This window comes from Roseibium aquae (genome assembly GCF_008711285.1).
GTDB lineage: Bacteria > Pseudomonadota > Alphaproteobacteria > Rhizobiales > Stappiaceae > Roseibium > Roseibium aquae.
In genome coordinates this window covers 230687-337651 of record NZ_VXDC01000007.1, presented here as the reverse complement: position 1 = coordinate 337651, position 106965 = coordinate 230687, and the positions used below count along the sequence as shown (strand labels likewise).

General features: G+C 62.0%; 98 protein-coding genes, 1 tRNA gene and 1 riboswitch (1 of these 100 running past the window's edge). Of the genes, 50 read left to right on the top strand and 49 right to left on the bottom strand.

Translation table 11 applies throughout. The features are described 5' to 3' along the window. Positions 1-180: 180 nt before the first annotated feature. Together F0184_RS13520 and F0184_RS13515 are read right to left on the bottom strand one after the other, a co-directional pair. The gene (locus F0184_RS13520; protein ID WP_150496707.1) at positions 181-1275 is read right to left on the bottom strand and encodes a quinone-dependent dihydroorotate dehydrogenase; all 1095 of its coding nucleotides are present in this window, start codon (positions 1273-1275) and stop codon (positions 181-183) included. After that, positions 1272-1616, bottom strand: coding sequence for a DUF952 domain-containing protein (locus F0184_RS13515; RefSeq protein ID WP_150496706.1), 345 nt, complete (start codon positions 1614-1616; stop codon positions 1272-1274). Before F0184_RS13515 ends, F0184_RS13520 begins: the two co-directional genes overlap by 4 nt. 472 nt (positions 1617-2088) lie before the next feature. Here F0184_RS13515 and F0184_RS13510 point away from each other — a divergent pair, with 472 nt between their 5' ends. Beyond that, the gene (locus F0184_RS13510) at positions 2089-2766 is read left to right on the top strand and encodes a S24 family peptidase (protein ID WP_150496705.1); all 678 of its coding nucleotides are present in this window, start codon (positions 2089-2091) and stop codon (positions 2764-2766) included. A gap of 22 nt (positions 2767-2788) precedes the next feature. Further along, positions 2789-3712, top strand: a complete 924-nt coding sequence (locus F0184_RS13505) for a thermonuclease family protein (protein ID WP_150496704.1) — start codon at positions 2789-2791, stop codon at positions 3710-3712. A 31-nt stretch (positions 3713-3743) separates the two neighbouring features. Here F0184_RS13505 and F0184_RS13500 read toward each other — a convergent pair whose 3' ends face one another. After that, on the bottom strand, positions 3744-5411 hold the full coding sequence (locus tag F0184_RS13500; RefSeq protein ID WP_150496703.1) for a lysine--tRNA ligase: 1668 nt from the start codon (positions 5409-5411) through the stop codon (positions 3744-3746). Positions 5412-5610: 199 nt separating this feature from the next. Here F0184_RS13500 and F0184_RS13495 point away from each other — a divergent pair, with 199 nt between their 5' ends. Then, complete coding sequence (locus F0184_RS13495; protein WP_150496702.1) at positions 5611-6024, top strand: tellurite resistance TerB family protein; 414 nt, start codon at positions 5611-5613, stop codon at positions 6022-6024. Further along, complete coding sequence (locus F0184_RS13490) at positions 6025-7113, top strand: alpha/beta hydrolase family protein (protein WP_208998473.1); 1089 nt, start codon at positions 6025-6027, stop codon at positions 7111-7113. It abuts the gene before it with no gap. Positions 7114-7227: 114 nt separating this feature from the next. Here the strand turns inward: F0184_RS13490 and apaG are convergent, their stop codons facing one another. Then, a complete protein-coding gene (gene apaG / locus F0184_RS13485) occupies positions 7228-7620 on the bottom strand; it encodes a Co2+/Mg2+ efflux protein ApaG (protein WP_150496701.1) in 393 nt (130 codons plus the stop codon). Between the two features lie 155 nt (positions 7621-7775). On the opposite strand from apaG, the gene F0184_RS13480 reads away from it, so the two are divergent. Further along, positions 7776-8384, top strand: a complete 609-nt coding sequence (locus F0184_RS13480; RefSeq protein WP_150496700.1) for a CDP-alcohol phosphatidyltransferase family protein — start codon at positions 7776-7778, stop codon at positions 8382-8384. Positions 8385-8396: 12 nt separating this feature from the next. Here F0184_RS13480 and F0184_RS13475 read toward each other — a convergent pair whose 3' ends face one another. After that, positions 8397-9596 (bottom strand): O-succinylhomoserine sulfhydrylase, encoded by a 1200-nt coding sequence (locus F0184_RS13475; RefSeq protein WP_150496699.1) that lies wholly within the window; start codon positions 9594-9596, stop codon positions 8397-8399. Positions 9597-9637: 41 nt separating this feature from the next. After that, positions 9638-9717: riboswitch (SAM riboswitch) on the bottom strand. A 146-nt stretch (positions 9718-9863) separates the two neighbouring features. Here F0184_RS13475 and F0184_RS13470 point away from each other — a divergent pair. Together F0184_RS13470 and F0184_RS13465 are read left to right on the top strand one after the other, a co-directional pair. Continuing rightward, a complete protein-coding gene (locus tag F0184_RS13470) occupies positions 9864-10964 on the top strand; it encodes a 2'-deoxycytidine 5'-triphosphate deaminase (protein ID WP_150496698.1) in 1101 nt (366 codons plus the stop codon). Between the two features lie 4 nt (positions 10965-10968). After that, positions 10969-11562: an IMPACT family protein gene (locus F0184_RS13465; RefSeq protein WP_150496697.1), complete on the top strand. Its 594-nt coding sequence runs from the start codon at positions 10969-10971 to the stop codon at positions 11560-11562. A 61-nt stretch (positions 11563-11623) separates the two neighbouring features. Here F0184_RS13465 and F0184_RS13460 read toward each other — a convergent pair whose 3' ends face one another. Further along, complete coding sequence (locus tag F0184_RS13460) at positions 11624-12415, bottom strand: ion transporter (RefSeq protein WP_150496740.1); 792 nt, start codon at positions 12413-12415, stop codon at positions 11624-11626. Positions 12416-12733: 318 nt separating this feature from the next. Between F0184_RS13460 and F0184_RS13455 the strand changes: the two genes are divergently transcribed. After that, positions 12734-12807, top strand: a tRNA-Gly gene (locus tag F0184_RS13455). A gap of 47 nt (positions 12808-12854) precedes the next feature. Here the strand turns inward: F0184_RS13455 and F0184_RS13450 are convergent. Then, a complete protein-coding gene (locus tag F0184_RS13450; protein WP_150496696.1) occupies positions 12855-14681 on the bottom strand; it encodes a glycosyltransferase family 2 protein in 1827 nt (608 codons plus the stop codon). A gap of 256 nt (positions 14682-14937) precedes the next feature. Between F0184_RS13450 and F0184_RS13445 the strand changes: the two genes are divergently transcribed. Beyond that, entirely contained in the window at positions 14938-15618 is a 681-nt protein-coding gene (locus F0184_RS13445; protein ID WP_208998472.1) for a transporter substrate-binding domain-containing protein, read from the top strand. Here the strand turns inward: F0184_RS13445 and F0184_RS13440 are convergent. Further along, the gene (locus F0184_RS13440) at positions 15612-16433 is read right to left on the bottom strand and encodes a sterol desaturase family protein (RefSeq protein WP_208998471.1); all 822 of its coding nucleotides are present in this window, start codon (positions 16431-16433) and stop codon (positions 15612-15614) included. The two genes, F0184_RS13445 and F0184_RS13440, sit on opposite strands and share 7 nt — an antisense overlap. 244 nt (positions 16434-16677) lie before the next feature. Between F0184_RS13440 and F0184_RS13435 the strand changes: the two genes are divergently transcribed. Further along, positions 16678-17325 carry an alpha/beta family hydrolase gene (locus F0184_RS13435; protein WP_150496694.1) on the top strand — a complete coding sequence of 216 codons (648 nt, stop codon included), beginning with the start codon at positions 16678-16680 and terminating at the stop codon, positions 17323-17325. 88 nt (positions 17326-17413) lie between these two features. Here the strand turns inward: F0184_RS13435 and F0184_RS13430 are convergent, their stop codons facing one another. The 5 genes from F0184_RS13430 to F0184_RS13410 form a co-directional block, all read right to left on the bottom strand. Beyond that, positions 17414-20809, bottom strand: a complete 3396-nt coding sequence (locus F0184_RS13430) for an efflux RND transporter permease subunit (RefSeq protein WP_208998470.1) — start codon at positions 20807-20809, stop codon at positions 17414-17416. 9 nt (positions 20810-20818) lie between these two features. Next, positions 20819-22246: an efflux RND transporter periplasmic adaptor subunit gene (locus F0184_RS13425; protein ID WP_150496693.1), complete on the bottom strand. Its 1428-nt coding sequence runs from the start codon at positions 22244-22246 to the stop codon at positions 20819-20821. 304 nt (positions 22247-22550) lie between these two features. Next, a complete protein-coding gene (locus tag F0184_RS13420; protein WP_150496692.1) occupies positions 22551-23528 on the bottom strand; it encodes an Hsp33 family molecular chaperone in 978 nt (325 codons plus the stop codon). Between the two features lie 26 nt (positions 23529-23554). Then, complete coding sequence (gene argF / locus F0184_RS13415; RefSeq protein ID WP_150496691.1) at positions 23555-24472, bottom strand: ornithine carbamoyltransferase; 918 nt, start codon at positions 24470-24472, stop codon at positions 23555-23557. A gap of 2 nt (positions 24473-24474) precedes the next feature. Further along, positions 24475-25677, bottom strand: coding sequence for an aspartate aminotransferase family protein (locus tag F0184_RS13410; RefSeq protein WP_150496690.1), 1203 nt, complete (start codon positions 25675-25677; stop codon positions 24475-24477). A 418-nt stretch (positions 25678-26095) separates the two neighbouring features. Here F0184_RS13410 and F0184_RS13405 point away from each other — a divergent pair, with 418 nt between their 5' ends. Then, a complete protein-coding gene (locus F0184_RS13405) occupies positions 26096-26629 on the top strand; it encodes a GcrA family cell cycle regulator (RefSeq protein ID WP_150496689.1) in 534 nt (177 codons plus the stop codon). A gap of 133 nt (positions 26630-26762) precedes the next feature. Here the strand turns inward: F0184_RS13405 and phoB are convergent, their stop codons facing one another. The 8 genes from phoB to F0184_RS13365 form a co-directional block, all read right to left on the bottom strand. Continuing rightward, on the bottom strand, positions 26763-27461 hold the full coding sequence (gene phoB, locus F0184_RS13400) for a phosphate regulon transcriptional regulator PhoB (protein WP_150496688.1): 699 nt from the start codon (positions 27459-27461) through the stop codon (positions 26763-26765). Positions 27462-27513: 52 nt separating this feature from the next. Further along, complete coding sequence (phoU, locus tag F0184_RS13395; protein ID WP_150496687.1) at positions 27514-28215, bottom strand: phosphate signaling complex protein PhoU; 702 nt, start codon at positions 28213-28215, stop codon at positions 27514-27516. Between the two features lie 35 nt (positions 28216-28250). Continuing rightward, positions 28251-29048, bottom strand: a complete 798-nt coding sequence (gene pstB / locus F0184_RS13390) for a phosphate ABC transporter ATP-binding protein PstB (RefSeq protein ID WP_150496686.1) — start codon at positions 29046-29048, stop codon at positions 28251-28253. 17 nt (positions 29049-29065) lie between these two features. Further along, complete coding sequence (gene pstA, locus F0184_RS13385) at positions 29066-30370, bottom strand: phosphate ABC transporter permease PstA (protein ID WP_150496685.1); 1305 nt, start codon at positions 30368-30370, stop codon at positions 29066-29068. Between the two features lie 12 nt (positions 30371-30382). Further along, a complete protein-coding gene (pstC, locus tag F0184_RS13380; RefSeq protein WP_150496684.1) occupies positions 30383-31759 on the bottom strand; it encodes a phosphate ABC transporter permease subunit PstC in 1377 nt (458 codons plus the stop codon). Positions 31760-31824: 65 nt separating this feature from the next. Continuing rightward, positions 31825-32868, bottom strand: coding sequence for a substrate-binding domain-containing protein (locus tag F0184_RS13375; RefSeq protein WP_244299173.1), 1044 nt, complete (start codon positions 32866-32868; stop codon positions 31825-31827). A 377-nt stretch (positions 32869-33245) separates the two neighbouring features. Beyond that, positions 33246-34568 carry an ATP-binding protein gene (locus F0184_RS13370; protein ID WP_150496683.1) on the bottom strand — a complete coding sequence of 441 codons (1323 nt, stop codon included), beginning with the start codon at positions 34566-34568 and terminating at the stop codon, positions 33246-33248. 251 nt (positions 34569-34819) lie between these two features. Then, the gene (locus tag F0184_RS13365; RefSeq protein WP_150496682.1) at positions 34820-35299 is read right to left on the bottom strand and encodes an SRPBCC domain-containing protein; all 480 of its coding nucleotides are present in this window, start codon (positions 35297-35299) and stop codon (positions 34820-34822) included. 275 nt (positions 35300-35574) lie between these two features. On the opposite strand from F0184_RS13365, the gene F0184_RS13360 reads away from it, so the two are divergent. Next, on the top strand, positions 35575-36474 hold the full coding sequence (locus F0184_RS13360; protein WP_244299172.1) for an MBL fold metallo-hydrolase: 900 nt from the start codon (positions 35575-35577) through the stop codon (positions 36472-36474). 36 nt (positions 36475-36510) lie between these two features. Here F0184_RS13360 and F0184_RS13355 read toward each other — a convergent pair whose 3' ends face one another. Next, positions 36511-37527, bottom strand: a complete 1017-nt coding sequence (locus F0184_RS13355) for a DUF1499 domain-containing protein (RefSeq protein WP_172972107.1) — start codon at positions 37525-37527, stop codon at positions 36511-36513. A gap of 347 nt (positions 37528-37874) precedes the next feature. On the opposite strand from F0184_RS13355, the gene F0184_RS20565 reads away from it, so the two are divergent. Together F0184_RS20565 and F0184_RS13350 are read left to right on the top strand one after the other, a co-directional pair. Next, positions 37875-38015 (top strand): hypothetical protein, encoded by a 141-nt coding sequence (locus F0184_RS20565; protein WP_172972106.1) that lies wholly within the window; start codon positions 37875-37877, stop codon positions 38013-38015. Positions 38016-38215: 200 nt separating this feature from the next. After that, a complete protein-coding gene (locus F0184_RS13350) occupies positions 38216-39190 on the top strand; it encodes a CorA family divalent cation transporter (protein WP_150496679.1) in 975 nt (324 codons plus the stop codon). Positions 39191-39193: 3 nt separating this feature from the next. Here F0184_RS13350 and pdxH read toward each other — a convergent pair whose 3' ends face one another. Then, a complete protein-coding gene (pdxH, locus tag F0184_RS13345) occupies positions 39194-39829 on the bottom strand; it encodes a pyridoxamine 5'-phosphate oxidase (protein WP_150496678.1) in 636 nt (211 codons plus the stop codon). Positions 39830-40045: 216 nt separating this feature from the next. On the opposite strand from pdxH, the gene F0184_RS13340 reads away from it, so the two are divergent. After that, complete coding sequence (locus F0184_RS13340; protein WP_208998468.1) at positions 40046-40375, top strand: RT0821/Lpp0805 family surface protein; 330 nt, start codon at positions 40046-40048, stop codon at positions 40373-40375. A 200-nt stretch (positions 40376-40575) separates the two neighbouring features. Then, on the top strand, positions 40576-41580 hold the full coding sequence (locus tag F0184_RS13335) for a DnaJ C-terminal domain-containing protein (RefSeq protein ID WP_150496676.1): 1005 nt from the start codon (positions 40576-40578) through the stop codon (positions 41578-41580). A 44-nt stretch (positions 41581-41624) separates the two neighbouring features. Here the strand turns inward: F0184_RS13335 and F0184_RS13330 are convergent, their stop codons facing one another. Genes F0184_RS13330 through F0184_RS13320 form a run of 3 tightly spaced genes read right to left on the bottom strand, consistent with a single transcriptional unit; the run spans position 41625 to position 45075 of the window. After that, a complete protein-coding gene (locus F0184_RS13330) occupies positions 41625-42494 on the bottom strand; it encodes an SDR family oxidoreductase (RefSeq protein ID WP_150496675.1) in 870 nt (289 codons plus the stop codon). A gap of 27 nt (positions 42495-42521) precedes the next feature. Then, positions 42522-43265 (bottom strand): crotonase/enoyl-CoA hydratase family protein, encoded by a 744-nt coding sequence (locus F0184_RS13325; RefSeq protein WP_150496674.1) that lies wholly within the window; start codon positions 43263-43265, stop codon positions 42522-42524. A gap of 28 nt (positions 43266-43293) precedes the next feature. After that, positions 43294-45075, bottom strand: a complete 1782-nt coding sequence (locus F0184_RS13320; RefSeq protein WP_150496673.1) for an acyl-CoA dehydrogenase family protein — start codon at positions 45073-45075, stop codon at positions 43294-43296. Between the two features lie 184 nt (positions 45076-45259). Between F0184_RS13320 and F0184_RS13315 the strand changes: the two genes are divergently transcribed. Next, positions 45260-46276, top strand: coding sequence for an L-threonylcarbamoyladenylate synthase (locus F0184_RS13315; protein ID WP_150496672.1), 1017 nt, complete (start codon positions 45260-45262; stop codon positions 46274-46276). Between the two features lie 262 nt (positions 46277-46538). On the opposite strand, the gene F0184_RS13310 is transcribed toward F0184_RS13315, so the two are convergent. Next, positions 46539-47312, bottom strand: coding sequence for a substrate-binding periplasmic protein (locus F0184_RS13310; RefSeq protein WP_150496671.1), 774 nt, complete (start codon positions 47310-47312; stop codon positions 46539-46541). Between the two features lie 292 nt (positions 47313-47604). Between F0184_RS13310 and F0184_RS13305 the strand changes: the two genes are divergently transcribed. The 15 genes from F0184_RS13305 (at position 47605) to F0184_RS13240 (ending at position 62048) form a co-directional block, all read left to right on the top strand. After that, entirely contained in the window at positions 47605-48534 is a 930-nt protein-coding gene (locus F0184_RS13305; RefSeq protein ID WP_206668342.1) for a histone deacetylase family protein, read from the top strand. Between the two features lie 235 nt (positions 48535-48769). Next, positions 48770-49030 (top strand): exodeoxyribonuclease VII small subunit, encoded by a 261-nt coding sequence (locus tag F0184_RS13300; protein WP_150496670.1) that lies wholly within the window; start codon positions 48770-48772, stop codon positions 49028-49030. Positions 49031-49163: 133 nt separating this feature from the next. Then, complete coding sequence (locus F0184_RS13295; protein ID WP_150496669.1) at positions 49164-50327, top strand: helix-turn-helix transcriptional regulator; 1164 nt, start codon at positions 49164-49166, stop codon at positions 50325-50327. A 325-nt stretch (positions 50328-50652) separates the two neighbouring features. Then, positions 50653-52572 (top strand): 1-deoxy-D-xylulose-5-phosphate synthase, encoded by a 1920-nt coding sequence (dxs, locus tag F0184_RS13290; RefSeq protein WP_150496668.1) that lies wholly within the window; start codon positions 50653-50655, stop codon positions 52570-52572. Between the two features lie 153 nt (positions 52573-52725). Beyond that, positions 52726-54108, top strand: a complete 1383-nt coding sequence (locus tag F0184_RS13285; protein ID WP_150496667.1) for an MFS transporter — start codon at positions 52726-52728, stop codon at positions 54106-54108. Positions 54109-54231: 123 nt separating this feature from the next. Then, positions 54232-54651 (top strand): hypothetical protein, encoded by a 420-nt coding sequence (locus F0184_RS13280; RefSeq protein WP_150496666.1) that lies wholly within the window; start codon positions 54232-54234, stop codon positions 54649-54651. 36 nt (positions 54652-54687) lie between these two features. Beyond that, positions 54688-55179, top strand: a complete 492-nt coding sequence (locus F0184_RS13275; protein WP_150496665.1) for a copper chaperone PCu(A)C — start codon at positions 54688-54690, stop codon at positions 55177-55179. Between the two features lie 12 nt (positions 55180-55191). Then, positions 55192-55815, top strand: coding sequence for an SCO family protein (locus tag F0184_RS13270; RefSeq protein WP_150496664.1), 624 nt, complete (start codon positions 55192-55194; stop codon positions 55813-55815). Positions 55816-55830: 15 nt separating this feature from the next. Next, positions 55831-55965 carry a hypothetical protein gene (locus F0184_RS21040; protein WP_280176948.1) on the top strand — a complete coding sequence of 45 codons (135 nt, stop codon included), beginning with the start codon at positions 55831-55833 and terminating at the stop codon, positions 55963-55965. A gap of 29 nt (positions 55966-55994) precedes the next feature. Next, complete coding sequence (locus F0184_RS13265; protein ID WP_150496663.1) at positions 55995-56735, top strand: TlyA family RNA methyltransferase; 741 nt, start codon at positions 55995-55997, stop codon at positions 56733-56735. A 90-nt stretch (positions 56736-56825) separates the two neighbouring features. After that, entirely contained in the window at positions 56826-57623 is a 798-nt protein-coding gene (locus tag F0184_RS13260) for a hypothetical protein (protein ID WP_150496662.1), read from the top strand. A 101-nt stretch (positions 57624-57724) separates the two neighbouring features. After that, on the top strand, positions 57725-58954 hold the full coding sequence (locus F0184_RS13255; RefSeq protein WP_150496661.1) for a class I SAM-dependent RNA methyltransferase: 1230 nt from the start codon (positions 57725-57727) through the stop codon (positions 58952-58954). A 7-nt stretch (positions 58955-58961) separates the two neighbouring features. Beyond that, complete coding sequence (locus F0184_RS13250) at positions 58962-60080, top strand: class I SAM-dependent methyltransferase (protein ID WP_150496660.1); 1119 nt, start codon at positions 58962-58964, stop codon at positions 60078-60080. A gap of 69 nt (positions 60081-60149) precedes the next feature. After that, on the top strand, positions 60150-61469 hold the full coding sequence (ribB, locus tag F0184_RS13245) for a 3,4-dihydroxy-2-butanone-4-phosphate synthase (RefSeq protein ID WP_150496735.1): 1320 nt from the start codon (positions 60150-60152) through the stop codon (positions 61467-61469). 12 nt (positions 61470-61481) lie between these two features. Further along, complete coding sequence (locus F0184_RS13240; RefSeq protein ID WP_208998467.1) at positions 61482-62048, top strand: hypothetical protein; 567 nt, start codon at positions 61482-61484, stop codon at positions 62046-62048. A gap of 51 nt (positions 62049-62099) precedes the next feature. On the opposite strand, the gene aroC is transcribed toward F0184_RS13240, so the two are convergent. Next, the gene (aroC, locus tag F0184_RS13235; protein ID WP_150496659.1) at positions 62100-63191 is read right to left on the bottom strand and encodes a chorismate synthase; all 1092 of its coding nucleotides are present in this window, start codon (positions 63189-63191) and stop codon (positions 62100-62102) included. 289 nt (positions 63192-63480) lie between these two features. On the opposite strand from aroC, the gene F0184_RS13230 reads away from it, so the two are divergent. Then, entirely contained in the window at positions 63481-65754 is a 2274-nt protein-coding gene (locus F0184_RS13230) for a putative bifunctional diguanylate cyclase/phosphodiesterase (RefSeq protein ID WP_150496658.1), read from the top strand. A 57-nt stretch (positions 65755-65811) separates the two neighbouring features. Here the strand turns inward: F0184_RS13230 and F0184_RS13225 are convergent, their stop codons facing one another. The 3 genes from F0184_RS13225 to fabI all read right to left on the bottom strand — a co-directional run bounded on the left by F0184_RS13225 (position 65812) and on the right by fabI (position 68648). Continuing rightward, entirely contained in the window at positions 65812-66996 is a 1185-nt protein-coding gene (locus tag F0184_RS13225) for a DUF3095 domain-containing protein (protein ID WP_150496657.1), read from the bottom strand. Between the two features lie 102 nt (positions 66997-67098). Beyond that, the gene (locus F0184_RS13220; protein WP_150496656.1) at positions 67099-67743 is read right to left on the bottom strand and encodes a histidine phosphatase family protein; all 645 of its coding nucleotides are present in this window, start codon (positions 67741-67743) and stop codon (positions 67099-67101) included. A gap of 86 nt (positions 67744-67829) precedes the next feature. Next, positions 67830-68648 carry an enoyl-ACP reductase FabI gene (gene fabI / locus F0184_RS13215; protein ID WP_150496655.1) on the bottom strand — a complete coding sequence of 273 codons (819 nt, stop codon included), beginning with the start codon at positions 68646-68648 and terminating at the stop codon, positions 67830-67832. A gap of 166 nt (positions 68649-68814) precedes the next feature. On the opposite strand from fabI, the gene F0184_RS13210 reads away from it, so the two are divergent. The 3 genes from F0184_RS13210 to F0184_RS13200 all read left to right on the top strand — a co-directional run bounded on the left by F0184_RS13210 (position 68815) and on the right by F0184_RS13200 (position 73141). After that, positions 68815-70227, top strand: a complete 1413-nt coding sequence (locus F0184_RS13210; RefSeq protein ID WP_150496654.1) for an FAD-binding oxidoreductase — start codon at positions 68815-68817, stop codon at positions 70225-70227. 748 nt (positions 70228-70975) lie between these two features. Beyond that, positions 70976-72439 (top strand): chromosomal replication initiator protein DnaA, encoded by a 1464-nt coding sequence (gene dnaA / locus F0184_RS13205; protein ID WP_150496653.1) that lies wholly within the window; start codon positions 70976-70978, stop codon positions 72437-72439. Positions 72440-72598: 159 nt separating this feature from the next. Next, positions 72599-73141 (top strand): glyoxalase superfamily protein, encoded by a 543-nt coding sequence (locus F0184_RS13200; protein ID WP_150496652.1) that lies wholly within the window; start codon positions 72599-72601, stop codon positions 73139-73141. Here F0184_RS13200 and F0184_RS13195 read toward each other — a convergent pair. Beyond that, positions 73071-73907, bottom strand: a complete 837-nt coding sequence (locus tag F0184_RS13195; protein ID WP_150496651.1) for a class I SAM-dependent methyltransferase — start codon at positions 73905-73907, stop codon at positions 73071-73073. The genes F0184_RS13200 and F0184_RS13195 overlap by 71 nt on opposite strands. Before the next feature lie 68 nt (positions 73908-73975). Beyond that, positions 73976-74797 (bottom strand): SOS response-associated peptidase, encoded by an 822-nt coding sequence (locus F0184_RS13190; protein WP_150496733.1) that lies wholly within the window; start codon positions 74795-74797, stop codon positions 73976-73978. Positions 74798-74938: 141 nt separating this feature from the next. On the opposite strand from F0184_RS13190, the gene F0184_RS13185 reads away from it, so the two are divergent. The 4 genes from F0184_RS13185 to F0184_RS13170 all read left to right on the top strand — a co-directional run bounded on the left by F0184_RS13185 (position 74939) and on the right by F0184_RS13170 (position 76917). Further along, on the top strand, positions 74939-75448 hold the full coding sequence (locus F0184_RS13185; RefSeq protein ID WP_150496650.1) for a hypothetical protein: 510 nt from the start codon (positions 74939-74941) through the stop codon (positions 75446-75448). Positions 75449-75510: 62 nt separating this feature from the next. Then, entirely contained in the window at positions 75511-75939 is a 429-nt protein-coding gene (locus F0184_RS13180) for an NUDIX hydrolase (RefSeq protein ID WP_150496649.1), read from the top strand. A 106-nt stretch (positions 75940-76045) separates the two neighbouring features. Beyond that, on the top strand, positions 76046-76453 hold the full coding sequence (locus F0184_RS13175) for a TIGR02301 family protein (RefSeq protein ID WP_150496648.1): 408 nt from the start codon (positions 76046-76048) through the stop codon (positions 76451-76453). Between the two features lie 191 nt (positions 76454-76644). Further along, positions 76645-76917, top strand: a complete 273-nt coding sequence (locus tag F0184_RS13170; RefSeq protein ID WP_150496647.1) for a hypothetical protein — start codon at positions 76645-76647, stop codon at positions 76915-76917. 52 nt (positions 76918-76969) lie between these two features. On the opposite strand, the gene F0184_RS13165 is transcribed toward F0184_RS13170, so the two are convergent. Further along, positions 76970-77608, bottom strand: coding sequence for a LysE family translocator (locus F0184_RS13165; RefSeq protein ID WP_150496646.1), 639 nt, complete (start codon positions 77606-77608; stop codon positions 76970-76972). A gap of 177 nt (positions 77609-77785) precedes the next feature. Between F0184_RS13165 and F0184_RS13160 the strand changes: the two genes are divergently transcribed. After that, positions 77786-78451, top strand: a complete 666-nt coding sequence (locus tag F0184_RS13160) for a hypothetical protein (RefSeq protein WP_172972104.1) — start codon at positions 77786-77788, stop codon at positions 78449-78451. On the opposite strand, the gene F0184_RS13155 is transcribed toward F0184_RS13160, so the two are convergent. The 4 genes from F0184_RS13155 to F0184_RS13140 all read right to left on the bottom strand — a co-directional run bounded on the left by F0184_RS13155 (position 78430) and on the right by F0184_RS13140 (position 83437). Beyond that, positions 78430-79113, bottom strand: a complete 684-nt coding sequence (locus F0184_RS13155) for an SAM-dependent methyltransferase (RefSeq protein WP_150496645.1) — start codon at positions 79111-79113, stop codon at positions 78430-78432. The two genes, F0184_RS13160 and F0184_RS13155, sit on opposite strands and share 22 nt — an antisense overlap. 3 nt (positions 79114-79116) lie before the next feature. Beyond that, positions 79117-80403, bottom strand: a complete 1287-nt coding sequence (locus F0184_RS13150) for a BtaA family protein (protein ID WP_150496644.1) — start codon at positions 80401-80403, stop codon at positions 79117-79119. A gap of 149 nt (positions 80404-80552) precedes the next feature. Continuing rightward, positions 80553-81869, bottom strand: a complete 1317-nt coding sequence (locus tag F0184_RS13145) for a L,D-transpeptidase family protein (RefSeq protein ID WP_208998466.1) — start codon at positions 81867-81869, stop codon at positions 80553-80555. Positions 81870-82102: 233 nt separating this feature from the next. Then, complete coding sequence (locus F0184_RS13140) at positions 82103-83437, bottom strand: dihydroorotase (protein ID WP_150496643.1); 1335 nt, start codon at positions 83435-83437, stop codon at positions 82103-82105. 183 nt (positions 83438-83620) lie between these two features. Between F0184_RS13140 and ygfZ the strand changes: the two genes are divergently transcribed. The 5 genes from ygfZ (at position 83621) to F0184_RS13115 (ending at position 88345) form a co-directional block, all read left to right on the top strand. Continuing rightward, entirely contained in the window at positions 83621-84523 is a 903-nt protein-coding gene (gene ygfZ, locus F0184_RS13135) for a CAF17-like 4Fe-4S cluster assembly/insertion protein YgfZ (RefSeq protein WP_244299169.1), read from the top strand. A 23-nt stretch (positions 84524-84546) separates the two neighbouring features. Beyond that, positions 84547-85203 carry a YfbR-like 5'-deoxynucleotidase gene (locus F0184_RS13130; RefSeq protein WP_150496641.1) on the top strand — a complete coding sequence of 219 codons (657 nt, stop codon included), beginning with the start codon at positions 84547-84549 and terminating at the stop codon, positions 85201-85203. Between the two features lie 61 nt (positions 85204-85264). Beyond that, entirely contained in the window at positions 85265-85774 is a 510-nt protein-coding gene (locus tag F0184_RS13125; RefSeq protein ID WP_150496640.1) for a tyrosine phosphatase family protein, read from the top strand. 26 nt (positions 85775-85800) lie between these two features. Then, positions 85801-86781 (top strand): NUDIX hydrolase, encoded by a 981-nt coding sequence (locus F0184_RS13120; protein ID WP_150496639.1) that lies wholly within the window; start codon positions 85801-85803, stop codon positions 86779-86781. 418 nt (positions 86782-87199) lie between these two features. Further along, positions 87200-88345 carry a cell wall hydrolase gene (locus F0184_RS13115; protein ID WP_244299167.1) on the top strand — a complete coding sequence of 382 codons (1146 nt, stop codon included), beginning with the start codon at positions 87200-87202 and terminating at the stop codon, positions 88343-88345. A gap of 20 nt (positions 88346-88365) precedes the next feature. Here the strand turns inward: F0184_RS13115 and nadC are convergent, their stop codons facing one another. The 3 genes from nadC to nadA all read right to left on the bottom strand — a co-directional run bounded on the left by nadC (position 88366) and on the right by nadA (position 91986). After that, positions 88366-89226, bottom strand: coding sequence for a carboxylating nicotinate-nucleotide diphosphorylase (gene nadC / locus F0184_RS13110; RefSeq protein WP_150496637.1), 861 nt, complete (start codon positions 89224-89226; stop codon positions 88366-88368). A gap of 16 nt (positions 89227-89242) precedes the next feature. Beyond that, on the bottom strand, positions 89243-90853 hold the full coding sequence (locus F0184_RS13105) for an L-aspartate oxidase (protein WP_150496636.1): 1611 nt from the start codon (positions 90851-90853) through the stop codon (positions 89243-89245). Between the two features lie 71 nt (positions 90854-90924). Beyond that, positions 90925-91986: a quinolinate synthase NadA gene (nadA, locus tag F0184_RS13100; protein ID WP_150496730.1), complete on the bottom strand. Its 1062-nt coding sequence runs from the start codon at positions 91984-91986 to the stop codon at positions 90925-90927. A gap of 376 nt (positions 91987-92362) precedes the next feature. Here nadA and F0184_RS13095 point away from each other — a divergent pair, with 376 nt between their 5' ends. Both F0184_RS13095 and chrA read left to right on the top strand, forming a co-directional pair. Beyond that, complete coding sequence (locus F0184_RS13095) at positions 92363-93592, top strand: MFS transporter (RefSeq protein WP_150496635.1); 1230 nt, start codon at positions 92363-92365, stop codon at positions 93590-93592. 90 nt (positions 93593-93682) lie between these two features. Next, positions 93683-94954 (top strand): chromate efflux transporter, encoded by a 1272-nt coding sequence (gene chrA / locus F0184_RS13090; RefSeq protein ID WP_150496634.1) that lies wholly within the window; start codon positions 93683-93685, stop codon positions 94952-94954. Positions 94955-94982: 28 nt separating this feature from the next. Here chrA and glyS read toward each other — a convergent pair whose 3' ends face one another. Continuing rightward, a complete protein-coding gene (gene glyS / locus F0184_RS13085) occupies positions 94983-97124 on the bottom strand; it encodes a glycine--tRNA ligase subunit beta (protein WP_150496633.1) in 2142 nt (713 codons plus the stop codon). Between the two features lie 200 nt (positions 97125-97324). On the opposite strand from glyS, the gene F0184_RS13080 reads away from it, so the two are divergent. Beyond that, entirely contained in the window at positions 97325-98983 is a 1659-nt protein-coding gene (locus tag F0184_RS13080) for a putative bifunctional diguanylate cyclase/phosphodiesterase (protein WP_150496632.1), read from the top strand. A 53-nt stretch (positions 98984-99036) separates the two neighbouring features. On the opposite strand, the gene F0184_RS13075 is transcribed toward F0184_RS13080, so the two are convergent. From F0184_RS13075 to F0184_RS13045, 7 genes are all read right to left on the bottom strand, one after another. After that, positions 99037-100998: a DUF2207 domain-containing protein gene (locus F0184_RS13075; protein ID WP_150496631.1), complete on the bottom strand. Its 1962-nt coding sequence runs from the start codon at positions 100996-100998 to the stop codon at positions 99037-99039. 62 nt (positions 100999-101060) lie between these two features. Next, positions 101061-101618 (bottom strand): LemA family protein, encoded by a 558-nt coding sequence (locus F0184_RS13070; RefSeq protein ID WP_150496630.1) that lies wholly within the window; start codon positions 101616-101618, stop codon positions 101061-101063. 97 nt (positions 101619-101715) lie between these two features. Beyond that, positions 101716-102684, bottom strand: coding sequence for a glycine--tRNA ligase subunit alpha (locus F0184_RS13065; protein WP_150496629.1), 969 nt, complete (start codon positions 102682-102684; stop codon positions 101716-101718). Positions 102685-102794: 110 nt separating this feature from the next. After that, positions 102795-102980, bottom strand: coding sequence for a hypothetical protein (locus F0184_RS13060; RefSeq protein WP_150496628.1), 186 nt, complete (start codon positions 102978-102980; stop codon positions 102795-102797). Between the two features lie 54 nt (positions 102981-103034). Beyond that, complete coding sequence (locus F0184_RS13055) at positions 103035-103892, bottom strand: S49 family peptidase (RefSeq protein WP_150496627.1); 858 nt, start codon at positions 103890-103892, stop codon at positions 103035-103037. Positions 103893-104046: 154 nt separating this feature from the next. Further along, entirely contained in the window at positions 104047-104601 is a 555-nt protein-coding gene (locus F0184_RS13050; RefSeq protein ID WP_150496626.1) for a PilZ domain-containing protein, read from the bottom strand. A 121-nt stretch (positions 104602-104722) separates the two neighbouring features. Further along, positions 104723-105688 carry a uracil-DNA glycosylase gene (locus F0184_RS13045; RefSeq protein WP_244299165.1) on the bottom strand — a complete coding sequence of 322 codons (966 nt, stop codon included), beginning with the start codon at positions 105686-105688 and terminating at the stop codon, positions 104723-104725. A gap of 322 nt (positions 105689-106010) precedes the next feature. Between F0184_RS13045 and F0184_RS13040 the strand changes: the two genes are divergently transcribed. After that, positions 106011-106965, top strand: partial view of an electron transfer flavoprotein-ubiquinone oxidoreductase gene (locus F0184_RS13040; protein ID WP_150496624.1) — the 5' portion only. Its footprint extends 722 nt past the window's final position; only the first 955 of its 1677 coding nucleotides appear in the window; the start codon lies at positions 106011-106013; the stop codon falls past the right edge of the window.

Genomic DNA, 106965 nt, shown 5'->3' with positions numbered 1-106965 from the left:
CTCAACAACGCCATGTCTATCACTCCGTCGTCCCCCGCCGAAATCACGCAGGGGTGGGTTTAAACATGGGTCAGTTCTCAGTGAAAAAATCGGGCCTTACCGGGTCAGTTCTCAGTGAAAATCAACACCTTCGCGGACCGCAGCTCCTGACACGATTAGATCGCCTCGCGATCAGCCGAATCAGGGGGCCGCCGTCGACCAGGCCTCGACATTGACATCCCGCGCCTCCCGCAGGGAAGCCAGCCCCTCCTGATCAAGCTTGCGGCTCAGTCCGCTCAAAATGCCGGCGACAAGCGCCGGTCCCTTAAACACCAGGGCCGAATAAAGCTGAAGCAAGTCCGCACCGGCGGTGATTTTGGTCCAGGCCGCATCCGCGCTGTCAATGCCCCCCACTCCGATGATCGGGACCTCGGGTCCGAGGAGCTTGCGCGCCTGAGCCAGAACGATGGTGGAGCGGCGAAACAGGGGGCGCCCGGACAGGCCACCGGTTTCCGAGACAGCCGGGGCCGGTTTCAGATGATCACGGGACAGCGTGGTGTTGGACACGATCAATCCATCGACGCCCTTCAGCAGGACCTCTTCACAGATATCACTCAATCCGCCTTGATCCACATCGGGCGCGATCTTCAACAGAACCGGGACCGTGCGGCCAAATCTGTCGGCGGCTTCGTCCCGCGCGCCGATCACACCGGTCAACAGATCCGAAAGCGCGCCGCGGGCCTGCAGATCCCTCAGCCCCGGCGTGTTCGGCGAGGAGATGTTGACCGTAAAGTAGGATGCAAGATCCGCGAAGCGTTCGATCCCGGTCACATAATCCGCGATCCGGTCCGTGGCATCCTTGTTGGCCCCGACATTGATCCCGACAATACCCCGGTGGCCGGTCCGGCGCTCCAGACGGCTGCGCAAAGCGTCATGGCCTTGATTGTTGAAACCGAACCGGTTGATGACCCCTTCGTCCGCGGGCAGGCGGAACACACGGGGCTTGGGGTTCCCGGGCTGCGGCTTCGGCGTGACAGAGCCGATTTCCGTGTATCCAAACCCGAGTTTCAGCAAGGCGTCGGGGACTTCGCCGTCCTTGTCGAAACCGGCCGCCATGCCGAGCGGATTGGGAAACTGAAGATCCCAGAAACGGCACTCCAGGCGCGCGTCCGGCTCAATCGGCGCGCGCCCGAGAAGCCCGCTCGACAACAGCCGGATCGTCACGCGATGGGCGGTTTCAGCGTCCAAGCGATGAAGCGCCGCCAGAGCGAGCCTGTTCAAAAACGCGCCGCTCATTGATCAAGATCCGGAAAAACATGACAGCCATGGGTATCCAGCGGCAGATCCTTGACCCAAACCGCAGCGCTCACCGGAAGCGACCCGTAGTAATGGGGAAACAAGGCCCCCCCGCGCGAAGGCTCCCATTTCAAGCGGCTGCCCAAGACGGCCGTATCGCAGGCCACGAGCAGAAGATCGTCCTGCCCTGCGAAGTGCTTGGCCGCCGTCTCGCGAACCTGATCGGCCGCCGAAAAATGGATGTAGCCATCCTCAAGATCGATCGGCGCGCCATCGAACTGGCCCTTCGCCAGCGCATCAGTCCAAAGAGGGCGCGGCACAATCTTGAAAACGAGCGGCATGGGCGTGGACAGCTCCTTTGGCAATTCATTCCGTCCGGCTGGTCCGGCCGGGGTGCAGACCCTATAGCCCAGGATGGGCTCGAAGAACAGGCCGCCGGCACCGCTCGGGCCGGCAACAGAAGAACAGGAATATTTACCGATCAAATCATGGAGGCTCAGGTAAATATTCCTTGTGCTTCCTGGGCGAATTGATGGATTCTGTCTTGAGACACATGGCAAGGGGAGGCACAGCAAATCCCGCAGTGCATACCGGTTGCGCCGGCAGGCGTCCGCGCTCCCCGGTTCAGTACCGGGTCAACAGCTTCCGCAGCAGCACCTTTCTCGCCCCATTCTGTCGCCCAACAGGGGGATCTTCGTGCCGCTGTCGCGTTTGCCAGCTTGACCGCCTGCGCGATCCGGATGCAGCCGGCATACGCTGTCCAGCCGTTCCATTCACCCAAGGGTCCTTGCCTGACGCGACCAGAGCCACACCATGCTTTCACACAACAAGATTTGGGCCGCAATAGATGCGCTTGCGACCCGCAAGGGTCTGACCCCATCGGGACTAGCGCGCCGTGCCGGTCTGGACCCGACAACTTTCAATCCGTCAAAACGGTTCGCCGGAGATGGACGTCCACGCTGGCCATCGACGGAATCGCTTGCCAAGATCCTCGAAGCGACCGGAGAACCGTTTCATATCTTTGCGGCCACCGTTCAAACCAGCAAGGAGCCCGACGAAAACGAATCTGGTTCCCTTGCCGGTCCGGTCACGAGCCCTGGCACACGGGCTGTTCCGCTGGCCGCCTTCCGGGATATCCACGAAAATCGAACCAGCTTCGACGCCGCTGGAAGCCCCTCCGGGACCTTCTGGGATCAGATCAATTTTCCGGATCAAGAGCACCAGAAGCTGTTTGCCATCGAGATGTCGGATGACCGGTTTTCACCGTCGTACCGGTATGGCGATGTGCTGATCGTGGCGCCGGGCACCGCCATCCGGCGGGGCGACAAGGTGGCCGTTCAACTGGCCTCGGGAGAATTGCAACTGACCCGTTTCCACCGGCAGACCTCGACACGGCTCGAATTCTCCTCGCTAACCAGCCCCGAAAGACGGTATTCTCTCGGCAGGCCCGGTGTCGATTGGATGGCGCGAATCGTCTGGGCCAGCCAATGATCTGCGGCAATGCGGTTTCACCATGCGGCTCCACCCACTTGTCATGCCTGTCCTGGTCCTGTGCGCGTCCGCTGCAGCGCTTGGCTGGCTCCTGTTCGTGCCGCCTCCTGCCGTTCCCGATCATGAAGAGCGCGGCAGGGCCGCAGATCTGCAGCCGCTATCCTCTCCGGCCCACTCATCTCCGGCCGGACAGGAGGCCGATACCGGTTCGCTCGCGGCACAAAGCGCCGCGCCCATTCCCGGCATGCTGCGCAATGTCTCACCGGACGGGGTCACCCCGCCCCCGGTGAGCGGTCCGCTGACCCGCGTTGCGCCATCCGAGGCCTATCTGGAAAACAGGAACCCGCCCCGGCCGCCGGTTCCCCCCGGCCCCCTGGAATTCTCGCGGGTTCAGGTTCTGGATGCCGGCACGATCGATACGGGCGATATTCTCGTCAGGATCGCCCATGTGACCCCATTGGGGGCGGACCAGTCATGCCGGACGGACAGCGGGGACACCTGGCCCTGCGGCGCACGGGCGCGCACCGCGATGCGCGGTCTGTTGAGGCAGCTGAAAATCGAGTGCGAGAAGATCGACGAAACCGGGCCGGGCGAAATCACCGCAACCTGCCAGCGCGGGCGCATCGATCTTGGCGAATGGCTGGTGCGGTATGGCTGGGCGACCCCGGCCGAGACCGCACCTCCGGGCTTTGCCGATGTGGAACGGGAGGCCAGGGAACGGAAACTCGGCCAATGGAAAGCGGACGGGCTGGACCCGTTGGCCGATCCGGTGACGATCGACAGCCTGGCCGATATCCCGGACCTGCCCGATATCATCGCCGGGGACGGGCGCTCGTTCCTCGAAGACGTCCCCGCCCGTCCGTCCGATGGCCCTTCGACCGGCGAACAGCCGCAAATGCCATCGCCGCCGGCAGATCTGCGGACGACCCGGTCGGATAATTTATAGCCATCCCCCGGGGATCCATTTTGTTCCCGGTTCAGGCGGCGCTGGTCAGCTCGCCCGAAAGCGCCTTGGCGATCAGGGCTCTGGTCTCGCCGATCCCGTAAAGTGCCACGAAGGAACCGAAGCGCGGCCCCTTCTCCTGCCCCAGAAGCAGTTGATATAGGGCCGAGAACCAGGCCACCGAAACGCCGGGTCCGCCGTCCGGACCTTTCTTGTCGGGATCCTGATAGCGCTCGATCCCGCGAGCGACATCCAGAACCGCGTCCTGAATCACGGCTCCATCCGCGTCCTCGGGCAAAGCGGCCAGCTTGGCGTCGAGGTCCTCGAGCGCCCCGCGCTCGACATCATCAGGCGTTTTGAACGACTTGGCGGGCTTCACGAAATCGTCGAAATAGCGGATGGCATAGCCGACCAGTTCGTCCAGCTTCGGATTGCTGTCAGCCGTGACGCCCGGCGCGTAGCGGGTGATGAACGCCCACAACACATCCTTGTTTTCCGCATTGGATGCCGACACCAGGTTCAGCAACATGGAAAACGGTACACCGCTGGCGTTCGACACCGGCGGGTTGCCCGAATGGATGTGCCAAACGGGATTGGACAGCCGGCCCTTGTCATCCTGGCGTTCGAACGCCCCCAGATGGCTGAAATACTCGTCCACCGCCTTCGGGATCACATCGAAGTAGAGCTTCTTCGCGGTCCTCGGCTTCTGGAACATGTAAAGCGACAGACTTTCCGTCGGTGCATAGGTCAACCATTCATCGATGGTCAGGCCGTTGCCCTTGGACTTGGAGATCTTCTCGCCCTTGTCGTCGAGGAACAATTCATAGACGTAGTGCTCGGGAGGCGTCCCGCCCAAAACCTTACATATCTTGTCGTAAAGCTCCATGTTCGGGCCGTGGTCCTTGCCGAACATTTCGAAATCGACATCCAGCGCGGCCCAGCGCGCGCCGAAGTCCGGCTTCCACTGCAGCTTCACATTGCCGCCCGTCACGGGAAGCGTGACATCGGTCCCGTCCTCGTCCGCGAACGTGATCGTGCCCTCCTTCGCGTTCACGTCCTTCATCGGCACATAAAGAACGCGGCCCGATGACGGCGAGATCGGAAGGAATGGCGAATAGGTCGCCTGCCGCTCTTCGCCCAGCGTCGGCAGCATCACGTCCATCAGCTTCTGGTAGCGCTCGGCCGCACGCAGCAGGATCGCGTCGAACTTACCGGACTTGTAATACTCCGTCGCGCTGGCGAACTCGTAGTCAAAGCCGAACGTGTCGAGGAAGCGGCAAAGCATGGCGTTGTTGTGATCGCCAAAGCTCTTGTGGCCGCCGCCGAACGGGTTCGGAACAACCGTGAGCGGCATCTGCAGATAGGGTTCGAGCGCGGAACGGTCCGGCACGTTTTCCGGGATCTTGCGCATACCGTCCATATCGTCGGAGAAGCACAGCAGCCGGGTCGGGATCTTGTCCCCGGTCAGCAGGCGAAAGGCGGTGCGGACCATGGTGGTCCGGGCCACTTCGCCGAATGTCCCGATATGGGGAAGGCCCGACGGGCCGTAACCGGTTTCAAACAGAACCGGCTGGGATGGATCGCGTTTCGCGACCCGCTTGATCAATTTGCGCGCTTCCTCGAACGGCCAGGCCTTGGAAGACTGTGCCGCCTCCACAAGGGCAGGCGAAATGTCGAGCGGGGGCAGGAGACGATCGGTCATGATGAGGTTCGGTTCTGTTTTGTCGATGAGGAAAGCGCGGGTGGCGGGAAACAGGTGACGTCAGACCAGCCGGGCGCGGCGACACTAGAAAAGCGCAAGCGCCGCGTCAATCAAATGTCTTGCAGACCTGGCTTGATGCGCGCCGCACGAACGGATAAGCCATCTGGTCAAGGCTATCCAACCCAAGGTCCCGCATCGCATGAACAAAGATATCACCATCCAGGAAGCCCTCATCTACGTCATGGTCCTGATGTCCGCCGCGGACAGCAGCATGACGGACAGCGAATTGGCTTCCATCGGGGAGATCGTCAAGACCCTGCCGGTGTTCAAAGGCTACAACGCCGATGACATCCTCAGCACCGCCCAGGACTGCGGCGCTGTCCTGCAGGAAGCCAACGGGCTGGACCGGGTCCTGACGCTGATTGCCGAGACCCTGCCGACCAAATTCTATGACACCGCCTATGCGGTGGCCGTCGATGTCGCGGCGGCGGACCTGAATCTGCGTCAGGAAGAACTGCGGCTTCTGCAAATGCTTCGTGACCGTTTTTCCCTCGACAAGCTTACGGTGGCCGCGATCGAACGCGCTGCCCAAGCCCGCCACCGGACACTGTAATTGGCCGCATTTTCCGGCTCGAAGGTGAAACGGGTTCTTTTGCTGGCTTGCGCCGTGCTGGTTTGCGGGCTGGTTGCGATGTTGGGCCTGTCCGGGCTGGGTGATTTCGATCTGTCCGAACACCGGGCGCTGGACGTGGGCTTTGCCCATGACGGGGTACGGTTGTCCGGAACTCTTTACAGCCCCGGGCAGGCTCCCGCTCTGGCGGCCGTCTTGCTGGTCCATGGGGACGGACCGCAGGACCGTCTGTCGGGCGGTGCCTACCAGCCCCTGATCAACACCCTTCTCGATCACAGGATTGCCGTCTACACATGGGACAAACCGGGGATCGGACACAGCGGCGGCAACTGGCTCGACCAAACGATGGAGGACCGGGCGCAAGAAGCGGCAGCCGCCGGCGTCCGGGTTCGAAGCCTTCCTGACATGGCCGGCCTTCCGCTCGGCACCCTTGGCTTTTCCCAAGCGGGCTGGGTGCTTCCAAAACTGGCACGGCAAGCCCATGCCGCTGACTTTCACGTGCTGATCGGCGCGGCGCTGAACTGGCAAAGCCAGGGCGCTTACTATAGCCGCACGCGCATGGAACGGGCGGGCCATGAACCGCAAGAGATCGCGCGCGCACTTGCGGATCAGGCCGCACGGAACAAACGCATGGCGCAGCCAGGCTATTCCTATCAAGCCTATCTGAGCGGCCTGCCAAAGGGTTCCGCCATCATGTCGGAGGACCGCTTCGGCTTCGTCGTCCGCAACATGGGCGCGGACGCGACGAAGGACTTGGAGTCCGTGGTCACGCCGCTTCTGATTATGCATGGCGGCGAGGATCTCAACATCGATCCCCATGCCAATCAAAGACAGTATAGCGCGATCCTTCGAGCCCGCGGTGCCCCGGCGGACGCCCCGGCGGACATCCTCATGATCGAGAAGGCGACACACGGGCTTTTGAAAGCCCCGCTGTTCAATTATCAACTCGCGGAGGAGATGCCGGTCTGGAAACAGGGGCTGTTTGTCCTTTCCGGAAGGACAGCCTATGCCGAAGGCGCGCTTTCAGCGCTCACCGGCTGGATCCTGGATCAGGCGGCAGCGAAACACTGAAAAGCGCCTGTCAGCCCCGCACCCAGCAGCAAAACCCGGCCAGAAACCGGCCAGAAACCGGCCACCGCACCTGAGACGGTAGCCCATCCGGTGTTGTGGAAGACCCTGGAGCTTCTAATTCACGCTGCGCACGGCGTCGGGAAGGTCGAGCGAGAAAGCCGGAATTTCAACGTCGAACACGCTTCCGTCCGGACGCTCCATGCTATAGCTGCCCACCATGATGCCGGAGGTGGTCTTCAACGGACACCCGGAGGAATATTCATAGGTTTCGCCCGGCTGGATCACGGGTTGCTCGCCGACGACACCCGGACCGCGCACCTCTTCGACGCGCCCCAGCGCATCGGTTATCTGCCAGAAACGGGATTTCAACTGGACGGCTTCCGCGCTTTCATTGCGGATTTCGACCATATAGGCCCAGATATACTGCCCGGCTTCGGGTTGCGATTCCTCATCCAGGTAAAACGGTTCAACGGAAACCTGAATACCATTCGTGACTGCGCGATACATTGTGTCGAGCTCCGGCCTTTTGGCCGTGTACCTTTCGTAATCGGTCAACATAACACCGCTTATAGGGCTGATGCCGCATCCGTGAAAGGGATTGGCTTGTTGATTTTCCGACCTTTTCGCATGTATGGCCGATAATCCCAAGATATGGATCCGCCATGTTCGACGCCAGATTGCGCCCTCTCATCGATCCGCCCCTGACCCGCATGGGGGCCGCGCTGGCCCGGCTCGGGGTCAGCGCCAACGCGATGACAGTCACCGGGTTCTGTCTCGGGCTCGGCGCGGCCCTGGCCGTGGTCTTCGGACAATTTCTGCTCGCGTTCGCGCTCGTCGTGCTGAACCGGCTGGCCGACGGACTGGACGGCGCGATCGCGCGGGCAACACGCAAGACGGATCTCGGCGGGTATCTCGATATCGTCCTGGATTTCGTGTTCTATGGCGCCCTGCCCTTCGGCTTCGCGCTTCATGATCCGGCGTCCAACGCGCTGGCCGCCGCCGCCCTGCTCTTCAGCTTCTACGCGAACGGCTCCGCCTTCCTCGCCTACGCCATCATGGCCGCCAAGCGGGGCCAAACGACCGCCGCGCAAGGAACAAAATCCTTGTATTACCTGACCGGGATCGCGGAAGGGGCCGAAACCATCGGCCTGTTCCTTGTCATGTGCCTGTGGCCGGCCGGGTTCGCCTGGCTGGCCTGGGGCTTCGCCGCGATCTGTTTCGTTTCGGCCGCCGCTCGCATCGTCCTGGCGGGCGCCACCCTCAAGACCTGAGGGCCGGCGCGGTCACACGGCGTTCAAAGCTTCGGCGATATCTTCCAGCAGGTCCTCCGGATCCTCCAGGCCGACCGACAGGCGCAAGATTCCGTCGGAAATCCCGAGCTCCGCCCGCGCCGCTTCCCCGATCGATTGGTGTGTGGTTGTCGCCGGGTGGGTGATCAGGCTTTTGGCATCGCCCAGATTGTTGGAAATGCGGATGACATCGAGCGCGTTGGTAAACCGGAAAGCAGCCTCCTTGCCTCCAGCGATCTCAAAAGCGAGCATGGTGGACCCCCCGGTCATCTGCCGCTTGGCGACCGCGGCTTGCGGATGATCCGCCCGGCCCGGATAGATCAGGCGGGCAACCTTGCCTTGAGCGGACAGAAAATCGGCGATGCGGGCCGCGGTGGACGATTGCCGATCAACCCGCAGAGGCAGCGTTTCCAGCCCCTTCAGCAAAACCCAGGCATTGAACGGGCTCATATGGGGGCCGGTATGTTTCACGAAGGGCATGACCTCCTCCGTGATCCACTCCTGATCCGACAGGACAATGCCGCCCAGACAGCGGCCCTGCCCATCGATATGCTTGGTGGCGGAATAGATCACAACATCCGCGCCAAGCTTGAGCGGCGCCTGATAGAGCGGCGTGGCGAACACGTTGTCGACAATCAGCCGCGCCCCGACCGAATGGGCGATTTCGGCGACGGCCGCGATGTCGATCACCTCCAGCGTCGGGTTGGTTGGGCTTTCCAGAAACAGTGCTTTGGTATTCGGGCGCACGGCGCGCTGCCACTGGTCCAGATCCGTGCCATCCACCAGCGTCGTTTCCACGCCGAACCGGGGCAGAAGCGTCTCGCAAATGTAGCGGCAGGAGCCGAAAAGCGCCTTGGCGGCGACCACATGATCGCCCGCCCGCACGCTGGCCATCAGTGCGAGGTTGACGGCCGCCATTCCGCTTGCCGTCGCGCGCGCGGCTTCCGCCCCTTCCAGCGCCTTCATCCGGTCCTCGAACATCTGGACCGTCGGATTTGCATAGCGGGAATAGACGAACCCGGGATCTTCGCCATTAAAGCGCGCCTCGGCGGCCTCCGCCCCGGCATAAACAAACCCCTGGGTCAGGAACAAGGCCTCCGACGTCTCTCCGAAGGGAGAGCGCATGGTGCCGCCATGCACCAGTTGGGTTGCCGGGCGCAGCGTGCGTCCGCCGCCGTTCGTCTTGTTCGTCATCTTCTGCCACTCCAAATGCAAAAACCCCGGCCTGGACCGGGGTTTTTCGCAACCCGGCCTTTTTAGCTACTTGTTTAACGTGGCTGCAAGCCGGCCGGCTCAAATCACCACGGATCGGAAGATCCACATACGGGAAAAGCGCGAATGCGTCAAATCCATCACCGGCGCCACCGGCCCGCGCTGCAAAACCGGACAATTGCGGTTGGCGGATCATACCCGATCCGGTAATCACGAAGGGCAGGTTGCAGCGAGAGTGAGGACAGGCGAATGAGCGAGCGGCACGGCGGCATTTTACCCGCGCACATGATCGAGACCATGTTCGCCCACGGCGCCATCACTTCCGAACACCCGCCGCTGGACGGTCAGATCCAGCCGGCCAGTCTGGACCTGCGCCTGGGACGCACAGCCTTTCGCGTGCGCGCCAGCTTCCTGCCCGGACCCGATGTCAGCGTCTCGTCGAAACTCGACGCGCTGGAACTGCACACCATGGACTTGCGGAACGGCGCGGTCCTCGAAACAGGATGCGTTTACATCGTTCCGCTGCAGGAAAGCCTCGATCTGCCCGCTGACATTTCCGCCACGGCCAATCCGAAGAGTTCCACGGGCCGGCTCGATGTTTTCACCCGGGTGATCACCGACAAGGGAATCGCGTTCGACACGGTGCCCGCGGGCTATCAGGGCCCGCTCTATGCGGAGATCTCGCCTCTGACCTTCCCGATCCTGGTGCGCACCGGCTCACGGCTGAGCCAGATCCGCTTCCGGCGTGGCGACAGCCGCATCCCGGACAGCGAGCTGGAAGCCATTCACAACGACCACACCCTGGTCAGCGGCGGAAACGAACGGATCGGCGGCGGGGTTCAGTTGTCCATCGATCTCAAGGGCGAGGGTCCCGGCAGCCTTGTCGGGTACCGGGCAAAAAGCCATTCCGGTCTGATCGATGTCGATGTGACCGGCGCGCAGGATCCGCTCGACTTCTGGGAGCCGATTTACCGGCGCAACACGCCCGACCTGATCCTCGACCCCAATGAATTCTACATCCTGGTCAGCCAGGAAGCGGTCCACGTGCCGCCGGACTATGCGGCGGAAATGGTGCCTTTCGATCCGCTTGTCGGAGAGTTCCGGGTCCACTATGCCGGCTTCTTCGATCCCGGCTTCGGCAACGAACATGCCGGCGGCATCGGATCCCGGGCCGTTCTGGAAGTCCGGTCCCACGATGTGCCGTTCATCGTCGAACACGGTCAGACGGTCGGCCGTCTGGTCTATGAGCGGATGGCGGAGCGCCCGCACAGCCTCTATGGCGAAGGCATTGGCTCGAACTATCAGGGTCAGGCGCTGAAGCTTTCCAAGCATTTCAAGGTGCCGTCCTGAAACCGTGACCGGCCTTTTCACGATCACCCATGCGTTCGAGGGGTTTCTGGAAGACCGGAAATCCCGCTTCCTGGCCCATCTCGTCCCCGTGGCGTCCTTTGACGAGCGCTTGACCGCCCTTCGCAAGGCGCATCCGAAGGCCAATCACATCGTCACCGCGCACCGGCGGCTCCTCGACGACGGGCGGATCGAGGAAAGCGCGAAGGATGACGGGGAGCCGTCGGGCACCTCCGGCATGCCGGCGTTGAAGGTGCTTCAAGGCGCCGGTCTGATCAATTGCGCCGTGTTGATCGTGCGCTATTTCGGCGGCATCAAATTGGGTGGCGGCGGCCTCGCGCGCGCCTATTCCGGTGCCGTTCAAAACGCGATCGAACAGGCCGCGCTGGTTCCGTTCCAAAGGCAGGCAAGCGCGGCGGTCGAAACGGGGTTCGCCGACAGCTCGGAGCTGGAGCGGCGCGTGGCGGCACTGGCACTCACCGTGCGCGCCCGGGACTATACGGAGAAGGGCGTCAGGCTGACCGTCGAAGGCCCGGAAACGGATATAGCGGACCTGTTGCAAGCTCATCTGGGTGCCGGCCGGCCGGATCCGGATCGCTGAGCGCCCGGCCCTTGTGCTGACTGACGGCGGGCCGCCGCGACCGGCCGGCCGGGCCAGCCGTTTACTTGCCCAATTGCGCCCGCAGATCCTGGACCTCGGACCGAAGCGCCCGCACCTCCGTCAGAATGTGCTCGGCCTCCGTGTGGATGGCGCGCCGGTCCGCGTCCGCCTCGGCTTCGTGCTCCTCCTGCATGGCAGAGACGATAATCCCGATGAACAGGTTGAGCACCGTGAAGGCCGTCGACAAGATGAACGGCACGAAGAACAACCAGGAATAGGGGTAAACCTCCATCACGGGCCGCACGATGCCCATGGACCAGCTTTCCAGGGTCATGATCTGGAACAGGGTGTAGATGGACTTGCCAAGGTCGCCGAACCAATCGGGGAATGAAGCGCCGAACAGCTTCGTGGCCATGACGGCGAACACATAGAACACCAGTGCCATCAGCACCACGATGGACCCCATGCCCGGCAAAGCGGCCATCAGGCCACCGATCACACGCCGAAGCGACGGCACCACCGAGATAAGGCGCAAGACACGCAAGATCCGCAGCGCGCGCATCACGGAGAGCGGACCGCTGGCCGGGACCAGAGAGATCGCGACGATGGTGAAATCGAAGATGCTCCAAGGATCCTTGAAGAAGCGCAGGCCATGGGCATAAATGCGCAAGACGATCTCGACCACAAACACGCCCAGGATAAAGCGGTCGAAGGCGATGAGATAGTCGCCGATCGCCGCCATGACCAGGCTGCTGGTCTCCAATCCCAGAGTGACCGCGTTCACGACGATCAACCCGATGATAACCTGTTCCCACCGGCGCGATGTGACCAGAGCCTTGACCTTTTCCCGCATGCGCTCACCTGACCTCGATGTTGACCGCGCACCGGATCCAGGGGCGGACGGCAAGCCGCGCACGGCCTTCGCCCGAAAGCCGATCGCCTGTTGAATGATCCAGCGCTTGAAGTGCGGGCGGAACATGGCGATTTGTCGGCGAATGTGCAAGCCTTCAGTTCGCTCGCCCGGGTCGGTTTCACTTCGCGCAGCGACGCGTGTCCGAATGGGAGCTTCTGGGGAGCTTCTGGACAGCTTCTGGGGAGCTCAAAAGACGCGTTGACATGTTCTGGAAACGCTTGACAGCCGTCGGGCGACACCGCATTAGGTAAGCTGCAAGCGGGTGTAGCTCAATGGTAGAGCAGAAGCTTCCCAAGCTTAAGACGAGGGTTCGATTCCCTTCACCCGCTCCAGTTTTTCCCCGAATCTCACCGACCTTGTGCCCGGCGTTGCCGCAGTCTCAGGCCACCCGTTGCCGCCGCTTGCTCTCTCCATGCTCGGTCTTGTTCCAATGATACGGCGAGCGCACGAGTTCGAAGACAGACCGGTAGAACGCCAATCCGGCGAAAACCCAATAGACCGGCATCAGGATCAAGTCGGCCGGGCGTGGCTGCAGCCCCGTGCGGACGGCCGCGATCCACGCGGCCAGCAGGGCCCCGCCATATCCGACAGCGGCCGCGATGCCGCCCACCCAAAGACACAGCGCCCCCACCCATGTCTCCGGCGCGGGCAAGCCAAGCAGTCCGGCCCCGTAGGCGAGGACGAGCAGGGCGAAGACGGGATGAAGCGCGGTCAGGACGAAACTTCCGCCATAGAACCCGGCGAGGATCAAGCAGGCGCGCGCACCCAGTTCGGAAATCAGCAGCCGCGGATCCCGGATGTGAACGCTAATGGTTTGAAGCCAGCCCTTGTGCCACCTGGCCCGTTGGGCAAACCAGTTGGCGAACCGCACGGGAGCTTCCTCGCGGGTGGTGCTCGGAAACACGCCGGTGCGGTAGCGGAAGCGGGCGAGCCGGATGCCCAGATCCGCATCCTCGGTCACATTGTGGCGATCCCACCCCCCCACATGATCCAGCGCGTCCTTTCGAAAATGGTTCGACGTCCCGCTTAACGGAAAGGGGAGTCCGCGCCGGAAGAACCATGGAAGAAGCTGATCGAAGAGACCGGCATATTCAAGCGCGAACTGGCGCGAGAAGAAGCTGTCATCCGCATTGTCGATTTCCAGCCGGGCCTGCAAACAGGCGAAATAAGGCGGCAATTCTGAAAAGAGCGCGGCCGCTTTCTTGAGTTGATCCGGATCCGGCCGGTCTTCAGCATCGAAGACAGTCACGAATTCGCCGCGCGCCTGAACCAGCCCATACGACAGTGCCCTTGGTTTGGTTCGGGGCGCTCCGTCCGGCAGAATGACAATCTCCATATGCGCCGGTAGGTCAAGTTGGCGAAGCGCAACTGCCGTTTCCAGGTCGTCACACTCAAGGAGAAACAGGATCTGGAGCCGGTCGGCCGGATAATCGAGCCGCGAGACCGCATACACCAGACCGGGTACGATGTTCATTTCCCGGTAGAGCGGGATCAGAACCGTATAGGCTGGCCACCTTATGGTCGGATCGTTGTAGGCCGCCGGCAGATCAAAACGCGCGCAAGACCCCAGGCTGGCCCGTGCGCTTGCAATCCGGACAAGTCCCGATGTCAAGCAGGCGGTACTCAGGGCCGCCACGAAGAGGACAAGCCACAGGCCGAGTGGCGCCAGCAGAAGGGCGGATGCCAGCAGTCCGCCAATGACAAAACTCGATATCAGATTCCGGCTCGAACGGTGCTTGGCCGACAAATCGGGATACCGGGTTTCCAGATCCGTGGCTGGCGAATTCATCAGGGCGCGCGCATGGCCCATAACGGCCGGGGCCGTCACCCGCACCTGCCCGGCAAAGGCCGGGTGCCGGCGCAACAGGGTTCGCACCGCTTCAAAATGGTCATAGTGTGGCGTGATCACATAGACGGGGGTGCCGTTGTCGAGCCCCATGAGCATGGGTCCGACCGCGGGGTGCCCGAAGGTCAAAGGATTGTCATTGATTGTGCGCGGCCGAAAGGACCCAAGCGGCAAAAACGGGACGCCGCAGGACTCGGCAAACGCGCTATAGAGGGTATCTTCGGAGACATATCCGCCTTTCACCAGCACCTCAGACGCGGAAAGAGCCTGATCCATGGCAAGCTTGGAAGCCGATTGCAAAACCGAACTGGATACGCCGCGCGCACTCAAAATGCGCAACTCTTCCGGTAAAGGCTCCATGCCCTTCCCCCCCAATCAGAGATGGCCTCGTGCCGGCTTAACCGTCTATAACAGCGATATGAATCAGGTTTTCCACAGATTAATGCATAGTAAACGAATTCATTCAAGAGTTGTATTTTTACTAGTTGTATATTTTATGGTTGCAGCAACAAACGGCATAGGGCCGGCCTTCTCGCAATCCCCGTCTGTTCCAAACTTTTGGGATCCGAAGACATCAGCAAGCCGCCCGGCGAATTTTCCGGAGACCATCCGCTTTTTGGCCACGGACGATCATCCGCCATTCGTGTTCAGGGACCTGGACGGGCGCCTGACCGGTTTCAACGTCGATCTGGCGCGTGCCATGTGCCAGCAGCTCAACAGCTCCTGCGCCCTGCGGATCCGCTCTTTCGAGGATTTGCTCCCGGCGCTGCGCGAAGACGAAGGCAACGCGATCATCTCCGGCCTCGCCCGCGATCCCGCTCTTGCTGAAGACCTTGCCTTCACAGACGACTACTTGAAACTGCCGGCCCGGTTCGTTGTGCGCCAAGGCGATGCCGCAGGCTTTGACGAAGGAAACTTGAATGGTCTCCGGATTGCGGTTGCAAACGGCACGCGGCACGATCTTTTCGCCCGGCGCTTTTTCCCGCAGGCCGTGATCGTGGGCCACGAGACCACCATCGACGCGCGCAATGCGGTCCGGGACGGATCAGCGGACGCTTATTTCGGCGACGGCCTGTCCCTGTCCTTTTGGCTCCGGGGCGACACCTCGCAGGATTGCTGCGAGTTCGCCGGCGGGCCATGGCTGGAACCGGGCTATTTCTCGGAAGGGCTTTCCATCGCCGTGCGCAAGGAGGACGAGGAGAAGCTTGAGGCGCTGAACTTCGCCCTGCGCCAGGTTCATCAGTCCGGGACTTACAGGGAACTCTATCTCAGATACTTCCCGTTGAGTTTCTATTGATCGAGGTTCTTCGGTTTAAGCGGGTGAAACGGATAGGCAAGGCTCCATCCGAACTTGCGCGCGCCATCGGCGCTTTCCGCATCCAGCCCGATTGTCATGCCGCGATGACCGCCCAGCGGCTGATCGGTGTAGGTGCGGAACATCCGATCCCAGATCGACAGGTTGAAGCCATAATTGGAGTCCGTTTCGCTGACCCGGGCTGAGTGATGGACCCTGTGCATGTCCGGGGTCACGATCAGCCAGCGCAATCCCCTGTCGAGCCATTTCGGCAAGGCCACATTGGCATGATTGAACATGGCTGCCCCGTTCAACACGATTTCGAAGGCGATGACCGCCCAAACCGGGCCGCCCAAGGCAAGGATAAAAGCGGCCTTCCACAAGAAGGACAGCAGGATCTCGATGGGATGGAACCGCAGGGCGGTGGTGACATCCACATCCCCATCGGCGTGGTGAACGCGATGGATCCGCCACAAGACCGGTATCTTGTGGGCGGCCCAATGCTGGAACCAGACCGCGAAATCCAGCACCAGAAACGCGAACACACCGGCCAGCAGCCCGCCTTGCCAGCCCAACATGGGCAGCAGTCCCCATCCGCGCTCAACCGCGAGGGCGGCAAGGCCGATGCCGCCGATCGGAAACAGCAGCCGGACGAGCGCGGCGTCAAGTATCACGATGCCCCAGTTGGTCGGCCAGCGCGACGCCCGGGCGACCGAAAGGTCGCGCTTGGGGAGCAACACCTCGATCAACGCCATGATGGCGAAGATCCCCGCGAAGAAACCGAGACGCAGTGTGTTCGGGTCGAGACTGTCCAGCATATTCCCCTCGTTTCGGCGTTTTCCCTTTGCGCGCGGACCACCGCCGCGCTAGAGCAATTCTCGGTCAGGCTGAAGCGGCACGCTCCGATCTGGCCTGGAAAAATCACCCTCGCTTATAACGCGTTAGAGGATCCTCTCCTGAATTCGAACGATCGCGGAGCGAGTCAAGTTCGTCAGGAGATACTCTAACGTCAAGATTATCGCTTTTCTTTGCGCCACTTTCCATCTGACGGATGACCGCACCATGCCCCTACCGCTTTGGAGCCGCCCCGCCGCCGCCCCGATCGCAACGCTCTTGCTTGCCCATGGTGCGGGAGCCCCAATGGATTCCCCATTCATGACGAAAATCGCCGCCGCCCTTGCCGAACGCGGCGTGGCCGTTGCCCGGTTCGAGTTTTCCTACATGGCCATGCGGCGGACCGATGGCAAAAGGCGCCCTGCGCCCAAGGCTGAAACCCTTATCGGTGAGTATCAGACGGCGCTTCAATCCCTTCTGAAGGAGGCAGAAGGCCCTTTGCTGATCGGCGGCAAGTCGATGGGCGGACGGATCGCCGCCATGCTGGGCGGGGGGAGTTCGCTTCCGGGCCGGGTCAAGGGGATCTGTTGTCTGGGATACCCGTTTCATCCGACCGGACGGCCCGACGCGCCCTGGCGCCTCCAGCCGCTCGAAGAGGCAAAACGGCCGGTTCTGGTTCTCCAGGGCGACCGCGATGCCTTCGGCTCCCGGAGTGAGCTTGAGACCGTCACGCTCCCGTCCAGTGTCTCCCTCCGCTATCTCGAAGACGGCAACCACGATTTCGCCCCGCGCGGGAAGTCCCCGGCGACCTTGGATGGCAATCTGGCCGAGGCTGCCGATCACATCTTCGCGTTCGCCGCCCAACACGCCGGATAGGCTGCCGCCCGCGCCCGTTGCGGCCGCGCGTCGGAACGCCCACCCGGTTTCCACGGGGCCGATTTTTCAACAGCTGGGCGTCGGCCGCTTACTCCGCCGGGACCGGCGTCAGCGGATCCGGCCTTGGCCGCGCGCGCCCTTTCCGGAATTGGATCATGCCGGCAATGTCATCGGCAATGGTGAGCAGCGCCGGAACCAGAACGAGAACCAGAATGGTCGCCGAACCAAGGCCGAACACGATGGTGATCGCCATCGGCAAGAGGAACTGGGCCTGCAGGCTGGTTTCGAACATGAGCGGCAAAAGCCCGCCGACCGTGGTCAGCGATGTCAGAATCACGGCCCGTAACCGGTCCCGGCTTGCCGCGATGGCCGCCTGCCGCACACCCTCGCCGGCGCGCAAACGCTCATCATAACGCGCGACCAGAATGATCGAGTTGTTGACCAGGATACCGGCCAATCCCAACAACCCAATGAAACTGAGAATGGTCAGTTTGAAGCCCATGACGTAATGGCCAACAATCGCCCCGACGACACCGAAGGGGATAATGGACATCACCACAAGAGGCCGGGAATAGCTCGCGAATATGGCCGCGAGGATGATGTAGATACCTGCAACCGCCATCAACACACCCGTCAGCAAATCCGAGAACGCATTTGCCTGCTCTTCCGCCTTTCCGGAGAAGCTGTAGGACAGCCCGTATTTCTCGGCGAGCCGGGGCAGGAAACCGGCGCTGAGATCGGCCACGATCTCATTGCTGGAGGTCACGGTGCTGTCCACATCGGCAACAACAGTAACCACGGTCTTCCCGTCCCGGCGCAGGATCACCGAAAAGCCTTGCGCATCGCGCAGGTTCACCACTTCCGTCAGCGGCACGAACTCGCCGTTCGGGGTCCGGATCGACAGATCGCGCAAGGCACCGGTCCCACCGGCCTCCATCGCCTGCCGGACCCGAACCGAAACCTCCTCGTCGCCTTCGGCGAAACGCCGGGCAATGTTGCCCTGGAACGCATCCCGGACCTGGCGCGCCGCGCTTTCAACGGTGAACCCCAGCGCGCGGCCGCGTGGCGTCAACTCCAGCAGGAGTTCGGGCTTGCCATAGGGCAGATCGTCCGTCACCCCGCTCGTCCCGGGAAAAGCCGACAGCTCCGCTTGCAGTTCCTGCGCCGCCGCCTTGAGATCCTGCAACGGCGCCCCGCTCAACCTGATGTCCAGATCGCGGCCCGGGGGGCCGCCCCGGCGTTCGGCAATGGCGACGCGCGAGATCCCCGGGATTTCCGGAACGGCCGCCCGCCAGGCCCGAACGATGTCGGGGGTCCGCACCGTGCGCTGTTCCGACTGGGACAGTTGCACATTGATATTGGCAACATTGTCTCCGCGATTGTTGCCGGCCTGTCCCAGCGTGGCATAGGTGGCGACCACAAGCGGCGCGCCATCCTCGCCGGCAAGACGGCGCTCGGCCTGTTTGAGTGCCTGCTCGATCAGCGTGATGCCCGCGATTGCCTGGTCTTCCGGGATCCCGGCATGAAAGAAGATGGACGCCGAGAGGTTTTCCGCTTCCGGCGAGGGGAAGAATGTGAAACCGACCCGCCCGCCGCGCACCAGGCCGACGGCAAGGATGAGGCTGGCAATGGCGAGGGCAAAGGTGACATAGCGCCAGTTGACGGAAAGGCGCACGAGGCCATGAAACGGATAGTCCCGGATCCAGCCAAAGCCCGCATCGAACCCGCGGCGGAACCGGCTTGGCTGATCTTCCCAAACCGTGCCGGCGCGCTTCCGCCGCATGGCCTGAAAAACGCCTTCAAGGGCAAGGGCAGCCAGGAAGCAGGCCGCGATCACCAGCATCTCGAAGCCGATCAAGCCAACGCGGTCCGCCAGCGCGCGCAAGGTCAGCGCCAGCGGATCAAGAACCGGCGGGACGGCAAGATCGGGCTGGCTGGCAAGACCGCTCAGGAATAGCGCGGGGGCGCCGGCAAGCACCACCACACGCCACCAGTTCCAGGCCGGTTTCTTTCCCATGGCGTGGGCCAGATGGCCCGGCAGGATGAAAAAGCATTCGATCAATGAGGCAATCACCACGGCCACGACCACCACGGGAAGCGTTCCCATGATCTGGCCGATCACATCGCCGATCAGCAAAATGGGCAGGAAGGCTGCGATGGTTGTCGCACTGGCCGCGATGATGGGGGCCAGCATGGTGCGGGCGCCATTGACTGCCGCCTCTTGCGGATCGTCCCCCATCGACTGGCGTGTGGCGGTGTGTTCGCCGACAACGATCGCGTCATCGACGATCACGCCCAGCATCATGATCAGCGCGAAAAGCGAAATCATGTTGATGCTTTCCCCCAGCAGCCACATGATCCCCAAGGTGGCCATCATGGCGACCGGAATTCCGGCCGCCACCCAGAAGGCGATGCGCGCGTTCAAGAAGAGGAACAGGATCGCGACTACCAAAGCCAGGCCAGACAGACCGTTCTCCAGCAACAGGGAAATACGGCCCTCGACCAGATTGGCGCTCACATCATACCGGAGTATTTCCAGCGTTGGAGGCAGTTGAGGCTCGATCTCTTCAAGATAGGCTTCCAGAATGGCAGCGGCCTTGAGCGTATCGGTGCTTTCAACGCGCAAGACATCGATCTCGATTGCCCTGGACCCGCCTGAAAAACCCTGGTTGTCGCCGTCATCGTAATCGCGGAAAACAGTCCCGATATCGGCAATCCGGGTTTTCTCGCCGGAGGCCAGCGCCTTGACCTCAACGCCGGCGATCGAGGCGGCCGATTGGTCCTCCGCAACCGCCCGGATCTGGCGTTCCACGGCGCCGTCTATCGTCCCGGCGGGAATATCGACAGTGTTTCCGGCAATGCGCGCGGCCACGTCCGCGACGGTCAGGTCGAGACGCCGCAGTTCCCGTTCCGCGATTTCGACGACATATTCGGGCTTGCGGTATCCGCGCAACTCGACCTTGTCGATCCCCCGATCCAGAAGATCGTCGCGGATCTGCCGGGCAAAGGTTTTCAAGGCCTCTTCGGGAAACGGCCCGCGCAAGGCGATAGTCGCCACACCATCGGTGAAGGTGGACGCGGAAACGGTCGGCGTTTCGGCGTCCTGCGGCAAGGTCGTGATGCCGGAGATGGCCTGCTCCACGTCCGACAGCGCCTTTTGCATGTCGGCGCCTTCGACGAACTCCAGGACTGCCGTCGCGCTGCCCTCCCGGCCATAGGAGGTAATCTCGTCCAGATTGTCGATGAAGCGCAGCTCGGGTTCGATCACCTCGAGAATGTTGCTGGTGACATCTTCCGCACTGGCGCCGGACCACGGAATGCTGACGGTGATCCTGTCCGTCGTGATGGTTGGAAAAAACTGGGTGTTGAGCTTGGCAAGGCCATAGGCCCCAAACAGCACCATGATGGCCATGATCAGGTTGGCCAGGTTTGGATGCTGCACGATCGTTTCCACCGTGCCGCGCATCAGGCGTTGCTGGTTCATGGCAGCCTCCTATTGCGCCACGGACGCGGCTGGGGCGGCGGGAGTGGACGTTTGCGCGGCGCGGGCCGCGGCCGGCGTTTCGCCCGGTTGCCCGTCCGCCACCGGGCGCACCCGGAGCCCTTCTCCCGCTTCGGGGATGCGGGTGGTCAAAACAACTTCTCCGGTCTGCAGGTCGCCCCTGACAATGAGGTGCTGCCCATCCAGGGCCAGCGCCTCAACCGTCCGGGGAATGAGACGCTCCTCTTCCACGACATAAACGGTCCCTTGCCCGTAATACGCCGTTTCGGGGATCCGGAAGCTTCCATCGTATGTCTGGTCGGGCACGAACACCTCGACAAACGCGCCCGGCCTGAGCGGCGTCTGGTCTTCCTGCAGGGTGACCCTGGCAAAGACATCAACACCGCCTCTTGTGCTGGCAACGTCAGCGCCGATCCGGTCGATGACGGCATCGTAGGACAAAACCCGGTTTCCCAACGACCATGTCACGTTGACAGGTCGGCCCACCACGGTGCCCGCTTCCGCCACCAACCGGCCGTACTGGTTGTCGGACAGGGTAAACCGGACTTCCAATTCATCGCGCGCGTAAATCGACGCCACCACGTCGTTGACACCGACCAGGCGACCGCGCTGCGCGCCTTCGGCCCGGACCACCGCGTCGAAGGGCGCCTTGAGAACCGTGTTCTCGAGCTGGCGCCGGGCATTCCGCAGCCGCCATTCGAGACGCTGGATCGCCGCTTCCTGCTGGCGCACCTTGGCCTCTTCCAGGGTCAGTGCGTTCTGCCGCTGCTCTAGCGTCTGCTGTCGTTGCGACACCAGCAGGCGGCGTTCGTCGACCGTGCGTTCGGTAACGGAACCGCGGGCAATGAGATCTTCCGCGCGGTCGAGGTCGCGCTGCGCGAATTCAAGCTGCTCGCGGGCGCGCACGACATTTGCGCGCTCCAGTTCCACACGCCCCTTGCTTTCGACCAAGCCGGCCTCGGCCTCGGCCAGGTTGGCGCGCGCCTCGGTCACGGCGCCTTCGAAGTCGAAGCTGTCGATCACCACCAGTTCGTCGTCTTTTTTCACAAGCCCGCCAGCTTTCAGCTCCGGATGCACGGAAACGACTTCGCCGCCGACAAGGGTCCGCAGGTCGACGGTGCGTCCGGCCGTCGCTTCCCCGAAAACGGAAATGGTTGGCGTATGGCTGCCTTTCACGAGAACCGCGGTCTCGGCCGCGTAGCTTCTTTCCTGAGCCGCGCGCTTGGGTACCTCGGGTCTGGTTGCGACGAGGGTATTCATCACCTGAACCGCACCAACCAGGATGGCGAAAACGATCGCCGCTTGCAGGAAAGCTTTTGCGATCAGCATGGCACGGCCCGGGCGGCGTTGCTCAGATGGGACCTGATACTCGACCGGTGTCTGTCCTTGAGGTCCAGAATGATCGACGGACTTCAACATTCGTTTCCCTTCCTCGCGCCAAGGAGCGCCTCCATTCCCCCAGTCTATATGCTTTTCCCGGCATACGAACTCAGGAGAAGAGCCTAGATCAGCGGGCGTTCAATCGGCATCGATTGCCCCCCGAAGCTGATCGCTTCTTGAGGTCCCGAGCATCTTTGGGCGTCTTGACAGAGCGCCCGATGCTCTGGTTGGCGGCGGTTTCATCCGGGAAACCCCAGCCAGGCCCATGGGATCGGTATCCGGGGCCTGACGGGGAAACACAAGCGCGCAATTGTAACCGATTGTCACAGCGCGAAGCGCGGGCTTACTTGGGATCGAACTCGTAGCGGGTGCTGCAGAACTCGCAGGTCACGACAATCTTGTCATCCACCACCATGTCCGCCAGCTCTTCTGATCCGAAATTGTTCAGCACTCCGGCCACTTTCTCCCGCGAACACTGGCACCGATCCTCGATCGGCTGCGGATCGAACAGCCGCACCCCACGCTCGTGAAACAGCCGGAACAACAGGCGCTCCACACTGATGTCAGGATCCGTCAACTCGAGATCCTTGACGGTGTCGACCAGCGCCTTGGCCTCGATCCAGGCATCGTCCTCGTCGACAGCGTGGGCCTTGGTTCCCTCCGGCGCGTCGCCGGGGTCAAGGTCCGGCGCCCGCATACGGTCGGGCGCCTCGGGCAGAAACTGGATCAGGACACCGCCAGCCGACCAGCCATGGCTGGGCCCCTCCCCGGCCTGGCGCGTGAACACTTCGCCAACGGCCAGCCGGACTTCGGTCGGGATTTGCTCGGACCGGGCAAAGTAGCGCCGGGCGACCTCTTCCAGAGAGATGCCGTCCAGTTCGACCAGCCCTTGATAGCGCTGCATGTGGCGGCCCTGATCGATGGTCATGGCCAGATGGCCGTGCCCCAGGAGCATTTGCGGCGTGGCGTTGCCGGACGACACGGCCTCCTCGACCCGCTCGGCGTCGAAGCTTGCATAGGCACGCAGGGCATCTGGCGAGGAAAAATCCACGACGAGCATGGACACCGGCCCATCGGTCTGCGTTTGAAGCGTGAACCGGCCCTGAAACTTGAGCGATGTGCCGAGCAAACTGGTCAGCACCATCGCTTCGGCAAGAAGCCGGGACACCGGCTCGGGATAATCATGACGGCCGAGGATGCGCTCGACCACCGGACCGAGCGCCACCGCCCGTCCGCGCACATCGAGCCCCTCCACGGAAAAGGGCCGGACGGCATCGACACCGGCCGGTTCGATACCGAATTCGTCAAGACTGAAAGCCACACCGGGCTCCTTTGAAGTTCGTTGGCTCAGAGCGCGTTGAAGCACCAGGCCAGAATGCCTTTTTGCGCGTGGAGCCTGTTCTCCGCCTCGTCGAAGACGACGGAATGCGGGCCGTCCATCACCTCCGAGGTCACTTCCTCGCCGCGATGAGCGGGCAGGCAATGCATGAACAAGGACCCCGGATTGGTTTCCTTCATCAACCGCTCGTTCACCTGATAAGCTTTCAGCAGGTTGTGACGGTTCTCAGAATCGTCGTCTCCCATGGACACCCAGCAATCGGTGACGACACAGTCGGATCCTCTAGCGGCCTCGAACGGGTCGTCGGTCAGGGTGATTTCCGCCCCCTCAGCCAAGGCCCGGTCGATCAGATCCCGCGGCGGCGCCAGTTCCTTCGGGGTCGCAACGCGCAGCGCGAAGTCAAACCGCGAGGCGGCATGAACCCAGGAGGCCAGCACATTGTTGGAATCCCCTGTCCAGGTCACGGTCTTGCCGGCAATCGAGCCCCTGTGATCCTCGAAGGTCAGAATGTCCGCCATGATCTGACAGGGGTGCGAGGTCTTGGTCAGACCGTTGATCACGGGCACCGTGGCGTTGTCCGCAAGCTCGCGCAGGGCGTTCGGGTCAAGGATCCGGATCATGATCGCATCGACGAACCGGGACAGGACCCTTGCGGTGTCCGCGATCGTCTCGCCGCGGCCCAGCTGCATTTCCGCACCGGTGAGCATGAGCGTTTCCCCGCCCAGCTCGCGCATGCCGACATCGAAGGAGATGCGCGTGCGGGTCGAGGGTTGCTCGAACACCATCGCCAGAACCTTGCCGGCGAGCGGCCCTTGCCCGCGGTGGCATCCGGACCGCTGCGTCTTCAGCTTTTTCGCTGTGTCCAGCACGGTGCGTAATTCCTCGCCGGTGAATTCCGTGAGGTCGAGAAAATGACGGTTTTCCATATTCAGGCGGCTCCCTTGCCCGCGAGCTCTTCTTCCATGCGCGCGGCGGCCCTGTCCAGCCGGGCGGCCGCATCCGCGATTTCTGCTTCCGTGATTGTCAAGGGCGGGAGGATCCGCACCACATTGTCGCCGGCGGGAACCGCCAGGAGACCTTCGGCACGCGCCGCTCCAACGAATTCCCCTGCCGGCACCTTGCATTTGATGCCGAGCAGAAGCCCCCTGCCCCGCACCTGTTCGAAGATGTCCGGATGGGTATCGACCAGGCCCGCGAGCTTCTGCTTGAAACTGAGGCCCTTGGTTTGAACCTCTTCCAGGAAGCCTTCCGCCAGAACGACGTCCAGCACCGCCAAGCCAACCGCCATGGCCATCGGGTTGCCGCCAAAGGTCGTGCCATGGGTGCCCGGCACGAGGCTGGCCGCGACCTCTTCGGTGGCCAGGCACGCACCGACCGGAAACCCGCCGCCCAGTCCCTTGGCCACCGCCATGAGATCTGGCGAGACACCCGCCCATTCGTGCGCGAACAGCTTTCCGGTCCGGCCAATACCCGTCTGGATTTCGTCGAAAATCAGCAGGCAGCCGGTTTCATCGCAGATTTGGCGAAGCTGGCGCAGGAATTCCGTCGGGATCTCCCGGATCCCGCCCTCGCCCTGGATGGGCTCGATCGCGAAGGCGGCCGTGTGCGGACCCATGACCTGCTTCAGGGCATCGAGATCGCCTGCGGCCACCTGATCGAAGCCCGGCGCCTTGGGCCCGAAGCCCTCGAGGTATTTGGCCTGCCCGCCCGCCGCAATCGTCCCCAGTGTGCGGCCGTGAAAGGCACCTTCAAAGGTGATGATCTGATACCGGTCGGGTTGTCCCCGGTCGTAGAAATACCGCCGTGCGGCCTTGATCGCCGCTTCCATCGCCTCCGCGCCGGAATTGCAGAACAGAACCTTGTCGGCAAACGTCGCCGCCGTCAGACGGGCGCCAAGTTCCTCCTGCTCGGGAATGCGATGAAGATTGGAGACATGCCAGAGCTTCTCGGCCTGGGCCTTGACCGCTTCCACAAGATGGGGGTGGCAGTGGCCAAGCGCGTTCACCGCGATCCCGGACCCGCAATCGAGGTAGCGGCGGCCATCGGATGTTTCCAGCCAAACGCCGTGACCGCGATCGAACTCAAGGTCCGATCTGGCATAGTTTCCGAACAGCGACGTCGCCGATGACATAATCCATGTCTCCCATAGACAAAAGGTATCTGCCGGCCCATGGGCAGGAAGGGCTCATCCATACCGGTTGGAGTGCGGGCTGAAACGCAGCGTGCCGCCCCGAAGAGGCGGCACACGTAAGGCTTTATTATAGAGCCGGTCGACCGGGGTCTGTCAATGCGCGATGCCTCCCGGCGGCCCATAGAGAAAGTTAATGAAAGGTATCGATAAAATGGGGAAAAGTTGCGTCATCCCCAGCTCACTTGGGCACGATTGTTGCGCTGGCTTTCCAGGCTATTGTAATGTTTGGCCTATCAGACACGAGATCTCGTGCATAAATCACTCGTAGGCACAAGATATGCCGTGAGGGGTCGTGCTTCACGTTCCCTAACACAAGGTTAATGTCTGGTGGCTGGGTCACGGGCAAGAGGTGCGGCACATGAGTTGGACAACAGAACGCGTAGAGCTTCTCAAGAAACTCTGGGGCGACGGCCTGAGCGCAAGCCAGATCGCCGGAGAACTGGGCGGCGTCACGCGCAACGCGGTGATCGGCAAGGTGCACCGTCTTGGCCTGTCCGGACGCGCGAAGACGACCACGACCGCGCCCAAGACACGGCGGAAAAAGGTCGCCCCCGCCGGGACGGCCGGAACATCGCAGCATACGGCGAAGCCCCTCACCCAGGGTTCGGCCGCCCTCAAAATGGAAAGCGCCCCTCTAGCCGAGGCTGTGCCTGCCGCACAGGCGAAACCGGTCGCGGACCTCGTGCCGATATCCAGCCGGGCATCGATCCTGGAATTGACCGAGCGGACCTGCAAATGGCCGATCGGCGACCCGAGCAAGGACGATTTCTACTTCTGCGGCCGCCAGTCGGACGTTGGGGTTCCCTATTGCGCGCACCATTGCAAGATTGCGTACCAGCCAGTCAGCGACCGGCGCCGGGACCGGCGCACCAATGTACGGGCGGCCTCCTGAGCGGACCTGATCCCCATACGCACCAAAAAACCCGGCGCAAGCCGGGTTTTTTGTTCGCCTGTGCCGGGTTCTCCAGATCGCGGCGAGCGGATGACCGCCACCTGGGAGACCCGGAATTGAAAGCCGGATTTCGTCAGCCGGCCGCGCCGAACTGGTCGTTGAAGGCATAGCCCGCACCCCGGACGGTGCGGATCGGGTCGCGCGCCTTGCCCCGGTTGAGGGCCTTGCGCAAGCGCCCGACATGCACGTCGACGGTCCGTTCGTCCACATAGACATCATGCCCCCAGACCCCGTCCAGAAGCTGTTCGCGGGAAAACACCCGCCCGGGCGATGTCATCAGAAATTCGAGCAGCCGGAACTCGGTCGGGCCGAGATGGATCTCTTTCGCACTGCGGCGCACCCGATGGGTTTCGCGATCCAGCTCGATGTCCCCGGAACGCAACATGGAAGAGACGACCTCGGGGCTCGCCCGGCGCAAGATCGCCCGGACACGGGCCATCAGTTCGGGCACCGAAAACGGCTTCACAACGTAGTCGTCAGCGCCGGTCGACAGACCGCGGATCCGCTCCGCCTCTTCGCCGCGGGCCGTCAGCATGATCACGGGCAAACGCTCGGTGTCTTCGCGGGCCCGCAAACGCCGGCACAGTTCGATACCGGACAGCCCCGGCAGCATCCAATCCAAAAGCACGAGGTCCGGCTGGCTTTCCCGCAAGCGGATCTCAGCTTCATCTCCACGGGCACAGGCCTCGACGGCGTACCCCTCCGCTTCCAGGTTATACCGCAAAAGGAGGCTCAACGGCTCTTCATCTTCAACGATAAGGACCTTCGGCATTCCCTGTCACTCCGCACAAGAAGAAACCGGCGGCGACGGCCGCCGGTCACACTTAATTTGAAACCACGCCGGTTTCATCGACTTTCGGACGCTCTTCCTCAAGTCGTTCTCCAGTGACCATATAATAAACATTTTCGGCGATGTTGGTCGCGTGGTCGCCAATCCGCTCGATATTCTTTGCGCAGAACAAAAGATGGGCGCATTGTGTAATGTTGCGCGGATCCTCCATCATGTAGGTGAGCAATTCGCGAAACAGAGATGTATAGATGGCATCGACTTCCGCGTCGTTTTCGCGGACTTCTGCGGCGGCCTTGGCGTCCTGACGGGTGTAGGCGTCTAGAACCCGCTTCATCTGATTGAGCGCAAGTTCCGTGATGTGCTCCACGCCAATGGCAAGCTTCTTGGACGTCAGCCCGCTGTCGATAGCGATCACCCGCTTGGCGACGTTCTTGGCAAGATCGCCCACCCGCTCCAGATCGTTCGCGATCCGGCCGGCCGACACAACTTCCCGCAGGTCCTTGCCCATGGGTTGGCGCCGCGCGATCAGCTCGATGATGCGCATTTCGATTTCCTGGAGCAGTTCGTCCAGACGGCCATCCTGCTCGATGGTCCGACGCGCAAGCTCCAGATCCTGGGTCATCAACGCGGCCACGGCATCGTTGACCGTGCTCTCCGCCAGACCGCCCATTTCGGCGATCCGGCCGGCAAGGGCGGTCAGCTCGTCGTCATAGGCCTTCACTGTATGCTCAGCCATGCCTTATCCTTTTCAAAAAACTGAAAAATCCGATCCTAGCCGAACCGGCCCGTGATGTAATCCTGTGTCCGCTTGTCTTGCGGGTTTGTGAAGATGTCCTGGGTCAGGCCTTCCTCGACAAGGATGCCAAGGTGAAAGAACGCCGTGCGCTGGGAGACGCGGGCGGCCTGCTGCATGGAGTGGGTGACGATGACGATCGTGTAGTTCGTCCGGAGTTCGTCGATCAGTTCCTCGACCTTGGCGGTCGCGATCGGATCGAGAGCGGAACACGGCTCATCCATCAGGATCACCTCCGGATTGACCGCGATCGCCCGCGCGATGCACAGGCGCTGCTGCTGCCCGCCCGAAAGGCCGGTGCCCGGCTCGTCCAGACGGTCCTTTGCCTCGTTCCAAAGACCGGCCTTTTGCAGGCTGGACGAGACGATTTCGTCCAGCTCGGCCTTGTTCTTGGCAAGACCGTGGATGCGCGGACCGTACGCGATATTGTCATAGATCGATTTGGGAAAGGGGTTCGGCTTCTGGAACACCATTCCGACCTTGGCGCGCAACTGCACCGGGTCGACCTTGGGGTCGTAAATGTCTTCCCCGTCGATGGTGATCTCGCCTTCCACCCGGCAGATATCGATCGTGTCGTTCATGCGGTTCAAACAGCGCAGGAAGGTCGATTTACCGCAGCCCGACGGGCCGATAAATGCGGTCACCGAGCGCGGCTGGATGTTGATGTCCACATCCTTGATGGCGTGTGTGTCGCCATAGAAGACCTGCACCTTTTTGGCAGCAATCTTGGTGTCAGACAGCCTTTCATCTATGGCCGAGTGCGGTGTGTCAAACATGGTAGCCGGGTCCTTCATTACCATTTCCGTTCGAATTTGCTACGCAGGAAGATCGCAACTGCGTTCATCGTTACCAAGAACATCAACAATACCAAAATTGCCGCAGAGGTTCGGCTAACGAAGCCCCTTTCGGGACTATCAGCCCAGATGAAAATCTGCGTCGGCAAGGCGGTAGCACTATCAAAGGGCGACGTCGCCGCAGACGTGATGAATGCATTCATGCCGATCAGCAGAAGCGGGGCCGTCTCGCCCAGCGCTTGCGCCAGGCCGATAATGGTGCCGGTCAGGATCCCCGGCATGGCCAGCGGCAGCACGTGCCCAAATACCACCTGATGTTTGGATGCGCCCACTCCCAGCGCGGCCTCACGGATTGACGGGGGCACCGCCTTGAGCGCAGCTCGGGTAGCGATAATGATTGTCGGCATGGTCATGAGAGCCAGAGTGAGCCCGCCCACAAAGGGGGCGGATCTGGGCAGGCCAAACCAGCCGATAAACACAGCCAGCGCCAGCAAGCCGAACACGACGGACGGTACTGCTGCCAAGTTATTGATGTTGATCTCGATCAAGTCGCTGTAGCGATTCTTTGGCGCAAACTCTTCAAGGTAAATCGCTGCACCAATCCCCAGCGGGAAAGAGATGAGAAAGCAGACCAGCAGCGCCCAGAATGAACCGACAAGGGCGCCCTTCAGACCGGCCAGTTCGGGAAAACGAGAGTCCGCATTGGTAATCAACGCAGTATTCAAAGGCGCCGAAACCATTCCCAATTCTTTCAGCCGATCAAATCGTGCAATCGCAGCGTCATCAATACGGCGGAACTGCTCTGGCGTATCCCGTTCAACCAAGCCCTTGTTGAGCTGATCGTAGGGATCTGATGCCGGTACACTCAACGATATGGTCTGTCCGATCAGCGAGGGATCCGACACCACCTTGTCGCGAAGAATGAACTGGGCACCATTGGATAGGATAGACGTCAGTTCCCGCTTTGCGACGCGGTCGGCCAAATCAATCCCGGGAAAGTGTACCGCCATTGCGGCCGCAAGCACATCGTTAAAGCCACCGCGCGGCAGGCCATCGGCCGGGATTTCCTCGGGATCGACATAGACCTCAAGCTGAATATGGGTCTGAGTAAACGCGTGATAGCCACTACTGATTATTGACCCAAGAAGAATAAACAACATCCCCATGGCAAAGAGGATTGCAGCAATGCCGAAGCTCTGCAGGAGCACCTGCTTTCGATTACGCCGGGACAGGCTGTTCCGAACGGCTTCTGTGGTCGGGTTACATAACGCCTTGCGGCTATCTTCAGATGTAATGTCAGTCATTTCGGCCGGGCCTCAATCGTAGATTTCACGATACTTGCGAACGATACGCAGGGCGAATACGTTGATCACTAGGGTTGCGATGAACAACATCATGCCCAAGGCAAAGGCCGCCAAGGTTTTGGGATTGTCAAAGGAGGTGTCACCGATCAGCAGAGTAACGATCTGCACCGTCACTGCAGTCACACTGTCCAGAGGATTGATTGTCATGCGTGCAATCAAACCAGCGGCCATAACGACAATCATGGTCTCACCGATCGCACGGCTCACTGCCAGCAATATTCCCCCGACGATACCTGGGATGGCCGCAGGGAAAAGGACATTAAGCATCATCTCTCCACGGGTCGCACCAAGTGCCAGAGCACCATCACGCAAGCTGCGCGGCACTGCCGAAAGGGCGTCGTCTGCGAAAGAGGATATGAACGGAATGAGCATGATCCCCATGACCCCGCCCGCGGCAAGAGCGGTATTCGATGCCACCTCGACCCCGATCGACTGCCCAAACTGTCTGATTGCCGGCGCAACCACGAGGATCGCGAAAAAGCCATAAACAACGGTCGGCACGCCAGCGAGAATTTCAAGGATCGGCTTGACTACATTCCGGATGGATGTAGGCGAAAACTCATTAAGGTAGATCGCCGTGAATAGGCCCACCGGTACCGCGATCAGGAGGGCGACGGTCGCAATAACTATGGTTCCAAGAAATACCGGGACGGCGCCGAAAGCCCCCTCGGCGGCGATTTGGTCCTCGCGGATCGGGATCTGAGGCTCCCAGTTTAGTCCAAATAGAAACTCAGTTACCGGAACGCGTTGGAAAAACTTAAGTGTCTCAAACGTAAGAGCAGCAACGATCCCTACAGTCGTAAAAATTGCTACGACGGCGCAGAAAATCATCAGCCAGAGAGTGATACGCTCAACCCCCTGTCTAGCGCGGAACTCAGCAGCAACCTTGCTGCGCGCAAAGAAAATTAGCCCCAGCGACATCAGTGTAACAACCGTTACCAGAAGCCAGCCGGACGCCTGACGATAGCCAAGCAAACGATCCGCCGCCTCAAGCTTCCAGTTCTCCGGCGTGCCGAAAATCCGCCCTCCCGCTATGGACCTGATCTCTGCCCCAATGAGCTGGATCTGGCCCGAGCCGAGACCATCCAAAACCCCGCTGGGCAAGGATGACATCACAAGGCCATCGACGATGCTGCCTTGCAAAGCCAACCAGATCAAAACCAAGGTCAACGCTGGCACAACGACAAGCAATAGCGAAAAAAGCCCGTGAAAATGCTCGAGCGAATGGAGCCGGTCACCACCTGACCGAATGGCCCGGGCGGCTTGGATATTGATCGCATAGCCGACAATAGCCGCTAGCAACAAGATGATGAAAGGCACAGCTGTCATAAGGACCAACCTCAGAAGTAGTCGGACTGCCCGGTGTAAGCCGGGCAGTCAACGCTAGTTTCAAATTACTTGATCGGGTCCATGGGTACCGCGTTTGCAACACGCTCACGCAGTTCGGTACGAGCCGCCTCGGACAGCGGCACCAGACCACGCTCCTCGAGGTAGCCACCCGGAGCCAGCGCGTCTTCAGACATGTATTCGGCCAGGAATTCCTCGAAGCCGGGGATCACGCCGCGATGCGCGTTCTTGATGTAGAAGAACAAAGGACGCGAGATCGGGTATGATCCGTCTGCGATGGTTTCAGCTCCAGGCTCGACTCCGCCGATCGTTACCGCCTTCAGCGTATCCTGGTTCTCGTACAAGAAGGAATAGCCGAAGATGCCCATTGCGTCTTTGTTGGCCTGCAGACGCTGCACGATCAAGTTGTCGTTTTCGCCTGCCTCGATGAACGGGCCGTCAGTGCGCATGCGCGAGCAGTTCTCTTCGACCCAATCGCCGTCATGCCCGGCTTCCTTCACGAAGTCGAGATCTTCGCAACCTGCCCACATCGCCAACTCGACGAACGCGTCACGTGTACCGGATGTCGGCGGAGGACCCAGAACTTCGATTTTGATTTCGGGTAGGTCCGGATTGATTTGGTTCCAAGTGGTGTAAGGGTTGTCTGCCCATGCACCGTCAACCGGAACCTGCGCGGCCAGCGCAAGGTAAATTTCAGCCAGCGACAGGTCCCACGCGAAATCCGCGTCGCGTGAAATCGCGACAGAAAGGCCGTCGGAGCCAATGCGGGCCTCGGTGATGCTGGTCACTCCGCCGTCCATGCAAAGCTGGTACTCGGATGCCTTCATGCGGCGCGACGCGCCAGTGATGTCGGCGAACTGCTCGCCGATGCCGCCGCAGAAGATCTGCATGCCACCGCCCGTTCCGGTCGATTCGACGATGGGGGAAGGAAAGCCGGTGTTGTTTGCAAACTGCTCTGCCACGGCCTGCGTGTAGGGGAACACGGTGGAAGAGCCGACACGGCGAATTTCTTCACGCGCCTGAACTGCACCAACCATTGTAGTGGAAGCAACGGCGAGGGCCGTCACGCTAACGAGGGTCGTAAATTTCACTTGACCACTCCCTTTGAATGTCAAGGTTTCTTGGGTACACGTTCAAGGGTTAATACCCCCGAACGATGGCCGAGACCGTAGAACCGGCACGTGTGACTTCTATGACGATTATTTTTCATTTTAATGACAATTCAACGCATTGAATTAATTGGCATTTTTTTCTATTTTGACAGATTTGAGAATGTCTATCAGGCAATTTCGGGCGACGCCGGGGTGCTGATCCGGCCGATTTACCTTTCGCGGGTCCGGCCGGACCAGATGGCGCGAATTCGGAGCAAGCCGCCCTGGTCTTCCAGGGACGGCCGGCGGAGCGGATGCCTTTTACAAACGCCCAAATTGACCGGGCGGCAAAGCGAGCCCGTCAGACCGGAAAACGGTCAGTCCGGGGGAAACCGGACGGAAAATGTTGCCCCTTTTCCCGGACTGCTGACGATTTCAAGTCGGGCACGGTGCCGGGTCAGGATATGCTTGACGATAGCCAGTCCCAGTCCGGTTCCCCGCATCACCCGGCTGGAATCGACATCCACGCGATAAAACCGCTCCGTCAGGCGCGGCAGGTGTTCCGGCGGGATCCCCTCACCGTAGTCGGTGACATGCAGCCCCCAGCTCGATATGCCATCGCCCGGGCCTTTTTCGGCTTCGATCCGGACATCGACCCGCTTGCCCGCGCTGCCGTATTTCAGAGCGTTTTCAATCAGGTTTTCGACAACCTCGATCAGCTCGTCCCGGTCGCCTTTGACTTCGGCCAGGCCACCGGAAAAGTGAACTTCGATGGCCACCTCCAGCTCGCGCGCCAGAGGCCCCAGCGAATCCACCGTATGCCGGACCACTTCCCCAAGATCGACCGGCGTGTCGGGCCGCACATGGGCCTTCAGCTCGACCCGCGATAGGGAGAGGATATCGTCAATCAGGCGGCGCATCCGGCCTGCCTGCTCCAGCATGATGTTCAAGAACCGTTCGCGGGCCGCATCGTCCTCCTTGGCTGGCCCCTGCAAGGTCTCGATGAACCCGGTCAGGGAGGCCAGCGGCGTGCGCAATTCGTGGCTGGCATTGGCCACAAAATCCGTGCGCATCCGCTCCAGGCGTCTTTGTTCGGTGAGATCGTTGATGACGACAAGAACGAAATCCGGCACGTCGCCCCGCTCCGCGGCGCCTGACGAGCCCGGCAGGTAGATCGGCGAAAGATGGGCTTCGTACCAGGCTTCGGTCGGCACCTTTTCCATCCACACGATGCGCTCGGGCGACGCGGAAACGCAAACGCGGTCAAAGGCTTCCAGAAGCGAGGGGGCCCGCAAGGAAAAGGACAGGGGATCTCCCGGCTTCACGCCGGCATGGTTTTTTGCGGCGGCCTTGTTGACATAGCGGATGATGCCCCGGCCATCCGCGATAAAGCAGGGGTTCGCGAGCGCATCGGCGGTGACCTTCATCCCCGTCCCCGGCCACATGCGGGGAATGGCGCGCGGACCCGAGGTAACCCTTTTGCGCATCCGCGCCTTGCGCGGCACATAGGCGGTCGCCCCCGCGAGCAGGAGCCCCGAGGCAACAGAAAACAGAACCGGAACGTCATAAAACACCGCGCCGCATGTGATCGCCGAAACTCCAGCGACAAGCGGCCATCGCCCCTCCTTGAGGCGCGTGATGGGTGTGGCCGGAACATAGTCGTCGGCGAATGGATCGGTATTCTTGCCCTTGATAGCCATGGCGCTTCGCCCGGAACGTCCCCCGATTGATGTCGTTTTGATTGGGCCCCTTGTGACATGGCTACTTAGCCATCTCATGAAAGCCGCGCACCCTAAATCGCACAAGCCTGCGTGTTTTCGAGGTAGGCGCTGGGACTTACACGTAAAACATGTCAGCCGAGCGACACTTCAGGGGTTACGGGGCCGGTGCCCGTGTGGCCAAGCCGGAACAGGGCCGGTTCCACCAGCCCGTCGAACGGGCACCCGGGCCGTCAAGGCCGTTCCCTTGCGGCATGGGACAGGTTTGCCAGAAGCTTCGGCCATCCCATCGGTTCTCCCATGAAGCTCCGGTATCCATCGGCCCCCTCACCGTGACGGACAAACTCGCTGTGGGTTACCACCAGGCGGGCCGACGATCCGGAGGCGCGGAATTCCATCATCACGCGGCTGGAGGCCGCCGGATCGCCAATCGGCACGCGGTTCGGCGACACTTGCCAGGCTATGCGGATGTAGAGCGGCGGCTCGATCGACAGGACGGTGCCCCAGATCCGCCGGCGGCCGGCCGGATCCATCTCGTAGCAGACACCTCCCGGATGCGGTTCGATCCCCACCGCCGATGCGATCACCGCTTGCCCGCCCTCTTCCAGGAACGGACTGATCCACCATTTCTCGGGATGGTCGACAACGAGCTGGAAAGCCTTTTCCCGGGACGTGGGCAAAAAACACTCGAATTGGCAAATGTCATTCAACATCGTCTGCTGTCCGCGCTCTCAAGACCGTCTCCTTGACGTGGCCTGCGGCCCGTTGGGGAGAATTGCAAAACCGGAAACCGCCAAGCCGTTCCCCGGTCATGGGCCCTGTTTACCCGCCAACCAAAACAAACGCTTGAAGACGGCGGGCCGTTTTATCATTCGGGTTGCACTCTGGCCCGAATTCAAAAGGTTGGATAGGGTGACCAGGCCCGGACGCAAACCATCCACAGCAACTGCGGCGGGCGCGTGAACATCGAACGATCGGTATTTTTGCATTGGATCACAATCGCGATTTTGATCCCCGTTACGGGGAAGCGGTAGCACTGTCGGACGGGATCCGCCGGATCACCGCGCCAAACTCCGGCGCCTTCACCTTTCACGGAACCAACACTTATCTGATCGGCATCGACCCGATCATCGTCGTCGATCCCGGACCGGACCTGGACAGCCATATCGAAACCATCCTGCGGGCCACATCCGGAGCTGAGATCGCCGCCATCGCGGTGACCCACACCCATGTCGACCATTCGCCCGCCGCCCGTCGGCTCAAGGACTTGTCCCACGCCCCGGTCATCGGCTGCGGCCCGCACCGGGCCGCGCGCGACCTTAAGCTCGGGGAGATCAACCCGATGGATGCCAGCGCCGACCGCGATTATCAGCCGGATGTGCTGATGGGCGACGGCGACCGGTTCGACGCGGGCGGGCTGACGCTGGAAGCGATTGCCACGCCCGGCCATACCCAGAACCACTTGAGTTTCGCGCTGTTGGGCACGCCTTATCTCTTGTCCGGAGACCATGTCATGGCATGGTCGACCTCAATCGTCGCTCCGCCGGACGGCAACATGCGGGCCTACCTGTCCTCCCTTGACAAACTGATGGGTCGGCCCGAACACCATTTCCTGCCGGGTCACGGAGCTGCGATCGCGGACGCCCGTCCCTATATGGCCGACCTTCGGGCGCACAGGCTGCGGCGCGAGACCGCCATCATGGAGCAACTTGCAACGGGAGCCAAAACGATCCCGGAACTGGTCGAGCTGATTTATCTCGACCTCCCGGACGGACTGAAAGGCGCGGCGGCGCTGTCGGTTTTCGCCCAGCTCGAGGATCTCGTCGACCGGGGCCGCGTGGCGGCCAGTCCCGAATTGCTGCTGAATGCCCGCTACCAGCTTGCGTAGATCGGACAGCCGGGACGAGCACCGGCCCCCGGTTTCTCATCCGGACGAGGCGGGGGCTGGAAGATCGCCCTCGCCCTCCGGCAGCCCGTCCTCCGTTTCGAAATAGGGTTTGAAGGCCGGGGTCGGGATTTGCGGCGCAGCGTCTTCCTCCGGCTCCGCGCCGGATGGGCTGCCCTCCACCATTTCCTCCAGTTCGTCCTCCAGGACCGCAAGCCGCGCGAGATCCCCGTAGGTCTCGATCAAGACCAGATCAATCTCCGCGAGCAGGGACCGGATACGGTCGGCGTTTCCGGTAAAGTCGGGGACCGGGGAGCGCGACACCGAGCGCACGTCAAGCAGCGCTCCGACGGGGTCCGGCCTGATGCGGATGCCGATATCGGCGCCGATCCCGAGCACTGGCGAGCGCGCCAGATACTGGGCACGGGTTTCGGCATCCGGCAAGTCGGGCGGCAACTCGTCCGTGAGAACCCAGCCACGTGCTTCAGCTGCCCGGCGCATGGCGGCGTGGAGACGGGCTGGCGGCATCCGGTAGCGGCGGGGCACAATGTCCTCGTAGAGAGCCCGCTGGACCGCGGCCGCATCGCCATCCGGCGAACCGGCGAGCTGCCCGGTGACCGCGCGGGCCCGCTCCAGGATCAAGTCTTGAAAAAATTGCGCGGCCTGGTCTTCGACCGCCAAATCGGCCGGGTTTTGGGAGATGACCGGGGGATCCGACGGATCGGTCGCCACGTCGGTCAGTGGCGGCTCGAAGATCCAGACCCACGCCACAACACACACCGGGGCCGCACCGGCAAGACCCAGAACAGCGCCCAACTGGGCGTCCAGGTAACCGCTGCCGCCGAACCGCCACAACCGCCGCAGCGCCAGAAAAGCGATCACGGCGGCGGTCAATCCGAAGCCGGCGGCAACCGCCAGCGAGGCGCTCATCACCCAGGCTTCAATTAGGCCGAACCGGTGCAGCAAAACCGACAAGACGGCGATGGCAACGCTCAATGCGCCCACCGTCCGCCCAAAAGGGGCGAGCGAGGATCTGTAGCGCGCGTATCGTTTCATGGTTCCGTCCGACTGATGCCCCACCGCTCTCCCCGGAGCCGCGGCTGGGTTTAACAACCCCATCGGGCCGCTCTGCCTTCTGCTTACGTTCATCCGCTTCACGCTGCAAGCGACCACCCTGCGCTTCGATCCGGACAGGGGCATACGAAATGACAGCCGGCAAAGCATTGGCGATTGACAGCCGGTTACAAATCGTCATTTTTTTTGAATGGCTGAATGATCGGCAAGACCCCATCATCTTCAGGCACAAGCGGATCAGGACCGGCGATTTTTCGATGGTCCGGTCACAGGAAAGTCTCATTCGGTACGCAGGCTTGGTGATCGCGTCCGAACAAATGGCAAAGAACATGTCCGAGCAAAAAGCCACGCCCGCTCCCCAACCTCAATCCGGCACAAAACTGGAAAACCGGTACAAGCCGGTCGGCATTGCAGCTGTCAATGCGGCGGCAATCTGCACCAAGGGCGCGGGCTATAAAATCGTCAAGTAAGCCTGCCCTCCCCGCAGGCAAAGCTTGAACCTGACCCGCAGCAGGCACGGCCGCCGGGTTGAACGCGCGCGGTCCGCGTACGTGCAGGATGGAAGTTGCTTTTCCTCTGGCAGGTGGACCGATCCGCCCACTCGTGCGATACCCGGCAGGGTGAACGGGCCTTTGTCCAGGAGACGGGCCGCACTTTGCGGAGCGGTATCATGATCGTTGCTTATTGCCCCTCGGCCTCCGGCCTGGAGCGGGTGGAACTGAGTGCTGGAACGCCGCTCCCGGCGACCTCGGTCTGGATCGATCTTCACAGCCCGACAGAGGATGAACAGGCTGCCGCTGAAAAGCTCATGGGGGCGGCGATCCCCAAGCGGGACGAAATGCGGTCCATCGAATCCTCCGCCCGCCTTTATGATGAACCCGGCGCATTGGTCATGACCGCTCCGATGCCCGTGTCCTCCGTTGAAAGGGGCACGGATCAAGGGCTTGTCACGTTTGTCTTGAGTTCAAAGCGGCTGGTCACAGTCCGTCATGGCAACATCAAATCCCTCGACCTTTTGAGCCGGCTGGTCCAAAGCGATCAAACCGTTCAGCACATGGGGCCAGCGGTCTTTTTTTCCTTGATGGAAATCATGGTCGACGGCACGGCCGAGGCGATGGAGCGGGCGTCCGCCGATCATGACAAATTGGCCCTGCATGTCTTCGAGGACGGCGTTTCCTCCCGCCGCACACCGGTCTATCAGGAGGCGATCCGCGGCCAGGGACGGCTGTCCTTGACCGTCGCGGCACTCCATGACGTGTGCGCGAGCCTTGCCCGGCTGCTTCTGTTTCTGGACGCACATGCCGCGAAGGTTGCTTTGAGCGACCCTCAAAAAGCCAGCTTGCAGTTGTTCGGGCGGGACATTCACTCGATCAAGGAACATGGCGACGCCCTGGACGCGAAACTGAACTACCTTCTTGACGCGACCGTCGGCTTGATCAGCCTCGAACAAAACCAGATCGGCAAGATCTTTTCGTTTCTTGGGGTGATTTTCCTGCCGCCGACCCTCATTGCCTCGGTTTACGGGATGAATTTCGAGAATATTCCGGAATTGCAATGGCGGATGGGTTTCTGGTTCTCCATCATGATGATGGTCACATCGGTGCTGCTCACGTTCCTCTTTTTCCGATGGCGGAAGCTTTTGTAGCCGTCAGGGATAGAGGCGCTGTTTTTGCCAGCCCGTGCCGTCTGCGTCGCGGCGGAACACGACCCGATCATGCAACCGGAACGGCCGGTCATGCCAGAATTCGATCGACAAAGGCGTCAGGCGCAGCCCGGTCCAATGGTCTGGCCGGGGAATTTCGCCAATCGCGAATTTGGCGGTGTAGCGGGCGACTTCCTTTTCCAAGGCAAACCGGCTTTCCAGCGGCCGCGACTGTTTGGAAGCCCAGGCGCCGATCCGGCTGCCCCTTGGCCGGGACTGGTAGTAGGCGTCCGCTTCCTCGTCGGCCACGGTGGCGACGGTCCCGCGAATGCGGATCTGGCGCCTCAGGGACTTCCAATGGAAACACATGGCCGCCTTGCGCGCGCCAAGCAACTCGCGTCCTTTGGCGCTCTCCAGGTTGGTGTAGAAGACGAAGCCGTGTTCGTCGAAGCCCTTCAGGAGCACCATGCGCACATTCGGCAAGCCGTCCGCATCGACCGTGGAAAGAGCAAGCGCATTCGGATCGTTGGGCTCCGACGCTGTCGCATCTTCAAGCCACTGTCCAAAAAGCTGAAATGGTTCCGATGCTTCCGTGAAGTCACCGTTTGTTAACTCTTTGGCGGGATCGTGGATGTCTGTCATTGGACTCGCTTCAATGGGTTTATTCGGTCTCCAACCCCGGTTGGAGTGGTTACCAGAGGCCTCGATATGGCGTGCGTTGGTTCATATACTGCTCACCGGTCAAAGATCCAGCCGCTTGGCCGCTCCCGGTTTGTGGCAGCCGGTTTGATCGCCGGTATCGCCGCCGGGTGCAGCCAGGTGACGGTCCCGCTCGGCAGCACGGATGTGGAAACCCCAATGCTGCTGACTGGCGCCATTTCTTCCGGAACGGACATCGCCTATGCCGATATCGGTCAGGATGATCGGGCGTTCATCGCCGAAGCGATCGGCTCCGCGCTGAGCAGCGATTTGGATCTCGCCGGGGTCCGGGTGCCGTGGAGCAATCCGGACAGCGGCAACTCGGGCACGCTGACCGATCTCGACACGGATGCTTTGGCGCAAACCGGGTGCCTTGGCTTTTCAACGACCGCGAACACGATCGCCGGCGTCCAGATCTATTCCGGCACCGCCTGTCGCGATGCCCGAAATGCCGTCCTGATAACCGGCCTCAGCGCCGGGCCTGCTTGAACTGCGGCCGTTTCCAGGTAAAACAAAGCGAACGGTGAAAAGACCAGTTTCACACGCTGTGATCTGGAATTTTTTCCTAGAAATTCCGATATAGAGTGCAACCGAAATAAACCGCGCCCTGCCCAGGCCAGCGATTTTCACGCGGTGTTTGGCACAGGCTTTCGCGGAATGTAGCTCCAGTCAGATTTGGTGACGGAAGAATGCGCGACCCATATTCAGTGCTTGGTGTGTCGAAGACCGCAAGCGAAAGTGACATCAAGAAGGCCTTTCGGAAGCTGGCAAAGCAGTATCACCCGGACCAGAACAAGGATGATCCGACTGCCCAGACCCGGTTTTCCGAAGTCAATCAGGCCTATGAGATCATCGGCGACAGTGCAAAGCGCGGAAAGTTCGACCGCGGGGAAATCGATGCGGAGGGCAAACCGAAATTCCAGACGCACGGCTTTGAAGGATTTGGCGGCTTTTCCGACTTCGGCGGAGCCGGCGGGCCAGGCGCCGGCAGCACGCGCGGTTTTCGGCATCAAACCACCGGCGACCCTGGCGGCGGGGCTTTCGACGATATCCTGAACGACATCCTGGGCGGGTTTGGCGGTGCCGGGCGCCGCGCGGGACGGCAGGGGCCGGGCGCCGGCCCGGACCCGCGAGGCGACCCCGGGGCCACCCGGCCAGCCAAGGGCAGGAATGCGGAAATCATGGTCCGCGTCAGCCTTGAAGACATCGCGACCACCGGCAAGACCCAGGTGACGCTGCCGAGCGGCAAGACTGTCAATGTGGCGATTCCGGCCGGCGTGACGGATGGCGAGAAAATCCGTCTCAAGGCCCAGGGGTATCCTTCGGAAACCGGCGGCCCTGCCGGCGATGTCATGGTTGAACTGAAGATCCGGCCGCACAAACTGTTCGAGGTCGACGGCTACGACCTTTACCTGAACCTGCCGGTGACGCTTTACGAGGCGGTGTTGGGCACGAAGGTCCGAACCCCGACCCTGACCGGTGCGGTCAATCTCACAATCCCGGCCAACACATCGAGCGGCAAGACCATGCGGCTGAAAGGCAAGGGCCTGCCGACCAAGACCGGCGGGCACGGTGATCTGATGATCCGCATCGAGATCGTGCTGCCGCCCCATACCGACGACGAATTGGAAACCCTGATGAAGGCCTGGAAGGAAATCACTCCTTACCGTGCCCGCGGCCCGGAATTCGACTGACCGGACATAACCGGCCGGCCATCGTCTCCCGGGACCGTGGCGGCTCAGACGGTTTCTTTCACCGGCCCCAGATCGCAAGGGGGCGTGCTGTCGTCGGGCACGAAGAAATCCGGGGCCAGGGCCAGCGACGGATCGACCCGGTACTGGTCGAAATCGGTCACGCCGCGGCTGGCCAGGAACGTGTCGTCGATCAAGAACCGGCCGGAGAACTCCTTCGCCGGCGAGGTGAAGACCTCATACGCGGCATCGGCCAGGATGCCGGGTGTCCGGCTTTGCTGCATCATCTTGTCACCGCCGATGATGTTCTTGATGGCGGCCGTGGCAATGGTCGTGCGCGGCCACAGGGCATTAACGCCGATGCCCTTTGATCTCAGTTCCCCGGCCAGCCCGAGCACCAGAAGGCTCATGCCATATTTGGCAATGGCATAGGGGGTGAAGGGCGCGAACCACTTTTCCTGCATGTCCAGCGGCGGGGACAGCATGAGAATGTGCGGGTTGTCCGCCTTGGCCAGATGCGGAGCCGCATGCTTGCAGCAGGCCATGGTGCCGCGGGTGTTGATCTGGTGCATCAGATCGAACCGCTTCATGTCTGTCTGGGACAGGGGCGTGAGCTGGATGGCGCTGGCATTGTTCACCAGGATATCCAGGCCGCCAAAGGTGTCGGCCGTCTTGTCGATGGCCGCCTTCACCGCCTCGTCGTCGCGCACATCAAGGACAAGCGGCAGCGCTTTGCCGCCGGCCGCCTCGATCTCCTCGGCCGCGCTATAGATCGTCCCCTCCAGTTTCGGATGGGGCTCGGCGGTCTTCGCGGCAATCGCGATATTGGCTCCGTCGCGGGCCGCGCGCAGCGCAATCGCCTTGCCGATGCCCCGGGAGGCTCCCGTGATGAAGAGTGTCTTTCCCTGCAAACTCATTGAGTGTCTCCCTACAATCGGCCGCATTCAGCCGGACTTGCCTTTCATCATGAAGGCCTGAAAGGCCGCGACCGTTTCCGGCGCCGTCAGCCGCTGCGCGAAAATCGCGGCCTCCTCTTCGACCCGCTCCTCGAGGGGTTTCGTGTTCCCGCGCAGGAGGCGGCGCGCCAGTTTCATCGCTTCGGCGGGCTTGGCCGCAATCTCCCTGGCGCAGGCCAGCGCTGCCGCCTGTGCATCGTCGGCGATCTCATTCACCAGTCCGACTTCGTAGGCCCGCTCCGCCGAAAGACCGCGTCCGAGACAGAGGAGTTCGAAGGCGCGGGCGTGCCCCATCAGGGCAGGGCCGAGCAGGCTGGACCCGGCTTCGGGCACCAGACCGAGATCGACGAACGGCGAACGGATGAAGGCCGCGGGCGAGGCGAACACCATGTCACAATGCATCAGCAGCGTGGCGCCCACCCCGATGGCCACGCCGTCAACTGCCGCCACCAGCGGGGTGTCGTTGCGCGCCAGTGCCCGGAGAAACCGAACGACCGGGGTTTTCGTCATGTCGACCTTGCCCGCATATTGCAGGAAGTCGGCAATATCGTTGCCGCCGGTGAACGCCCCCGGGTGACCGCAGATGAGCTGACAGCGGATCGTATCGTCGTCATTCGCCGTTTCCAGCGCTTGCGCCAGGGCGGTGTACATTTCCCCGGTCAAGGCGTTCTTCTTTTCCGGTCGATCAAGACGCAAAATCCTGACGCCGTCCTCGACAGACTGCGTGATCATTCCAATACCCTTTTTTCAAATCAGCTGCTTAGGACGCAACCACCTCCGGATCGAATGCCAGAATGCTGTCCGCAGAACCGAGGACATCCTGTTTGATTCCGGCAACATCACACAGCAGCGTCAGGGCGAAGCTGCGCGCCATCACGGTGCGCTGCGTCCGGGCGGCCCGGTTTTCCAAACCGGATTTCAACGCCCCCTTGGCCAGCAAAATTCCGCCATAGGTCAGTCCCGCCATCCGCAGGTAGGGTGTGGCGCCGGCAAGCACGTCATCGGTCCTGCCTTCGGCTTGCGCCTGAAGCATCCATTCGGTCGCTTCCTCAAAATCGTCGATGGCCTGGGCCAGCCGCTCGGCCGTGTTGCCGAACTCGGGCCGGTTGGACTGCATGACCTGGCGCGCGATGTCGCGGAGTTCACCAATAAACCCGCGCACATGATCTCCGCCGGACAGCGGCAGCTTGCGCGCGACAAGATCGATCGCCTGGATCCCGTTGGTGCCTTCATAGATCGGCGCAATGCGGGCATCGCGCAGGTGCTGCGCCACGCCGGTCTCTTCCACATACCCCATGCCACCGTGGATCTGGACACCGATGGAGGCCACCTCAACGCCAAAGTCGGTCGAGATCGCCTTCGCGATGGGGGTCAGGAACCCGGCGCGTTCCGACCAAAAGGCCTTCTGCTGCGGATCTTCCGCCGTTGCGGCCATGTCGATGGCATGGGCGCAGGAATAGCAGATGGCCCGCGCAACCTGCGTTCGCGAACGCATACCCAGGAGCGAGCGCTTGATATCCGGATGGTGGGCGATGGCGATCATGCCCTCCCCCGTCTGGCCGGGAACCCGGCCCTGCTTGCGCTCCAGCGCATAGGCCTGCGCTTCCTGCGTGGCGCGTTCGGCCACGCCGAGACCTTGAATGCCGACCGCGAGACGGGCGTTGTTCATCATGGTGAACATGCAGGCAAGGCCCTTGTTTTCCTCGCCAACCAGCCATCCGACGGCCCCGCCCTTGTCGCCGTAGATCATCGTGCAGGTCGGGGATCCATGAATGCCCAGCTTGTGCTCGACGCCATTGCACCAAACGTCGTTGCGCGCGCCAAGCGACCCATCCTCGTTGACCAGGAATTTCGGAACCAGGAAAAGCGAGATCCCGCGCGTTCCCGCTGGCGCGTCCGGCAAGCGCGCCAGGACGAGATGCACGATGTTGTCCGTCAGATCGTGTTCGCCATAGGTGATGAAAATCTTCTGCCCGAAAATCCGGTACGTGCCGTCCCCCTGAGGTTCGGCCCGCGCCCTCAGGGCACTCAAATCGGAGCCGGCCTGCGGCTCGGTCAGGTTCATGGTTCCCATCCATTCGCCCGACGTCAGTTTTTCCAGGTAGGTGGCCTTCAACGCGACCGAGGCGTGCTTTTCGATCGCCTCGATGGCGCCCATCGTCAGGGTCGGCCCGATGGCGAAGGCCATGGATCCGGAGTTCCACATTTCCATGGCCGCGGCCGAAAGCATCTGCGGCAAGGCCTGGCCGCCCGTCTCTTCGGGAGCCGACAGGCCGTTCCAGCCGCCCTCGATCCAGCGACGGTAGAGATCCCGCCATCCCGGCGCGGTTGTCACTTCGCCATTCTTCAGTGTCGTTCCATGGCTATCCGCCACCGAATTGAGAGGGGCAATCTCTTCGGCGGCAAACTTCCCGGCCTCCGACAGGATCGCATCGATCAGATCCTCACTGAGGTCGGCATGAGGCTTGGCGGCCTGGACGTCTTCCAGGCCACACACGGCTTTCAGTGTAAAGGCGATCTCTTCAACAGGCGCGCGATACATGCACGACCCTCCCTGATAATTATTGCTCTTTGTCCCAAGCGGACCGGCAACTTGACCTTATCGCAAGTCCGGCGCACAAGGCGACCGAAACACGCATGGTGTGAACACTATCGTCGTTTACGTAAACGTCAACCTATGTCTTGCGCAAGATGGAAGATTCACGGACATTGTTTCCGGAGGGGTGATGCGGCGCTGGAAAATCGATCCGAAAAATCCGGACGGGGCTTGCCTGAACGAAGCCGCCGAGGCCTTGTCCACCGGGCAGTTGGTCGGCGTTCCCACCGAGACCGTTTACGGCCTGGCCGCCGATGCAACGTCGCCCGAAGCCTGCGCGAAAATCTTTCAAGCCAAGGGCCGGCCGCACTTCAATCCACTCATATCCCATGTGGAAAGCGCAGAGGCCGCGCGGCGCCACGCGGTTTTCAATGCGGACGCGGATGCGCTGGCACAGGCTTTCTGGCCCGGGCCAATGACCCTCGTGCTGCCGAAGAGAGCCGAAAGCGCGATCTGCGACCTTGCGACAGCCGGCCTGGCCACGGTCGCACTGCGGGTGCCCGCCGCGCGGGCGATGCAAATGCTGGCGCGGCAAACAGGACGGCCCCTGGCGGCGCCAAGCGCAAACCGGTCCGGACGCATCAGCGCCACCACCGCGCAGGACGTAATCGATGACCTGGGTCCCTGGCTTGCCGGTGTGCTCGATGCAGGTCCGTGCCCGGTCGGGATCGAATCGACCATCGTGTCCTGTCTGGAAGACACCCCCTGCATCCTGAGGCCAGGAGGACTGTCGCGGGAGGCAATCGAAAACGTTCTGGGCCGGGCCTGCGCGGTCTCGGCAACACCAGGCGCCGCCGAACAGGCTGGTCCAATGGCCCCGGGCATGCTGCGATCCCATTATGCTCCGGAAGCAGCGGTGAGGTTGAATGCAACCGAGGTGCAGGGCGGAGAGGCCGTTCTGGCTTTCGGCCCGGTGCCGCCGGCCGGCGCGGACCGGGCGATCGCCTTTGTCAACCTGAGCCCGGACGGAGATCTCGTCGAAGCGGCGGCCCGTCTGTTTTGCGCTCTGCGGGAACTCGACGCCACCGGGGCGGACCGGATCTGTGTCCAGCCCATTCCGGAAACCGGCCTTGGCGAAGCGATCAACGACCGGCTCCGCCGCGCTGCCGCGCCACGGGGACCTTCGGTCGACCGATCGTTGGATTAATACGGAACAGTCCCGTTTCCGCTGCCGGCAACATGTCAGACCAATGACAGCCCCAAACCGGAGATGAATATCCACATTCTTCCCCTTGGACAGGTGAAGAACATTGGTGAAAACGAAAAGATTCGGTCGGCCGGACCCAAAGAATCGCTTAGCATAGGCTCTGGGTCAACTATGCGGCGGACCTCCCCTCGAGCCTTGAGGCTCGCACCTCAAAGGGCCTGGTTTAACGAAAGGCCAGGCCCTTTTTCTGACGCGCCGGGTCTCAGTACCCCAGATAGGACGTCCCTAACGTCTCCCTGTACTTCTCTACCCACGCCTTGTTAATCGCCTCGGCGCTACCGTCCGCTTTCATCTCACCGAAACATCTTTCAAAGTCGGCGGCCAACGCGGCATCACGGAACACCAGCCCATAGGGGGACGGGTCGAATACGGCTTGGAAGCTCACCGGTTGGGCGGGGTCGAAACCGAGATTGCTCTCGCTGCCAAGCTGGCGGTTGTATTCGGCAAACAGCATGCCATCGCCGATAATGGCGTCCACGCGGCCGCCGAACAACATGCGGCTTTGCGTGATCTGATCCGTTACCTCGCGATATTCCGAAAACCCGGCGGACGCTTCACCGAGGCCCGGCAGGATGTCCGATGCGCCCTTGAACGCCAGAACGCTGCGTCCGGCCAAATCGTCCAAACTGGAAAAGCTGGCTTCGGATCCGGCGAGGTAAGAGACACCGTTTTGATATTCGATATAGGCGGATGTCGCCGTTCCCGGGAGCGGCATCCCGATCGGCACGGTTGCCACCGCATCGCCGGTTCCCGCCTCGTAGGATTTCCAGTGGCGCGTGAAAGGCTGGACCGTGAACCGCACCGTATGGCCGCAACGCTCCAGAGCCCCCTTGATCAGCTCGGCTTCCCGTCCGCTCCCATCCGCGAAAATCATCGGCGGCAAATCGCCCGCCAGTATTTCGATCTCATCTGCATGGGCGACGCTCGACAACAGAACACCGGAAAACCCTACAGCCAAAAAAACCTGGAATTTCATGAGAACTCTCCTCTTCTTCGGGGTCCCTTCTCACAAATACATGTTAAAGACAGATAAATTAAATAGTTATCAATAGCAGGAAGCGGCGTTTTTACTTTGTTCCGTTTAAGTGATTTTGAAATAAAAATTCCTTGTATCCTCAAGGAAACCTGATCCCGGAATTGCTCCAGATTGCCCGTCGGAGTCAACATATCGGGCGCCCGTTTCAAGCGAGCAGGACTTCCCCCGATTGACAGCTCCGTCCGGTAGGGATCACATGGCACGCCATCCTACAGTTTCTGGATTTTTGATTGTGTCCACCCTGCTGCTCCACCATCCCTCCTTCCTCGATCATCTGACACCCCCGGGACATCCGGAGCGGCCTGACAGGGTGAGAGCCATAGACCGGATCCTGGAGCACGAGAACTTCCAACCGCTCGAACGCGATATCGCCCCGATGGGCTCGCTGGAAGACATCGCGCGCGCGCATCCAATGTCCTATGTGGACCAGCTTCATGTCCTGTCGCCTTCGGAAGGCATCGCCCGGGTCGACGCCGATACAACAATGTCACCGGGAACCTGGGAAGCGGCCCTTCGCGGGGTGGGCGGCGCCTGCCGCGCGGTGGACGAGGTGGTCACCCGGAAAGTCTCGAATGCCTTCAGTGCATCGCGCCCTCCCGGACACCATGCCGAACGCGAACGGGCGATGGGGTTCTGCTTCTTCAACAACGCGGCGATCGCCGCGCGCTACGCCCAGTCGGTTCACGGCCTGGAGCGGGTCGCCATCATCGATTTCGATGTCCATCACGGAAATGGCACCCAGGACATCTTCTGGTCGGATCCCACGGTGATGTATTGCTCGACCCACCAGATGCCGCTCTATCCCGGATCCGGCGCCGCCGATGAAACCGGAGAAGCCAATACCATTGTCAATGTCCCTCTGATGCCGGGAGCCAACGGGACCGTGTTCAAGGAGGCTCTTGAGGTCGCCATCCTTCCCCGGCTCGACGGTTTTGAGCCGGATCTTGTCATCATCTCCGCCGGTTTCGATGCCCATCACCGCGATCCGCTGGGAGGCCTGAACCTGACCGAGGGGGATTTCGCCTGGGCCACCCGCCAGTTGATGAACGTCGCTGAAAAGCACTGCGACGGCCTGGTGGTCTCGGTCCTCGAGGGCGGATATGACCTTGAGGGCCTCGCCCGCTCTGCGGCCGCCCATGTCCTGACGCTCATGACAGGGTAGGTCTTTGCCTTGAACCGGCATCAGCGCATCCGGCGGCTTGTTTGAAATGCCCAAAGATGCGCGGCCAATCGAGTAGCGATCCGCTTAGGGCGTGAAATCGGTTCGGATCAAACGCCGGTTGATCCAAGCCCCCCTCCGGCGCTGCTGGTTCTGGACATCTTGCCTTGCCGACTTGACTGGACCGGCAACGCGCGGCACGGTCCGGCAACCTTTCCGTCGAATCCGCAGGCCCAGAATGAGCGACCCCAAAGACACCGCCGACATCTCCGCGCTTTCTTTCGAAGACGGGCTGAAGCAGCTGGAAGCGATCGTGCGCGAACTGGAGCAGGGCAATGTGCCGCTGGAGCGCAGCATCAGCATGTACGAGCGAGGAGCCGCCTTGCGCAAACACTGCGACACCCTGCTTCAGGCCGCAGAGGCCAAAGTCGAAAAAATCCAGATCGACAAGACCGGCAAGGCCGCCGGCACCACGCCGCTCGATCCTGAAACCACTTGATCCTCTCGCTTTCCGCAAGGTCGCCCATCGCGGAAACGCAAACTCCTGCACACCTTCATAGGATCGCGAGCCCACCCGCCATATCCGGCGGACCGGGATTGATCTCGCGGGTTGAGTGCGCTGTTATCCGGTCATGGACTGGATCACGGTACAGGATGAATTTCAGGTTTTCAGCACGATCCATGGCTGTGCCAGCCATGAGCCGTCTTGGCGTGCCGCTCTCGATCTTCTGGGAACCACGCTCCGATGCCGGCCCTACCTGCTGGAGTTTCAAGGCTCGGGGCACCACACCGGGCGGTTTTGTCCGCCGCGCGAGGCGGCCGCCCTGACCGATACGCTCAGCGCCATCTCCACCGAGGGCGGCAAGACGGCCTTTACCTTCCTGCTCAAGGACGCACCGCTGCATTATCCCTATTGGAAACCGGCTGTTCCCATGGAAATGGGCTCAGGTGGCCCAAACGGCCCGGACGATGGGTCTTCCCTGGCCATGGCCCCCGGGATCCTGACCCCCGTCATGCGGACAGGGCAAGCAACCGTCTTGCTCGCCTGCCTTTTCGATCCCGAAACCGGACCTCCGCCAGACCGGGGCAGATTGGTTCCAACCTTCCAACGCCTTTCCAAGACAATTGCTCAAACCCTTGAGATTAGCTGCGCGCTGATTGAAACGGCGGAGGCGGCGCGCGTCCTGTCCGTCCTGGCAGGAGGAGATGAGCGGGCGGCCCTCGTTGTGCATCCCGATCTCAGCGTTGCCGCCATGACGCCGGCGTTCGGGTCGGCCATAGCCGATGGCAGCTTGATCTTGTCGGATGGCCTGAAAATCAAAAGTGCGCAAAAAGCCATCGAACGCGCCATGCTGGATGTCTCGACGGATCTCTCGAACATTCTGCATGCCCTGCGCAAAGCGGAAACGGGAAGCGATCTCAAAACAGAACAACGTTTCGTCTATGCGCGGTGCAAACGCGACATCCTGCACAGCATCACGGTCGACGGCATCATCGAGCCGCCCCGGCACGGGGCGCATGATCACGGCGCCTACCTCTTGATCCAGATTCAACACCCGAAGCGCGACCTGGAGACCGCAGGCCGCCTGCTGCATGAGGTCTACGGTCTTTCCGCACGGGAAGCCGACCTTGCCTGCCGTCTCACAACGGCCAGAACCCTTCAAGACGTTATTGAGGCCCTCGGCATATCGCGCAATACCGCCAAGACACATCTGCGCCGGATTTTCGAGAAGACCAACACGAAGTCGCAACTTGAGTTGGCAAACCTGGTTCATGCCCTGGCCCAGCTCGGGTGAGCCGTTTGCGGCTGGCAAAGTCTGAAACCGCCAAGAACAGAGCCACCAACAGAAAAAGGGGCCGCACGAGGCGGCCCCAAGTTGATCACTGTGCACGTGGCCCCATCGACCACGTGCAGACACTATGACAGTTCGCGCTGTGATGCATCACCCTTTTGGGCTACATCATGCAAATTTTATCATGGACCTGCCGTTTTTCCTTTCGGATTCGATCCCCTATATGGGCATTGCAGGGAAAAATGCCGCCATTCGTCCATTTGCGCCAAAGGCAGCGTTCGTGTAAGCGTGCGTCCCTCAAACGAAGTTCAACGGAGCATCACTGCGCGTGTCGTCAAAGCCGGAAACCCCACTCCTTGATCGAATCCAAACCCCCGCCGACCTACGAAAGCTCGCCGATGGCGATCTGCAAACCGTGGCCGACGAATTGCGGGCGGAAACAATCGACGCCGTGTCGATCACCGGGGGGCATCTTGGCGCGGGGCTGGGCGTGGTCGAGCTCACGGTCGCAATCCATCATGTATTCAACACACCCCAGGACCGGCTGATCTGGGATGTCGGCCACCAATGCTACCCGCACAAGATCCTGACCGGACGGCGCGACCGGATCCGCACCCTGCGGCAGGGCAATGGTTTGTCCGGCTTCACGAAAAGGGATGAAAGCGAGTACGACCCGTTCGGGGCGGCGCATTCCTCCACCTCGATTTCAGCCGGGCTGGGCATGGCCGCGGCGCGGGACCTGAAGAAGGACAAAAACAACGTGATCGCCGTCATCGGCGACGGGGCCATGTCCGCCGGCATGGCCTATGAGGCGATGAATAATGCCGGGTCTCTCGGTTCCCGCCTGATCGTCATCTTGAATGACAATGACATGTCCATTGCCCCGCCGACGGGCGCGATGTCCGCTTATCTGGCCAAACTGGTCTCCGGCCCGACCTATCAAAGCATCCGGGACGCGGCCAAGACGCTGACCAGGAACCTACCCAGACCGTTGAAGGAAAAGGCGGCAAGGGCCGAGGAGTATGCACGCGGCTTCTGGACCGGTGGCACTTTGTTCGAAGAGCTTGGATTTTACTATGTCGGCCCCGTCGACGGCCATAACCTCGGCCATCTTCTGCCGGTCCTGAGAAACGTGCGGGACACGCATCATGGTCCCGTTCTCATCCATGTGGTGACCCAGAAGGGCAAGGGCTACGCACCCGCGGAAGGCGCGAAGGACAAATACCACGGTGTCTCGAAATTCGACGTCGTCACGGGCAAGCAGGCCAAACCCAAGGCGAATGCGCCAAGCTACACGAACGTCTTCGCGACATCGCTGATCACGGAAGCCGAACACGACGACCGGATCGTCGCCATCACCGCCGCCATGCCGGATGGGACCGGCCTCAACCTCTTCGGCGAAGCTTTTCCCAGCCGCACATTCGATGTCGGCATCGCCGAACAGCATGCGGTGACGTTCGCGGCGGGCATGGCGACCGAGGGGTTCAAGCCCTTTGCCGCGATCTATTCCACGTTCTTGCAGCGCGGCTACGATCAGGTTGTTCACGATGTCGCCATCCAGAAACTTCCGGTCCGGTTTCCGATTGACCGCGCTGGCCTCGTCGGGGCCGACGGCCCAACCCATGCGGGCTCCTTCGACACAGCCTTTCTCGCATGTTTGCCAGGTTTTGTCGTGATGGCGGCGGCCGACGAGGTCGAACTGCGGCACATGGTGGCAACGGCGGCCGCCTATGACGAAGGCCCCCTGTCGTTCCGGTATCCGCGCGGCGAAGGCGTTGGCCTTGATCTGCCCGAACGCGGGACCGTGCTCGAGATCGGCAAGGGAACCATCCGCCGAGAGGGAACCAAGGTCGCGCTCCTGTCGTTTGGCGGACGAATGGCCGAGTGCCTGAAGGCCGCGGAGGAACTGGATGCGGCCGGACTGTCGACAACGGTCGCGGACGCCCGTTTCGCGAAACCTCTGGACACCGCCCTCATCCAGCGCCTTGCCCGCGAGCATGAAGTCCTGATCACCATCGAAGAGGGATCGGTGGGCGGCTTCGGCAGCCATGTTCTGTCCTGCCTCGCCCAGATGGGCGAACTGGACAAGGGGCTGAAGGTGCGCACCCTTTGCCTTCCCGACCAGTTCATCGATCAGGACAAGCCGGATGTGATGTATGAAAGGGCCGGCCTCACCGTCGATGGAATCATGAAGACGGTTTTCGAAACACTTGGCCAAACGGGCCTGTCGGCGTTCCGGAGGGCCTGAAGGCGGCATGCGTCACGCCGATAGCTGGTGTGGCTCTGGCGCATGTGTCGAAGATTGACAAAACGTCACACCGCTGCCACACGCTTATATGACCAACGAGAGCGTCGGCTGCCGCCGGCGCTTTTGTTTTTCGATACGGCGCTGGAGGCGATTATGGGACAGACGCTCGCCCCGATTTCAGCTTTGCTCCTTTCGGTTGCTTGCTTCGTCTTGGGACACGGGCTTCAGTCCACCCTTCTTCCCCTTGCAGCCGAAAGCGCCGGCTTCACCGACCTGGAGATCGGTGTCATCTCATCCGGCTATTTCGTCGGCATGGTTCTCGGCTGTCTTGGCGCTCCGCACGTGATCATGCGGGCAGGGCACATCCGGGCCTTTGCCGCGATGGTATCGCTCATGTCGGCGGCCGCGATCGTGCATCCGATCATCGTCGATCCCATCGCGTGGTTCGTGATCCGCACCGTGTCCGGCTTCTGTCTGGCCGCCTTCTACATGATCGTCGAAAGCTGGTTGAACGAGAGAGCGACCAACGAGAACCGGGGCGGCATCATGTCCCTCTACATCGTCATACTCTTCGGATCGATGGTGGTTGGACAGGTGTCGATCTCGGGCATGGACATCAACTCTTTCGTTCCCTTTGCCATTGCCTCGGTGACGGCCAGCCTCGCCGTCCTGCCCGTCACCTTGACCACCTCGACCCAGCCGGCCCCCATCGCCCTGGTGCAGTTCCGGCCCAAGAAGCTCTACAACAATTCACCGGCGGCCTTCGTTGGCAGTCTGCTGGTCGGGGTGACGAACGGAACCCTGTGGACGATGACCCCGCTTTATGGATCGCAAATCGGGTTCACGACGAACCAGGCCGCCTTCTTCTCGGCGGCGATCATTGCCGGGGGCATGCTGTTCCAATGGCCAGCCGGTAAACTGTCGGACCTGATCGACCGGCGCATCGTCCTTCTGGGCCTGGCCGGTTTTACCGGCCTCACGGCCCTGGCCATCAGCCTCATCAATCCGACCGACTTCCTGATCGCAACAGGCATGGTCCTGATCATTGGCATCTTCTCGCAGCCCGCATACGCGGTCGCGGTCGCCCATGGGTTCGACTATGCGGATCCCGAGGACTTCGTGGAAACCTCTTCGGGCCTGTTGCTGGCCTTCGGGATCGGCTCGATCTTCGGACCGTTGATCGCGTCCCTGCTCATGGAACGGCTGGGGCCGACCGGCTTGTTCTGGATGATCGTTGTCGTGTCGCTCGCCCTGGTGGCCTTCCTGTTGACCCGCCTTGTCGCCCGCGAAGCCATGGATCCCGATGACAAGACGGACTTCGAGTACTCGACAACGGCCCAGGTCGGGTCTGTCATCACACCGGAGCCGCTTGATGTCGATGCCGACAACGTCGTGCCGCCGGAGGAATTTCCGGCCTATGAAGACGATATCTACAACTTTGACACGGGCTCCGGCGACCGGACTTCCGGTCCCGAAGAGGAGGCCGGAGGAACCGAGGAAGAAGCGGAGAGCCAGGCGCCACACCCTGCCCGGTAAGGTCCGTCCAGCGCGCCATGGCTGGCTTTCCGGCACAGCGGGTGCAGGCAGGGCCACATCGGGCAAGGGCTGGCGTCCGCTATTGGCGGATGTGGCAATTCGACGCTCGACGGCACCGGGAAAATGACGGATAAGACCGCCATGCCGATGAAACGATCGCAAATCTTGCAGACGCTGCACCTGGAAAGACGGCCCCTTGCCTGTCTGGCGGCGCTCGGTCTTGTGCTGCAAGTCATGGTCGTCAGCCTCACGCTCGCTCTGGCGCCAAGCGCCATGGCGGACGGCCTTGGCATGTTGTGCCAGCCATCGGCCCTGGAGGAGGGCTCCCAGCCCCGGGCAACACACGATCCGGCCAACTGCATCTGCGGGCCGGTCTGCGGACACACCGGCAAGATCACGGCAACGGCGACCACCTCCCAACCGAGCGAACCGCCGCGCGTTTTCGGCTTCGTTTCATGGGCGGAGGATCATTCCAGTCCGTCCGCCTTTCAGCATCTCGCCGGAGCCGGCATCCGCGGGCCACCTGCATTCGTGAACGTTTGACCCTTTTCCCGAAAACCAAACGACACGGAATGCATTATGAAACTTCTCAAGACACTGGCCGCAGCGGCGGCCGCAACCCTGTTTGCCTTTGCCGCACAGGCTGGTGATTATAAGGTCGGCGATCTGGTGCTGGAACAACCCTGGACCCGCGCAACGCCGCCGAATGCCAAGGCCGGCGGCGGTTTCGTGACCATCACGAATCAGGGCGCGGACGCGGACCGGCTCATCGGCGCGGCCGCGGGCGTCTCCGACCGGGTCGAAATTCATGAAATGGCCGTTGTCGACGGCGTCATGAAAATGCGGGAACTTGAAAACGGAATTGAGATCCCCGCGGGCGAGACCGTGATGCTACAGCCGGGCGGCCTGCACATCATGTTCATGGGGCTGAACGGCAAATTCGAGGAAGGCACGATGATCCCGGTCACCTTGACCTTCGAGAAGGCCGGTACAATTGACGTAGAACTGGCGGTGGGCGCCATGGGATCGAAAACCATGAACCACAGCAAACACCATAATCATGGGAACTGATCGAGGAACGGAATGTCTGGATTGAAGGCATTACGGTACGGGGCATGGGCGGCGGTTGCCGCCCTTGCCATCGCATCCGGCACGCTGGTTTACCTGCAAAGCACCCAAAGCCCGACCGGCGGAGGCGCGTTGATCGAGCCTCTGGCCACCATCGGCGGACCGTTCGAACTGGTGAATGCGAACGGCGAGACCGTCACCGACGCGGATCTGTCCGACAAACCAAAGGTCATCTTTTTCGGGTTCACCTATTGCCCCGATGTATGCCCCACGAGCCTTTATGAGCTTCAGGGCTGGATCGAAGCGCTCGGGCCGGACGCGGACAAGCTGCACTACGCATTTGTCAGCGTAGATCCCGAACGCGATACGCCCGATGTGATTGGCGACTATGTCGGCGCATTTGACGAGCGGATCATGGCCTTGACCGGATCGCCTGAGCAGGTGAACCAGGCGATCAAGGCCTATCGGGTCTACGCCAAGAAAGTCCCGCTTGACGACGGCGACTACACCATGGACCATTCGGCGTCGATGTTTCTGATGAACACGGACAACCAGTTCGTTGGAACAATTGCTTATGGCGAGGCCGAAGAGACGGCCCTTTTGAAACTGCGGCGTTTGATCGACAGCGCCGCATCCTGAGCGGAGTTCGCCCACGTGCAGCCGAGCCTTTACGCGGGACTTGCCCTGGCAGGCGGTGTGTTGATCACCGCCTCCTTGATGCTTTGGCTCTACGCTGGCGAGCGCGTCTATGTCGACCGGCTGTTGTCGGCGATCGCCGGCTGCTTCTAGACCTGCGCGGCGGCGGGACACCCGGCACGATGAGCACCGAACGGCTCGACCAGTTGCTCGTGGCACGAGGCATTTTTCCGACCCGCGCTCGCGCCCGCGACGCGATCTTGCGCGGAACGGTTCAGGTCGACGGCGCGGTCTGCATCAAGCCCGCGCGCAAAACACCCGTGAACGCCGTGCTGGCCGCGGACGATCCGGCGGCGGCCTATGTCTCCCGTGCGGCGCTGAAACTGGTTGCCGGCCTTGAGACGTTTGGCATCGATCCATCGGGCAGGACCTGTCTGGATATCGGCTCGTCCACAGGCGGCTTCACGCAGGTGTTGCTGGAGCGCGGTGCGGCGCGCGTTCATGCCATCGATGTTGGAACCGATCAGTTTCATCCCCGTTTGCGCGGCCATCCGCGCGTCAATCTGCGCGAAGGGCTCAACGCCCGGGATCTGCGCCCCAGCGATCTCGACGGCGAAAGCCCGGACCTGATCGTCTCCGATGTGAGTTTCATTTCCCTGAAACTGGCGCTCCCCCCCGCTCTCGATCTGGCCCGGCCCGGCGCCCAAGCCGTTCTTCTCGTGAAGCCGCAATTCGAGGCGGGCCGGGAGCGGGTGGGAAAAGGCGGGCTGGTCGATCCAGCCATCGCCGAAGCCGTGTCCGCGGAGTTGCGCGACTGGCTCGACACCGCGGCGGACTGGACCGCCGGGGATCTCTTTCCATCGCCGATCGCCGGCGGCGACGGGAACCGGGAATGGTTGCTGCACGGAACAAAACACCCGTGACCCATTTCACACCGCCTGTCTCCCAGGCGTCTCTGGCAAGAGCGGCAAAAGCCGCTCATCGATCAGAAGCGGAATGGGGAGTTATGTGGAATGCAAATCCGGATTCTTTTCATCGGCGCAGGCGCGCTCGCGCTTGCCCTGTCCACGCCAGTTGCGGCCGATTGCGGCTGTACCGGCATGTCGGTAACATTCGCCGGCCCGCAGGACATTTGCTCGAACAATTGGTTCCCGATCGGCGCAGACGCCGGTCCCGACAACGGGTTTCCGGAGTGCACGGCCAGACAGGATGTCGGTCCGGGAACGGCCTGCCAGGGTTTTGCCTATATCTACATATGTCCGACCGGGGTGAATTCGGAAGTCGCCCTTGAACAAAAGACCGGCTTCAAGGTGGAGGCGGACTACGCCGGAGGCAGCGATGGCGCGCAATGCACAGCCGGACAAATCCTGCAGCTGTCCATCACCAGCAATATGGGCGCGGACATCCCGGACATCAATCCGACAACACTGGACGGAGACCAGGATTTCGGAACCTACCTGACAACCATCGACAACGATGAGGACAACGCTTTTCCCGCAGCCGGAAGCCGGGCCAACGGCCGCTACACCTATGGCGGCGACAACTACCAATCCGACAGCGGCCAGGTGATCATCGGCCAGACCGATGGCGGCGTGCAATGGTGGGACAACACGGATCAGGCCAAGGACGGACACGACGAGAATGCGAGCTGGGAATACCGGTTCCTCTCATTCGTCCGCGGTTCGGGCGGCGAAAACCCGGACTGTTCCTGCGCCTTTGACATCGACGTCATCTGGCTCGACGACAGTCCGGCGGTGACCAACTTCGTCCGCTCAGCCAGCGGTTCGGTCAATTGCAATCATTGGGACTAAACCAAGGGGCACGTACGCGGCCCCGGCATCAAGCCGGGGCAATGGCGACGGCGGACCGTTTACGCCTTGCACATGGACCGGAGCGCGGCTAACGGTCAGCCATGGATCCTTTGAGACTTACCATCGATCATCTCGGCCATCGCGGCGACGGCGTGGCCCTTGCCGATACCGGCCCCATCTTTGTGCCCGGCGCGCTTCCCGGCGAAACCATCGACGCCGCAGTCGATGGCGACCGTGCGCGCAATGTCCGCATTCTCACGCCGAGCCCGGACCGTGTTGCCCCCGTGTGCCGTCACTTCGAGGCCTGCGGCGGATGCGCGGTGCAGCATCTTCGCAAAGAAGCCTATGACGATTGGAAGCGGGCGCTCGTCTCGAAAGCCCTTTCGGACAGAGGCATCGACCACCCCGTCGAGCCTATCGTTTCCGGAGATCCCGGGACCCGGCGGCGCGCGGTGTTCAGCGCCGTCCGCGCCGGACGCCACACGGTTCTGGGATACCACGAAAAGGCCAGCCACAAGCTGGTGGACATTTCCGAATGCCCGGTGCTGGATCCCGCGATTGTCGGCGCGCTGCCGGATCTGAAGCGCCTCGCCGGGCAACTGTTGCCCAAAAAGGATGAGATGCGCGTGACGGTCCTGGCGACAACCGCCGGCCTCGACGTGACGGTCGAGAAGGCCGACAAGAGCTATGACAAGACAATCCCGGCTGTCTCCCGCCTTGCGGCCGAAGCCGACTGGGCGCGGCTGTCCGTGAATGGCGAAACCCTGATTGAAATCCGCCCCCCGATGCTCGACATGGGCGGGGCCGCGCTGGTCCCGCCGCCGGGCGGCTTCACGCAAGCGACACTGGAGGGCGAACAGGCGCTCGTCGCCATGGTGCTGAAAGGTGCCGGCACGGCAAAAACCGTCGCCGATCTGTTCAGCGGTTCGGGCACGTTCGCACTGCATCTGGCCCGTCAGGCCAAGGTGCACGCTGTCGAGGGGGACGCCGCGGCGCTGAAGGCGATGGACCAGGCGATCCGCCGGGCCCAGGGTTTGAAGACCCTGAAGACAACCCGGCGGGATCTGTTCCGCAGCCCGCTGGTCCGCGAAGAGCTGGCGCATTTCGAAGCCGTTGTCTTCGATCCGCCCCGGACCGGCGCGCAGGCCCAGGCTGCCCAGCTTGCCGGATCGGAGGTCAAGACCGTGATTGCCGTGTCCTGCAATCCGGCCACTCTGGCGCGCGACCTGCGGATCCTCATCGATGGCGGCTACGTGCTGCAAACTGTCACGCCAGTGGACCAGTTCGTGTTTTCGCCCCATATTGAAGTGGTCGCTGTTCTGACCAGGTAGCCCGCCCATGGAAGAGGTTTCATCCCTTGACGCGACCGCCGCCGGACGGCGGCCCTCGCGGCGTTCCATCGACGTCTTGTCCTTTGCCCGGCGCGCGCGGTACGCGGTTCACCAGGGCAGCCGCGTTGTCCTGTACACACTCCACTCGGAAGCGATGCGGCGGATCAACCAGCGCATCCAGAAAGATCTGCCGCCTGTCCCCAAACCCGTGCCCGACGGACCGGTGCCGAGCCAGCGGCGGATGCTGCGTGACATCGCCAGGCTTTTTTCCGATGACCTCGCCTCGGTCGAGCGCGGCGATTATCCGCTGCCCGCCGACGGCTCGATGACCCCTGCCGAACTGCTTCAAACAAGCCGCGCCTTTTTGAAGGACGTGCCGGAGGTTGCCCGGCGCCGGGCGACCGGCGCGCATCAGGAAGTCTTTGAAGACCGCGACCGGTTTCCCGACACCCTGCCCCGCTACTACCGGCAGAACTTCCACTACCAGACCGACGGCTGGCTGTCCGAAGACAGCGCCAAGCTCTACGATTTTCAGGTGGATGTGCTGTTTTCCGGCGCCACCGCCGCGATGCGGCGGCGCGCGCTGGTACCCTTTTCCCGGATCATTCGCGAAAAAGACCAGCGCAAACTGGCGTATGTCGATCTTGCCTGCGGAACAAGCGGGCTGCTTGGCCCGGCCCTGTCGGCGTTTCCGCGCCTGCGCGGTGTGGGACTGGACCTGTCCGAGCCCTACCTGACTGTGGCCTGCAAACGTCTGGCCAACCGGCGGGCTGCGTTCCTGACCGCGAAGGCCGAGGAGCTCCCCTTTGCCAGCAACAGCCTGGACGTGGTGTCCTGCGTCTATCTGTTCCACGAGTTGCCGCCCAAGATCCGGCGGCAGGTGTTTGCCGAAGTCGCGCGGGTTCTCAAGCCCGGCGGATCGTTTCTCTTTGTCGACAGCCTGCAAACCGGCGACGTGCCCGGCTATGACGGGCTCCTGACGCTTTTCCCGCAACTGTTTCACGAGCCCTATTACATGTCCTACCTGAAAGAGGATTTCGAGGACATCGGCCGGCAGGCCGGATTGGTCCAGCGCTCCGTCGAACCGGCCTTTGTTTCCAGGATTGCTGAATTCACCAAGCACTGAGACCCGAAAATTCAGTATCACTGAAATCTTTTCCTTGCGGCCGGCAGCGTGACGGCCTACACAGGGCTCATGAAACTTGATCATTGGCTCTTGCAGAATGGGGAAACCCGCAGCGCCTTCGCGCGCCGGGCCAACCTGTCTCCTGCATCCGTGACCGCGCTTTGCAACGATCCCAACGCATGGGTCTCGCGCGACATGGCGCGCAAGATCGCGGCGGCGACCAACGGCGCGGTCACTCCCAATGATTTTCTAGGCCTTTCCACAACCAAGGAGCATCCCGTGTCCCAGACCCGTGTCGCTGAAGCCATCCGCGCGTTCGAGCGTGGCGAAATCGTGGTCGTGACCGACGATGACGATCGGGAAAACGAGGGCGATCTGATTGTCGCGGCAAGCAAGATCACGCCTGAGCAAATGGCGTTCATGGTGCGTCACACGTCCGGTATCATCTGCGCGCCCATGACCCAGCAAAATGCCCGCCGCCTGCGGCTGGACCCGATGGTTTCGGCGAATGACGCCCCGCTGGCGACCGCCTTCACCATTTCCGTCGATTACCGGCCCGGCCTGACCACCGGCATTTCCGCCGAGGAGCGTTGCGCCACCGTTCGCGCACTTGCCAACAACAATGTCGGCGCGGACGACTTCGTACGCCCAGGACACATCTTCCCGCTGGTTGCCAAACAGGGCGGTGTGCTGATGCGATCCGGGCACACCGAAGCCGCTGTCGATCTGTGCCGTCTGGCCGGTCTTGAGGAAGTCGGCGTGATCAGTGAACTCGTCAACGATGACGGCACGGTCAAGCGCGGTGATCAGGTTGCCGCCTTCGCCGCGGACCACGATCTGAAAATGGTCTCCGTGTCCGACCTGATCGCCTGGCGGCAGCGCACCGAAAGGCTGGTTGAGCGAGTGGCCGAGCAGCCCGTGGAAACGCCGGTCGGCCCGGCCTATGCCATGACCTATTCAACCCCTTACGACCCGATGCACCACGTCGCGGTGGTGTATGGCGATATTCTGGACGGCCGTAATGTGCCGGTGCGGTTGCAGCTTGAATCGGTTCTTGACGATGTCTTCGGACCGCAGCCTCCGCTCGATTCCATCATGCGGCTGTTTGCCAATCGGGGGCGCGGTGTGATTGTCTATCTGCGGGAAGGCTCTGTTGGCGTTGCCCGCCAAACGAAGCGCAATCGTACGGATCTGGAAGCGGCCGAGAACGAGGAGCATGCTTCGGCCAAGGTTCGTGAGGAACAATGGCGCGAAATTGGTCTTGGCGCCCAGATTTTGAAGGACCTTGGCGTGGCCTCGATCCAATTGCTGTCTTCGAAAGAACGCCACTATGTGGGTTTAGAGGGGTTCGATATCAAAATCGAGGGCACGGAAATCATCGACACCTGACATGGGGGCGACATGGCTGTAGCGCAGAAGAAGGGCGGCGTGGATCCATTTGACGGCGACGAGGCAACACGGGGGCCCGCTCCGTTTGCGATCGGCTTCGAGCGCGCGAACGGAACCGGAATTGTGTTTGGTGCCGCCTTTCTGGCCGTTGTGCTGCTGGCCATCGGCCTGGCAAGCGGCCAGACCCTGCTTGCCTTTGCCGCGCTCGCACCACTCGGCATCGCCTTGTGGCACTATCCCATGATCGAAAAAGGCAAGCCGCAACTGGGCGCGAACCCGGATGGCCTGTTCGTGGAACGGATCGGGTTCATTGACTGGGGGTCGATCCGGATGATCGACCTGTCCAGGACATCCGTTCGAAACATCGAACTGGTGAAGCTGAACGTTCTACTGAACCGCTCTCTCGACGCCGCCGTGGCACAGAAGCAGAAGTTCCCGTTCTGGAAGACACTGATGATGCGGAACTGGAAAGTCAGCCAGAGGGAGCATGGACGGTCACTGCTGTCCATCGATTTGCACACCTTGACCCACGATCCCGACGAGATCGTCAATCGGATCCGCGCCTACGGAGCGTTCTGAGGCTCGCGGGTGTAAAGGAAGGTTCGGAGGGAACGACCGGACGGGCGCCGATCAGCCGCCGCCAACCTGACCGCGATGGCGGAGCAGATGATCGGCCAGCACACAAGCTATCATGGCTTCTCCAACCGGAACGGCCCGGATTCCGACACACGGATCGTGACGGCCCTTGGTCCGTACATCCACCTCCTCCCCATCCCGCGTGACCGATTTCCGGTCGGTCAGAATGGATGAGGTCGGCTTGACCGCGAAGCGGACCACCAGCGGATCTCCGTTGGAGATCCCGCCCAGAACGCCACCGGCATTGTTGCTCAAAAACGCCGGCCGGCCGTCCGCGCCCATGCGCATTTCATCCGCGTTGGCTTCTCCGGTCAGACCCGCGGCCTCGAACCCATTGCCGATCTCGACGCCTTTTACGGCATTGATCGACATCATTGCCGCCGCCAGGTCCGTATCGAGCTTGCCGTAAAGCGGCGCTCCCCATCCGGCGGGCACGCCTTCCGCCACGATCTCAATGACCGCCCCGACCGAAGACCCCTGCTTTCGAACGGCATCGAGGTAGTCGGCCCAGGCTTCGGCTGCGGCCTTGTCCGGACAAAAGAACGGATTGTTGTCCACTTCGGCCCAATCCCAATTGGACCGGTTGATCCGATGCTCGCCGATCTGGATCAATGCGCCGCGGATGGTGACGCCGGTCAGGACTTGCCTGGCCACGGCTCCCGCCGCCACGCGCATCGCGGTTTCGCGCGCGGAGGATCGCCCGCCGCCGCGATAATCGCGGATCCCGTATTTTTCGAGATATGTGTAGTCCGCATGCCCGGGCCGGAACCGGTCCTTGATCTCCGAATAATCCTTGGAGCGCTGGTCGGTGTTTTCCACAATCAGCGAAATCGGCGTGCCGGTGGTCTTCTGGACACCGTCGTCATCCATCATGACGCCCGACAGAATCTTCACCTCGTCCGGTTCCCGGCGCTGCGTGGTGAACCTGGACTGGCCCGGCTTGCGCCTGTCCATGAACACCTGGATGCCGGCCTCTGTCAGCGGCACCAGCGGAGGGCATCCGTCCACAACACAGCCAATGGCCGGCCCATGGCTCTCGCCCCAAGTCGTGACACGAAACAGATGGCCAAAAGTGTTGTGCGACATGCCTCAGCTTTCCCGCGGTTCTCGAAACACGAATGGCCGTCAGCGATAAGGCAAACCGGCGGAACGGACAAGGCCACCCGGATCGATCCCGGGGGGCAAAACGGCACATAGGCCCAACCGAAGTCTCTTCGGACGTCCCCTTCAACCAATTCCAGCCGGCCCGATCACGGATCTTCAAATTCTTTTGCTGGCGTTGTTTTTCTGCCGTGCATCCGTCTGCCTTCGGGAAATATTAAGCGACACCCGCCATCATCGTCTCAAGTTCTGTCCACCCTGGGAGCGGGAAAACGTGAAACTTCGCGGATGGTTGACTGGAATCATCCTTTTTCTGCTGGGGCCAAGTCTTCTCTTCGCCACCTTGTGGGTCCGCGCGTCCTTGAGCGAGGTCGAGCGGCTCGATCGCGCCCTGGACGGGCTATCCGCCATTGCCGAGTTGGGACCGCTGATGGAGCGGAGACTGGCCGGCCCTTCCAGCACGCTTCCCGGGGCGGTCCCATCCCTTTCGAACCTCGGCCTGACGAAGCTTGAGACAGAACGGGCCAATCTGACGTTTCAGGCCTTTTTGCAGGAACCTTCCGTCAGCCGCTCGATCCGGCACGCACGGGACTTCGTCCGCCAGGTTTCAAGAAGCATCCAGTTGACCGCCTTGACGACGCTGGAAACATCCGAACTTCCCTACATCCTGAGCGATTATCTGCCTTCGGTCATCTATGAGTCGGCGGCCATGGTTTACACAGGCGACCAGCTCTCGAACAAGAGTGCGCTCAATCTTTGGGACCGGATGTCGCTGCCTGTCCAAGGAGGGCAATTCAAAGTCGCGGCGGACTCCGTTGCCCGGATCACAACCACCCACTTCATGTATCTGACCGGTCCCCGGGCCGAAATCATGCGGGAAAAGGGTAGCCGGTTCCTGAACGCAAACGCGGTTTTCCAATCCGCAGGCGCCGAAATGCTGATGTCGGCAAGCCGTGCAGACACCGGAGCGGACATTCAAGCTGCACAAGCCATGGCCATGTTCCCAAGGCTTGCAAAGACCAGTCTTGCCCTTTGGACAGAGACACTTGGGTATTTGCGGGACGATCTCAACCAGCGGCGCAACGCGACCGTGTTCGAGGTCGTTCTGGCCACAATAGTCGGGTTTCTGGTCATTGTGACAGCCTTCGGCCTGGCAGCTTTGCTGAGCCGCTCGCTCGCGGAACGCACGCAGCAGGAAATCGACGACCTCGGCTATCATGACCCCTTGTCCGGATTGCCAAACCGGCGCGGGGTAATGAAGCGGCTTGAAGTGCATGACGCGGCTCAATCGGACTGCGAACACGGTGTGATCATCGCCGACATCAGGCATTTCAAGGCCATCAACAGCAGCTATGGGGAGGAGGTCGGCGATTGTGTTCTACGGATCGTCGCCGAGGACCTCAAAAGGTATGGACTTTCCGACGATTTCGTCGGCCGCACCGGCGGCGCCGAGTTCACCATTTTCCGGCCGAACCTGCACTCTGGCTCCGCCGAGCTCCAGAAGATGGCTCTCGAAATCATGACAATCCTGAAGCGCGACCGCCAGATCGCCGAGCAAGCGACCACCTTGGATTTCTGCATGGGCCTTGCCGTCAACCGCCTTGGGAACTGTGAAGACACGGTGCTTGAGGCGGCCTTGGCCCTGAAAGCAGCCAAACGGGCCGGGTCCACCGAGATCCGGCTGTTCGAGCCGGCGATGCGCAGCGAGTTCGACAAGACGGCGGCCATCGCGAAAGACCTTGTCGACGCGGTCAAGGGCGGTCAGATCGTCCCTTGGTTTCAGCCCCAGATCTGTGTCCGGACGGGCCGCACGGTGGGTGCGGAAGCTCTGGTGCGTTGGATCGATACAAATGATGGCGTGCGCTACCCCGGAGCGTTCTTGCCGGCAGCGGAAGAAGCCGGATATACCGAACTCATCGATGCCTGTGTGCGAACCAAGGCGCTTGGCATGGCGGCGCACTATCTCGAGCACACGCCCGAACCGTTTCACATCGGCATCAACGCCTCCCTTGGACTTGTCGCGGCGCCGGATTGCGCCGAAATGCTGCTCGATGCCGTACACGAAGCGGGTCTGGCGCCTCGCAATGTCAGCATCGAGATCCTGGAAGCCGTCATGATCGATGCGGTCACGGCCGAGCCGATCAAGGAGAATGTGGCAGAACTGTCCCGCCTTGGTTTCCATATCGAACTCGACGATTTTGGAACCGGGCATTCCAGCATTTCCAGCCTGCGGGACCTCAGCATCGACCGCGTCAAGATTGACCGGAGCTTCGTTTCCGGTGTCGACAAGAACCCGGAGCTCCAGAAATTCACCAGCGCTCTCATTCAACTCAGCAAGAGCCTCGATATTTCCGTGTTGGCGGAAGGCGTGGAAACGGAGGCCGAGTTCCGTTGGCTGGCCGAGAACGGCTGCGATGTCGTCCAGGGCTGGCTGATCTCGAAGGCCGTTCCCGAAGCTGAATTCTTCGAGCGGCGGGGACGGTTTGGCGATATCCTTCCCAAGCCGGCGCCGCGACTGGCGCCCTTGGCCGTCAACCTGGGAACATAGGACCCGCTACCGTTCTTGGACGGGTGCGCTCCAATTCAGGCGACCTTCCGGTGGCGTTCAGGCGGATTTCAAATCAGGGCCGCGGTTCGCTTTCTTCCGGGCGTCGAAGTCTTCCGCGGCGCGGGCGAAACCGCCATCCGTCCCATCGATGAAGTGGATGTGCTGACCGTCGCCGATATCCGATACAAAACAGGTAATCATCGCCTCATCCGAGACATGCATCCCGTACTCAGCCTTTCCGGCCAGACGCGCTTCCTCAAGCCTTGCCCTGAGTTGATCCGCCTGGTCGGTGGTCAGATCGAGAACCAGCCGCAAGGCGTCATCGAGGCGGCGATGGTCGGTGTTGCGCACCAGTTCGCCCAGATACCGGCGTGGCTCGAAGGGCCCGACCCGGCGCCCCGTGAGGGAACCCCACACAAAGGCAAGGCATTCGAGGGCGGATCGGAGGCCGTGTTTCCAGCGGCCGTGCGCACCTCCCAGTATCGCGGTTTCCCGCGCCAAGAACGTCGGCGGAAAACGGAACTTCAAACGGTCCTCGGACAGAAAACGCCCGCTTGCGCCGGAGGACAGGGGATCGCCGCCGACCGCTTCGCAAATCCGTTGCACGAGTGCGCCAAGTTCACCCGGGCTGGACGGCTTGGCGATCAAGGTCACAACAACATCCTCGCGCGCGGGAATCGGCTCCCAGCGGCAGGACAAGCCATCGAGCAGCGGCTCGACCTCCGGATCGGCTTCGATGGCAAAACGCGGGTCTGGCTCCGGGTTCTTCAAGAGAGCGTCCGCCAGCTCGAAACCGCCGCCCACGGCCATCGCAAGATGGTTGCCGGGGCTCAACTCAAGCTTCCGCAATCGAATGTCGGCTCCCCGCCTTCGGATTTCCTCCATCGGGATGGCGGCGATCCGAAGAGCCAGACCGGCAGCGGACCGCGCCAGGGCGGCGACACCGGACAGGGCCTGGCGCCCGGCATCGATATCCTGTCCCGGGATCAGCAGGAGCGCGCCGTCTCCGCCGAAAACAAAGGGAATCCGGTCGCGCCCGAGCCGGTTCAGGACCGCCGCAATGACGGCGGCGCCCACCAGATTGACTTCCCTGTAACGTCCCTGCGCGATCGCGTCGCGGGAGCGGACAATGTCGGCGGCCAGAACGACCCAGTCGTCCGGCACCGGATCATAGGCAGAGAGATCCGTTACGCCGGCAAAGTCGTTGAAGACCGGTAGGTTTTTGTAAAAATCTGTGGTCACGGCTAGTGAACTCCTGTTTGGGGTCACTTACGCGGGGCAAGTGCCACAAATGCGGCAAGGGCATTCAATCCGGAGTCACGTTTGTGTGTGGGAAAGCCAGGGTCAGAACCAGCCCGGCTCGTCATTGCGCCAGATGAAAACCTGATCCTGAGGCACATCGAGTTTCGGCGCGACGGTCGTGTCCAATCCCTCCAACAGGGCGCGCATGACCCGGAAAACGCCGCCGTGCGCCACGACGATTGACGGTTCCGAGACCGTCGTCAGCCAGTTGGAAATCCGGCCCGTGAGCATCGCGTAGCTTTCCCCGTTCGGCGGGGTAAAGCCCCATTTGTCCCGGGCCCGCGCGGCCACCAGCGCAGGCTCGGTCAGCGCCAGCTCTTCAAGCGTATGCCCTTCCCAATCACCGAAGGTGATTTCCAAGAGGCGCGGATCCAGCCGGTATCCATCTTCGGGCAACTGCAGTTGCGCGCGGACCAGCGCCATGGTCTGCCGTGTCCGGTCAAGAGGCGAGGCCACGAAGTCGAAATCGCCAACGGACAACCCCTCGCGCTGCAGAAACGCGGCCAGGCGCCGGCCGTTGCCGATCGCCTGATCGATCCCGGTCGCATTGAGTGGGATGTCCTTGCGGCCTTGCATGCGCCCTTCGGCATTCCAGTCCGTCTGGCCGTGGCGGATGAAGATCATGAGCCCGGGACCCGGCAGCCGCCGTACCCTGCCGTTTGCGGGCATGTCAACAACAGCGCTCATGCGAGGTCCTGGTTGGAGTGCGTCTTCTGCATTACGCCCCATGAGCCGGTTTGGCTCACAAGAAGACAGGCACCCGGATCGATCGGTCAGTCCTTCACAACCGAGATATCCGGGGCGTCGACCGCCTTCATACCGACCACGTTGTATCCGCAGTCAACATGCTGGATCTCTCCGGTCACCCCGCGTCCGAGATCGGACAGCAGGAACAGGGCCGCATCCCCCACCTCTTCGATGGTCACGGTCCGGCGGAGCGGCGCGTTGTATTCATTCCACTTCAGAATATAACGGAAATCGCCGATGCCCGAGGCGGCAAGGGTCTTGATCGGTCCGGCCGAAATCGCGTTCACGCGGATGTTCTGCGGACCGAGATCCATGGCCAGATACTTCACCGAGGCCTCGAGCGCGGCCTTGGCAACGCCCATTACATTGTAATGCGGCATCACCTTTTCCGCCCCGTAGTAGGTCAAGGTCAGGATCGATCCACCGTCGCTCATCAGCTTTTCGGCCCGCTGGGTTACGGCGGTGAAGGAATAACAGGAGATGTCCATGGTCCGGGCGAAGTTCTCGGACGTCGTGTCGACATAGCGGCCGGTCAGTTCATCCTTGTCGGAAAAGGCGACGGCATGCACGAGAAAGTCGATCTTGCCCCAGGTTTTTTCCAGATGCGCGAACACGGCATCGATGCTGTCGGGATCGGTCACATCGCAGTGCCCCGCAATGATCGCGCCCAGTTGCTCGGCCAGCGGCGTGACACGCTTTTTCAGGGCGTCCCCCTGGTACGTCAAAGCCAGCTCGGCCCCGGCGTCGGCCAATGCCTTGGCAATTCCCCAAGCGATCGATCTGTTATTGGCAACGCCCATGATCAAGCCGCGTTTGCCATTCATCAATCCGTGCGTTACCGCCATCGTCTTCTCCAGGAAATATAACCAAACCCGACCGGGGTGGCTTCCTATGGCACAGCCCCCCTGTTCCTTCAAGACAGCGTGCAGCCGAATGAAGCGTCGACGTTCCCGGTCCAAAGGCTTATGGTGCGCGCCGATTTCGACCTGGAGAATCTGAGGACTGCCGCTGATGAGCGAGAGCATGCATGCTGGGAATTTTACCGATCTGATCGGTTCGGCGAATGTTTTGACCGCCCCGGCCGACAAGGCCCCGTACCTCGTGGAATGGCGTGACCTCTATCAGGGGCAGACACCGATGGTGCTGCGTCCGGGCTCCACCGCGGAGGTGAGCGCGATCATCCGCTATGCCAACCAGAACAATCTGAAGATCGTCCCTCAAGGGGGCAACACCGGCCTGGTGGGCGGCCAAATCCCGCAGGAAACCGGGCAGGAGATCGTCCTGTCGCTTGGCCGGATGAACAAGGTCAGACAGGTCGATCCGGAGGGATTTGCGATCACGGTCGAGGCTGGCGTCGTCCTGGAGACCCTTCAAAACGAGGCCGAAAAGGCGGGCCGCCTGTTCCCGCTTTCCCTTGGTGCGCAGGGCTCCTGCCAGATTGGCGGGAACATCTCGACCAATGCCGGCGGCACCTCGGTGCTGGCCTACGGGAACACGCGGGACCTTGTCCTCGGCCTCGAAGTCGTGCTGCCGAACGGCGAGATCTGGAACGGTCTGCGGAGCCTGCGCAAGGACAATACCGGTTACGATCTGAAACATTTATTTATCGGTGCGGAAGGCACCCTGGGGATAATTACAGCCGCCACTTTGAAGCTGTTTCCCAAGCCGAAGAAACTGGAAGCCGCATTCGTCGGACTGGCCGATCCGGCGTCCGCCCTGCGGCTCTTTTCGATCGCCCGCGAACAGGCTGGCCCGCTGCTGACCGGTTTCGAACTGATGCCGCGCATCGGCGTCGAATTCTGCCTTCGCCATCTGGAGCATACCCGGGATCCGCTCGAAGCGCCCCATCCCTGGTATGTCCTGATGGAGATCTCCAGCGGGTCCGAGGTCTTCGAGACACGGGATCTTCTGGAAGCGATCCTGGGCGAAGCCTTGGAGGAAGGCGTGGTCGAGGACGCGGCGTTCGCGCAGAACCTGCAACAGGTGCAGGACTTCTGGCATATCCGGCATGGCATGTCCGAAGTGCAGAAGGCCGAAGGCGGTTCGATCAAACATGATGTGTCCGTGCCGGTCGCCTCGATCCCGGCCTTTCTGGACAAAGCCATGGCCGCGGTCGAGGACTTCGTTCCCGGCTGCCGACCCGTGCCCTTCGGCCACCTTGGCGATGGCAACATTCACTTCAATGTCAGCCAGCCCCTCGATGCCGACAAACAGGCCTACCTCGACAAATGGGATGCCATGAATGAAATCGTCCATGGCATCGTCCTTGATTTCTCGGGGTCCATTTCTGCGGAACACGGAATAGGCCGCTTGAAAAAGGATCTGCTGACAAAGGTAAAGAGCCCGATCGAGCTCGAGTTGATGCGGCAAATCAAAAGAACCCTTGATCCCAAGGGACTGCTCAATCCGGGGCGCATCCTTTAGCGGCCCTTCGGCTTGATCCAAGGCCGCTGATATCGTTTGGGCCGCGCGACCCGCGCGGCCGGCATGCTCCCGCAACCGCATGCACAATTTTTGATTGCACCTCCGATTGCATAGACTTTGCTTTCGTCGGCAGACCCGAATCTTTAGCCAACGAAGACCTGGCCCGGCGCCACCCGGCGGAGGGATGAATTCCCTCGAAAAGCTCAAGCCCATACTTCGGGCAAACGGTTTTTCTCCACAACATACAAATGGGTGTGTGATCCACAGCCCAAGCCCGGACCTGCGCGCCCCCGCATCCGAGCATTTTTGACAGTATGTGAAGGGAGATTCGGTCCGATAACCATATAACTTTTTCTAATATTTAACTTTTTTTTTGAAAACCCCAACAAAAAAAACCAAAATCTAAATGCAGCGTTAACAATAGTTAATACGAGAGCGCAAACACCCCATCAAAACCATGTTTCGCGCCTCTCGAAACAGCAACGACGGAACCATCGGAGAAAGGAAAAACAGAAGTCAAACAAGGCACTAGGAGCCAATCCAACTGGACAATATTATCAAGAGTATAACATCCAAGGATTGGACAAATACTAGTCAAGAGACTGTTCGCAGGTTGCAGAACGTTGTGGACAATCAGCTCATAATGCGCCGGACACTCCGGAGAACAAACGCGGCCGCGAAAGGCCGTCGAACAAAACAAATTCATAAGCGGGTGTGTTGGCCGCTGTCCTTGATTTGGAGGCGAATAATGCATGTACAATGTGCACGTGGAAGCGATCGATGGGAAAGTGTGAAGACCAAGCTTCGGGCGGAATTGGGGGACGATGTCTTCTTCAATTGGTTCGGGCGGGTGCTTCTGGAAGAAGAAGCGGATGACATGGTGCGGCTGTCCGTGCCGACACGCTTCCTCAAGAACTGGATCCAGGTCCATTACAAGGACCGGATCATGAGCCTTTGGAGCACCGAAGGCGAAGAAATCGGCCGGCTGGAACTGACTGTGCGGGGCGCGATCCGGCCGCGTGGCGTGGCTTTCGCAGGCAATCAGAAGCAGCTTCTTGCCTCAAACTCCAATATCCGGACCGGCCTTCCCCAGACCGGGCGGTCCATGGCCGGCGCACAGGCCACATCCGGCGGCGCGGTCCTGAAAACGGCGGCAGGGGACCTTCCCTTGCAATTCCTCCAAGGTGCCGCCATCAGCCCTGCCCTCACGTTCGACAGTTTTGTCGAGGGCAGTTCAAACGGACTTGCCTACTCAGCGGTTCGCCAGATGGCCAGCGGCGAAACCGGCAAGATCGACCTGCTGTACATCCACGCCGGTGTGGGCATCGGAAAGACCCACCTGTTGCAGGCCGCGGCCGCCGAAGTACGGCGCGACGGACGCAAGGCACTTTATGTCACGGCTGAATTCTTCATGTATCAGCTGGTGCCGGCCCTGCGGACACGTTCCTACTCGGCCGTGAAACAGACCATGGATACGGTGGACCTCTTGCTGATCGACGATGTTCAGCTGCTCCATGGCAAACAGCAGCAGCAGGAGTTTTGCCAGACCCTGCAAATGCTGCTGGAAACCCCGAAACAGGTGATCGCCGCCGGGGACCGGCGGCCGGAAGACTTGAACACGCTGGACGACAATATCCGCCAGCGCTTCAGCAAAGGCGTCGTCGCCGCAATCCAGGCACCCGATTTCGAGCTTCGGCGGAACATCGTCGAAAAACGGATCGCGCAGGGCCGCAAGCACTACCCGACCTTCGACGTGCCCAAGCCTGTGGTCGATCACATCGCCCGTCATGTGGCGTCGTCGGCCCGCGACCTGGAAGGCGCCGTGAACCGGCTGATCGCCCACAACCAGCTGACCCATCAACCGATCACACAGGAACTGGCGGACAAGACCCTGCATGATCTCGTCCGCCCGACCGAACTCCGGTCGGTTCTGATCGAGGACATCCAGCAGGTGGTGTGCAAACACTACAGCGTCACCAAGTCCGACCTGCTTTCGTCATGCCGGGCGCATACCATCGTCAAGCCGCGCCAGATCGCAATGTATCTGGCAAAGGTCATGACACCGCGGTCGTTGCCCGAGATCGGACGCCGGTTCGGCAACCGGGACCACACGACCGTGCTCCATGCCGTGCGCAAAATCGACAAGATGGCCAAGGCCGACAAGGCCCTCGCCGCTGAGATCGACTTGCTGAAGCGGCTGGCGCACAGTTGACACACGGCGGGGCCGGCGCGGCCGGCCCTGGTGGGATCACAACTCAATTTTGGAAGCGAAGAACCGGTAGCAGCATGGCGGGCCGCAGGGCCGCGTCTGCCCTTCATCCGACTGCGAGGGCCGGTGTTCACCGCTCACAGATATCAGGGGTTTGAGAGCATGCGGCAGATTGACCGGCAGAACCTGCGCGCGCGGATCGCACGGCTGCGTGAACGCCTGCCAGCGGATGCGCGGCCGTTGCCCCAGGTTCCACAAACGGGGCTTGAAGGCCCGTCAAGCCAGGCTGGTGCTCCCTTATGGGCCCCTACCGGCCCCTGTACTCCACAGCTGCCGTGTTCAGGGGCCCGGATCAAGGGAACCTACCTCGGACACCGGTTTCAAGGGCGCCTGGATTTTCTGGCGAGGGTCCGCGGAACAGCGGTTTTCCGTGTCGGAGTTTGCTTCGACACGCCGGTCAACGCGTTCGAAGGCGGCGGACTGTCGGTATACCGGAACAAGGTGACCGCCATGGTGGACGGCAACGGGGTTTCGCTGGCCCAGACTTCGACAGGAACGCCCTATCTGGTGGTGGAGGCCAATCCCGGGTTCGTCCCCTTCGAGCAACACCAGCCGGAATGGGACGACCTGCCCGCTACGCCGCCGCTTTTCTGGCCAGAACAAGATGCCCGGACACGGGTTTGCCGTCCTCAAGGCGGACAGTGATGTCATCTGCCAACAGACGGACAAAGCCGGCCTCTTTTAAGGACTTGTCGATATAGTCGAGCCGATGGGCAAATCGGGTCTTCTGGCCGACACTATACGGATTGCCCTTGAAAGCGGACGGATCGTCGAATGTTTCTGTCGAGAAGGCCAGCACGCCGCCCGCCACGAGCCGGGCGGACGCACCCCGGAAGAGCGGTTCCACATCTCCCAGATACGGCAGGACGTCGGTCGCGGTGATCAGGTCCCAGACCGGCTGATGTCCGTCATCGTCTTCGAAGTCCTGAAGAAAATCGACCACCTCGCCGACATAGAGATCGTCGTAAACCTGCCGGTCGAAGGCCAGTTCGATGATCCGTTCCGAAAGGTCAACGCCGGTGCGATGGACGGTGCAGTCCGCCAGCGCCATGCCGGTCAGGCCGGTGCCGCATCCCAGATCCAGAAGACGATCGAAAGGGCCGAGCGACAGGCATTTCACCGCGTCCACCACCATCAGCGGGACGCAGTAACCGAGTTGATCCACCAGGATGGTGTCGAACACATCCGCATGCTGGTCAAACAGTGTGGCCACGTAGGCATCGGGCATCTTGGCCGGTGGCGCGGACCGGCCCATGGCGGCAAGGCGAACGCTCACACCGCCGCTATCCTCCTGGTCGAGCGCAAGGACTTCCCTGTAGGCCGCCTCTGCGGCATCGAAGTCTCCCGCCTTTTCGGCGTCAAGGCCGCGATTGTAGGCCTCGGCTACTCGATCCTGATTGGTTTTGGTCATGCCCGTTCCCGCCCGGCTGATAGGTCGGGCGTGTCATAGGCGACCGGCGGCAAGATTACCAGCACCGGTCAGAAAAGATCGAACTGATCCGGGTCGGTTTGCCGGGCCCGGCCCGTGCCGGTTTTCCGGGTTTTGGCCGGCGCGCCGGATCCGACAGTGCCCTCCCCGCCCGTATCTTCCCCGCCCGTTTCATCCCCGCCGGGACCATGCACGTCACCGGCGCGCTCCTCGATGCATGTTTGCAGGCCGGCATCATCATTCGCGACCTTGTTGACGCGGTCGGAGACGGGCACCGCCACCAGGTCGTCCTCCCCGGCTGGCTTCAAGAGGGCCTGCGCATCCCTTGCCATCACATCGCCGGTGCTCAGCCATGCGGCATGGTCTTCCGGGTCAAGAACGGCCGGCATCCGATGGTGGATCCGTCCGATGGTCCGGTTTGCCGGAACGGTCAGGATCGCCGCAGTGTCGATCTCTCCGCCATCGGGATCCGACCATGTGTCCCAGAGCCCGGCGAAAGCGATCACACCGCCGTCCGGGGGGGCGATCCAGTATGCCTGCTTGCCCTCGGGAGTCCGCCGCCACTCGTAAAAGCCCGATGCCGGGATCAGGCACCTGTGATGGCGCATCGCGGTCCTGAAGGACGGTTTTTGCGCCGCCGTCTCGGCCCGGGCGTTGATCAACAGGGTAAAGCTCGCCGGATCCTTGACCCAGGATGGAACCAGGCCCCATCGCACGAGGTGAAACCGCCGCTCGGCCCCGGCTTGCCGGACCGTGGCGATCGGCTGGGTCGGCGCGATGTTGTAGCGCGGGGGAAAATTCGGACGGTCAAGGTAACCCAGGAGCGCCCGCACATCTTCCGGCGTTGCGGTCAGGGCAAAACGGCCACACATCATGTCACCTTTACAGGATCATCGGTTTGTCGAGTTTGCATTTCGCGCGCTTTTTCTCTAGGGCGGAGTGGATCAAGATTAGGCAATTGGCAAGGAAAAGCCGTTAGCGTTCACACGCATGCTATCCACTGGGGGGACAAGATGGAATGCGATCCTCCGGTCTTGGGCGCGGGAAGCCTAACCGCCGAAAAGCTGGAAAAGGCGAATATCAATCCAGCGACCGGCCTCGCGACCGACTATCTCAACCACTTCAACGAGGTGGTCATGCTTTTGGAGATGCTGCCGGCCATGCCGGAATGCGCCGAAGATGTTCTCGCGTGGAAACCCCTCGACTATTGTAGCCATTTCGAGAACTCAAGCTTCACCGAAAAGCAACTGGCAATCACGGCCTACGAGGCAGCGCCGCCCTATTTGCGTGAAAATCTAGAAACGCTGATCCGCGAGATCAATGCAGCCGTTCAAACCGCGCAGGACGCGCTGCGCGATGGTCCCGCGGCAGTCGAGGTCGCGAACGATGTCTCCATCACCGCGACTGCGACCATCAAGCCGTTGATCTCGGTTGCCAGCGGCGTCATTCACGGCCATGTCGATGATGTCGAGATCCACGAGGGCGATGCGGCTCAAGCTGAGATCGACGCGTTGTTTGCCTGAACCGTCCGCGGACAGGACCTGTTTTCAATCTCCCAGTAGTTCCACCGGATTGCACCCCATCCATGACCCCGACGCGCGCCTATCCGTCCCACCCCCTCGTGGGTGTCAGCGCCCTGTGCTACAGGGGCTCCGACGTGTTGTTGATCAAACGCGGAAAACAACCCTATCTCGGGTTATGGAGCCTGCCCGGCGGCCTCATCGAACTTGGCGAAAGCCTTCAAGACGCGGTCCGCCGGGAACTGGCGGAGGAAACAGGTGTCATCGCCGATCTGGACGGTCACCATGAAACCTTCGACAGCATTTTGCGGGATGAGAACGGCCGGGTCAGCGCCCATTTCGTTCTCACCGTTTTCCGGGCCGTTCACGTCGAAGGGGAACCGATCGCCATGGACGACGCGGCCGATGCCCGTTGGGCGCCGCTTTCCGGCCTCGACCGGTTCGAGATGACCCCTGGCACCGCGGAGCGGATCCGCCGGCTTTTCGCCCGGTGAAACCGTGCCCCTGGCTCGCGGTGCCGCGTCACCCAGCCGTGGAGATTCCCGCCCGGGGCCGGTCGGACGCCTTGCGGACCAGCCTTGGCACCGGCATTGTGCGCGCATGCTTGCGCTCAAGTTTTCTCGCACCGCGATTATATGCCTGCTGCTGGGAGCCGCCTTCCCGCTCGGGCCCACCCACACCTTCGCCCAGGACCGCAGAACCGAGGCGCCCCCTTACGAACCGGATCTCATGCGTCTGTCCGAAATCATGGGCGCGCTCCATTTTCTGCGGCCCCTTTGCGGCGAGACCGACGAGCCGAACTGGCGCACCCGAATGGAAAGCCTGCTCGTGGCCGAAACGCGCGACGAGAACCGGCGCCGGCGGTTCATCGAGCGGTTCAATCAGGGATATCGTGGTTTCGCAGCTGTTTACCGAACTTGTACTTCCTCGGCCCGTACCGCAATGGGACACTATATTTTAGAGGGCGAAGAGATTATCAACCAGGTGTCGAGCAGATATGGCCGCTAGCCCGTGGACCGCTGCGTCACGTGCTGCCAAACGGTTGACCTTGCCGATCATAGTTGTGGGTGGGCGTTAAGAAAGCGTTCACCATGGCTCGCCCGGCCGATCCAGCGTGCTAGGATTCTAGTGAAGATTCGGGAGGCCCCAAAGGGTACGGCCCGCGCGTTGTTGAGCCACATGCACCGGTAAGGAAGCGAATGACGAACGACGACTACAGCGATGCCGCGATGGAAGCGGAATTCGCGGAAGATGAGGACATCCGGCGGGCTGCTCTCGGGTTTATTTCGGACGCCTGGGCCGAAGCGATCGCATGTGGCGTGGATGCGGATGCGGTGGCCCATGCGGCCATGTTTACCGCCCTTGCCGATCTTGTTGCGACATACGGGGAAGATGCTGTGGCGAAACTGGCCGAAGGATTGCCGGACCGGATCCAGCGCGGCGACTATACCGTGAACAGGACCCTGCAATAAAACCAGATCCGGCACGGGCTTCGAGCCAATCCGCCGCGACGGTTGCGGATCTTCAGGCCAAAAGCTCAAGCGCAAGGTCGCCATAAATCAGCGCACCGAGAACGATGAGGATCGTGCCGGCGATTTGGTTTGCCCGGTCCAGCCATCGGTCATCGATCTTGTGGCTGTACCGGGACACAACAGCTGATAGGCCGGCCCACCATGTGCACGCCCCGGCCGAAACGCCCGCGACCATCGCCAGGGCGCCGGTATGATTGCCGTGCTCCGGCCGCCAGTCCCCCAAACCGCCGACAATCGCGACAAAGGCAAAAGCTGCCGCCGGATTGGTGATCACCATGGCGAACGCGGCGGTCATGTCACCGACAAAGCTTGGCGCGCCACCGTTGCGTTTTGTCTCAAGATGCGGCCGTGTCCTCAGCACCTTGAGGCCGAAGACGATCAAGACAAGCCCGCCCACCAGCTTGATCAGATCGACCTGCGTGTCGATGAAGCGGGTGACAGCGGACACGCCGAAGACGGCCACGGCGGCATAGATCGAATCGGCCAGGGCCGCCCCCAGGCCGACAAACAACCCCTGGCGAAAGCCGCTTTGCGCCGCATGCTGGATGGCCATCACGTTGACCGGGCCGACCGGCGCGGTTGTCAGGATCCCCATGCCGAAGCCAATGGCTGCATATTCCAGAAGATTCACGTCCGGGGCCTTTCCTTGTGTTGGGCCCGGACACCGCTACCGGACTATCGGGTCGACTACCATATTCGCGGCGGCTGGCAAGAAATCCATGCCGCCTCGTCGACCAATGGTCGCAAAAGCCCTTAGAATGTGGTTAAGAGGCTGGGAATAACTCTGGTTGAGGAGGGGTCGGCGCCAGTGTTTCGCACGCTCGTTTGCGCAGCCGTGTTTGCATGTCTCGTTTTGGCCGCGCATGCAAAACCGGTTCTCACGGACACGATTGAACTGGTTCCGCCGGTAGCTCCAGCCGGAACCGCCATCCCGGCTGAAGACACGGCTTCCGAGCCGCCGGACGAACCCGGGCCGGCCGTTGCGGCGGATCCTGCCGGCGAGATGCCGCCCCTGCAAGTGCAATACGATCCGGGTTCTTTACCCCCGCCGGTCCGGCGGATGCGGGAACAACTGCGCGAGGCGGCAATCCGTGCGGATCTCGACCGGCTGCGCATGGTTCTGGAAAGCAATGAGGTCCCGCCGACCCTGTCGCTGACGGCGATCGGTGATCCCATCGAGTTCATCAAGACCAGCTCGGGCGACGGCGAGGGCTACGAGACCCTGGCCATCCTTCTTGACGTTCTGGACGCGGGATTCGTCCATGTGGACCAGGGCACACCGCAGGAAATGTACGTTTGGCCCTATTTCGCCAGATATCCGTTACATGAACTTACCGCGGACCAAAAGGTCGAGCTCTACCGCATCGTCACGTCGGGCGATTTCGAGGAAATGATGATCTACGGCGTCTGGACATTCTACCGGGTCGGCATCGGCCCGGACGGAACGCTGCACTATTTCGTCGCTGGCGAATGAGCCTCCGCCATTACGGGCCCGAGCTCGGCATAGACCGCGTAGCCCCGATAGAGCGCTTGCGCGGCCAGGAGCCGGCCGCTCTGGCGGCTGGTAAGGGCCAGGACATCCGGTAGATCCGCGCGCGGCGTAACGTGGAATGTGGCCAGCCATTTGTGGAGACCCGCGCGGAACCACCCAGGAAGCCGCTCCTGCTGCCCGAAATCGACCACCGTCAAATGGCCTGAGGCAGACAACCGGGCAAGACCCGCCTCGATCGCCTCGCGCCAGATGGGCATCATGGACAGGGTGTAGGAGTAGAACACCCGGTCATACTGCGCCGGACCGGCCCCATCGAGCGCCTTCGGATCGGACGCATCGCCCTGAACCAGGCAAATGCGGTCCGACAGGCCGGCCTTTGCGATGGTGGCCCGCGCGGTTTCCAGCATCTGGTCCGAGATATCGAGCCCGACAAATCGCACATCCGGATACCGGCGGGCGGCCGCGACCAGATTGCGCCCGGTCCCGCATCCCATTTCCAGAACCGTTCCGCCGGCCGGGGGCTGGAGGCGGGCAATCAGATGATCCCGCCCCAGAAGGTAGTATTTCCGCGTCAGGTCGTAGACATGCCGCTGATTGCGGTAGATGGTGTCCATGAGCCGCGCGGTGTCGGTCGTCCCGGTCATGGCTTATCCAGCATGAACATAAAGGTGGAAGCCGCCATAGATCGATGAGCGGTCCTGCTGCCCCCACTCCAGGCTTTCTTCGTCCTTGTAGATCCAGCGGTCCAGAATGGCGTCACTCACCCGCCCGGGCAGCAGCGTCGGCTCGGCGGCCGTGCGGAAGATCACGCGGGCCCCCGGTTTGGCGGTTCTGGTTATTTCGAACCAGAGCGCATTGAGTTGCGCATCGGTCATCCAGTCCTGGGCGTCGAGCAGGACATAGGCATCGAGGCTGCCGTCCGGTTCCCCTTGAAGATGTTCCGTGAAGTTGCGGTTCAGAACGCGCACCCGCCCGGCCCTTTCGCGGATGGTCTCGAAATGCTCGGGCCGCAGATAGGGCGGAAGCGGACCGGATGGACCGGTCGACGAGCCGCCCTCCCCGGCAGTCCCCTCGCCCGCCACCGGCGCGTAGCCGCGGGAAAACGCCTGCCAGGCGAAATAATTGTCCTGAAGGGAAAAGTCACAGGCCAGTTTCTTCAGCCTCTGACGCAGAACATCGGACATATTGCCCTCGGCGCTCGCGGTCACCAGCGCGTCATATTGCGCCGGCGGGATACCCAGGCCGTAAAGGGAAACCTTCTTCGAAGTTGCCCAGCGCACAAGCCGCTTGTCAAACAGGGGAGCCAGGGCCGTATCAAAGAAGCTGCGTTGTTCTTCCAGCGTTTTCGCCTTGACGAAATGCTTCGGATCAATGCCGTAGAGCTTTGCCACGAAATGGCCAAGGCCGATGCAATAGCCAAGCAGGCCGTGGTGATAAAGATCGCGGGAAAACAGGGTGATCCGCTTTCTGCCCCATCCGGCGACGTCCCGGCCTTCCCAATAGGCGCGCGAGTCCGGGTCGAGCTCATCGCGCAAAAACCGGTTATAGGCGGCGATGTTCGCCTTCTCGTCCGCTTCCCCGAAGAACCGGTAGAAGGTCTCATAGTTCGGAAGGTTCCGGGCCGCCAACAGCTTCAACCGGCCGAGCGCCACATGCGCGCGGTTCAGATCGACCGCCGTGATCTGGGCCGGATCGGCCGTGAGGTAGGACATCACATTGCATCCGCCCGAGGCGATCGTGACCATCCGGCAGTCGGGAGTGAGCTGCAGCGCCCGCATGTCCACCTCCGGGTCTTCCCAGATCTGGGGATAGACCAGACCCTTGAAGGCAAACGTGAAAAGCCGTTCCAGCACCCCATCGCGGGATGTGGCACTGGACCGGTGCACGGCATTTTTCAGCCTGGCTTTCGATGCCGTCAGCGGGCTCTTCGACATCCGTTTCTCCCTCTATCTCAGCGTCTCGGATCGACCTTCGATAAGGGATGCTCGCAACAGTTTGGTGACGGTTTGCGACCCAACACCAAATGATCCGGATAAATGAAAACCCGAGTGGCTGCGCGGTCTTCGGCAACTCCGCGACGGGATCAGCGCGTGATCACGACAAAATCCGTCCCAAGATCGGTGTGCCGCTGGAAACTGCGATCGGTCACGATCAGCGATGAACCGGGGGTCAGGATCGCATCGAGTTCCGAGCGCACACGCGCCGGAAGTTCCAGCCGGTCCAGCACGGCCGCTCCCGATCCGCCGCGCGCGCCTTCTGCGGAGACCGCGATCCATTCCACCGAGGGATCGCCCAAAGCGAAATCCAGCGCAGTGAACACATGGGTTCCGATCTCTTTGTCCGGTTCACGCAGGCGAACCGGAGCCTGATAGACATCCCGGAACTTGCGCCGTACCCGCAAGGTGGCATTCGGGGCAAGGTCGTAGCCGGCTTCACTGAAGATGCGTTCGACCAGGCTGTCGGTGATGTTGCCCGTCACCGGCACCTCGGCAGCTTCCTGATACAGGCGGATCGCGCGCCGGGTCATGGGCCCGATCACCCCGTCCACCGTACCCGCGTTGAACCCCAAGTCGTTCAGAGCACGCTGCAGGGCCTGACGCCGTTCGCGCTCGCTGTCGGGTGTCACGATCATCCGCAAGGGTTCATCGAAGAAGGGATTTTCCGGCATCCTGATGAGCGGTTCAGTGCTGGCCGATGCCTCACTGATGGTACCCCGCAAACTGTGAGCCTCGGGACGGTCTTCAATGGAAAGGCTGGCAACATCCGTGCGGAAACTCAGGGGCTGCGGCAGGGACGGATGGTTGATCCGCAGGGGCAGCGTTTTCTCGCCGGTCACGATGACTTGCGTTCCCCGGGAGGTTTGCCCGAACAGGCTCTCGGCGAAGGCTTTGGGCAACCGGACGCAGCCATGGGAGGCGGGATAACCGGGAAGACGCCCCTCGTGCAAGGCAACACCGGACCAGGTCAGGCGTTGCATGAACGGCATCGGCGCGTCGTCATAGAGGTTGGAGAAATGGCGGCGGCGCTTTTCCAGGATCGAGAAGACGCCGGTCGGCGTGCTGTAGCCCTGCTTTCCCGAGGAAATCGGAGCCGTCTCGATCAGGTCCTTGCCCTGATAGACACTGATTTCCTGCTCCGTCAGCGACACGATCAAATGAAGCGGGGGACGCGGCTTTTCCGGGGCTTTTTCATCCCCCGCCTGGTCATTGGCAAGGGCCGCGGAGGGTGCCGCCAGAGACATCACAGCCCAGACAAAGGCCGAGACAAACGCGCAGGCAAGGGCCCGGTTGCCGAAACGGTTCCCGATCCGGTCCAAAACCCCGCAGCCAGTCCGGCCCGGCACCCGGCCGAACCCGGTGCCGCTGCCTTCAAAGGCGCTTTGACTATGCTCAACCACCATCCCCGAGCCCCACACGAAACCAAGTCAGCTCGTCGCGCAGACTACAACGCGGCTGTGTACTTTGGGTTATGAGAAAGGGTTAGCAAACCCTTTCCAAGCCTTCCGCCGGGAAAGCCTAAGCCAAAGCGGCCGGAGACAAAACGGGATTTTTAACGAATCTTTCATTTTTGACCGGGCGTGCGGCGGATCCGGACGGCCCGTCCGCACAGCTCCAAGGGCATTCGTCCAAACGATCAGGCCTTGGGCAGACCATCCTGAAACAGAATGGCCTCGCCTTTTGACGGGGTGGAAAGTTCGCCCTCCCACATCACCTTCATCCCCCGCACGATGGTGCCGATCGGCCAGCCGGTCACGGTTTTGCCATCGTATGGCGTCCACCCGGCCTTGGAGGCAATCCAGTCATTGGTGATGGTCATCTGCTTCTTCAGGTCGACAACCGTGAAATCGGCATCGTAGCCCACGGCGATGCGGCCCTTGCGGGCGGTCTGGAACAAGCGGGCGGGGCCGGCGCTGGTCATGTCGACGAACCGCGCCAGGCTCAACCTGCCGGCATTCACATGGTCCAGCATCGTCGGCACCAAGGTCTGCACGCCGGTCATGCCCGAGGGCGAGGCCGGGTACGGCTTTTGCTTTTCTTCAAGGGTGTGCGGGGCGTGATCGGAGCCCAGAATGTCGAGGATCCCCTGGTCCAGTCCTTCCCACAGGCGCGCGCGATGGCGCTCGGAGCGGACCGGCGGGTTCATCTGGACGAGGCTGCCGAGCCGCTCGTAGGCCTCGTCGGTCAAGGTCAGATGATGCGGCGTGACCTCGATGGAGGCGACGTCCTTGTGATCGATCAGGTAGTCGACTTCCTCGGCCGTCGACAAATGAAGGATGTGGATCTTTGCCCCCACTTCCCGCGCGATCCCGACCAGCCGCTGGGTGCATTGAAGGGCCGCGATCTCGTCGCGCCAGACCGGATGCGAGCGCGGATCGTTCTCCACCCGCAGGTGCTTGCGCTCGTTCAAGCGATACTCGTCTTCCGAATGAAAGGCGGCGCGCCGGCGCGTGGCGCTGAGAATGTCACGGACGCCCTGATCGTCCTCCACCAGCAGATCGCCCGTTGAGGACCCCATGAAGACCTTGATACCGGCGGCGGCCGGCAACCGCTCAAGCTCGGGGATGTCCTTCACATTTTCGCGCGTGCCGCCAACCCAGAACGCAAAATCGCAATGCATCCGGTGATGCGCGCGCCGGACCTTGTCCGCAAGGGTGTCCGCTGTCGTCGTCAGGGGGTTGGTGTTGGGCATTTCAAACACCGAGGTGACCCCGCCCATCACCGCGGCACGCGCGCCGGTTTCAAGGTCCTCCTTGTGCTCGATGCCCGGTTCGCGGAAATGCACCTGGCTGTCGATCACCCCGGGCAGGACATGCAGCCCGGTACAATCCGTCACCTCTCCGGCTTTCGCTGTGTCGATGGAACCGATGGCAACGATCATCCCATCCTTGATGGCAATGTCACGGATGCCTTCCCCGTCCTGATTGACCACGGTGCCACCCTTCAGAACGAGATCATAAGTCTGAGCCATCAAAGTCCTCCACGCCGCATGTTTCTGAATTCTGGCTTTGGCTTATACTCAGGCGCGTGGGTCGAGGCCAGTGATTCCGCCACGGATCCGGTCTTGGCAACCGCAAGAACCAATCACTTGCCGGGGATTGGCCTAATGCTTATGTCCCCGTCAAGAACCATGAAATTCATCAAGGGGGTGGCGGTGAACCAGCCAGTTTTCGCAGTGTTGGACAATCGTGGACTGCTGCACGTGTCGGGGGAACAGGCGCATTCGTTCCTGCAGAACCTCGTCACATGCGACGTGGATCAGGTTGCCGCCACCGGTGCGGGCTTCGGGGCGCTTTTGACGCCGCAGGGAAAGATCCAGTTCGATTTCCTGGTCGTCAAGACAGCCGAAGGCTACCTGCTCGACACACCGGCGCCGCTGGTGGCCGATCTGAAGAAGCGGCTGACCTTCTACAAGTTGCGGGCCAAGGTCGCCCTTGACGATGTCACCGGCAGCACTCAGGTGGTTGCCGTCTGGCGTGGCAAGGCGGACGGCGCGGACGGTGTCCACGTGATCGAGGACCCGCGTTTCGAAGCGCTCGGCCAACGCCTCTACGGTCCGGCGGAGACCATCGAGGCCCTGCTCGCGCAAGGGGGCGCGAAAGATGCGGGCATCGAAGGCTATGAGCGGCATCGGATCGGCTACGGCGTACCGCAAAGTGTCGCCGATTTCGGGATGGGCGAGATCTTTCCACATGACGCCGACATGGACGATCTCAACGGCGTGTCGTTTACCAAGGGATGCTACGTGGGACAGGAAGTGGTCTCCCGGGTCCATCACCGGGGCACGGCCCGCAAGCGGTTCGTCAGCGTCACCAGCAAAACGCCGCTTCCCGATCCTGGAACGGCGATCGAAACCGGCGGAAAGGCGATCGGCGCCCTGGGGTCCAGCACCCGAACCGGCGATGGCTTCAAGGGTCTCGCGCTCCTCAGACTTGACAAGGCCGGGGCAGCCCTGGAGAAGGGCGCGTCCATCACCTGCGGTCAGGAGAGCGTCGCGATCGAGTTGCCCGGCTGGGCCCGCTTCGGGTGGCCGGCGCAGGAAACCGCGGCCGACTGACCGGACACACCGCCCAAGGACCCATGGCCGCCGACCGTTCCGAATCCCCTCCCCGTGCCTGGCAACGCATGCTTTCCGGACGCCGGCTCGATCTGCTGGACCCTTCTCCGCTCGACGTGGAAGTGTCCGATATCGCCCATGGGCTCGCCCGCGTGGCGAGATGGAACGGCCAGACACGGGGCGACAACGCATTTTCGGTCGCCGAACACTCTCTCCTGGTGGAGGAGATCGCGCGGCGGCTGAAGCCGGATCTATCGCCGAACTGGCAGCTTGCCATCTTGCTCCATGACGCCCCCGAATATGTAATCGGCGACATGATTTCTCCCTTCAAGGCGGTGATGGGCGGCGCCTACAAGGACGTCGAAAGCCGTTTGCAGGGCGCCATTCACCTGCGCTTTGGCCTGCCGGCCGAACTGCCCGCGGCCATCAAGAAACTGGCAAAGCGGGCGGATCTGATTTGCGCCTATTTCGAGGCCGTTGAACTGGCCGGTTTCGACGAAAGGGAAGCCGCGAAACTGTTCGGCCGTCCCCGCGGCTTCCAGGCCGACAGCACAGGCCAATTGCGGCTGGGCTTGACCCCCTGCCCGGCGCTGGACGCGCAGACCCGGTTCCTGGACCGGTTCGCCGAGATCGAAGCGCTTCGCGAAACTGGGAACAACGGGGCGGCGCGGCGCGCTTAATGGGTGACCTTGCCGCCGCATCCGGTTACGATTCGGGCTTACAAGAAATCAGCGGTCCATCATGCTTCACGTGTGTTCCCTTTCGAAACTCAATGAAACCGTCGAAACATCGGGGGCGACACATCTCATCACGCTGATCAATGGCGAGATGGCTGTTCCGCGGCCACCGGCCATCGCCGCGGAGCGCCACCTGTTCCTGGCGTTCAACGACATCGTCGGCCCGGTCGAGGGGCTCGTTCCGCCCTCCGAGGGCCATGTCGACCGCCTGCTCTCGTTTATCCGCAAGTGGGACCGCACCTCCCCCCTCGTGATCCACTGCTGGGCCGGGATCAGCCGTTCGACGGCCGGAGCCTACATCACCGCCTGCGCCCTCAATCCGGATCGCAGCGAACAGGACCTCGCGCGGCTTTTGCGCAAACGGGCGCCGTCCGCCACGCCCAACGCGCGGCTGGTGGCGATGGCCGACAAGATCCTGAACCGCGATGGCCGGATGATCGATGCCATCCGCTCCATCGGGCGCGGCGCCAATGCGTTCGAGGGAACGCCCTTCGTCCTGCCTCTCGAGGGCTAGTCTTTCCAGGGAGTGTTGCCTCTTCCATGCCCGGTTCCCCTTCGCTTGAGATCGGTCTGAACGCTGTCATCGTCTCGGTGGCCTCGGGCATGCCGATGATCGTTGAGGTCGATGATCCGGACGGGGTGGAACCGGACAGCTTGCCGTTCGGCCCGTTCGATCCGCTTCATCACCGCACGTTCGAGATCGGGCTCAGGACATGGGTCGAGGAACAGACCGCCTTGCGTCTGGGCTATGTGGAGCAGCTTTACACGTTTGGAGACCGGGGCCGCCACCGGGTCACCGGCGACGCCGGGCCGCATGTCGTCTCGGTCGGATACCTGGCGCTCACCCGCCAGACCGCGGGATCGGAAGACGTCCTGGCCCGGCATCATTCCGCCTGGCGCTCGTGGTACGATTATTTCCCCTGGGAGGATTGGAGGAACGGGCGCCCCCAACTGCTGGACGAGGAAATCCTTCCCGCGCTTGAGGCCTGGTGCAGACGGGAGCCACCGGAAGGCACCCCCGCAAGGGCGCTCGGCCGCTCCGAGCGCCTCAATCTGGCCTTCAGCACCACTTCCAACACCTGGGACGAGGAGCGGGCGCTGGAACGCTATGAACTGATCTACGAGGCGGGTCTCGTGCCGGAAGCCCGGCGGGACGGCCGGGCGGCAGCGCTGGAACGCACGCGCATCCCGCCGCTTGGCCGGCCCATGCGCTTCGATCACCGGCGGATCCTGGCGACGGCGCTGTCCCGGCTGAGGGCCAAGCTGAAATACCGGCCCGTGATTTTCGAACTCATGCCGGAAGCCTTTACCCTTACGGAATTGCAGACCTCGGTCGAAGCCATTTCGGGTCGGCACCTGCACAAGCAGAACTTCCGCCGGCTGGTCGAAAACGCCGACCTTGTCGAACAGACAGGCGCGACCTCAACCGCAACCGGCGGGCGGCCTGCGGCCCTTTTCCGGTTCCGCCATGCGCTCTTCAACGAACGCCCCGCACCGGGCCTGCGTGTCGGCGGGCGGTAAAGCAGCGGGCCTTTCTTGAAAAGCCCCCAATGCGCGGCGCCTCTGGCAGCGATCAGCTTCCCGAAAGCGGTTTGTCATAGGATCAGCCCGTGCAACGGCGGCGCGGCAGACCTGCCTAAGCGGGATCCTTGCATGTTTGTTAACCGGACCCGATGGCCTTGACCGGTCTTTGACGGAACGTTTCCGCCAATTTTCGGCGTATTAACGGTCTTTCAAGGTTAAGCGGAGAAATTGGATCTGCGTGCCGGATTTAACACGGCATTCACCAAAAGGGTTTCCGGGCCGCCCGGAAACGCGCGTATCGAGTTGGAGTTGGCTGCGTATGTTTGGCCCGCGTACCCGAAATGTCCGCCGACAAACGTCCGGCGATGCGTCCCCCGCCCCCAAGCGCGTTCGTTGGCGCCGCGGGAAAACCGCCTTGCTGGCGACACCCCTGGCCTTCATGCTGCTGACAAGCCCGGCGGAGAACGACGATATCGTCAGTTTTCTGGCCGCTCAAAAGCAGGATGCCCCAAGGTGGACGATGGCGCTGGAACCGGCGGATCTCGTGACCAGGCTCGCGCCGACGCAGCATCCGCTCGACACCGCGGAGTTGGACCCGGCGGCGGCTCCCTTGATGACCCTGACATCCGGAGTCGGCGGCATCGAAACCGCGCCCTTCGCCGGCAGCGGGGCGCTTACCAAGGATTCGGCTGCCGCGACCGCGCCGCGCACCCCGCCCATCAACCGGACGGCCAAGGGCGACCGCAAGATCACGCTCGCGCCGGACCGCCAAATGGTGGACATGGCTGCCGGCAATCTCTATGCCATGCGCAGCATGATCGCGAATGACAAACGCCGGGAAGAAATGCCGCGTGTAGCGTTCGTGAAGCCGACGCCACTCGAAAATGAGGGCCGGCTCCGAAGCCCTGGCACCTCCGACCCGGCTTTTCCTGGAAACGGCCCCCTTGATCTTCAGCAGACAATGATGGCGCGGAATGCTGCGGCCGTGAGCTTTTCCATGGTGTCCGCCTACGCCCCAGACACGGTGCAAGACACGACAGAACCGTTCCGGGCCCTGTTCGGCGCAAGCAAGTACGAACAGGACCCGCCGCCGCCGGAAGACCCGGTGAACCCCCATTGGTGGGCGCAAAAACCGCTGCCATTGTCCGTCAGCACCGAAAAGGAACAGAAGTGCCTGGCGGAAGCCATCTATTTCGAGGCACGGGGCGAGAGCGAGGAAGGCCAGATCGCCGTTGCCCAGGTGGTGCTGAACCGGGTCAAGAATCCGGCTTACCCGAACACGATCTGCGGCGTCGTCTATCAGAACCAGCATATGCGCAACCGCTGCCAGTTTTCATATGCCTGCGACGGCATTCCCGACCGGATCCTGAGCCTTGGCGCATGGGAAAAAGCCAAGCGGATCGCCCGCGAAGTGTCCGACGGCAAATCCTTCTCCAAGATGGTGGATGCGTCGACCCACTACCACGCGACTTATGTCAGCCCGCGTTGGGCCCGGTCCATGGTCAAGCGCGGACAGGTCGGCCTTCACATCTTCTACAAGACCCATGCAGGCGGCTGGTGAAACGGAGCGCCGCCCCCGGCCTACCCGATCTCGATATCCAGACCGAAGTCGAGAATCGGCGCGGAGTGGGTGATCCAGCCACTTGAAATGAGATCGACCCCGCTTTCGGCCACAGCGGCGACCGTGCCGATTGCGATCCCGCCGGATGCTTCCAGCAGAACCCGGCCGCCGGCGATGCGCACGGCCTCGGCCAAAGCCGCCGGATCCATGTTGTCGAGCATCACGACATCGGGTTCTTCGCTCAGCGCCTCGCGCAATTGATCGAGCGTATCGACCTCAACCTCGATCTTGACCAGATGCCCCGCATATGCCTTGGCGGCCCGGACGGCTTTCGCGACACCGCCGGCGACCGCGATGTGATTGTCTTTGATCAGGATTGCGTCATCCAGGCCGAACCTGTGGTTCATGCCCCCGCCGCAGCGGACAGCGTATTTCTCGAACGCCCGCAGGCCGGGCGTCGTCTTGCGGGTGCAAACGATGTGCGCCTTGGTATGCGCGATGGCTTCCGCGAATTGCGCGGTGGCCGTCGCGATCCCGGACAGGTGGCACAGAAAATTCAGCGCCACACGCTCCGCCGAAAGAAGCGGGCGCGCAGGCCCGGTGATCCGGGCCACTGTGTCACCGGGCTTCAGACGATCCCCGTCCGTCCGCAAGACCGAGACCGAGAGGCCGCCACCGGTTTGCCGGAATGCGCTTTCCACGAAACCAAGCCCGGCAACGCGCCCGGCTTGACGGGTTCTGATCACCGCTTCGGCCTGGACTTCAGCGGGGATCGTCGCCTGACTGGTAATGTCGCCCGCGCGCCCAAAATCCTCGATCAGGGCCGCGCGAACGGCGTCGTCGATGAGAATGGCCGGGAGGATGGGGAGTTGCGCGGACATTCGTCGCCTCCTTCTCTTATGCGCTTTCAGCTTCGCCCAGGGCGGACGCCGCGATTTCGTCGACTTCGGCCAGGGTCGTGAACGTGCGGTGCGCCCACGCCGGGTCCATGTCGGGGAAATCCGAACGGGCATGGCCGCCCCGGCTTTCCGTCCGCTTCAACGCGGACGCCGCAATGATCCGGCCCGTGATCATCATGTTCTTGATGCTGTCCCGCACGCAGACTTCTTCGGCCCGCGCGATGTCGGCCAGCGCCTGCTTGAGACCGTCCGCATTGCGCTCGACCCCCACATTGCGCGACAGGGTTTCCCGCAAGACGGTGATGGCCTCCTGTTCGGCCGTGTTGCGCTGGCTCGGCAGGCCATCCGCCTGATCCAGTTCGGCCCAGTGGGTCGCGCGCGGGGTCGGCATGAGGCCCTGGATGTCTTCCGCGATCCGGGCCGCAAAGACCACCGCCTCAAGCAGCGAATTGGAGGCGAGCCGGTTCGCCCCATGGGCGCCGGTGCCCGCGACCTCGCCCGCCGCCCATAGGCCGTCCAGCGAGGTCCGGCCGTTGGCGTCGGTCAGCACGCCGCCCATGTGATAGTGCTCGGCCGGAGCCACCGGGATGGATTGGGTGACCGGATCGATCTCCGCTTCCTTGCAGGCCGCGTAGACGGTCGGAAAGTCCTCCTCGAACCGGGCGCCGATGGCGGCGCGGCAGTCGAGATAGGCGCCGCGGCCGGACGTGATTTCGCGGTGGATGGCCCGCGCCACAACATCGCGCGGCGCCAGTTCCCTGTCCGGGTGCAGATCGTCCATGAAGCGCTCGCCCGCGCCATTGACCAGAATGGCGCCTTCGCCGCGCAGGGCTTCGGTTGCCAGCGGGGCCGGGTCCTTGCCGACATTCAGCGCGGTCGGATGGAACTGGACGAACTCGGCATCGGCTATCACGGCCCCCGCCCGCGCGGCCATCGCCAGCCCGTGCCCATTGGCCTCGCCCGGATTGGTGGTCACGGCATAAAGGTGGCCGATCCCTCCGGAGGCCAGCACGACGGCCTTCGCCGGGAAGGCCATGCGCTCGAGCCCGCCGCGCCGCCGGGCCAGCACGCCGGTCACATAGCGGCCCTCGACCATTAGACTCTCGCCCATATAGCCTTCGATCACGCGGATGGACGGGGTGTTCCGGACGGATTGGATCAGGGCATCCATGATGGCGGAGCCGGCCATGTCGCCGCGCACGCGCACCACACGGTTTTCCGAGTGGGCGGCTTCCCGGGACAGGCGCAACCGGCCTTCCAGGTCCTTGTCGAACGGAACCCCATAGGACAGCAGATCGCGCACCCGGTCGCCGGCCTCGCCGGTCATCTGCTCGACAATCTTGCGTTCGCAGATGCCGCAACCGGCCGCCATGGTGTCCGCCGCATGCTGAGCGGCGGTGTCGTTTTCCGAGACGGCCGCCGCCAGCCCGCCCTGGGCCCAGGCAGACGAGGCGCCATAGCCGATGGGAGCGTTGGAAATGACGGTCACCGGCCTTGGCGCCAGCTTCAGCGCGCAGAACAGCCCCGCAAGGCCACCCCCGAGGATAACGACGTCGTCGACGTCCTTGCCCACAAGCGCGGGCATGAAATCAGCTGCCGAAACGGCCATGGCATTGCCTCATTGGACACCGCGTTCCGGCCCGGAACGAACCGGCCGGGGCGGCGTTTTTGAAAAACGGATCAACTTTTGAGATTGATCATCCGCTCGACGGCTTGACGCGCCCTGGAGGCGACCGCCGGATCAACGACCACTTCCTCTTTCATTTCCAGCAGGGAGTCGAGGATTTTGTTCAGCGTGATCCGCTTCATGTGGGGGCACAGGTTGCACGGGCGGATGAAATCCACATCCGGCGTTTCGCTCGCCACATTGTCGGCCATGGAACACTCGGTGATCATCATCACCTTTTCCGGGCGCCGGGTCTTGACCCAGTCGATCATGTGCGCTGTGGAGCCGGCAAAATCGGCTTCCGCCACCACTTCCGGCGGGCATTCGGGGTGGGCGATGATCTTCACCCCCGGCTCGATCTTGCGGTAATCCCGCAGTTCCTGGGCGGTGAACCGCTCGTGAACCTCGCACGCCCCGTCCCAGATCAGGACTTCGACATCGGTCTTGTTTCCGACATTGGCGGCCAGATACTTGTCCGGGATCAGGAAAACCTTGTCCACGCCGAAGCTTTCAACCACTTGCAGGGCGTTGGAGGACGTGCAGCAGATGTCGCACTCCGCCTTCACGTCGGCGGATGTATTGACATAGGTGATGATCGGCACACCGGGATTGCGCTCGCGCAGCCCGCGCACATCGGCGGCCGTGATGGATTCGGCCAGCGAGCAGCCCGCCTTCATGTCCGGGATCAAGACGGTCTTGTCCGGGCTCAGAATCTTCGAGGTTTCGGCCATGAAGTGGACCCCGCACTGGACGATCACATCCGCGTCGGTCCGGGTCGCCTCGATGGCAAGCTGCAGGCTGTCGCCGACAATATCCGCGACACCGTGGAAAATGTCGGGCGTCATGTAGTTATGCGCCAGAATGACCGCATTGCGCTGTTTCTTGAGGATGTTGATCGCGTGGATCGTGGGCGCGAGAGCCGGCCACTCGATCGCGGGGATGATATGCTTCACCTTCTCGTAGATCGGCGCGGTCGCCTCCGCGACCTGCGGGGTGAAGGCAAGGTCCGGACGCGGAAGCGGGCCGAACCGGTCGAGCGCGGTTTCGCTCGATACGGCGGCGTCCGGGATCATCATGGCGGCTTGGCTCGGGGTCATTGCGACCTCCCTTGTCGGTTCTTGCTCAAACTGCTTTTACTCATTTTGAGCATAAGTTATTCAAAAGAAAACGGGCCAGAGGCCCACACCGTCTTTTGCTCGTCGTGAGTTTATATAAGTGCCGGCTTAGGAAAAATCTACCCCAAATTCACGGGGGCTCTTTCCGGCGCCCATTCCAGGGTCGGCCGTACGTCCTCTCACCATCTTTGGGAGCCGCCGGCCGCGAGCCGAAGAGCGCGGGAGGCATGCCGTAAACCCATTCGCAATATTGATGGAATTTTCACAAAAAGTGACTGTTTTGGATAGTAAGGGAACCGTATTATTCCGCGCACGATCCCAAGCTAAGAGACGCGTCATGACCGCTCCCGCCCAACGCCGCCACAGTCCGAACATCCCATTGGTGATCGCCTGCGGATGCCTCATCGCCCTGATTTCATTCGGCCCGCGATCGGCCATGGGGCTGTTCTTTCAGCCCATGACCGAAGCGCGCGACTGGAACCGGGAGCTGTTCGCCCTGGCGCTGGCCATCCAGAACCTCATGTGGGGCTTTGGCCAGCCGATCGCGGGCATGATGGCGGACCGCTATGGCACCTGGAAAACCATGGTCCTGGGCACGGTCATGTATGCCGCCGGCCTCGTGCTCATGGTGGACGCGGAAAGCGCCGTGGCGCTTCATGTTTCCGCGGGTGTGCTTGTTGGGCTTGGGGTGGCCTTTTCCTCCTTTTCCCTTGTCCTCGCCTCGTTCGGCCGCGTTGTGACGCCCGAGCAGCGCTCGATTGCTTTCGGGATCGGCACGGCCTCCGGATCGCTCGGCCAGTTCCTGTTCGCGCCGCTCGGCGGAACGTTGATCGCGGAGATCGGCTGGCAGCAGACCCTTATCGTTTTCGCCGGTCTCATGATGCTGGTCCCGCTTCTGGCCATTGCCCTGCGCGGCAAATCGCAAGCCAGCACGGATCCGGCGGTCGCGGACCAGAGCCTGATGTCGGCGGTGGCCGAAGCCTTCGGCACGCGCGGGTTCGTGCTTTTGACATTCGGCTTCTTCGTCTGCGGCTTTCATGTGGCCTTCATCACCGTTCACCTGCCGCCCTATATTGCCGATCTGGGTCTCGACCCGAGCTGGGGCGCCGTCGCGATCGCCCTGATCGGGCTGTTCAACATCGCCGGCTCCCTGATGTCCGGCTATATCGGCGGGCGCTACTCCAAGCCGGTTTTCCTCTCCCTGATCTATATCGGACGGGCCATCGCGATCTTCGTCTTCATCATGGTGCCGCCCTCGCCCGCCAGCGTGCTGGTCTTTTCCGCCGTCATGGGTCTTTTGTGGCTCTCGACCGTACCGCCCACCTCTGGCCTGGTGGCGGTCATGTTCGGGCCGCGCTACATGGCGACCCTGTTCGGCTTCGTGTTCTTTTCCCACCAGGTGGGCGCGTTTCTCGGAGTCTGGCTGGGCGGCAAGCTGTATGACGAAACCGGCTCCTACGACCTGATCTGGTGGGTCGGCATCGCGCTCGGGCTGTTTGCGGCCGTGGTGCACTGGCCGATCCAGGAAAAACCGGTGGCCCGGCTGGCCGGAACCGCCGCGCAATGATAAAGCCCTGAGCATCAAAGGCCGCCGCGATCGCGCCACGGGCGCGGGAGCGGGCCGGTCCTCGTCAGGCATGAACCATGCGGGTGGCAGATGACAGGCGCAGTTCCTTCGCTCAAGGATTTTGCCCGCGTGTGGCTCAAGATCGGTGTGACCTCGTTTGGCGGCCCGGCCGCGCATATCGCGCTCATGCACCGGGTCCTAGTCGACGAACAGAAGTGGCTGACCGAACGCCAGTACCTCAATGCGCTCAGCTTCTGCATGCTGCTGCCCGGCCCGGAGGCCATGCAATTGGCCGCCTGGTCCGGCTGGCGCCTGCACGGGCTGCGCGGCGGGCTGATCGCCGGCCTGAGCTTCATTTTGCCCGGCGCGGCCGTCGTTCTCGTCCTTGCCGCACTCTATGGGGCTTTTGGCGCGGCCCCGCTGGTTCAGGCCCTGTTCCTTGGCATCAAGGCAGCCGTCATCGTGATCGTCGTTCAGGCGCTCGCGAACATCTCCAGGCGGGCTCTCAAGCGCCCGGACCAGTGGGCTCTGGCCGGCCTAGCCTTTCTCGCGATCTTCTTTCTCGGGGTTCCCTTCCCGGTCATCATTCTGTGTGCCGCGGTCTATGGATATCTGACCAGCACGGGGCCGGTGGGAGAACTGCAAGCGCCCGATCCCTTGTCTTTCCGCAACACCGCCCGCACCGCCGCGACATGGCTCGCGATCTGGCTCGTCCCGCTCGGGGCTTTGTGGCTGGCGCTCGGCGGCGACAGCATTCTTGTCCAGATCGGCGTTCTGTTCTCCAAGCTGGCCGTTGTCACCTTCGGCGGGGCCTATGCCGTTCTTGCCTATCTCAGTCAGGAAGTGGCCATCCAGCGGGAGTGGCTGACCGCCAATGAAATGATCGACGCGTTGGGGCTGGCCGAAACAACGCCGGGGCCGCTGATCCTGGTGACCGAATTCGTGGCCTATCTGGCCGGCAACAAGGCCGGCGGAGCGCTGATGGGGGTGACGGCCGCAATCGTCGGTCTCTGGATGACCTTCGCGCCCTGCTTTCTTTGGGTGTTTACCGGAGCCCCGTTCATTGACCGGCTGGAACACGCGCCGAAACTGCGCGGCGCCTTGTCGGCCATCACCGCATCCGTCGTGGGCGTGATCCTCAACCTGGCGCTCTGGTTCGCGCTTCACGCCAGCTTCGCGAACGTCGAGCGGGAAACGCTCGGGTTTTTGCAGGCCTGGGTGCCGGACCTGACCACCTTTGACTGGCGCATGGCGGCGCTGGCGGGGATCGCCGCCGTCTTGATCCTCAAGCTGAAATGGGGCCTTGGCCGGGTCCTGCCCGCCATGGCCGCCCTCGGCTGGCTCGTCAGCCTGGCGGGGTGAGCCGTTAAGCTCACCGGCGCTCCCGTCTCTATCCCGCGACCTTGGAGAAGTCGGCGACCACATGGGTGGCATCGCGGATTTCGGCGAGCAGTCTCAGCCGGTTCATGCGGATGTCCGGCTCATCGGCATTCACCAGAATGTCCTCGAAGAACGTGTCGACCGGCGCGCGCAGCCTCGACAAGGCGGTCATGGCCGCCTCGAAATCTTCCCGCTTTACCGCATCCGCCGCCCCGGCCCGGGCCGTATCGATGCTCGCGGCCAGATCGATTTCAGCCTGCTCACGGAAGTGATCGGCATGCGGACGGCCGGTGACCGGCGCGCCGTCCTTCTTTTCTTCCGCCCGCAAGATATTCACCGCGCGCTTGTAGCCCGCAAGCAGGTTCGCGCCGTCGTCGGAGGCAACGAATTTGCCGAGGGCCTCGACCCGCTTGACCACCATCAGCAGATCATCCTGACCGTCCAATGCGAACACGGCGTCGATCAGATCGTGCCGCGCGCCTTCGTCCTTCAGGTGGACCTTGAGGCGGTCGGCGAAGAAAAACATCAAGTTAGGAATCGCCATATAGGACGGCTTGAAGAGTGGGAAAACCTCCTTATCAGTGTTCAAGGAAGCTTCGGTGATCATAGCAATACGATCGTAATGGAGGTCATATGCGGAGATGAGCGCGCTCTGTAGGCTCAAACGCAGCCCGTTCTCCAACACGATCCGGATCACGCCCAGCGCGGCGCGGCGGAGGGCGAACGGATCCTTGGAGCCGGTCGGCTTTTCGTCGATCGCCCAGAACCCTGCCAGAAGATCAAGCTTGTCGGCCAGCGCAACGGCAATGGCGACCGGATCGGCCGGCACCTTGTCGCTGGGGCCTTGCGGGCGGTAGTGATCTTCAATGGCAAGGGCCACAGACGCATCCTCGCCCTGCTTGTCCGCATAGGTCCTGCCCATCTGGCCCTGCAGTTCGGGAAACTCGTAGACCATTTGGGAGACCAGATCGGCCTTGGAGAGCCTTGCCGCGCGCTTGGCCTTGTCGGCATCGGCGCCAACCCCCGGGGCAAGCTCTGCGGCAAGCGCTTCCAGCCGCTTCACCCGCTCGCCCTGGGTGCCGAGTTTTTCATGGAAAACGATGCTGTCGAGCTTCGGCAGATTGTCCTCGAGCCGGGTTTTCAGGTCCGTTTCCCAGAAGAACCGGGCATCGGACAATCGCGCGCGGATGACTTTCTCGTTCCCCGCGACGATCGTCTTGCCACCATCCGGCGCCTCGATGTTGGAGACCAGCACGAAGCGGTTGGCAAGGTTGCCCGTTTTCGGGTCCTTCAGCACGAAACACTTCTGGTTCGCCCGGATGGTCAGGCGGATGCATTCGTCCGGAATGTCCAGAAATGTGTCGTCGAACTTGCCGGACAGCACGACAGGCCACTCCACGAGGCCAGCTACTTCCTCCAGCAGGCCCGGATCCTCGACAAGCTCCAGGCCCAGCGCAAAGGCCCGGTCCTTGACGTCATGCAGGATCATGTCCTTCCGCCGGTCGGCATCCAGCACGACCTTGTGCTTTTCCAGTTTGTGGGCGTAGTCGTCGAACCGGCGGACGGTGAACGCCTCATTCGCCAGGAACCGGTGCCCCCGGGTCGTGTTGCCCGCCTGGAAACCGTCCACCTCGAACGGCACGATCTCGGGATCCTCGGTTTCCGGGCCAAAGGTCGCAACAACGGAATGCAGCGGGCGGACCCATCGCAAGCCGCCGGTGCCCCAGCGCATGGATTTCGGCCACGGAAAGTTGCGCACGACGCCGGGCATGAACCCGGCGATCAGGTCAATCGCATCGCGCCCGGGTTTCTCGATCACGGCAACATAGAAATCGCCCTTCTTCGGGTCGGTCTGAATGCTCGCCTCGTCGATGGAGGTCAGGCCGGCGCCGCGCAGGAAGCCCTCTATGGCCTTTTCCGGAGCATCCACCCGCGGCCCCTTGCGTTCTTCGCGGGTGGCCGCCGACCCCAGGGGAACGCCGGCAACGTGCAGCGCCAGGCGCCGGGGCGTCGCGAAGGCCTTGGCCCCCTCATAGGGAAGGCCTGCTTCCACCAACGCGTTGGTGACCATGGTTTTCAGGTCTTCGGCGGCGCGGCGTTGCATGCGCGCGGGAATTTCCTCGCTGAAAAGCTCAAGCAGGAGATCGGGCATCGGGAACACTAACCTTTTGGCGGGATCGCGCGACGATCGCGCTCATTTTCCAGTCGCCACGTCCGTTACCAAGTTGGTCTGGCCTTGTCACCCCCTGCCGACAAGGCAAGCGGAAAACCCCTTATCATCGGTAGCCCTTAATCAGTCCTCAACACTCCCCTGCCACGTTGGCAGATGGTATCCGTCGAGACAACGCGCGCATGAAGTTTTTCTCATCCCACGTACGGACAGCATTGGCGCTTCTGGTCCTGATCGGGGTATCCAGCACCCTTTTGGCCTATGCGCATCCGCTGGACGTGTTGCCGGGCTTTGGAGAGCCGGGGCACAAAGCTGCCGAGGTACTCGTCAGCACAGCCATGGCGACGGCGGTCATTCTCAGCGTCTACTGGGCCACCACCTTCTTGCACATGCGCCGGGAAATCGCCCATCGCACGCTGGCGCAGGCGCAAGCTCTCGAACTCGCCCAGCATGATGCGCTGACCGGACTGCCGAACCGGCGGAAGTTTCAAACCGCCTTTCCCAATCTGACCGGCAATCTGGCCCCCGGCGTCTCACGTGCCGTGATGATGCTGGATGTCGACGGTTTCAAGCCGATCAACGACGTGTATGGGCACGCGTTCGGGGACTCGCTGTTGCGCAGTTTCGCCGGCCGGATCCAGGACACGGTCGGGCCCCACGGTTTCGTTGCCCGGCTTGGCGGCGACGAATTCGCGATTGTCACGCCCCAATTCACGGATCGTTCCGAGGTCTCGAGCCTCGCCCGCCAGCTTCTGACACGCACGCAAGAGAGTTTCGACCTTGGAACACGGCGCGTTTCGATCGGAACGGGCATCGGCATTTCGATCTTTCCGGACGATGGCTATTCCGCTTCGGAATTGCTCCGGCGGGCCGACATCGCGCTTTACCGCGCCAAGACCTCGGGCCGCTCGGCCTACCGCTTCTTCGAGGTGGACATGGATGCCACCATCCTGCATCGCACCTTGTTGGAGCAGCGTCTGCGGCGCGCGATCGACGAGAAGATGGTCAACGTCTTTTTCCAGCCCATCCTTGACCTGGAGACGCAAGGGATCATCGGGTTCGAGGCCCTTGCCCGCTGGACCGACCGTGATTTCGGCGAGGTGGCCCCCACACAATTCATTTCGATTGCCGAAGACAGCGGGATGATCGCGGAACTTGCGGATGGTCTGTTCCGCGAGGCCTGCGAGACCGCCGTCACCTGGCCGAACGACCTGTTCTTGAGCTTCAACATATCCCAGGTGCAGTTGCATGACCGAAACCTGCCATTGAAGATCATGGCCGCCCTGTCGGAAACAGGCCTTACTCCGGACCGGCTCGTTTTGGAGGTGACGGAAACGGCCATCATGCGCAACCCGAACAGTGCCCGCGTCATCCTCGATCAGCTGGCTGCCGCGAACATCAAGATTGCGCTCGACGACTTTGGAACCGGACATTCAAGCTTGTCGTTCCTCCGGGACCTGCCGATCAACACGGTGAAGATCGACAGATCCTTCACCTGCAAGATGGCGCACAACAAGGAATGCGCCGCCATCGTGGAAGCTGTCCTGGTGCTGTCGGAAGGCCTTGGCCTGAATACCGTTGCCGAAGGAATCGAGCAGACGGAGGTTCTGGAACGTCTGCACAAGTCGGGCTGCCATCAGGGCCAGGGGTTCCTGTTCGGGGCAGCAGCTCCAGCCGACAAGATCCCCGCAATGCTCGAACTTGCCCGGCAGGTCCGTGACGGGCAAGCCGCCGGGCCGGGGTCCGGCACGGACCTGCCCGCGCTGGATGCGGCCACGGTTCCGCAGGTTGCGGCATTGCCCGAACCGGCACCGGCCGTGGAAACACGCAAGGTGATGTGACGCCGGGCATGCCGGCAAGCGGCAAGGCGGGTTCAGGGCCGGTCGTGATCCTGTTACCAGCCGCCGCCGCCGCCACCGCCCCCGCCGCCGCCTGAAGAGCCCCCTCCGGACGACCCGGAACTGGACGACTTCGGAGCGGGAAGCGAGGATCTGAACGATCCGGCCATGGCGCTCGCCGTTGAACCGATACTGCGGGATATGTCTGTGCTGTCGAAATCGCCGCCCCGGTACCAGCGGGGCTGGTAAATGCGGTCCCGGTCCGTCGCGGCCGCGTTCGACAGCCACGCTTCAAAATGTGTCGACCACGGTTTTTCGACACCGAGGGACACCGCATAGGGCAGCAGTCTTTCGAAATGAAGCACACTCATGTCCGGCGCCTGCGTCATGTTCAGACGGTCCTTTTCGGCTACCGACAGATACAGCACCAATCCGTCCAGCTCGTCCATGACGCCGCGCCCATGGGCGGTCGGAACATCGATCACCATGGCATAGGCGAAGAACAGGATGACAATGCCGATGACGAAGGCCGGAAGAAGCGGGATTTCCGGGGGCGTCCCGAGGATCACGGACGTCAGCAGCACCACCAGATAGATGGCGCCGGCGGCAATCGCCGCGAAAATCAGCCAGAAGGCGAGCGATGACCACTCGCGGCCCATGTCGGGCACCACGGAGGCTTTGACCAGGATCGTCAAACCGACCGAGATGACTATGGCAAAGATAGTGAAGAAACTGAACAGAAAGGCCTGTTCGAACTGGGCCTCGCTCAGGTCGGCGAAATAGATCAGCGCGATGATGGCAAGGATGCTGCCGACAAAGCCGGGCAGCAGATAGATGCTGTTGCGCTTGAAATAGACCCCGCCATATTCGCGGTTGATCGCCGAAACGAACTTGTCGCCAAGCGCGCTGATCGCCTCGCCGTTCTTCTGGTTCAACGCCAGCGGCGTACCGCGCTCGCGAATGTAGCGTTCAACAACCGCCTCGCCTTTTGGCAACGGCTTTTCATGGCGAGTTTGCCCCTCATCGGGCGCTTCCAGGACGAGATCCTTGCCGTCCTTTGAAAGCTTCAAACGCCCCTTGATGGCAAGGCTCAGGCAGGCGGCCGCCAGCGCCGTCCAGCGTCCCCCCTCGATGCCCCGGTTGCTGATATAGCTCGCCATGGCCGGCGAGACGCCGTCGGGCGCTTCGAAGCGAGGAAAGATCACGCCTCGGGCCGGATCACGGCCAACCAGCCACCAGGAAACACCGTAGTAAAGGGCCAGGATCAACAGCGCCGGAGCGCCGATGACGAAGACCCGCTGGTCTTCCAGCCATTGTGCCCATTTGTCCGAAGCGCTCGGCTCGGGAACGATACCCTTTGGAAAACCGGCGGCAATCGTCAGGCCTTCATAGGCGCCGAGCGGCCGGGTGGTCTGGAAGACCAGAAGGCCCGTTGCCGGATCTGCCGCCGCTTCATAATCGGCGCCGTCAGCCCCGAACGGGCCGGTATAGGCGGCAAATTGCGCGGCTTGCGCATTGTCTGGCAGCCGGATGCGGGCGACGGCCTCCTCGATGGGGAAGATCCACTCATTCCCGGTCACATTCCAATAGACTTCGTCATAGTCTTCAAAGAAACGGACCTGCCGCCCCATGCGGTATCGGATCGTGTAGGTGTAGATCCCCGGATCGAGGAAAACATTCTCGCGGCCGATATACACGCGCAGGCCGCGCGCGGCTTCGCGCGTGAAATTGTTTTCCCGCTCCCCGTCTCGCAAAACCTCGAGCAGCTCGAAAGGAACGTCGTGCTCCCAGCCGTTGGCGTCTATCGCGCGCAGCGGGATATCCCGGAAAATGCCGCGCTTGATTTCCTGCCCTTCCGCCCGGACCCGGATGGTCTCGGTGACCATCAAGGACCCGTCCTTTTGAACGTCAATGTCGGAGACAAAGGAGAGGATCCGCTCATTCGCCAGAGCGGCGTTGGCGCTCACGCACCACAACACCACCGCCACAAACGCCAGCAGGGATCGATTGAGCCGCATGACCGGATCTCCTTTTCAGTGCCGAGCGCATCGCGCGTTTTGGTGAAACGCCCTGAGCCGATCTAGAATTCAACTTTCGGGACAGCGCGTTCGGCCGCGTCCTCGATCTCAAAATACTCCGCCTTTTGAAAACCGAACTGGCCGGCAACCAGATTGGACGGAAAGCTCTCGACAGCCACGTTCAAACCGCGCACCGCGCCGTTGTAATAACGCCGGGCCATCTGAATGGCGTTTTCGATCTCGTCGAGCGAGTTGTGCAAATCTGAAAAATTCTGGCTGGCTTTGAGGTCCGGATAGGCTTCGGCGACCGCGAACAACCGGCCGAGCGCCAGACCCAGCGCGCCCTCTGCCTGTGCCCGTCCTGCCACATCGTCGGCGGCAACACCGCTGGCTTTGGCCCGCAGGTCCGTGACCGCATCGAGTGTCGACTGTTCGTGGCTGGCGTAGCCCTTTACCGTCTCCACGAGATTGGGAACAAGATTGGTGCGGCGCTTGAGCTGAACGTCGATACCGCTCCAGCCCTCCTGCACCATTTGCCGTTTCCGGACAAGTTGGTTGTAAAGAAAGACAATATAAACAGCCAGCGCCGCCACAGCGCCGAGAACCAACCAGCTTGCCATTGAAACCTCCGCAAAAGACGGAGCGGAGGCTACCCCGCGGCTCTTGGAATGTCATCCAAGAACGAAACGGTCATCGACAGACCCGCGCGCTTTCCGGTCAGTCGGCGGGCTGGTTGTGAAACCCGACACCGCCGGCCTCGGTCTCAAGAAACGCAGCGCCGCAGGCCTTGGCCAGTTCCCGGACCCGCAAAATGTAGCTTTGACGCTCGGTCACGGAAATCACGCCGCGCGCATCAAGCAGGTTGAATGTATGGCTGGCCTTGATGCACTGGTCATAGGCCGGGAGCACGACCTGATGAACGGAAAGGCCCTTGTCTTCCCGCGCTCTGGCCCCTGCCGCCAGAATCGCCCGGCACTCTGCTTCGGCGTCCTTGAAATGCCGGAACAGGGCTTCGGTGTTCGCGTGCTCGAAATTGTAGCGGGAATACTCTTGCTCGGCCTGCAGGAAGACGTCGCCATAGGTGACCTTATCGGCCCCCTCCATCCCGTTGTAGTTCAGGTCATAGACGCTATCGACACCCTGGATGTACATGGCGAGCCGCTCCAGCCCGTAGGTGAGTTCGCCGGAGACTGGCGAACACTCGAAGCCCGCGACCTGCTGGAAATAGGTGAACTGCGAGACTTCCATGCCATCGCACCAGCATTCCCATCCCAGTCCCCAGGCACCGAGGGTCGGGCTTTCCCAATCGTCTTCGACGAACCGCACATCGTGGACAGAGGGGTCGAGCCCGATGGCATACAGACTGTTGAGATAAAGCTCCTGAAGGTTCGGCGGAGACGGTTTGAGCAAAACCTGGAACTGGTAGTAATGCTGCAAGCGGTTCGGGTTTTCGCCGTAGCGGCCGTCGGTCGGGCGGCGCGAGGGCTGCACATAGGCGGCCTTCCATGGCCGCGGGCCGAGCGAGCGGAGCGTGGTGGCGGGATGGAACGTGCCCGCGCCGACTTCCATGTCGTAGGGTTGAAGGACCACACATCCCTGGTCGGCCCAATAGCGCTGCAGGGTGAGAATCAGACCCTGAAACGAGTTTTGCGGACGCATGTGGGAGGGCAAGGAGCTGGACGACATCAACCGGATCCGTTGAAACAGGACAAGAAAACGCCCCCGGTACGGGGCGGCGCCGGCGGACAGGTGCCACGGCGCCACGTCAAGGTCAAGCCGGGAGGCTGGCTTCCAGATCAACGGCCCGTGGGTTTATACCGGCCGGTTTCCGCATCCCGCACCAGGTTGACCGGTGCCGTATCCGGATTGTCCCTGGCCTTTTCCGAGAGTCGCCGGTCGATCTCATGCATCTTTTTCTGCACCCGGCGGGCGATCCAGTAGCCGCCGATGGCGAGGGCTGCAAATCCAAAGAGCTGCGTCATGAAAGTCTCCGTTCACACCCGGGATGGGCCGGCACGGCCGTAAGGCCGCCGCCTTTAAAGACCGTAGCGCATCCAGAGCGCGCGTTCTTCCGCCGCGGACACCAGATCGTTGGCCAAGTTGGACGGGAATGCAAGTGCCTGTTCCGTTCCGCCGACGCCCGCGCGGCGGGCGAACAGTCCGCGCGGCGCGGCAATCAGCTTCGGTTCGCAATCCTTGCCGAACCGGGCCTTCAACGTGCCCCGCAAATCGCCCAGCTTGTCGACCAGCCCCAGATCCCGGGCGGACCGGCCGGTCCAGAACTTGCCGGTGAACAGGTCGGGATCATCGGACAACACGTCCTTGCGGCGGGATTTAACAAGATCGATGAAGGTTTCATGCAACTCGATCTGCAGCGCCTTGAGATACTCGACCTCCTCCGGTTTTTCCGGCTGGAAGGGATCCAGGATCGCCTTGTTCTTGCCCGCCGTGTAAACCCGCCGCTCCACGCCGATCTTCTCAATCAGCCCCTTGAATCCGAACCCGGCGGCAACGACGCCGATGGATCCGACAATGGACGAGGGGTCAACAATGATTTCATCCCCGGCCACGGCCAGCATGTAGCCACCGCTCGCGGCCACATCCTCCACAAACACGAGAACTTCCTTTTCGTTTTCCTCTGCCAGGTCCCGGATCCGCTGGAAGATCAGCCGCGACTGGACCGGGGATCCGCCCGGCGAGTTGATGATCAAGGCGACCGCCGGGGCCTTTTTCATCGAGAAGGCCCGAGCCAGAGGCTGGGCGACGCTGGCCAGCGACAATCCCGGCCGCAGCGGTGTGGCCATGCCGATCGGCCCTTGCAGGCGCACAACCGGCACCACGGATCCGGACTTCTTGAAGACAGCGGGAAGAAAACGTCTGAGGGCATTAAGCACGGGGGTCTGTACTCTCGAGTGATTGGGTCATCGTCGTCGAGTGGGATATAGGCCCTGTGCCGGGGCAGATAAAGGCTTCAGGACGACAGCGGCCGTCAGACGGGCCGCAACAGCATCCGGAAAGCCGGTTCTGAAGGCGACGGGAAAGCGCGGATCAATCGAGATATTGCGCCGACCTCGCATCCGGACTGCGGGAGAATTGCCACATCAGTTCCACGCCGGCGAGATCGTCCTTGCGCCAGACGATCTTGCCGCGCACCGGAAGATCCAGACCCTGGATGCGCAGGGTGATATCGTTGGGCAGCCGGCCGAGTTCGTTGCCCTGGATCTTGCATCCCTTTTTGCTCGCATCGATGATGGTGCATTCCACCATGATGGTCCATTTGCGGTCGCTGATGCTGGCGGGGATCTTGACTGGCCGCCGGCGCTCGTCCCGGCGCTCCATCGGCGCTTCGCCATCGAACTCGAAACTGACCTCGATCCATGCGCCATGGGAGGCCATGACCCGGCCCTTGATCATCTGCGAGCGGCCCGGGATCCTGATCCCGATAATGTCATGGAGCATGGGCAAATCCGCCGCATAGAGCCGGCACCCGGCCACGCAGATCTTCGAGGCTTGTGCTTCCATGCAGGCCAGATTGGCAAGATCCACGACGAAAACCGGCAAAACCGCGTCCGGTTGAATATTATCGAGCGGAATCATGGACATGGATAACAGACCCCCAGCACACGCTTGCCGACGCCCAGCGATGTACCTTTGACGCGAATCTATACCGGCAAGGTAAACGCTTGGTTGCAGCCGCACCAAACTGAGGGAGAGAGTAGACGAACTACCCTTGCGTCAGCCTTGTCAGCCGCGCCTTGACCTCAAGAAAGTCCCGCCATGACAGGCGCTTCTCCAGCGGGCTGCGCAACAGATAGGCCGGGTGATAGGTCGCCAGACAGGGAATGGCCCGGCCGCGCGCGTCGTAGTCCATCCACCGCCCGCGCAGCCGGCGGATGCCGTCCTGAACACCGAGCAGGGTTTTCGCCGATGCCGCCCCCAAAAAAACCAGCACCTTGGGATCCGCCAACTCGATCTGGCGTTGAATGAACGGCTTGCACAGTTCCGTTTCCTGCGGCGTTGGCGTGCGGTTTCCGGGAGGACGCCACGGAACAACATTGGCGATATAGGCTGATGACCGGTCAAGCCCGATCGCGGACAGCATCCTGTCCAGCAATTGGCCCGATCTGCCGACAAAGGGTTTGCCCTGATTGTCTTCTTCGCGGCCCGGCGCTTCGCCGATGAACATGATGTCGGCCGCCGGATTTCCGTCTGCAAAAACGAGGTTTTTCGCCGTAAGGCGGAGATTGCATCCGTCGAAACCGGCCAGAAGCCTGTACAATTCCTCAAGCGTTTCAGCGCCTTGCGCAAGGTCGCGCGCCGACTGAATGGCGGCTCGATCCGGGACGACGGGGGTTCCGGCAGGGTTGGCCGGCAGAGAAGGTGCCGTTTGTGCCGGGACCGGCATGACGGACGCGGGCGCATCGGCCCAGCCGGTTCCGGTGGGTTCGGCCGTCACCGATCCCGCGCCGGTCCGGCCACCGGGCACGGCTCGCGGCACCGCCCTGGTAGCTCCCCCAGTTGCCAGCCCAGTTGCAGGCGCCCTCGCCGGGCCTGGCGCCGCCGCGACCTGGGCGGATCGTTCAAACCGGTCGACCGGCTGATCTTCCAGAAAGGCGTCCACACCGCCCGCGACATAAAAATCGACGAGCGCTTCAAGCTCGCGCGCGGGGACAGGATTGTCATGTTGCAACGGGTAACACCTCCGGGCTCCAATTCTAGCGGCGCGATCGGGCGAGGCAAGCAGGATCGAGGCAGGATCCCGGGCCGCGCCGGGATATACCCGATCTTCCGCGCACTCCCCTTGTTTGAAACACGCCGGATCGATATTACCCTTTACGTAAACGGAAGACTTGACGATGAGCCCGGGTTTCGGCCAAGAGAAACCCACAGGTGTCGCATGGCCCGGGCAGGTTTCCGGGAAATGCGTCGAAAAATATCGTGTTTCGGGCCGCCCAAATGTGCAAAGAGGAACAAAGGGACCGGATACCGAAGACACTGTGAGGGAGAGCCGAATGGCGGAGCAGGACGCGCTGGGTGAACGCGAAAGCATGGAAGTTGATGTGGTGATCGTCGGGGCCGGTCCGGCCGGCCTGTCGGCGGCCATCCGGCTGAAACAGCTTGCCGATGCGGCGGAGCAGGAGATCAGCATCGTTGTGCTGGAAAAGGGCTCCGAGGTCGGCGCCCATATCCTGTCCGGGGCCGTGATCGACCCGATTGCCCTCGACCGGCTCCTGCCCGAGTGGCGGGAAGAGGAAACCCCGATCAAGACCGAAGTCACCGCTGACCATTTTCTTGTTCTGGGTCCCGCGGGCAGCATGCGGCTGCCCAACATGTTCATGCCCAAACTGATGAGCAATCACGGCAACTACATCGTATCGCTCGGGAATGTCTGCCGGTGGCTCGCCGAAAAGGCCGAAGCGCTCGGCATCGAGATCTATCCGGGCTTTGCCGCGGCCGAAATCCTTTACGATGACGAGGGCCGTGTCGCGGGCGTTGCCACCGGAGACATGGGCATTGGCCGCGACGGGGAACCGAATGCCATGTTCACGCGCGGCATGGAGTTGCGCGCCAAATACACCCTGATCGGGGAAGGCGCGCGCGGCTCGCTGGCCAAACAGCTGATTGACAAGTTCGATCTCGCCCGGGACAGCGATGTGCCGAAATTCGGGATCGGCATCAAGGAATTGTGGCAGGTCGACCCGTCCAAACATCAGCTTGGTCTGGTTCAGCATTCGTTCGGATGGCCCTTGGACCGGAAGACCGGCGGTGGCTCGTTCCTCTATCACCTGGAGGACAACCAGGTGGCTGTCGGGTTCGTCGTCCATCTGAACTACGAAAACCCCTGGCTCTCCCCCTTCGACGAATTCCAGCGGTTCAAGACCCACCCCGCCATCCAGGATGTGTTCGAAGGCGGCAAGCGCATCTCCTATGGCGCGCGCGCCATCACCGAAGGCGGCTATCAATCGG

What these genes read in the sequence shown, in the direction of transcription:
- F0184_RS13520 (WP_150496707.1), bottom strand. Translation starts at nt 1,275, where the DNA reads ATGAGCGGCGCGTTTTTGAACAGGCTCGCTCTGGCGGCGCTTCATCGC.
- F0184_RS13515 (WP_150496706.1), bottom strand. Translation starts at nt 1,616, where the DNA reads ATGCCGCTCGTTTTCAAGATTGTGCCGCGCCCTCTTTGGACTGATGCG.
- F0184_RS13510 (WP_150496705.1), top strand. Translation starts at nt 2,089, where the DNA reads ATGCTTTCACACAACAAGATTTGGGCCGCAATAGATGCGCTTGCGACC.
- F0184_RS13505 (WP_150496704.1), top strand. Translation starts at nt 2,789, where the DNA reads ATGCGGCTCCACCCACTTGTCATGCCTGTCCTGGTCCTGTGCGCGTCC.
- F0184_RS13500 (WP_150496703.1), bottom strand. Translation starts at nt 5,411, where the DNA reads ATGACCGATCGTCTCCTGCCCCCGCTCGACATTTCGCCTGCCCTTGTG.
- F0184_RS13495 (WP_150496702.1), top strand. Translation starts at nt 5,611, where the DNA reads ATGAACAAAGATATCACCATCCAGGAAGCCCTCATCTACGTCATGGTC.
- apaG (WP_150496701.1), bottom strand. Translation starts at nt 7,620, where the DNA reads ATGTATCGCGCAGTCACGAATGGTATTCAGGTTTCCGTTGAACCGTTT.
- F0184_RS13480 (WP_150496700.1), top strand. Translation starts at nt 7,776, where the DNA reads ATGTTCGACGCCAGATTGCGCCCTCTCATCGATCCGCCCCTGACCCGC.
- F0184_RS13475 (WP_150496699.1), bottom strand. Translation starts at nt 9,596, where the DNA reads ATGACGAACAAGACGAACGGCGGCGGACGCACGCTGCGCCCGGCAACC.
- F0184_RS13470 (WP_150496698.1), top strand. Translation starts at nt 9,864, where the DNA reads ATGAGCGAGCGGCACGGCGGCATTTTACCCGCGCACATGATCGAGACC.
- F0184_RS13460 (WP_150496740.1), bottom strand. Translation starts at nt 12,415, where the DNA reads ATGCGGGAAAAGGTCAAGGCTCTGGTCACATCGCGCCGGTGGGAACAG.
- F0184_RS13450 (WP_150496696.1), bottom strand. Translation starts at nt 14,681, where the DNA reads ATGGAGCCTTTACCGGAAGAGTTGCGCATTTTGAGTGCGCGCGGCGTA.
- F0184_RS13440 (WP_208998471.1), bottom strand. Translation starts at nt 16,433, where the DNA reads ATGCTGGACAGTCTCGACCCGAACACACTGCGTCTCGGTTTCTTCGCG.
- F0184_RS13435 (WP_150496694.1), top strand. Translation starts at nt 16,678, where the DNA reads ATGCCCCTACCGCTTTGGAGCCGCCCCGCCGCCGCCCCGATCGCAACG.
- F0184_RS13430 (WP_208998470.1), bottom strand. Translation starts at nt 20,809, where the DNA reads ATGAACCAGCAACGCCTGATGCGCGGCACGGTGGAAACGATCGTGCAG.
- F0184_RS13425 (WP_150496693.1), bottom strand. Translation starts at nt 22,246, where the DNA reads ATGTTGAAGTCCGTCGATCATTCTGGACCTCAAGGACAGACACCGGTC.
- argF (WP_150496691.1), bottom strand. Translation starts at nt 24,472, where the DNA reads ATGGAAAACCGTCATTTTCTCGACCTCACGGAATTCACCGGCGAGGAA.
- F0184_RS13410 (WP_150496690.1), bottom strand. Translation starts at nt 25,677, where the DNA reads ATGTCATCGGCGACGTCGCTGTTCGGAAACTATGCCAGATCGGACCTT.
- F0184_RS13405 (WP_150496689.1), top strand. Translation starts at nt 26,096, where the DNA reads ATGAGTTGGACAACAGAACGCGTAGAGCTTCTCAAGAAACTCTGGGGC.
- phoB (WP_150496688.1), bottom strand. Translation starts at nt 27,461, where the DNA reads ATGCCGAAGGTCCTTATCGTTGAAGATGAAGAGCCGTTGAGCCTCCTT.
- phoU (WP_150496687.1), bottom strand. Translation starts at nt 28,215, where the DNA reads ATGGCTGAGCATACAGTGAAGGCCTATGACGACGAGCTGACCGCCCTT.
- pstB (WP_150496686.1), bottom strand. Translation starts at nt 29,048, where the DNA reads ATGTTTGACACACCGCACTCGGCCATAGATGAAAGGCTGTCTGACACC.
- pstA (WP_150496685.1), bottom strand. Translation starts at nt 30,370, where the DNA reads ATGACTGACATTACATCTGAAGATAGCCGCAAGGCGTTATGTAACCCG.
- pstC (WP_150496684.1), bottom strand. Translation starts at nt 31,759, where the DNA reads ATGACAGCTGTGCCTTTCATCATCTTGTTGCTAGCGGCTATTGTCGGC.
- F0184_RS13370 (WP_150496683.1), bottom strand. Translation starts at nt 34,568, where the DNA reads ATGGCTATCAAGGGCAAGAATACCGATCCATTCGCCGACGACTATGTT.
- F0184_RS13365 (WP_150496682.1), bottom strand. Translation starts at nt 35,299, where the DNA reads ATGTTGAATGACATTTGCCAATTCGAGTGTTTTTTGCCCACGTCCCGG.
- F0184_RS13355 (WP_172972107.1), bottom strand. Translation starts at nt 37,527, where the DNA reads ATGAAACGATACGCGCGCTACAGATCCTCGCTCGCCCCTTTTGGGCGG.
- F0184_RS20565 (WP_172972106.1), top strand. Translation starts at nt 37,875, where the DNA reads ATGTCCGAGCAAAAAGCCACGCCCGCTCCCCAACCTCAATCCGGCACA.
- F0184_RS13350 (WP_150496679.1), top strand. Translation starts at nt 38,216, where the DNA reads ATGATCGTTGCTTATTGCCCCTCGGCCTCCGGCCTGGAGCGGGTGGAA.
- pdxH (WP_150496678.1), bottom strand. Translation starts at nt 39,829, where the DNA reads ATGACAGACATCCACGATCCCGCCAAAGAGTTAACAAACGGTGACTTC.
- F0184_RS13340 (WP_208998468.1), top strand. Translation starts at nt 40,046, where the DNA reads ATGCTGCTGACTGGCGCCATTTCTTCCGGAACGGACATCGCCTATGCC.
- F0184_RS13335 (WP_150496676.1), top strand. Translation starts at nt 40,576, where the DNA reads ATGCGCGACCCATATTCAGTGCTTGGTGTGTCGAAGACCGCAAGCGAA.
- F0184_RS13330 (WP_150496675.1), bottom strand. Translation starts at nt 42,494, where the DNA reads ATGAGTTTGCAGGGAAAGACACTCTTCATCACGGGAGCCTCCCGGGGC.
- F0184_RS13325 (WP_150496674.1), bottom strand. Translation starts at nt 43,265, where the DNA reads ATGATCACGCAGTCTGTCGAGGACGGCGTCAGGATTTTGCGTCTTGAT.
- F0184_RS13320 (WP_150496673.1), bottom strand. Translation starts at nt 45,075, where the DNA reads ATGTATCGCGCGCCTGTTGAAGAGATCGCCTTTACACTGAAAGCCGTG.
- F0184_RS13315 (WP_150496672.1), top strand. Translation starts at nt 45,260, where the DNA reads ATGCGGCGCTGGAAAATCGATCCGAAAAATCCGGACGGGGCTTGCCTG.
- F0184_RS13310 (WP_150496671.1), bottom strand. Translation starts at nt 47,312, where the DNA reads ATGAAATTCCAGGTTTTTTTGGCTGTAGGGTTTTCCGGTGTTCTGTTG.
- F0184_RS13300 (WP_150496670.1), top strand. Translation starts at nt 48,770, where the DNA reads ATGAGCGACCCCAAAGACACCGCCGACATCTCCGCGCTTTCTTTCGAA.
- F0184_RS13295 (WP_150496669.1), top strand. Translation starts at nt 49,164, where the DNA reads ATGGACTGGATCACGGTACAGGATGAATTTCAGGTTTTCAGCACGATC.
- F0184_RS13285 (WP_150496667.1), top strand. Translation starts at nt 52,726, where the DNA reads ATGGGACAGACGCTCGCCCCGATTTCAGCTTTGCTCCTTTCGGTTGCT.
- F0184_RS13280 (WP_150496666.1), top strand. Translation starts at nt 54,232, where the DNA reads ATGACGGATAAGACCGCCATGCCGATGAAACGATCGCAAATCTTGCAG.
- F0184_RS13275 (WP_150496665.1), top strand. Translation starts at nt 54,688, where the DNA reads ATGAAACTTCTCAAGACACTGGCCGCAGCGGCGGCCGCAACCCTGTTT.
- F0184_RS13270 (WP_150496664.1), top strand. Translation starts at nt 55,192, where the DNA reads ATGTCTGGATTGAAGGCATTACGGTACGGGGCATGGGCGGCGGTTGCC.
- F0184_RS13265 (WP_150496663.1), top strand. Translation starts at nt 55,995, where the DNA reads ATGAGCACCGAACGGCTCGACCAGTTGCTCGTGGCACGAGGCATTTTT.
- F0184_RS13260 (WP_150496662.1), top strand. Translation starts at nt 56,826, where the DNA reads ATGCAAATCCGGATTCTTTTCATCGGCGCAGGCGCGCTCGCGCTTGCC.
- F0184_RS13255 (WP_150496661.1), top strand. Translation starts at nt 57,725, where the DNA reads ATGGATCCTTTGAGACTTACCATCGATCATCTCGGCCATCGCGGCGAC.
- F0184_RS13250 (WP_150496660.1), top strand. Translation starts at nt 58,962, where the DNA reads ATGGAAGAGGTTTCATCCCTTGACGCGACCGCCGCCGGACGGCGGCCC.
- ribB (WP_150496735.1), top strand. Translation starts at nt 60,150, where the DNA reads ATGAAACTTGATCATTGGCTCTTGCAGAATGGGGAAACCCGCAGCGCC.
- F0184_RS13240 (WP_208998467.1), top strand. Translation starts at nt 61,482, where the DNA reads ATGGCTGTAGCGCAGAAGAAGGGCGGCGTGGATCCATTTGACGGCGAC.
- aroC (WP_150496659.1), bottom strand. Translation starts at nt 63,191, where the DNA reads ATGTCGCACAACACTTTTGGCCATCTGTTTCGTGTCACGACTTGGGGC.
- F0184_RS13220 (WP_150496656.1), bottom strand. Translation starts at nt 67,743, where the DNA reads ATGAGCGCTGTTGTTGACATGCCCGCAAACGGCAGGGTACGGCGGCTG.
- fabI (WP_150496655.1), bottom strand. Translation starts at nt 68,648, where the DNA reads ATGGCGGTAACGCACGGATTGATGAATGGCAAACGCGGCTTGATCATG.
- F0184_RS13210 (WP_150496654.1), top strand. Translation starts at nt 68,815, where the DNA reads ATGAGCGAGAGCATGCATGCTGGGAATTTTACCGATCTGATCGGTTCG.
- dnaA (WP_150496653.1), top strand. Translation starts at nt 70,976, where the DNA reads ATGCATGTACAATGTGCACGTGGAAGCGATCGATGGGAAAGTGTGAAG.
- F0184_RS13200 (WP_150496652.1), top strand. Translation starts at nt 72,599, where the DNA reads ATGCGGCAGATTGACCGGCAGAACCTGCGCGCGCGGATCGCACGGCTG.
- F0184_RS13195 (WP_150496651.1), bottom strand. Translation starts at nt 73,907, where the DNA reads ATGACCAAAACCAATCAGGATCGAGTAGCCGAGGCCTACAATCGCGGC.
- F0184_RS13190 (WP_150496733.1), bottom strand. Translation starts at nt 74,797, where the DNA reads ATGTGTGGCCGTTTTGCCCTGACCGCAACGCCGGAAGATGTGCGGGCG.
- F0184_RS13185 (WP_150496650.1), top strand. Translation starts at nt 74,939, where the DNA reads ATGGAATGCGATCCTCCGGTCTTGGGCGCGGGAAGCCTAACCGCCGAA.
- F0184_RS13180 (WP_150496649.1), top strand. Translation starts at nt 75,511, where the DNA reads ATGACCCCGACGCGCGCCTATCCGTCCCACCCCCTCGTGGGTGTCAGC.
- F0184_RS13175 (WP_150496648.1), top strand. Translation starts at nt 76,046, where the DNA reads ATGCTTGCGCTCAAGTTTTCTCGCACCGCGATTATATGCCTGCTGCTG.
- F0184_RS13170 (WP_150496647.1), top strand. Translation starts at nt 76,645, where the DNA reads ATGACGAACGACGACTACAGCGATGCCGCGATGGAAGCGGAATTCGCG.
- F0184_RS13155 (WP_150496645.1), bottom strand. Translation starts at nt 79,113, where the DNA reads ATGACCGGGACGACCGACACCGCGCGGCTCATGGACACCATCTACCGC.
- F0184_RS13150 (WP_150496644.1), bottom strand. Translation starts at nt 80,403, where the DNA reads ATGTCGAAGAGCCCGCTGACGGCATCGAAAGCCAGGCTGAAAAATGCC.
- F0184_RS13145 (WP_208998466.1), bottom strand. Translation starts at nt 81,869, where the DNA reads ATGGTGGTTGAGCATAGTCAAAGCGCCTTTGAAGGCAGCGGCACCGGG.
- F0184_RS13140 (WP_150496643.1), bottom strand. Translation starts at nt 83,437, where the DNA reads ATGGCTCAGACTTATGATCTCGTTCTGAAGGGTGGCACCGTGGTCAAT.
- F0184_RS13130 (WP_150496641.1), top strand. Translation starts at nt 84,547, where the DNA reads ATGGCCGCCGACCGTTCCGAATCCCCTCCCCGTGCCTGGCAACGCATG.
- F0184_RS13125 (WP_150496640.1), top strand. Translation starts at nt 85,265, where the DNA reads ATGCTTCACGTGTGTTCCCTTTCGAAACTCAATGAAACCGTCGAAACA.
- F0184_RS13120 (WP_150496639.1), top strand. Translation starts at nt 85,801, where the DNA reads ATGCCCGGTTCCCCTTCGCTTGAGATCGGTCTGAACGCTGTCATCGTC.
- nadC (WP_150496637.1), bottom strand. Translation starts at nt 89,226, where the DNA reads ATGTCCGCGCAACTCCCCATCCTCCCGGCCATTCTCATCGACGACGCC.
- F0184_RS13105 (WP_150496636.1), bottom strand. Translation starts at nt 90,853, where the DNA reads ATGGCCGTTTCGGCAGCTGATTTCATGCCCGCGCTTGTGGGCAAGGAC.
- nadA (WP_150496730.1), bottom strand. Translation starts at nt 91,986, where the DNA reads ATGATGATCCCGGACGCCGCCGTATCGAGCGAAACCGCGCTCGACCGG.
- F0184_RS13095 (WP_150496635.1), top strand. Translation starts at nt 92,363, where the DNA reads ATGACCGCTCCCGCCCAACGCCGCCACAGTCCGAACATCCCATTGGTG.
- chrA (WP_150496634.1), top strand. Translation starts at nt 93,683, where the DNA reads ATGACAGGCGCAGTTCCTTCGCTCAAGGATTTTGCCCGCGTGTGGCTC.
- glyS (WP_150496633.1), bottom strand. Translation starts at nt 97,124, where the DNA reads ATGCCCGATCTCCTGCTTGAGCTTTTCAGCGAGGAAATTCCCGCGCGC.
- F0184_RS13080 (WP_150496632.1), top strand. Translation starts at nt 97,325, where the DNA reads ATGAAGTTTTTCTCATCCCACGTACGGACAGCATTGGCGCTTCTGGTC.
- F0184_RS13075 (WP_150496631.1), bottom strand. Translation starts at nt 100,998, where the DNA reads ATGCGGCTCAATCGATCCCTGCTGGCGTTTGTGGCGGTGGTGTTGTGG.
- F0184_RS13070 (WP_150496630.1), bottom strand. Translation starts at nt 101,618, where the DNA reads ATGGCAAGCTGGTTGGTTCTCGGCGCTGTGGCGGCGCTGGCTGTTTAT.
- F0184_RS13065 (WP_150496629.1), bottom strand. Translation starts at nt 102,684, where the DNA reads ATGTCGTCCAGCTCCTTGCCCTCCCACATGCGTCCGCAAAACTCGTTT.
- F0184_RS13060 (WP_150496628.1), bottom strand. Translation starts at nt 102,980, where the DNA reads ATGACGCAGCTCTTTGGATTTGCAGCCCTCGCCATCGGCGGCTACTGG.
- F0184_RS13050 (WP_150496626.1), bottom strand. Translation starts at nt 104,601, where the DNA reads ATGTCCATGATTCCGCTCGATAATATTCAACCGGACGCGGTTTTGCCG.